This window comes from Prevotella sp. ICM33 (assembly GCF_000517825.1).
GTDB classification, from domain to species: Bacteria; Bacteroidota; Bacteroidia; order Bacteroidales; family Bacteroidaceae; genus Prevotella; species Prevotella melaninogenica.
The window spans coordinates 57672-173014 of record NZ_JACD01000071.1; the positions used below are offsets into that span (position 1 = coordinate 57672).

The window sequence follows — 115343 nt, forward strand, 5'->3', positions numbered from 1 at the left end:
TTGCCCGATGAATGAGTTTCAAGTTATCGAGCATTCTGAAGCAAGCTTCCTGACTCTCTAAGTCTATTGTGACCATTGCTCCCGCTGTTTCACCATACTGACTCACAGCCAACTGATGATATGGATTATCCTCCAAGCCCACATAGTTTACCTTATGAATAGGCTTTAGCGCACGTAATCTCTGTGCCAACTCCAAAGCATTACCTGCTTGAGCGCGATAGCGTACGTCCAAAGTCTCTAAGCCCAAGGTCTGCATATAGGCAACTTGTGGTGTCATATAAGCTCCAAGGTTAAAGAGCATCTCATTCAAGAGGCGCTTACCAATAGAAGGGAACGTACCATAATCAATAACAAGACCACCCAAAGAAGTTGCACCACCACTGATATACTTTGTACTTGAAACAACCTCTAAGTCAATGCCCAAGTCCTTTGCAGAAAACTGTGTAAAAGGGATAAGCGTTGTATCCGCAATGACAGGGATACTATGTCGGTGTGCAATTTCAGTCAAGGCATGTACATCAACCACCTCAAGTTGAGGATTTGTCATGATTTCAAGGAACAAACAGCACGTGTTTTCATCTACCAATCGTTCTACAGCCTCAACATCTGTAAGGTCACAAAGTCTTGCCTCAACCCCCAATCTGCTCAGTGTAGATGTGAGCAAAGAATAAGTATTACCAAAGAGATGACGTGACGTGATAACGTTCTTACCCTGTTCAACAACAGAAAGGAGTGTATTGCTGATAGCAGCCATACCCGAGTTGAGAGCAATAACATTCTCAGCACCAGTCAAAGCCTTAACACGCTGTTCGAGATTCGTCACTGTCGGGTTCTCCACACGTGAATAATCAGGCGCATCAATACGTCCACAAAAGGCATCAGCCATCACTTTCGCATTATCAAATTCAAAAGCAACCGCATTATAGATGGGCATACTCAACGCATCATATGCATCTCTACGCTTATAAGGCTGATGAATAGCCTGTGTCTGTTTCTTCATTTTCTTTTAAACGTTTGTATTGTTTATAAAAGGATTCAAATCAATAACGGACGGCAGAACCGTCCGTCTTATGAAGTGCATTTTATCTTATTAATACCACTGTACAGCATTTGTAATACCACTTCGCTTATCATACTTCAACGCATCGGTCAGCGTTGCAGCATTACAACGGAAAGTAAAGTTGTAAGATGTATATGGTGCTAAAACTACAGAAGCACTCATATTAAAACAGTGGAGGTCACGTGACAGACTGGCTGTTGTCATACTCATCGCATGGTTTTCAAAGTCGTAACCACTTGAGAAGTTAATGTTCCAGCCATCACTGATACGAATATTACCAGAGAAGTTCAACGTCTGTGTGAACTTATAAGGGTAACGCATCGTCTTAGTATTGAACCTACCCGCTGTATTCTCACGCATCGTAATACCATAACCGATTGTCAATGACCATGGCATATTGAAACTCATGTAACCATCGTCATCCGTCTCAGCAATATTACCACGCTTCTTCTTAGCAGCATATTTTCCCTTTTCAAGGTCATCATCCATGTTTGATTCGATGTTAGTATCTGGCCCATCGCTATCTACTGATACCTTATCATCATCTTTATCATCCTTACGTCCGAACCACTTCTTCAACTTCTCAGGGTTCAAAGTGAATGAGAAGTTCTGCGACATACCTTGGAAACGAGGTAAACGACCATATCCCCACTCTGTATGATTACCTACGTAAGGCTTACCATTAGCATCAAGTTCGTAAGCATAAGTAGCAAACTGTGCATTCATTGAGAAGGTATAATTCTTCCACCACTTCAAACGTAGACGCATACTAAGGTCACTCCAACGATGATAGTCTGCTGCAGCATTGTAAGACATACTTGCTCCTAACTCATCAATGATACTTATCTTCTTATAACCAGTAGTATCCTTATCGCTCTTAATCTTCATTTCGATGTTATTACTAACATCCCAACTGATCATCTCAGTCTTGTACTTACCCGGCACACTATAAAGCTCATCTTGATAAGGTGAGTATTCTACAAGTTTCACGTTACCGCTTGCATCTGTGTACTGATAGCTATCATAGTAGCCATAACGGCGTGCACCGAAGTTTGGTGAGTAAGAGAAAGTAACCTGTGGAGTGATGACATGGCGGATAGCCTGTATCTTATCGCCAAATAATTTTCTATTAGGCACCCAGAAACCATATAATTTCGTGCTGGCACCCACACTCATACTCCAGTTGTAAACATTATGGAAACCATAGGTAGTATCTCTTACCACCTCTTTCTGAAGAGTATTATCCCATCCACGTGTCACCTTCTTAGAATACATACGGTCCGTAAAATTGAAAGATGGCGTCACATTGATATAATTAAACAAGGTGAAGTTTGCCTGTACTGGGATTGTATGTTGGAAAGCATTTTTCCAGTCTTTGATCAGATTAGAGTGTAGGATTTTATCTTCTGTCGTTGAGATAGAATTAGCCAACTGACCCGTATAACTCATCGAAATCTTCTCATACCAACGTTCCTTACCCACAAGATGCTTACGCTTGAAAGGGTAGAATCGGCTCAAACTAATGTTCAAGTCTGGCAGTGTTATCTGTATAGAAGAGGTACGCATATCCTGTGCAAGGTTCGTAGTAGCACTCAAAGAGAGTCCAATACTTGAGAAACCTGTGCTCCAGCTAACAGAAGAAGTTCTCGTAGTCTGTGTGAGTGTCTGCGGATTATACATACTATTGAGGTTGTTACGCTCATAGCTTGATGTCGCAAAGTTCACACTTGCCGCCAAAGAACTATAAGGATTCGCCTTTGGATCTTGGCGGTGATTCCACTGAATCTTAAAGCTTTCCTGCTCAGCAAAGTCTGGTAATCCCTTGTCACCCGTCTTTGAATCCTGATAACTAAAGAGGAATGAGCCTGAATATCTGTAACGCTTGCGGTAGTTGCTGGCTGCAGACACACCCCAAGAACCCTTAGTATAGATTTCTCCTAAGAGTTTTAAGTCCCACTTATCACTAATTGCAAAGTAGTAGCCACCATCACGAAGATAGAAACCACGGTCGCTTTCATCACCATAACTTGGCATAATGAAACCGCTCGAATACTTCTTAGAGAATGGGAAGAAACCGTATGGAATTGCCAATGGTAAAGGAACATCCGCCACTACGAGATAAGCTGGTCCAAAAACAACATCCTTACCTGGGCGAACCTTTGCACGAGAAAGAGCAATGTAAAAGTCAGGATGAGGCTTATCACAAGTAGTGTAACGACCATGTTGCAAGTAAATAGAACCCGTAGAGTCACGTTTTCCAACTTCTCCACTCAAGAAACCATCTTGCTGTTCGGTGTAAACACCCTTAATCAAGCCTTTCTTTGACTTAAAGTTGAAAGCCATTGTGTCACTCTTATATTCATCTTTACCCATAGTAAAGACAGGCTTTCCCTTGATTCCACCCTCTGCTGTAGAATCGACTGTACCTGTTGCACGCACAGTACTTTTATCAAGATTCATATGTACCTTGTCACTCGTAAGCTTCATATTCTCATAATCAACCTTCGAGTTACCATACAGATACGCTGTACCCGACTCTGCATCATAAACGAGAGAGTCCTCTGCAGAATACTTAACAGGTGCATCAATTCCATTCGAACGTGCACGCATCATGCTATCGGCACGAATAGAATCGTCTATTGCTTTATTATGATGATAGATAGCCAACTGAAGAGAATCCATCTTCGTGGTATCTGGAATATTCTTATCGACCGCCTTACTATCCTTTGGACTTTGTCCTTTCAGTAGTGTATCAACCACAACAGCACTTGCCTTAGTCTTCTTGGTTTTCTTACCTTGAGGCACAGGCATGTTGACACTTGCCATTGCAAAAACAACAACAAAGGATAATAGGAATATAATGCTCTTATTTCTCATTGCCTAAATAACGTACAAAAATACTGAAATAATGCCGAATAGAACTACCATTACGCTATTTTAACTTTTATAATAATGTACGTATATGCTTACAGAAAATATTAAATTCTTCTTTTGCCGTCCAATAGACCCTGAATAGTATCCCTCAATACAGAATGTCATTGATAATTATAGCACCCTAAAATACTTAGAAACGCAGCAATTTTACCTCCCAATAAGATTTGTGTTTACCATCAGCACGACATGTGCGAAGTATCAGCACCATATGTGCGGGGCATCAGCACCAAGCGTGCGAAGCATCAACACAACAACTTAAAGCCGACTATAACCCACTTCTAAACCTTTCTTTTCCTGCTAAAAGAATACTAACTTCTTATTAATCTGCAAGATATTGATGAGCAATATTAGCCGTAACAGGACAGACGTAGAGTTACTTAATCCAAGCACAAACCTAATGTATCGATAAGTTTCTTAACAGGATGATTCGTTTCCAAAAGTTTACTCAAAGACTCACGAGGTGTAAGCATAGGTTTGATTTCCTCATGCTTAGCAAGACGAATCTCTACTTCAATCTGCCCATTACGCAATTCCTTTGCCAAAGTAGCACGAATACGCGACTTGATTGCAAGCATTTCGTTGAGCTGAATATTATTACCAGCAAGTACCAAGATTGCTGGATACTCTGAAATAGTAGGCGTGATATTCTTCATGCGTTGCGACAAAGCTTGCATACGCTCTGGCATTCGTGAACACATAGCACGCCAACTCACAACAAGGTCTTGCTGTGTAAAGCCTTCATGCTCATCCTTATTAGTTATTTCAACTTCCTCATCCAGCTTTTTCTTCTTATCGGTCTTGAGTAGATTGTCAAATGACATCGTCAATGAACCGAGATTAACAGAATTCGGAAGACCAGAAGATACATTCACCTTAGGGCGTACACCAGACGTTTCTGTGACGGGTTTCTCTGGTGAAGACACGACCTCTACAGACACTACGTCGCTATCATTAGAACCACGAGCAGCAGCAGCATCACGCTTTAGGCTCCCGACCACCTGCGGAGTCGGTTTCTGTTGAGCCTTCAGAACAAGATTCTTGAACAGGGATTTTAATCGCTTAGGGCTGCGCCCCGAGGCAGGGACATCATCATCCTTCTGCGTAATTTGCGCTACTTGGATGAGCGTCAGTTCCACCAACAAACGTTTATTAGAACTCTGACGATATTCCACATCACAACGATTCATAATCTGCAAAGCCGTATAAAGGAAGTTGACAGGGCATTTTTGTGCCTGCAACTGATAGCGATTACGCAGTTGTTCGCTTACTTCAAGCAAAGGAAGTGTCTGTGCATCCTTTGCCATCAACACATTACGGACATGAGATGCCAAACCATTCACAAGAAGTCCACCATCAAATCCCTTATTTATAACGTTGTTCAAGAGAACCATTATCTCACTCACTTTATTCTCTAAAGCAAGGTCGATGATATTAAAATAATTCTCTGCATCGAGTACATTCAAGTCCTCAATCACCTTCTGATAAGTGATATTTCCTTGTGAGAAGCTTGCAGCCTGATCGAATATAGAGAGCGCGTCACGCATTCCGCCATCCGCTTTCTCTGCAATAACGTTCAGAGCCTCTTCGTCAAATTGAATGTTCTCCTTCTCAGCAACACGCTTAAGATGGTTGATGATATTAGGAACCGTCATACGCTCGAAGTCGTAAATCTGACAGCGAGAGAGAATCGTTGGAAGAATCTTATGTTTTTCTGTTGTTGCAAGGATGAAGATAACGTGTGCAGGCGGTTCCTCCAAAGTCTTTAGAAAAGCATTGAAGGCAGCTGTAGAGAGCATATGAACCTCATCAATGATAAAGACCTTATAACGACCAACCTGTGGTGGAATACGCGTCTGATCCATCAATGACTTGATGTTCTCAACAGAGTTATTGCTGGCAGCATCTAATTCGAAGACATTATAGCTTCTTCCTTCTCCAAACGCCTTACAACTCTCACACTCGTTACAAGCCTCACCATCAGCTGTTGGATGTTCACAGTTGATAGCCTTGGCAAAAATTCGAGCACAAGTAGTCTTGCCCACTCCTCGTGGACCGCAGAAAAGGTAGGCATGAGCCAGCTTACCACTCTTCACAGCATTCTTCAGCGTAGTAGTCAACGCCTGTTGTCCAACAACGGAGTCAAAGGACATTGGACGATACTTTCGCGCCGAAACAATATATTCATCCATAGTTTCAAAATCTAATTGTATATGCAAAGGTAATAAAAGTTAAGAAAAGAGGAGGAAGGAGGAAAGAATTAAATTGTTAATTTGCTAAAAATATGTATGTTTCATGCTCCGATATGCAATCTTTTCCTTACTTTTGCAAAAAAGAATGTAAAGAAGTGAGTAAGATTACCGGACATATTTACAATTTTTTCAGCCGATTTAAGTTTCATATCGTCATCATCTTGGGCGTACTCATTGTAGGTGTTTTAGATGAGAACAGTTTTATGAAACGTATAGAGTATGCTTATCAGATTGACGACTTAAAAACTGAAATCCGAAAGTATGACAGCCAATATCAGCATGACATGCAACAGCTTAAGGAACTAAAGACAGACCCAAAGGCTATTGCACGCGTTGCCCGAGAGCGTTACTTCATGAAGGCTGACAACGAAGATATCTTCGTGTTGAGCGATGATGAGCATCAAACTGAAAACACAGCTAAAAATGAGACAACTGAATAAACTCGAATCAATTATTTACCTTTTGGGAGGAATCATAATGGTTATAGGTGCAGGCTTGTACGCTTTCCTTTTGATTCAACCAATAGCCTGTTGGCTAATGCTTGCTGGTGCTGTTGCTTTTTCTCTTGTGCAGTCACGTCAGCGATACCTTGGAACATCTCTTTCAATTCGTCGTTTACGTAAGATTATGTCACTTGCAGGATGGGGATTCATTCTTGCAGGATTCTTTATGGTAGAAGACTCCTACCATTTTCTTCGTCCTGTTTTTGCAGGTTCATTAGATAGCTATAGCAGCTATGTAAGTATTTTCCATCACAATTGGGTTATACTCCTACTTATTTCTGCTACCATAGAGATGTATACTACTCATCGTATCAGCTACGAACTAAAGAAGGAAAGCGAAAGTCCAAGTACCTAAAAAAAGCTAAAAGCTTAGAGATAGTTTTAATTTGAATAAAAAAGTTTCTCGGCTTCAATTATAGAATGTAATTTTGTCTGAGAAGAAATAGAACCAGTTTAATTATCTATGAATAAAATTCTTTACGCACTTCTAACACTTATCGTGTTTACGTCATGTGCCAACTCATTCAATATACAGGGAACATCCAACGTATCAAGCTTGGATGGAAGAAAGTTATACCTAAAAACAGACCAAGCTGACTCACTGATTGACTTAGATTCATGTGACGTCGTTCATGGTCAGTTTGCTTTCCATGGTACCGTTGACTCTACTAAGGTCGCACAGATATTCATGGATGATATCAACTTACAGTTCCCAGTAGTTATTGAAAAGGGAGATATTGCAGTTAAACTGGACAACACACAACAGCGTGTCAGTGGCACACCGCTGAATGACAAGCTAAATGATTTCTGGACGAAGTTTACACAACTCCGCAATCAATATGCAGAAATAGATCATGAGGAAAGTGCTGCCATTATGAATGGCCATGATGAAGAAACCGTGAATGCTCAACTTATAAAGAAGGCATTGAACGTATATGACAAGGGCGACAAACTCTTTACGAAGTTCATTACAGAGAACTTCAATAACATTCTTGGTCCATGGTGTTTCCTTACACGTATCAGCTACGAGACAACACCTAATGCTTACCCTGTATGGATGAATGATTATATGTATACCAATGCGATTAATCAGTTGCCATCATGGATAGAATTCATTATGTCGAAGGCTACAGATACCTTTAAGCAGAATCCTCAGATAAAAGCATTCTATACCGACTTCCTACAAGCACAAAAGGAGATGAATGGTATGGTTGACCCAGCCGGAACCAATGATGCTGCGGGAACAACTCCTAATGCTGCTGTAGCACCTCCGACTCCTGCACAGATGGCTGGTGACTCTATTCCAGAATAAGGTATGGTCCCGACTATCGTATGTTCTAAGTTCTACGCTGACAGAACGATTGCTTGATAAGGTTCTATAGGAATGTTTTGAGCTTCGGATAAAGAGTTCATAGACAACAAACTATTTATTCTAAACGAAGGTTGCTGTCACTTCCGTCACTCAGTCTTGTTATTTAACAGATTGTCTTATAGGATGTTGAAGCGATATGTTAAAATGACAGCAAAAGAAAATAAAACTACTATTAGTAATATATTCCTTCTTACTTTAGTAGAATTCTCTCACTTCCTATCTCGGAAGAATCAACAGACAACCTCTAACAATAAAGAATATAATATATGAGGAGACTCATTCAAGGTGGAACTATCGTCAATGAAGGGCGAAGCTTTATTGGTTCGCTCATCATAGAGGACGATTGTATCATAGAGATTATAGAAAACAACGAAACACCCCGTGGAGAATTTGACGAAATCGTCAACGCCACGGGGTGCTTTGTACTACCTGGTGTTATTGATGATCATGTTCACTTTCGTGAGCCGGGACTAACGGAGAAGGCAGATATTGAAAGTGAAAGTCGTGCTGCTGCATATGGTGGTGTCACCTCTTATTTTGAGATGCCAAACACTAATCCACAGACAACAACATTAGAAGCTTTACATGATAAGTGGGAACGAGCAAAGCACTCAAGTCATGTTAACTATAGCTTCTTTATTGGGGCTACAAATACAAATCAGACACTATTCCCTCAATTAGATATCCACACTATTCCTGGAATAAAACTCTTTATGGGAGCCTCAACTGGGAATATGCTTGTTGATCGACGAGAAGCATTAGAAATGACTTTCCGTACTGCTGCAGAGTTGAATCTGCCAGTGATGACACACTGTGAGGATTCTGGTATTATCAACGAGAATATGAAAGTTGCCAAAGAACAATCTGGCGACGACCCTGATATTACACATCATTGGGAAATACGCAGTGCTGAGGCATGCTGGGCTTCCTCGCTCTTAGCTGTGGAATTGGCACGAAAGTACAAAACACAACTGCATATTGCTCATATCTCTACAGCAAAAGAATTATCATTAGCTAATCTACCTGAAGATGAAGGAAGGATTACTTTAGAAGCTGTTATTGCACATATTGCTTTCTCTAACGAAGATTATCTTACTAAGAAGGCACTTATTAAATGCAATCCTTCAGTCAAGACGGTAGCTGATAGAGATGCTATTCGTCAGGCACTCACGGATGGACGTATTACAGTCATTGGTACTGATCATGCTCCTCACCTATGGGCACAGAAGCAAGGTGGCTGCTCTAAGGCTGCATCAGGAATGCCAATGGTTCAATTCTCACTCGTCACTATGCTTGAGTTGGTTAACAAAGGTGTTCTTACAATAGAACAGATGGTTAACCTAATGTCACATGCACCGGCTCGACTTTTCCGTATTGATAAACGAGGTTTCCTACGTAAAGGCTATAAAGCCGATATTATTATCGTTGCACCAGACCAGCCGTGGACAGTGAACGAAGATTGTATTCAGAGTAAATGCAAGTGGAGTCCAATGATGGGACACACCTATCAATGGCGTGTCTTACACACTTTCTGTAATGGAAACCACCTGTTAAATAAGGAAGAGTTTGATAACACCATACATGGTGAAAGGATTACTTTTCGAAATGATAACTAAGTCATAATGATCGAAAATAAAGTAGATAACAAAAATAAGATAATAACATACAATATCAGCGAAATAGTTCCTTATATCAACTGGGCATACTTCTTTTATGCTTGGTCAATGAATGGTAAGGCTAAAGATGCACAACTGGAACTGCGTTCAGAAGCTGAGAAATTATTGGCTGACATGGAAGGGAGATATCACACACGTGCTGTCTTTGCACTATGTGAAGCCAATAGTGAAGGCGATGATATCATTATCAATGGCACACGTGTTCCAATGTTGCGCCAGCAGAAAGTTATTCCAGGCAAACCAAACCTTTGTTTGGCAGATTTCATACGCCCAGCCTCTTCAGGCATCAAAGATACAATTGGACTCTTTGCTACTTCTGTTGATGCTGCATTTACAAGCAACAATGAGGGAGATCCCTACCAACGTATGCTTTCGCAGACCTTAGCTGACCGATTAGCTGAGGCTACAGCTGAGAAGTTTCACGAGGATGTACGCAAGAAGTATTGGGGGTATGCAACTGATGAGCAACTGACTATAAAAGATATTCTTGCAGAGAGATATCAAGGCATTCGTCCAGCTGTGGGCTATCCATCCATCCCTGACACAAGTATGAATTTTCTTTTATACGAACTATTGGATATGAAGGGAATTGGTATCAACCTTACAGAAAGTGGAATGATGGTACCACATGCCAGCGTATCGGGATTTATATTTGCACATCCTCAAAGCCGATATTTCGACTTAGGAAAGATTGATGACGAACAATTAGAAGATTATGCACATCGTCGTAATAAGCCTGTTGAAGAGCTAAGGAAGTATCTTGCTTCTACCCTATTGAAGAAATGATAGCCAGAATCGTTATATATCTTATATTAATAATTGTGCTGTCTGACCTCTATATAGACATGCACTATTTCCGCAAACGTTACCCCATCGCTTGGTGGCAACGCCTATTATGGTGGTTACCTTCTATCGGTATGGTCATCTATACCTGTGCTATGGCTTCCATACGTGACTTTGCGCCTAACAACCTCACTTGGCTGAATACATATATATTCCTTCTCGGTTTACTTGTGGGTCCTAAGGCTATCTTCGCACTCATCTCCATCTTGGGTTCAATCATCCGGAAATATATCATCCGCACAAATCGAAACTGGGGACATTATATAGGTATACTCCTTGCTTGTTTTGCCGTTGGATCATTTATATACGGGCTCACATATGGGGTTTCTAACATACAAGTAAAGCATGTAGACCTCTATTTCAAGGATTTACCGAAGTCTTTTGATGGCTATCGGATTGTGCATGTATCTGACTTACACCTCGGTACCTTCAATGGCTGGCGCAGTAAGATTCTGAAAGCAGAGATGGATAGCATTGAGAAGCAAAAAGCTAACCTCATTTGCTTTACTGGTGATTTACAGAATATACGCCCTGAAGAGGTTGAGAAAATGGCTTCAATAATCCGTCAGCCTATGAAAGGGACTATCTCTGTCTTAGGAAACCATGACTATACGGAATACATCAAAGGTGATGCTAAAGAGAAGGCTGCAGAGGAAGTACGCTTGATAAAAGCAGAAGAAGAAATCTTAAAATGGACTCTTCTACGCAATCAGAATACTCGTATTACATCACCAGCAAAGGAGTCTGTCTATGTTTGTGGCACAGAAAACGACGGAAGACCACCATTCCCAAACTATTCCAACTATAGGAAAGCGATGCAAGGAGTAGAACCTAATTCGTTTGTGATTATGTTACAACATGATCCATCAGCCTGGAAACGTTCTATTCTTCCTAAAACCCCAGCACAGCTTACATTAAGCGGACATACACACGGCGGACAGATGCAAATCTTTGGATGGCGACCAACAAGTATCCGCCAACAGGAGGATTATGGACTTTATGAACGAAACGGACGCTATCTATACATTACAGCTGGATTGGGTGGACTGGTACCCTTCCGCCTCAATATGCCTAACGAAATAGCGGTGATAACATTACATGTTAAGAAATAAAATTAAAAAGGATACATCTATGAGTAATACTGCAACACAACAACAAAGGCAATCCTCAATAGCTATGCTGGTTATTACATTCTTGTATAGGATTTACATGCTATTCATCGCCTTCCCACTCTTCCTCTTTGCGTCTGTTCTAACAGCATTAACAACAACTATTGGCTGTCAAATCGGTAATGGACATTTCTGGGGATACTACCCAGGGAAATGGTGGTCGTGGTTTACCATCCGAATACTCTTTCTTCCTGTAAAGATTGAAGGACGTGAGAATCTTGATCCGAAGCAAAGCTATGTCTTTGTAAGCAATCATCAAGGTGCTTTCGACATCTTTCTGATTTACGGTTTTCTCGGTCGTAATTTCAAGTGGATGATGAAAAAAGCTATCCGTAAAATACCTTTGGTAGGATTAGCATGCGAGAAAGCACATCATATTTTTGTGGATAAGAGTGGTGCAAGTAAAATCAAAAAAACATACGACACTGCACGTGAAACCCTTCATGAAGGAATGTCTGTCGTCGTATTCCCAGAAGGTGCACGTAGTTTTACTGGTCACATGGGTAAGTTCCGTCGTGGAGCTTTCATGTTAGCTGATGAGCTTCAGCTACCAGTATGTCCACTTACCATCAATGGTTCCTTCGACGTTATGCCTCGTACTAAGGACTGGCATTTTCCTGTATGGCATCGACTGAGTCTCACCATTCACAAACCAATCTTCCCAAAAGGGAAAGGTGCTGAATTCGAGAAGGAAACACTAAATGAAGCATACGATTCTGTTATGGCTGGTCTTTCTCCCGAATACCAAGGTTTCGTAGAGAACCCAGACCAATAAAAATAGACAAAAACTTGTTAGTATCATATTTTTATACTACATTTGTCCTATAAAAACAAAAATCTATGACAAGCGATAGCATTGTAATTATACCGACATACAACGAAAAGGAGAATATAGAGAAGATAATCCGAGCAGTATTCCGATTGGAGAAACTTTTTCACATTCTGGTAATTGACGATGGTAGTCCTGATGGGACAGCACAAATCGTACATAATCTGATTAAGACGGAATTCTCTGACCGCCTCTTTATCATTGAGCGTTCCGGTAAATTAGGTTTGGGTACAGCCTATATCACAGGTTTCAAGTGGGCTTTAGAACATGGCTACGAATACATTATTGAGATGGATGCTGACTTTAGCCACGACCCTAACGACCTTCCTCGCCTTTATGCTGCAACCCATGACGAAGGTTACGATGTTGCAGTTGGTTCACGTTATGTCAGTGGAGTAAACGTTGTAAATTGGCCTATCGGACGTGTATTGATGAGTTACTTTGCCAGCAAGTATGTTCGTGCAGTAACAGGTTTCCACGTGCATGATACGACTGCGGGCTTCGTATGCTATCGTCGTCGTGTTCTTGAGACAATTCCATTAGACATGATTCGTTTTAAGGGTTATGCCTTCCAAATCGAGATGAAATACACCTCTTTCAAGATTGGTTTCAAGATTAAGGAAGTACCTGTCATCTTCGTAAATCGTCGTGAGGGAACAAGCAAGATGAGCGGTGGCATCTTCTCAGAAGCCTTCTTCGGTGTCATCCGACTCCGTATGGACAGTTGGTTCAGAAAGTATCCTAAGATAAAGAACTAAGATTTAAACCAAACAACAGTAACAGCCATAACCTTAGTGGGTTATGGCCGTTACTATTTTCACAAGTGACTTTGTCTTTATACAACTTAGAAACTATTGTAATACAAATCAATTGTAGATAAACATTAGAAAACAAATACGGGAGATTTAAGTTTAATTTACTTTTTACTAATTAAACTAACAAACTTGTATCTATGTTCATACAAATCTTGTATCCCATAACGTGGACCATATACTTTTACTATGATAAGGTATTCGTGTCCCTCTTCATAGATACTATCAAATCCATCAATATGAGATACAACAGATTTTCTCATATCTTTGTCTACTATAACATAGCCTTTATTTTTCGATTTAATAGATGTACCTGGATAGAAGTAGTCTTCCTTATGCGATAATACGCTTATCGTATCTGTTTTTTCATACTTGTAGTCGCCGTCTACGTCTTCTTCCTTTGTACATCCCACAAAGAGAAATAACATTAAAGATGCTATAATGTATAGATGTTTAATCATAATAATATGAATTAAAAAAATATTTTATCATTACTAAACTCACTTAAATGAGACTGTTACTATAGAGGACTGCCTTTCTCTACTTTATTTTGACACAGTCTACTCTGTTTTATTCCAGTCCATTCCTACCAACACAACCAACGTGTATGTACACAATGATTTAATAAAAAGCAAAAGGAACATCATTCCCTGCAATAAAAGCCTTTAGATAAAAGAATCTGTTACTACGGGAAACAATGTTCCTTTGTTACTATATCTTGACACAACTCATTGTGTCTTTATATCAAACTTATGCTTCCTTATCGTACTCGAGGTGGAAGTTTATGATTGTCTCAATTCCCTTCAACCAGAGATCTACTGGCATATTCTCGTTCGGAGAGTGAATAGCATTTGACTCCAAGCCGAAGCCCATGAGAACAGTCTTCACACCGAGCAACTTCTCGAAAGTAGAGATAATTGGAATACTACCACCAATACGCACTGGTAATGGACGTTTACCGAATACAGCTTCGAAGCCACGCTCAGCAGCTTTATAAGCTGGGAAGTCAATAGGACAAACATAACCATGACCACCGTGATGCTTCTCTACCTTAACTGTAACATAATCAGGAGCAACACTGTTGAAATAATCCACTACCAACTGGCTAATCTTTGTATGATCCTGATGTGGAACAAGACGTGAAGAAAGCTTTGCGTATGCCTTTGATGGAATAACTGTTTTAGCACCATCACCTGTGTAACCACCCCATATACCGCATACATCAAATGTTGGACGATAACCAGTGCGCTCGATTGTACTGTAACCTTCTTCTCCGAAGAGTGCCTTAACACCAAGAGACTTCTTATATTCCTCCTCATCGAAAGGAATAGATGCAACGAGTTTACGCTCCTCATCAGAAGCCTCCTCAACATCATCATAGAAACCAGGGATACGAATCTTACCATCAGGACCAGTTACATCAGCTATCAACTTACAAAGAACATTGATTGGGTTAGCTACAGCACCACCGAAGGTTCCTGAGTGAAGGTCACGGTTAGGACCAGTAACCTCTATCTGCCAATAAGACAAACCACGCAAACCTGTTGTGATAGAAGGAGTATCAGGACCAATAAGACCAGTATCTGAAACGAGGATTACATCGCAAGCCAAGAGTTCCTTGTGTTCCTCGATAAAAGGACCAAGACTACCAGAACCTATCTCTTCTTCACCTTCAAAGATGAACTTCATATTATGCTTCAACAAGTTATTCTTGTTAAGATACTCAAATGCCTTTGCCTGCATGAATGACTGACCCTTATCATCATCAGCACCACGAGCCCAGATATGACCATCCTTGACAACTGGCTCAAATGGTTCGGTCTTCCAAAGTTCAAATGGCTCTGCTGGCATCACGTCATAGTGACCATAAACCAATACAGTCTTTGCATTAGGGTCAACCATTCTCTCTGCATAAACCATTGGATTACCCTTTGATGGCATCACCTCAGCTTTGTCAACACCTGCCTCAAGCAGCAATTCCTTCCAACGTTCAGCACAGCGTACCATGTCCTCCTTATGAGCTGGTTGTGCACTTACGCTTGGTATACGTATCAGACTGAACAACTCCTCGAGCATTCTGTCTTTATTCTCTTCTACATATTTCTTAATCATAATTCTTTATTTATTGTGATTATCTTCTTTATTATTTGAAAGTAATCAATGCTTCCATTTCATTGATAAATTTCTCAATCTGAATAAAATAAGGCATAACTTCTTCCTCCGTAGCATCAAACATATCATCATAGTCACCAGATTGGCGCAACTCGTATAAACGGGAGAACAATCTCCCATAAGTTTTGTCGATAAGTCCAACAGAGATAAACTGCTGTCCTATAATATGAATAGTCCTGCGTGTGTCTTTGCAGATAATCCTTTATCAAGGAGTAAAGCCTGTGCCATATGATAGACAGCATAATATAAACGATTCCCAACAAGGCTCCAATGGCCTAAACGAGCGTTATCACGTGCTTCTACTAACACCGCTTTTGCTTTCTCAATGCGGTATGCTACAAGTGCTTTTCGTTCTTCACTTGTCAACATAACAAAATTCCCTCTGATTCAACATTGTTATGAAAAGGAGAGTGAATTCGATTAGCCCACTCCTGCAAGGTATAGATGATAGGATGTATCATTGCATTAATTTTCCATCCAAGTTCCCAGAAAGGATAGGTGAACTTATCATGATCAGATTCTTCTATTCTATCCTTATCAAGAAGAATGAGAATATCCCAGTCTGACAGTTCACTTGCATCACCACGCGCCTGAGAGCCGAAAAGAATTATCTTTCCGTTTTCAGGTTTTAACTCCATCGCAATGCTGCTAATAGCCTTCAACACATCATTATGTCTTACTTCTTTCATCATCTGTTCGCAAATTTAAGCATGATTTATCAGTTTCGCAAGTTTTTTGTTTAATTTTATACTTGCTCACATATATGATAATAGAAATAAATTGTATATTTGCAAAAAATAACACATTACCCCATGGATAAAATTATCTTAACTATTATCCTTTCATCTTTACTATTCGCATGTAGCTCTGTTAAACTTACAGAAGAACAACGTATGCTGAATGGAATAAGGCGAGATGTCCCTTTTCAATTAGACTCTCTTAAACCCACCAATAGTAACAGCTGGAGCTTCACCAACAATGGTATTATTACAGCAGAGCCTGACTATGAAATAAGGGATGACGGTGCATTATTTGTTTATCGTACTTTCTTTAATGGACCGAAACAAGCACAGCAGCCCAATATTGTATGGCGTAATCTCTTCATAATAAGAAAGAAGCACCGAGTAATATGTGTGGATAGGATATTGATAGATGGTAAGACGAAAGGTATAGTTTATATTCTTCAGAGCAAGAACAAGTCCTATCCTTCTTATGGACATTATCAATGGGATGTCACACGATTGGAACATTTAGAGTTAGTTGGCTCTATTTTAGAAGATATGAAGAACTCAACTCTAAAACGATTCAACCTTTCTAACAGCACTCCTAAATTAATGTCTTCAGATATCAAGACACCTTCCTCACAGGATGATTATTGGCGTCTTATCTTCCATGCCGACTCTCTTTATGAGCAAGGGCATTATGATGATGCCATCCGTGTATATACTGAAGCATTCGCAGATGATCGTTACATCTTTCCTTCCAAGTTATCAAGTGTTGCTTATAAATTACGTATGGTTGATAAAGAAGAGGCTGCTTATAAGTTTGATAAGCACCGTATAAGAATGGAAAAGGATTACTATCAGATGCCAGACTCTGCTACTGTGCCTTCTTATGAAGATGAGTTTGATAAGCGAGCAGATATCTATAACTATGATTTATCACTGAAGAACCATTTAGAAGAGATGCTTGAACGTGACCAAGCTTATAGGACACAATGGATATTGAGCCGACAGTTGCACCATGAGGAGACACAAGATGATATAGCGTTAAGGCTTCGTGCTGATAGTATTGACTCTCTCAACCAAGTCGAGATAAGGCAAATATTGAAAGAACACGGCTTCCCTAAAAAGACAGAAGTAGGCACTTCTGCTTGTGAGGCAGCATGGATAATCATTCAGCATGCACCCTTGGACGTACAGAAAGAATATCTACCTATGTTGGAGAGAGCTGCGACAGAAGGGAACATTCAAGCTGCTTTAGTTGCTGCTCTACATGACAGGATTGATGTAAGAGAGGGGCGACCTCAGAAATACGGAACACAGAGAAATCACAATGGAATCTGCCCTTTACTTAATAAGAAAATGGTCAATCAATGGCGGAAGGAGGTTGGTCTTCCACCATTGGATGAATATTCAAAGTGAACTTAGGATATCCATTTCATCAAGACATTTTGTTCCCTTGTTCTATTGCTCTTAAAACTTTCACACCTTCTCCCACCGTCTTCACATCACTGACTACCATAGAACGTTTGCCATTTCGTTCCTTAAGATTACAACGGCGGGGATGATAACCGATATAGTTGAGTACCTTATCAAAGGCAGCACTCTGATAGTAGACACTATTAGGATTAGAAACAAATTGCATCTGCATACGTCCCTGCTTAAGAATAATCTTCTCACAACCCAATCGCTTACCTACACGACGAAGTGCAACGACCTGCATCAGTTCCTCACCTTGACGTGGAACAGGACCGAAACGGTCTTGCAGGCGCTGACGATAGGCATCAAGGTCTTCGTCTTTTTCAATATTATCAAGCTCACGATAAAGTAGCATACGCTCTGAACTACCCGGCACGTAGTTATCAGGGAAGTACATTTCAAGGTCGCTCTCTACGGCACAATCATCAATGAAATCATCACCCGTAATCTGCTTTCCTTCGTCCATCTCCTCTTCATACAAATCTTGGAACTCATCATTTTTCAGTTCCATCACCGCCTGATTGAGGATTTTCTGATAGGTCTCGTATCCCAAATCCTCCATAAATCCACTCTGCTCAGAGCCTAAGAGATTACCAGCACCACGGATATCAAGATCCTGCATCGCAAGATTAAATCCACTACCGAGGTCGGAGAAGGTCTCCAAAGCCTCCAGACGACGGCGCGCTTCTGGGTTTAATGCAGCCAAAGGAGGAGCAAGAAGATAACAGAAAGCCTTTTTATTAGAACGTCCCACACGACCACGCATCTGGTGCAGGTCGGAGAGTCCGAAACGATGCGCATCGTTGATGATAATAGTATTGGCGTTGGAAATATCAATACCATTCTCAACAATCGTTGTTGAAAGCAGTACGTCATAGTCATAGTTCATAAAGCCCATAACTATCTCCTCCAATTCTTCAGGTTTCATCTGCCCGTGTCCGATAGCAATACGGCAGTCTGGCACATACTTTTTAATAAGATTTGCTATCTCTGGAAGATTACTGATGCGGTCATTTACAAAGTAAACCTGTCCATTACGGCTCATCTCAAAGTTAATTGCATCTGCTATTACTTCATGCGAGAAAGAAGCTATCTCAGTCTGAATAGGATAACGGTTGGGTGGCGGTGTACGCATAATACTCATATCACGTGCACCCATCAGTGAGAACTGTAACGTACGTGGGATAGGCGTTGCCGACATCGTAAGGGTGTCAACATTCGTCTTTAATTGGCGAAGTTTCTCCTTTGTCGACACACCGAACTTCTGTTCTTCATCAATGATAAGTAGTCCGAGGTCATTCCACTTCACCGACTTGCCTATCAACTTATGCGTTCCAACGAGGATATTTATCTTTCCAGCTGCCAAATCTTCCAATACCTGTTTAGTTTGTTTGGTACTACGAGCACGTGAGAGGTAATCAACACGCACAGGCATATCCTTCAATCGCTTCTTGAAAGTTTGGTAATGCTGGAAGGCTAACACGGTTGTAGGTACTAATACAGCCACCTGCTTATTATCTACAGCAGCCTTGAAAGCTGCACGGATAGCCACCTCTGTCTTACCAAACCCCACGTCACCACAAACCAGACGGTCCATCGGACGTGCGCTTTCCATGTCCTGTTTGAGTTCTTGTGTAGCCTTCAACTGGTCGGGCGTATCCTCATAAAGGAACGAAGCCTCCAATTCGTGCTGCATAAACGTGTCAGGAGAGAAGGCAAATCCCTTTTCACGACGTCGCTTAGCATAGAGTTTTATGAGGTCGCGAGCAATATCCTTGATACGCTTCTTCGCCTTTTCTTTCAGTCGATCCCAAGCACCTGAACCAAGAACAGACAATCGTGGTGGTTCACCACTATCACCACGACGATACTTACTAATCTTATAGAGCGAGTGAATAGACACGTCCACAATATCATTATGCTGATAAACCAGACGTATCATCTCTTGATAAGAGTCGCCAGCAGGTACACGAACCAGACCAGCAAACTTACCTATTCCAAAGTCTACGTGCACTAAGAAGTCACCAGGTTCCATTTCTTGCAGCTCTTTCATCGTCAAAGCCATTTTACCTTGACGTGCCTTGTCTGACTTGAGGTTATACTTATGGAAACGGTCGAAAATCTGATGATCGGTAAAGAAACATACCTTCAGCGTACTATCAACAAAACCTTCATGTAGCGTTCGATTAACTGGCGTGAAAGGTAAGGCTCCCACCGTCGCGTCCTGCCCCTCCCCAGACAGTTCAGCTACAGACAGATTCTCAGAGTCAGGTGAGACATTTGTGTCTGACAATGAATCGAAGATATCCCTCAAACGTATAGTCTGCTTCTCGCTATCTGCAAAGATATAGAGTTTATAACCTTGCAGAAGATAGTCACGAAGGGTCTTAGACAGCAAGTCAAAGTTCTTGTGGAAAAGTGGTTGTGGCGAGGTACTGAAGTTAATTGTAGCCCGTGAGCCATCCTTCTTCTTTGCAAGGTCTGAAGAGGAATAATTGATACCAAACTCTATACGACGGAAGTCAAGCGCATCATTCATCCAACGTGAGGCTGGCACCAGTTGTCCTTCCTTACAGAAAGCCACTTCCAATTCACGCTGTTCTAACTCCGTCTTACCCTCTAACTTCTCTGTCAAAGCTTGATTAGTAAAGCCTTCTTGATAGATATTATCAATCGCATCGCGCACATAGAGGAAGTCCTTAAATGCCAATACGGCATCTTCTGGCAAGAACTGAAGGAAAGGCACCTTCTCTTCTGACATCGTTGTCAGCTCTGGAACAATCTCTACACGTGTCAACTTCGCTGTAGACAACTGCGTCTCCACTTCAAAGTTGCGAATGGTTTCAATATCATCACCGAAGAAGTCGATACGGAAAGGGAGTTCATTTGAGAAGGAATAGACATCAATAATACTACCACGCACAGCAAACTGACCTGGTTCATAGACGTAATCAGTCTCTGTAAAACCAAAAGAACGTAAGGTTTTCTCTACCTCCACAATATCAATATGCTGGTCCACAGTCAATGTCAAACGACGTTCATCTAACTGCTTTTTTGATACAACAAGTTCTGATAGGGCTGATGGCTCAGTGACAATATAAAGTGGTAGAGTGTTGTCAGCACCCGAGGCAAGGGCTGAAAGTCGTGTCAGCACCTCTGTACGCAGGATTTCATTACCCGCATCACGCTGTCCATATTTCACTGCACGACGATAAGACGATGGGAAAAACAGCACCTCTGCTACCTTCCCTTCACCGTCAGCAGGCATAGCAATTGTCTTGAGGTCATTGTAGAAATAACCCGCCTCGTCATTGTCATTCAACACGAAAACAGTCGTTGTCTTCCATCGTTCAGCTATTGATGCAAAGAACATCGGAGCAGCTGAAGCCACGAGTCCTTGCAGAAAAACAGTTCTTATCGACTTATCTTTCTGTATCTTCTGTATCGCTCCTGCCTGTGGCAGCATAGCGTATAATTTCTGTATGTCTTGTATCTTCATCGCAAATGCGTTGTGCTTGCAAAGTTACAACAAATTTCAGACAGAGGGCAATTATCTATGAAATTAAGCAGAAAAGTAGTTAAAGATTTGGTAGTTTCGTGAACTCTCCTTATATTTGCAGTCTGATTCAGTGGAAACAGAAGAGGATAAACATAGGGATAAAGGCGAATAACATCGACTAAAACCCATAAAAGTCCTCATTGTACTATGGGCTTGTTTGGATTTGACGGCAAGACGAGATGGTACGTAAGCACGCGGAGCATCGTTGACTGGCTCCTAAATCTCAGTTATCGAAAAATTAATTGGCGAAAACAATTACGCTCTCGCTGCCTAACCGAAGTACAGTAGGTTACTGGCTTTATCCGACTATTAGATAGTTGGACGAGACATCGCTCCGAGGATGTTGTTCCGAATCCAGAGAGTAAGCGATGCAGGTTCAATCGGAAATAGTCAGTGTATGCCTCGATGCACTGATGAAGATTTAGAGGATAAGATGTCGGTTGGTGGTCCAGGTCTTGCCGACATACGAAAATCGAAGGCTGGAATAAACGTGTAGAAAGCGTATGGTTTCCTTGTGCGGACGTGGGTTCGACTCCCACCAGGTCCACTTTTTAATCCTAAAAGGGATTATCTAAAAATTAAAAGGCAGTATCAAATTAAGCTTTGATGCTGCCTTTTTTTATTTATCATCATTGAACTAATCTGTGAATCTTCCAAGAAGTGAAATAATCTAACCTACTAAAACAAAGAGAAGTTATTACTTCTATTACCATAATAAGTTTAATTTCGTGTTGCTGTCACTTTTAACATTTCTCATAACAGCATTGTTTATCAACGCATTAACCTGTCCCTTTGAGTGACAAGTATGACAGGAAAATTTATTTTCAAGTAATATCTCCTTCGAGACAGTGCCCACGTCTAATCCATTTCTACCCTATAATAGACTCTACAAGATGAGGGTTATTTATGTGGCAATAATGCTTTCAGATGCTCAAAGTGCCTCATCATACTTTGTTTCGTTTGCTCATCACGCTCTACCCGACATGCCGCTTCTAAGTCAGATAAGAAGGGAAGATAATCAGTCTCAGCAATAAAGCGAGCCACACGTTCTCTTACCGCAGGACTATTGTCAAAGAGTAAGCCTTGCACCCAACGCTTAGCATCCCATGAGCGACATGCCTGTAACCAGTCGAGTGCAGCTATCTTCTCCTTAGGCGAACCGTATAAGAATGTTCTATAATATCCACGTTCCTTTCTCAAATCATCTTTCGTCATAAGAATCTCACGATTGTATAAATCGGGATTAACGACTCGCTTCGAATATGCTACGACTGGCATGCGTAAGGTCCAACGCACCATGCGTGGTATCATCCACATCATTCCTGGTGTTGCCTCTGGGTGCGAGATACTACTAAAGACACGCCCTTTCCCATATTCATTGGCGATAAAGAAAGGTCGATTATTCGTCATGTTAGCTGGAGCATTACCCTCTTCATGCACATCGGTTTCCATTATCGCCATAGTCGTGTAAGGAAGTGGAATACTGTCACTTTTTACAAGGACAGGACCTTCGTAATACATGACGTATGACTTATCACGCTTAGCAAGCTCAGGGAATAGTTTTTTACCTTCTGCCGTGAGGGAAAAGGCTGATATACCATGTCCACGATTATCATGCTCAATATCAATTGCCTTTCCACCATTGATGTGCATACAAGCATATTCTGGTGTGTCTGTAAAGAGATAGGCACCAGCACAGATACCCACAGCACCTTTTCCTGAACGAATAAAGTTTCTTATTCGTTCCATGTTTTCCTCTCCAAGATTCATATACTGCGTCGCTCCCTCACCTCCTGGGATAATGATAGCATCCAAATCCCTCAAAACGCCATTCGCAATATCACCCGTAGTGATAGTTCGGACCGCCATATCAGGATCCAATTGTATGGATGCAATCGTCTCCCAAATACACGTTTGTGCACCGCCATTACCTTGGAAAACACCCACACGCACCTTGTTTCCTACTCCCATACTCCATGCACTCAGTCCTACCAAGCACATAGCAATGATGAAAAACGTTTTTCGTAGCATAATTGTTTATGTTAGTTTGTAATTCTTTTATAGTCAAGTTTGCGCATAGTCAATCTACTATGAACGAAACAAAGATAGTATTTATCTTTGATATTTACATGTAAACAAAAGTGTTTTAAGTATTTTTAGACTATCGTTTAGTACCTTATCCCACACACTTATAGGTTCCGACAGACCTATCCTACCCTTCCCTACCAAAGTATAGATGCCCAACACCATTGGTGCTAATGCTCAGCACATATAGTGCGGAGGGTGAGCACCATTAGTGCGGAGGGCATAAACAACACCAGCAATACCATAAGAATGAGATAAAGCAGTATAGACATTTACATGGAATGAGCCTTTAACTTATACTCTATTACGTATGTTTATAGAAAATGATTACCTTTGCACTGTAGTTTAGATCAAATCACAACGATATGAAAAAACAACTTATCTTGCTTTGTGCGTTAGCCATCTCAGCATCGTTACACGTCACAGCACAATCATTCAGAAAGCAGATCAGTGAGCATCCTGAGCTTTCTGCCAACAATTACCTTGCTTACCCAGATCCTTCGGGTAGGCTAACGCCTGCTCCTTCAGGCTATCTTCCTGTATATCTATCGCATTATGGGCGACATGGGTCACGCTATCTCATTCATGAGCAACAATATCTCCGTCCTATAGAAACCCTACAGCAAGCTGATTCGGCTGGTGTGTTGACCAATGAAGGAAAGGACGTCTTGAAGAAATTACGCCTCATGTACACAGAATCTTATAAACGATGGGGAGAGCTGACACCATTAGGAGCACAGCAGCATCAGCAGATTGCACGAAGAATGTATCGTCGTTTCCCATCTGTATTCCGTGATTCTGTATGGGTGGATGCCAAGTCGACGGATGTTATCCGCTGTATTCTATCCATGGAGAACGAACTGCAGGAACTGATTCGGCATAACCCTCGGTTGAGAATTAGGCATGATGCGAGCGCACATGACATGTATTTTATGAAGCAGCCAGACAAGAAACTCTCTCATCAAAGGGATAGCAGTGCTGTAAAGAATACGATTGACGAGTGGGGTAAACGCAATATTGATACCAAACCATTGATGGCTCGTCTCTTTAAGGATAAGGAATACGTGACAAAGAAGGTAGATGCAGGACAGCTTACCTTCGACCTTTTCAGTTTAGCAAGCATTGTTCAGAACTCAGAGATACGCCATTCGCTCTCGCTATACAACCTCTTTACAGCCGATGAGTTGTACCAACTATGGCAGAGGAGCAATGCTTGGTGGTACTTACGTTATGCCAGTGCACCACAAAGCGGAGGTAATCAACCTTTCTCACAGCGTAATCTCTTGCGCAAGATTATCACTGATGCTGATTCTTGTCTGGCGCTCCCTCATCCAGGCGCAACCCTTCGTTTCGGCCATGATACGATGGTTATGCCATTGACGTGCCTACTGAATCTTAATAACAATGACATCAAGGTTTCAGACATTGACAGTCTTACCCTGAAGGATTGGAGTTCTACACGCATTGTCCCTATGGCTGCTAACATCCAGTTTGTTTTCTATAAGAATCCGAAGAATCCAAAAGCTGATGTTCTCGTAAAGGTCTTACTCAACGAGGAGGAAGCGACGCTGCCCCTTCCAAAGACTTCTACACCATATTACTATCGATGGAGCGACTTTAAGAAGTTCTATCTTTCAAAGCTAAATAGCTATCATGAATAAGGGGCTATGCCCTTGGTTGTTATCATAGCTATATTCTCTTCCCCCTAACAAGACGCCCTTCTCGATGTGAGAAGGGCGTCTTGCCGTTAGGAGATACAACTCCTATCATATAGTACAGAAAGCAGAAAAGGTTGAACTACCAATGGTTAGTCCAACCTTTTCTATTTTATTCTTATCATCTCAAACATCGTCTTGCGATGAAGAGACAAACGTCTTATTCAAATGGTACAGCTTTGAAACCATTCTCTCGGTTACTTGCTTCTACATAGATTACGTATCCAAACGTAGGATCCCGTCTAAAGAATAAGTTGAAGGCATAACTGGCATTCTTCCCATCAACACTATTCTTCGCAAAAGCACTTGAACTCCAGTAATAACCGTTATAGCCAATATTCATACAGATTCCCCTCTCATACCATCCTAACTCAGGCAAGAAGAAATACTTATGAAGGTCTGCCTTTGCTGGAGGAGTTTCTGGGATATGAGTATTCTGTGCATATTCTTCTTCTACTGCGACACGTAAATCAGTTACAGGAGCCAATTCGCTTGGCGCTGTTTCCTTGTTCATACCAGTGATATATTGGCTTTTCAGAATCCACATACCGCCCTTATAAAGATGACCTAAGAGAGAGAATAATTGATTTTTATCGCCATGTGGATCGCCTTTAAATACATACCATGCCATCTCGTTAGCATTTGGCAACTTCTTAAACAGCTCTGTTTGCGCATCATTCCTAACACCATATCCAGGGAATGAAGCATTACAATAACGATCAGCATCATCACTCTTTGGATAGTTCGCATTATATGATTCTGGACCATTAACAGTTCCTACAGAAGTTGAACCATTCTTCCAAGGCTGCCAGATAGGGGCTGTTCCACCCGTCTGATGTGGATACCAATAGTTCTGCTTAGCGTCCCACATGTAGTAATTCTGGTCGAAGTTTGGAATTTCCATATCCACTTTCATGTTGTAAGTGGTATTCTCCTTATAAGTAAAAGTACCATAATCCTTTGTTACTACACCCTTGGTTCCTGTTTTAGTATCCTCTAAATAAAACTTAGCCGTAAGTTTGTGTGCACCTGGCTTTATAACGACAAACGAACCATTAGTAGCCATATCTGCTGTTGTCTTACTTAAAGGGAAACCATCTCTATACTCGCTTGGAGAAAGGAGACCACCACCAAATGAGTTTGATTTTAGGGTGATTGTCTTGCTAACAGCGTCATCTTCCAACTGATTGGTTGTCGTATTCAGGGTATAAGTACCTGCAATATTCCCATCAGAAGTCAACTCTATCTTACTGATACGTGTCGAACTTAATTCTGTCTTACCATTGAAAGGCATAAAGCAAAGTATAGCAGCCTTGTGCTGAAGAGTGAACTTAAAGTTACCATCAGGTGTCTTTGAAGTTGTAGCCATACCCCAATCGCCATATTTGCCAACGTCTAAACCACTATTAGGCTTCATTTGCTGCTGTGTAGAAGCAAATGTTATTTTCTTATCAGTGGATCCCTTTCCGAGATAAAGCACCCTATAACTACTCTTGTTTTTATACTGTCCTGGTACTTGGAAGGTGAATGATTCCTCCTCTTGGATAGGATCAAACATATCAGTGCCACCACCTATCGTATTTGTACTCTGTTGCCATACGCCATTGTCATCTTCTACCCATATCTTATCACCAGATGTCCATTTGAAAACTTTTGGATAAGTGATAGAAGTGCGTGTCATTACTGCACCACCAGTAAAAGAGGTTAAGTGTTCATTCTTATGTTCCTTCTCTTCTGTCTTGTTCTTCTCTAACATGTCATCTTGAGCACATGAGGTGAGACTCATACCTATCGTCAGAGCAGCACCAAGAACAAAGAGGTTAATCTTCATAAAATTGTTATTCATTACTTGTTAAGACTTTTAGTTGTATTATCATTTAGAATTACTCACTATTCAGTTACCAGGCCACGCCTCATTAGAGCTACCACCAATAGACTGAGGTCCATCTTCATTATTTGCATCTTGGTGGTCGCCTGTGACTGTCGGATGCTCTTGCGTGGGTGGAGAACCTGCCAAAATTGGCACAACATCAACAACTAAACTTCTCATCTGAGGCCGTGTATAGACACTTCTTAGGCCCTTTGTTACATTTTTCTTCATTTGGTAATTATGATTTGTTTTCTTAAATTTAATTAGTCTTAAAGTTATATTTATTATATACGAATATATGATATTCTTAGGACCTTAAACTCAGTTAGATTCACTTTCTTAGATATGTAGAACTCACTAACAAGCGACCACAATTACTCTCCAGCCAAATTAATAGTCCTAATTAAACTTAACTTGTGCAAAGGTAAGTATAATTTCTTAAAAAGACAAAACATAACTATACTTATTTTTTTTAATAAAAGAAAAAATCCACTGCTTTCCAACTAAAAACAAATTGAGACTAAGCAAAATCATATTTGCTGTCACTTCTGTCATGCCCTTACGACTTGTAATACACTATAATTTAGATTATTACGACAAATGTTAAATATGACAGCAAACAAAAATGAAACTAAAATAGGGGTATATAGTGTGTTTTGTTGCGCACTCAATATTGACAAATCACCTGGACTTATCTAAACTAAGCAGTAGTTCATTGCCCTGTACATCCTTACTTGCAAACAATCGCATGATATTTCGGAAAGGAGCAGGCATGCGTGAGAAATCACTTCCAACACAATCAAAGATAGTGCGATTATTTACTTCAAGTGATGAACACATTTTCCCTTTCCCATAACGATCACGATGCTCACCATCTCTTACCCGTGCTTCTGGGTGCTGACGAATTAGCGTTATGACGCTATCATTCGCCTCTTTGGACAATTTAATACGATTGCCCTCCAGGTAATAGCCATCCCATTCAGATACAGTCATTATCCGTGTCTTCGTATTATATCTGAATTGATAGGCGGGAATAGAGCCTCCTCCATATGAAAGAAACCCTTTGAGGATATAATTCTGTTCCTTTGCAAGATAAGACTTACGTAGGTTAAGGATTTCCTTTTGATGACGATTATATAATAAGGAGTCGATAACAAAAAGACTATAAGCCTTCATGCCTCGGGCTTTATCAAGCTTATTATCCGACCATGCCATCAGTACTCCCCACTGGTCATAGAACTTCCATTGTGCAGAATCAGGGATGAGCGGCGAACCACCAGTGAACCCTTTATACTTCACCTTATCTACTATTCCTCCCCTATCGCACACGAAGAAAGAATATATAGATAATGCAGAACCTTCTGTAATGACATAAGTCTTATCTTTATACCATACAGACTTTGGACCACTAAAAGTGAAAACAAGCAGAGCTATAAATCCACCAACAAGTACAACCACACTGGAGAGGATAATCACCAACACACCTAACAGCTTATTATGGTTTAGGCTCTTTCTGATGACTCTTCCTATGGGATAAAGCCATATAGGAAGGATGCAGAGCATACCATAATATAATAAGCTGTCTAAGACAACATTGAGCCGTAGACCATCTGGCAGACACATGTGCAATATCCACCAACTGAAGCACAGTAGGATGTGAAGTAAGAAGATAGAATATACAATCCGCTTAGTTGTCATAACAATCAGCATTTGTTACGAACAAGGAACATACTTCTTTATTCGTGCGTGATAAATCGTTGTTCGGCTAACTGCTCATACTTTGTACCCTTACGGCCATAGTTAGCGTATGGATAGATACTGATACCACCACGTGGAGTAAAGATTCCAGTCACCTCGATGTACTTAGGATCCATCAACTTGATAAGGTCCTTCATAATCGTATTTACACAATCCTCATGGAAGTCACCGTGGTTGCGGAAGCTAAAAAGATATAACTTCAAACTCTTACTCTCAACCATTCGTACGTCTGGGATGTATGAAATACGAATCTCTGCAAAGTCTGGTTGACCTGTAATAGGACATAAACTGGTAAACTCAGGACAGTTGAAGCGTACCCAATAGTCATTATCAGGATGCTTGTTAACAAATGATTCCAACACCTCTGGTGCATAATCCATTCTGTATTGAGTCTTTGAACCTAATGACTTTAACCCTTCATTTTCTCTTTCCATATTCTTCTTTTTAAAGAAATTAAGCCAATAAGTTTAGTACCCTAATGTGCAATAAACGTTATTGGCTTAACTTGTGTTTTATTTAACTTAATGCAAATATCTTCCAAATACTATAGTTTACATCATTATCATAAGCATCCTCTCCCTCATGTTCCTTCAAAGCCTTTACTATGCGAATGGTGATTGGAAGAGCGATAACCTCATAAACTGTCTTCAATAAAACCTGCCAAAGCATGAGCTTTGGGAGTTCTTCTGTTGGAACAACACCGCCCAACGCTAATGGGAAGAAGATAACTGAATCAAAACTCTCACCCACAATAGTACTAAGAATTGCTCGTAATGAGAAGTTACGTCCCTTGTCGCGAATCTTCATCTTACTCATCACATAGGCATTAGCAAATGAACCTACGATGAAAGCTACGAAAGAAGCTGCTGCCACACGTGGAGCCAAACCAAAGATAGCATGGAAACCTGCTTCATTCGTCCAATAAGGGGCACCCGGAATCCAATCACACAACGCACCCATTGACACGAAGAAGAAGTTCATTGCAAAGCCTGTCCATATCAACAGGCGCGCTTTTTGGAATCCCCACACCTCACAAACACAGTCGTTGATGATGTAAGAGATTGGAAAAACAATCAATCCACCTGTCAATGAGATACCTAACACAGAGATTTGCTTTGTCTCGAGGATGTTTGCCGCAATAAGGCAAACGCAAAAGAGGATGCTGAAAAGCATAAACAGCACACTCACTTGTTGTTTACTTTTTGTCATTGTCTTGTTTTGTTAAAGGGGGTTAATCAAGTACCCCTATTCAATAAAGTGGCTGCAAAGGTACACATTTTTATCCAAATAGCCTTAACTTCTTTAGAAAAAGAAAAGTGTGTTAAAACACTGAACTACAATAACAGACGCCCTGTCTGTCAATAGAATCAGTATTCTAACACACTTAAATGATATACAATATAAGTTTAGGCGTAGCTAAATACGATATTGTAAATTGTCTTATAGAAGCTTAATCTTCCCAAGGAGTGAATGCTATTTCTCCCCATTCGTTTTCTTTTGCTTCAAAACCTTCTACTTCACCTGACTCTCCTCTGTCACCAGGTTTAGGATTAGTTGGCTCTACTGGTACACCACTATGGTTACCAAAATGATTGTCAAGAATGTCACCATTAACATTCAGTACGACCTTCTCACTCTGAGGAGCTATATATATCTTCTTCATAATTGTACTCCCTTCTTACTTAATTACAACCTTCTTACCATTCACGATATAGACACCACGAGTTGGATTCTCAACACGACGACCCTGTAAATCGTAGTAAACACCACTCTCTGTGCTATGCTTTGAGTTTTCGATAGTCTCAATACCAGTTGTACCACCATCCTCGAACTCTAAGACAAAGCCCTTAGCTTGTGCCTCAGCATTGGTAAGTACAAGGAAAGCCTTGTTACCAGGGATATTAGTAACATTACTCTTCACCTTATAGAAACCAATTGGGTTTCTGCTATCAGCGGTGTTGATATTGAAAGCACGGATATTATCACGTGTTACATTGTGTTCTGCTCCAGTACCATCCTTTACGGTCAAGCCATTGATAGCCTCTCCAAAGAATGTTCCACAGAGACGGTTATCGCTTGGATTAAACTTTTCATCACCCTGAGGCAACAACTGATTATCAGCAGGATTTGTTGAGTTACACTCCAAAACGACAGCAGTCTGAGCTGGAACAACATCGCCTTGCTGAGCAAGTTTCTTCACTTTTGCGAAGTAATAACCATCTGCATTCTTAGCTTCAACGCCTTCAATAGTATAAGCTTTCACATCACCCTTAATTTGGAATGGGAAGTCTACATAAAGTGTAGTATAATATTTACCATCTCTACCCCTCATGTTAGTAGAAGGCTTTACACCAAAGTAGTTTGTATCATCAACCTTTTCAAGGATCCACATAGCAGCATCCTTTACTACAGGAAGCTCTGCTCCAAACCACTGGTCTGTAGTATTGTTATTGACAAAGTCGAACTTAGGAAGTGCGCCATCATATTCATTATGAGATGTATTAGCCAAGTCACTTGGATTATAAGCTCTACCCTTTTCAATCTTCTTGAGTGCACCAGACATCAAGTAGTAAGTACGCCCCTGATTAATACGGTCTACACCGAAATAACGTCTAACAACGTCCATGATTTCAGTGTTATTATATTCAGTTGTTGCTATCTTTGCCAAAGCAAGTACCTGCACAGCATCCCACACCTTATCAGGATTCTTTGCCTCTAAAGCCAAGTACAAGTCATTAGAGAGACCTCTTACAGCCGCCTTAATCTGTCCTGCAATACCAGCACCAAATTTTGCTCTAATAGCAAACTCATCATAGAAATCTACAACTGGTTGCATAGAAGGAACCGTTGCAAAAGCATAGTAAGCAGAACGACCATCAGGGGTAGTAACTGGCTGCATGTGCATCTTCAGGTCCCACTTGCCAATAACCTCTGCATTGATGCCGTAATAAGCTGCAGTTCCTACAAATGTGCCAAGCTGAGCTTTCAGCCTATTCTTCAAAGCCTCGTTCACCTGAGCAATAGCTGGATTTAAGTAGCCATTAATAACATCAACACCTTGAGAGCGAAGTTTTGTCACATCGAGCCAATTAGGGTTTTTACTATTATTCTCTGTCTTAAGGTGAATAACAGTACCTGGCAATGTCATTGCCTCAGCCTTAGTGGCATTAGGCTGTGCCGCAATTTTACCCGTTACATAAACATACTGTTTGCCATCTGTACGCTGACGAGCATTTACAATACGATAATAACCATCATCTGGTTTTGTTACAGTAGCTGGTGCTTGTGCTGACGCAGCCACAGAAAAGAATCCTAACACAAGTGTCAGGACTGAGTGTAAATGTTTAACCATAAAGTTTTATATTATGTAATAGTTTTTTTAGCTGATAAGTTCATCCTCTCTAATTCAGCCATACAAAAATAATACTTTATGTAAAAAACAATACAAAAAGGTATGTATTATTAATAAATATTCAACATAACATAGCTTTCATACCTTGTATTTTTAATATCTTTGCAATACTTTCATAGACAGAACTTTTTAATACAGATATTAACGACCTGTGTTTATATTTATAAAAATTCACTTACTATAACTGTATAAAAGCATCATTAAACTCGCACTCATAGCATATTCAACATTCCCAATTACATATAAAAAGGTCGTAAACGCATAAAAAAACATAATTTACCATTGTGATAAGCAGAAAATCATTACTTTTGTAGCCTTATCAAAAGAATGATTAACATGAAGAAGATTATTTTAATGACAGCTCTGGCTACAGCTGTTCTCACTGCAAATGCGCAGGACATCAAGCCATACGAAGAGAAAATGTCTCAGATAGAGGCACAGTTTAAATCACTTGAGGCTGACTATCAGGCTTTCGGTAAGAAAGACCCAGCAACCTTCACGGATGCAGAAAAGGCTAAGTTGAACGAGATTATGAGTAAAGCTGATTCTCTTGACAACTTACAGAAGACTACTGCCTTAGAGATTGCAAGAAAGTTTAAAGACACAAAGTTCCCAGCGAAATACGTTGCTAAGATTATGTATGACGTTGAGTTCGATGAGTTGAAAGAACTTTGCGATCCTAACACTGGCTACTATAACGAGCCTGAAATGACAAAGCCAAAGCAGTTGTTCGAGTCTTATAAGTTGCGTCAGCCAGGTTCTATGTATAAAGACCTCACAATGCAAGACCTCAATGGTAAGCAGGTAAAACTCAGCGATTGGGTTGGTAAAGGCAAGTATGTATTGGTAGATTTCTGGGCAAGTTGGTGTGGTCCATGTCGTGCAGAAATGCCAAACGTTGTAGCAGCTTACAATCGTTATAAGGACAAAGGATTAGAAATTATTGGTGTCAGTTTCGATAGCAAAAAGCTGCAATGGTCTGCTGCCGTTGAGAAGTTAGGTATGACTTGGCCTCAGATGTCAGACCTCAAAGGCTGGGAGTCGAGTGCAGCAGCTGTCTATGGTATCCGCAGTATTCCTTCTAACATCCTCGTCGACCCACAGGGTAAGATTGTTGCAATGGATCTCCGTGAGAACAGATTGCAGGAAGTCTTGGCTGAGAAGTTGAAATAAGAGAAAAGTAATGGTGTGAAAAACAAAAGCCTAAAAGTATAAAAACTTTTGTAAACTCATTCGAGGAAGTGGCAAATTTGTGCCAGACACTCCGATATTTCACATCATATAGACATAAAAGAAGAGTCATATCTAACTCTAATCATGAGTTCAGATATGACTCTTTTTCTTGAATTAAGTATATTGTACTCCAATAAATCTTTTCTATATCATGCTTATACAGCGCTTTACTAATAAGAAGTTGACTCCACCATAACAATCTTTTGCCTGACAATTAACGCTAAATACTATCCGTGTTTACCATTAACACAATATGTGCTGGGCATTTACACAACACGTGCTGAGCATCAACACATCCAAAAAAGATGGGTAGTTACTGATAAGTCAATAGTATCTTGTTTCTTTGCTTTAGCTCAAAAGCAACCTTCTAAGCTAAAGCAAAGGAATAAATTATAGTAAGGAATAGATATAACCTACAAACACAGCCGTAAGCACAGCTCCCTCCCATCGTTCAATCTTGTACTTCGTAAACGAGAAGAGCCATACGAGCATGATTGAGATAACCAGCATAGAAAGGTCTATATAAGTAATACCTTTCAATGTCATTGGGGTTATCATACCCGTAATGCCAAGGATTGCAAGAATGTTAAACACATTAGAACCAAGTGCATTTCCTATTGCAATACCGCTATTTCCTTTACGAGCTGATACAACACTTGTAGCCAATTCTGGAAGAGAAGTTCCTCCTGCCACGATTGTTAAACCAATCACAGCCTCCGATACACCAAGCTTTGTTGCAACAGCCGTAGCCCCTTCTACAAACAAGTTACTACCACCTATCAAACAAAGCAATCCGACGAGAATCCATACAACAGATAACCAAGTAGCCATCGGCTTCTTTCCTTCACCCTCTATAGCCTCTTCAGCATCCGCTCCTTGCTTCTTAGCACCTTTAAGTGTCATATACATAAAAATAAGGAACATCACAAAGAGAATACCAGCATCAAGCCTACTAATATCTCCATCGAGACACATTATCAACAACAAAGCTGATGCTACAAGTGCAAAAGGAATATCCTTTCTTACCGTTGTCTCCATAATCGTCATCGGTGCCACCAATGCCGACACACCAACAATGAGTAAAGCATTAAAGATGTTGGAGCCAACAATATTACCTACTGCCAAGTCTGATGTTCCCTTCAATGCAGAAATAAAACTTACACAGAACTCAGGCATACTTGTACCCATTGCGACAATTGTCAATCCTATCACTATTTGCGGCATCTTCATCTTCTCAGCTACAGCCACAGCACCCTCTGTCAAGCGGTCAGCACCCCATAAAACGAGGGCTATACCCACGACAATAAATAAAATATTCAGTAACATTAATTCTTAAAATATAGAATAAATAAAATATACTTAAGGGATAGAACACTTACTTCAACATCTTCCTACGATCCAGAATCTTGATTGTTCGCCCATGAATCTCTATCGCCCCCTCTTTCTCAAAGTCAGATAGAACACGAAGCAAGGAGAACTTCTGGATACCAAACGAGTCTGCTATCTCCTGACGTGAACGCTCCAAATGTACCTCATTGCTGCCCTGCTCTCCTGCACGTTCCATCAGAAGATAAGCTACCTTCTCACGTACAGTAAACAGACTAAGCACCTTCATCTTCTGCGTCAAGAACACATCAATATTTGAGAGAATACGAATATAGTTCATACGAATCGTCTCATCCAAATCTATTAGACGCTTCAACTCCTCTGGACGCATGCGAAATAGCTGTACTTTACCATCTGTTTCGACACTGACAGGTAGACTCCTGTCCTTAGAAAAGATAAAAGCAGGAGCTACCATATTGCCACTATGCAATCGACTCACCTCTACCTGTTTGCCCGATAAAGCTGCCATACGACAGATAAGCTTACCACTTACAACAATATCAACATACTTGCAAGGCATACCCGCTAAGGCATATACCTCATGTGAAGGCAGAGATACAAGCTGATAACTAATATTTCCTAATGTTAGGTCTATTTCAATCTCACTCATTCCTGCAAAAAGTGGACAGGAACGGAGTGCTTTCATTACATTATTTTCCATGGTCACAAAGTTACAAAGATTCTCTTGATTACTACAAATTTAACTCGATTTAACTCAACTTGGACACATTTGTTACCCCACTTTCTCCTCGATTATATTTAATTTTGCACATAAATAAAACGAACAAGATAAAGTAAAGATAACAATGACACAAACATTTTCTCAAAGCACTATCCCTTTTAAAGCATGGGACCTCGACCTACTTGTAGACTATGTACTAAAGTTTCATCATCGTTACATTCGCAAGCAGGGTGAGGAACTTGCTATCAGATTGAACTCACTTACAGCTAATCATCCTGAACTCGATCGTGTAGTAGATCATTTCCGCAACAGTGTTGCCGACCTTGACCTCCACTGTCAGAAGGAAGAGAATATTCTCTTTCCATACATTATCGACATTTTCAATGCAGCTGAGTATGGTCAAGAGCATGCACCTTTCCATTGTGGTACAATCCAACATCCGATCAATGCAATGATGGCTGACCACAACGACGAGATAGAACGTCATGAGCGTATTGCAGAACTAACAAATGATTACACAGCCCCTGAGGGTGCTGAACCAGAATATGTGAAGGCACTTGCAGACCTTCGTCAGTTCCGCGACAATCTCCTCGAACATATCTTCGTAGAAAACGAGATAATATTCCCACGGGCATTAATGATGGAATAAGATAATGAAAATCAAACGTGCTTACGCGCCGGTTGAAGAAACCGACGGTTATCGAATCCTCGTTGACCGATTATGGCCGCGAGGTATCAGTAAAGAAAAGGCACAAATCGACCTTTGGTTGAAATCTGTTGCGCCAAGTAATGAACTGCGTAAGTGGTTCGGTCATGACCCCGACCGGTTTGCAGAGTTCTCTGAACGATATCGTGCAGAGTTAACTGCAAGTGGAGCCTTAGACGAACTGCGTGCTGTCCTCAAGGAACATCCTACCGCTACCCTACTCTTTGCGGCACATGATGAGGAACATAACAACGCGGTTGTATTACAACACCTGCTTGAAAAGGAATAATCTTTTATTCCATTAAAGCAGGAGGAGCAAAAGAAACAAAGTGAGAAAGCAAAACAAAAGGGGGCAGACATCGACGTCTGTCCCCTTTCTTGTTGCTCTTTTCTGACACACACTCAAGGTATCAGAAACTGATTCCTTAACGCTTTAAGGTGAAAGACTTTACGCCTTTATCGGTGTTAAGCTTCAAGACAAATACCTTTGGCTGAACACCAGATAAGTCAATACGCTGCTGATAACCGCCTTGCTGCAAGAGACTACCGTCTGTTGAGAAAAGCTGATACGTCTGATACTTGCCGTTAATGGTCAGTTCTGAACCGCTAACAATTGGTAACAGTGCATCATCATCACCACCAGCAACATTGCTGATACCTGCAGTGATAGGTTGAGCAAGCAACTTCACGATGATAGGTTCTGCCCCACGTGTCTGGACAAGTAGTGCAGCAGCGTGCGTCTTTGAGTCATTACTTTTGAAGCCAACGGCAATCGAACCACCTTCGAGTGGCAACTTCTCATGTGAAAGTTTAAAATACTTCTTCTGAGCGGAAGGTGCCAAGGTAATTGTTACAGGTGCCGTTGTACGATCACTATATATATTAAGTGGCTGAGGTGTCATCTCTTGTCCTGGACGGAATACAAACTGAATGAAGTCATTGTCAACACTCAGTTCTGGAAGGTCAGTACGTCCGAAGGTTACATCATCAATCATAAAGTTCAGGGAAGTAGCATTACCCCCCACAGGACTATAGTAAGAAAAAGCCACATGGAACTTATCATCGATTGCAAGTCCTTCTACCTTAGAAAGGTCTATACGGTAATCAAACCACATATCAGGCTCCAACTTAACCCCTGCTGGGACATATTGAGATATATCTAAGAAGTAAGGTGTAGCCTTACCATCCTTCTCTGTGATGATATAAAAGCCGAACAGTTCTTCGCCATTAGTAGTCTGATTACGATACATCAAACTGAAAGTTAAATCCTTACTTTGTGCATTCTTATAAGATAGGGTTGGAGAAATAAGCCAGCTTTCATGCTCACGTCTATCCTCAACACCATATTTCAAGAAAGAAATCTGTGCTACTTCATTCTCTACAACCGACTGATCTGCATTCTTCTGTTGCCATGCATAGAATGGACGTTCACCACGTATAGTGAGGTTCTGCCAACCCTTCAAGCCAAGAATACGTGTATGGCGTAAGTCTGAGAAAGTTTCATTAAGGACTGCTAAAGGTTTGCTATCCGCATCCTTTAGCATTGCTTCTTCAATCTTATCGAATGCTTCCCGTTCATCTACAGTATTTGGACTGATCGTAACACGCTGAACCTCTACACTCTCTGAAGATACAAAGCGTACGAGGGTAGGACGATGCGTACCCACAACATATTTACCATCTGCATCGCCTACAGTGAGTGATTTCCAGTGACCACCACCATCAATAGAATATTCGGCAGTACACTTTGCAGCACTACTTACTGGAGATAGCTGAAGTGTATTAACTCCATTGGCAACCAATTCATCATAGTAGAGTGTGTCTTTTGCTGCCAACGTAACATTACTTTTACTATTCCACTTACCATTAAGTTTCCAGTAACCTAAGTCAAACTTATGAAAACCCTTCCACGCATCACCAGTAAAGCGATTGTCCATCGCACGATTATCCGTGAAATTCTCAACTAAATCAGCTGAAGTAGCAGCCTCAGAAACACCCTTAAGTTTGATAACCAACGTATCTGCCAAGACACTTGAAACCCTCAACTCAGCCTCATAGACTCCTGCTTTACGTGGTGCGAAGGTCACCTTTACAGGACGATGATAGAGCTTACCAGAACTTGTCGCATAGTAATACTGTCCCACATCAATGCGGAAAGGAGAATTTGCATCATGCTTCAGAGCAAGGTTAACATTCGTAATAACATCCTTTATATCAAAATCAAGTAACTGTTCGTCAGTCTTGTTAGGTGCTGCACTCATCTCACGAACCTGTCCCGACTTAAGTTTTATCGTTGGAGTAGTACCTGCTTTCTTAAAATAACCAGTCAAATTGAGCGAACCACTGTTTTCAGCATCAGCACCAGAGAAGCGGAGTTTATAGGTATTACTACCCACATAAACGCCTGCTACCTGTGGCGTAATTGTCAGATTAGCTTTAATAGTACTATTCCTTGGTAATTTCTCAACATCTAACTTCATTACAGAAGAAGACTTAGTACCCCCGAAGTTTGGTGTCTGATCAGCACTAAGGTGCATACCCTGTAAGGCGATTGGAAAGGTTGTAGCTTGTCCGACCTCACCCATCATCGTACGATACTGTGGAAGAATAGCTACGAGTGGAGTTTTATCCTTGTCTGATAAACGCAACACACTGAAGTCGTCCATGCGTACCTGACTTCCTGGAGCTACCAAAAGAGCAAACTCTAACTTCACTGCACCAGCTGGACAAACCGTACGGAACTTCAAATCACCATACGCTTTCATACGTCCAAAGTAGATATCAGGATTATTAATAAAGTCTTTTTCGGTAGAAACGAGTTCGTTACCAGCAGTATCCAACCAACGCAAAGCAAGACGGAATGGACCTTCCCTACGCTTGCTCTCTATCGTACTATAATGTACAAGACATTCTAATTCATCGCCTTGCACTACCTCCTTTCCTGTACGCTTAAGGTCAATCACCTGCTTAAGACATCCCTCCACATTAGCAGCAGTCTCAATACCAACACCGAAACCAGTATCACTACTGTATCGATCACCAGCCCTCAATTGAGTAACAGTTCCTACAGTAACCCAATGCGTAGGCTTACCATCATTAAATGAATAGAAAAAAGGATCATCTAACAACTCTACTGTTGTCTGCTCAGTAGCAACTTCTCCCATAGGTTTAGCCGCTCGAGGTGTTCCATTTTGCGCGTATGCCGTACTTGTAAAACCAGCTAAACAAAGGCTTACAAACAGCTTTGCAGATAAGTAAAAATTCTTCATTGACATCTAATTTTTGATTAACATACCGCAAATATAAGAATTATTTACACACAAACAAAGTTTTATTACATTTTATTTTATTATCTCCTAAAAATAATATTATTCCAAACTAAAAGGTGTATAATCACCCATTAATTATAAGTAAACGGTGGTTTTATTAAGCCTATCAGCCCTATAAGCCCCATATGGGTTATACGTCAAATTGTCAGAAAGAACAGACAAAATGTCACAAAAACTCTAATGGTATGCTCCTTGCATAATAGTCAGTACAAAACATTAACAAACAAATTAAAGAAAAGGAGATAAAATTATGTATAGAAATTCATGGTTACCAGAGGTTTTCAATGATTTTTTGAACACTACAAATATGCCTAAGGCAAATCCAACAGCACCAGCTATCAACGTACTGGAGTCTGAAAAAGATTATATAGTAGAACTTGCAGCACCGGGGTTGAGTAAGGAGGACTTCGATGTTAATATCAACAGCGATGGCGACTTGACCATCAAGATGGAAAAGAAAGCCGAGGAGAGCGAGCAAAAGGCTCATTACCTCCGTCGTGAGTTCGCATATAGCAAGTATGAGCAGACACTTATTCTGCCTGATGATGTTCAGAAGGAAAGTATTGCTGCACGTGTTGCAAATGGTGTACTCACCATTACCTTGCCTAAGATTAAGGTTGAAGAGCAGAAGGTTGCACGCCAGATTACAGTGGGCTAAACGCTCCACTACTCCCTGATGAAAGGTTTTTGTTCTGACGCTATAAGCTGAAGAACCTTGATAAAATGGATTAGTTATTGGTGAATATGCCCCCAGACAGAAAATGTTTGGGGGCTTTTTTGATTCTTCCGATAACAGTTTATTCCCTTACCATCCAATATATGTAAACTATTTTCATGCAACTCAAAACCAAAACATGCTCTTTTAGCTTCTAAAAGACGCNTAATTGACTTGCAAAAGGTGCCCTTTTAAGGCCCAACTAACGCCCTTTTGAAGTCCTATTAAGCACCTTTTACTTTACTACTTTGTAATTAATTGATTCCCTGTTAGTTACAAACTTGCCTTTTTCTCGTATTTTTATCCTTATTTATAGCTGTTTTATTCGAAATTATGTAATGATTTTTCAAATCCTCCTCTACGACTTTGATGGCTTAAAACAAAAAGGGTTTCTGTGTCGAAGGGTAATAATAAAATAGGTGGTTTGACAGTCTTAGCTATACTTCTGTTTTATCCTTAACTTTTGTTCTTTCGCTAAAGCTATATGAAAAACACCTATACTCGCCCTTAAAACAAAAAGAAATACAACACTTTTTATAACAACAACTTGACAAGTTAGCAGATTATACGTATATTTGCGAGTGAAGACGATAATATTCATTTAAGGAAGACGATGAAGACAAAGCATACTATCCCCATTATATTGTCTGCTTTCTTACTCTCATGTACAGGAAAGACTAACGGACAATCACAACAGTCAGTAGAGAATACTCTCACTGTTGAGCAAGCAGCCACTGCTAAAAAGCAACGTTTAGCACCTCCCCCTGGCTACAAAAAAGTAAAACTTACTGAGGGTACATTTGGTTCGTTCCTACGAAATTTACCACTTAAGCCTGTTGGAAGTGACTTACATTATTATAATGGTAGTATCAAACGGCGAAATTATGCTGGTGCGGTCGTAGACATTGACTTTGGTCATGGAGAGGTAGAACAGTGTGCTGACGCTGTTATCTACCTAAGAGCCTTATGGCTTTGGCAAACAAAGCAGTATGACAAGATTCACTTCAACTTTACCAATGGCTTCAGAGCTGATTACGCTCGTTGGGCAAAAGGAGAGCGTATCCACATTGATAAGAAGACATGGCGGTGCTGGTATAGTAAGGACACTGCTGCAGATTATTCTTATAAGACATTCCGTAAGTATTTAAATCTCGTCTTTACGTATGCAGGAACAGCCTCACTTGAAAAGGAGTTAACTACTATTACAGGCAAAGAATTGCAGGTTGGCGATGTGATTATCAACGGTGGTCATCCCGGACATACTGTCATTGTTGTAGACAAAGCAGTCAACAAGAAGGGAGAAGCCGTCTACCTGCTTGCACAAGGCTATACGCCAGCGCAAGAAATTGAGATTTTTAACCAGTGGTTCAGTATTAATCCACAGATCAAATACCTTGACACTCCAGACTGGTATTTCCGTGGTAACTATGCAAAACGATTTTAGTTAGCCGTCAATTAGCCTTAGAATAGACAAGAAAAAAGCACTGTGAGTTCGGTCACAGTGCTTTTATTGTTTCGTTTTCTGACTTGAAAGTAATATTACAATCTGTCATCAATGTTATCGCCCTCTGTTGGTTTCATATCCTCTTCAAAGTTGGTGATACCAGCCTTAACGAGAATTTCATACCACTGAAGGAGCTTCTTGATGTCGCTTGTGTGTACACGATCACGGTCGAAGTCAGGAAGAACCTCTGCAAAGTAGTTCTGCAACTCCTTAGCTGAAGCCTTACGCCAGTTCAGAGAAGCCACCTTGCCCTCTTCCTTGTCGCGCAACTTTGCCAACACCTCACCCAATGGAACATCGTCAGACTCTGTGAACATAGCAATATCAGCAAGACTCGTCACACGGTCTGTGCCGAATGCAGGCTGACGCTTATGGCTCTCATCAAGCGACTCAACAATAAGATTCATTTTACCACGGCTTACCAGCTTATAAAGACCTGGCTTACCTGCGATTGAAAGGATTGTCTGTAACATTTTAATCTATTCTTGTTTATAATTTAATTATTCTGAAATAACGGAAAGCAAGTGGTCTACCTGTGGAGCGAGAGGGCATATACCATCGTTGATGATTTCATAATCACTACGTCGTATCACTTCCTCTTGCGGTAGTTGACGTGCTATCCACTCAAGGGTCTTTTCCCTACTAATACTATCACGTGCCATCACACGACGAATACGTACTTCTTCTGGCGCTGTAACGCATACTACCTTATCTATATGAGTACGCTTATCAAAACCACTATCAAAGAGTATCGCACTCTCAAGCCACGATTGACCCGATTGCTCAAAATCATGAGCTACAGCAGGATGTATCACGGCATTGACCGCCTGTACATGTGCCTCACTCTGTAAGAGATAGGCTGCAAGAATGGCTTTTTGCAAGACACCATCACGGAAGACATCCTCACCGACAAGTGCAGAGAGTTGTTGTTGTAGTGGTTGGGAGGTACGCATCAATTCCTTTGCGTGCGCATCACAATCATAAACAGAGATACCTCGTTCCGCAAGAAGCTTACAGACGTAAGACTTTCCGCTACCAATACCACCAGTCAACGCTACTATCATCGCTGCTCAATGAGATAATCAACCGTATTTACTTCTGGTCGTACGTTGCGTACACCATTAGGAGAACTTATCACATAGATAGGACATTTCTCGCTATTATTTTTCTCTATATCTTCGTAGTTGACTACAACACGGAAACCTACAGGGAGAAGTTCCTTTGTCTCCGCATTCTTTGGCATCGAACGCATACGATAGGCACCTACCACAAACTTCACTTTTATCTTGCTTGGGAAGGTACGCATCACCTTGTTGTCAGGCATATTGACAGCTTCAATTGGTACCTCAACCGTCTCCTCTGTAAGTACATCTGGATAGAGTTTCATCTTTACACTGGAAGGAACACACTTGGCATTCGTAAACTTTCGGAGGTCTACAGTCAACTCCTTGACATCTGTAAAATTGGTAATATACTGTCGCTCTGTATAGACTGTTTGAATACTGTCCAACACATTACGCGCTGCATAAACCTGAACGCTATCTGGAGTAAAGTCTACACGAGCAAGATAATAATTATCACCAGGTGTTACTGTCCCCAAAAGGCGTACAGGTACCTTTTTATGACGACCAAAGTTAAATGAGAAAGAGAACTTTCCCGCCTTGACAGAAGCTATCTTTGAACTCTTTGACAGTTGAAGATAAATCTGACGTTGAAGGTCTGCAATGGGTACATCTCCCTTACTTCGTCCGTCACTATGAACTTTGTAGTCGACATAGATAGGGCGGAATGTATCATCAAGACCATAATACGCAATCATATATCCCTTGTCTCGCACAGTAAAACGGACAACAGAATCAAGGTCACTGGTAATAACCACATTACGAGGAACACCCGTCATGCGAAGTGGTATACTGAATTCACCCTCATAAGTTTCGTTCAGTGTCATTATCAACCAGAACCCTCCACTCAATACCAAGAAAAACAAAAAAATCAGAAACTCCTTGTTGAATATCCTCAACAAGAAGTTCCTGAAGGTACTGAATGTATGAAGCGATTTGCTTGTTTTCATCAAATGCTTTCCTTCTTTTCTATCAATAAGGTTTACTTAGTCTGACCCTGCTGAGAAGCCTGTACGTTTGCAAATACGTAGTTCTTATCAACAGTGATAACAACACCACGTGCAATCTCAACTTCAACCTTATTGGTTGTCATATCAATATGCTTTACTGTGCCATAGATTCCACCACCAGTCACAACAGAATCACCTGCTGAGAGAGCATTCTGGAAAGCACGAATCTCCTTCTGCTTCTTCTGCTGTGGACGAATCATGAAAAACCACATGATGGCGAAGATAGCTACCATCATGATAATCATAGGCATTGGGCTGCCTTGACCTGCAGCCTGTGCTGCGAGGATAAATGTTGTATTCATTATTTATCAGTTATTATGTTCTTAATTTATGAACGTGAAAAGGAGGCTATAGGCAAGCATAACGTCTGAAAGGCTTTTATAAACACTCATCATTATTATGCTAAACAAGCCTCTTTCGTGACGATTCTTAAAAGCTTTCCGCCTATGTCTTTATTCCTTATTCTCCGCCTGATCAGTTGCTTGCTGCTGACGATAAGCCACACGCTGAGCAGAAGTTTGCGCAACCGTTGGGCGACGTCCCTCACGACGTGGTGCTCTTTCGTCTTGGCGTTCATTGCGAGGACGATGCTGACGAGGCTCAGGCATTGTCTTCATCATCTTACCAGTCTGTATGAGATGACGTGCAATCGTATCAAGCATACCATTGATATATCCACCACTTCTCGGTGTACTATACAATTTAGCCAAGTCAACATACTCGTTGATGGTCACCGTTACTGGGATATTAGGGAATGTAAGCATCTCAGCAATAGCTATCTGCATGATGACAACATCCATATAAGCCAAACGAGAGAAATCCCAGTTGCGACTTGACTCACTCATATAACGCTGATAATCGTCTGCATTGAGAATTGTTGAACGGAAGAGTTTAAGTGCAAAGTCACGGTCCTCTTCGTCACGATATTCTGGCAGAAGCTCTTGATCAGCACCATTAGCAGGGTCGAATCGTTTGATAGTCTTGATAACGAAGGTATCAACAACCTCCTTATCATCATTCCAATAAAGACTCTTCTCCTCCAACACAGCATCCAAATCAGGATTCTCCTGTATGAGAGTACGATATATCTTACGCCACACCTCACGGTCTGCCTCGTACGAATCATCATCACTTGCCATGTACTCTTGGTAGATAGTGCTCTGTTCAATCTGATCACAGAGTTTACGAACAGCCTCCATATCATCTTCCCAACGACGTTTTTGTGATTCCATGAAAAGGTTAAGCTGCTTATTTTCTTCCAACTGAACAGCAAACTTATTGTTTACAAAACGACTTGAGGGAGCCTCAGTCCCCTCACGGTTGGCACGATTTGCAGCTATTTCCACGCGATGGCGCTCCTCTTGCGTGACTGATACGATTAAGGCCAAGAGGTAATTATAGAGGTCATACGCTTTCGCCAAGCTGAAAAGAAGTTCCTTCTCAGCATTGTCCATATTCCTGTTACCGTTCTGATAGTATGCATAGGTTAACTGGACAATCTTAATTCTTATTAATTCCCTATTGATCATTGTCTTTTCTAAAAGATTGTGTTTCGTATTGAATACTTTATTTTGCAAATGTAGGAAATTTCCTTCGTACATGCAAGCATTAGTATCTTTTTCTATGTTTTTTTAGAGAATACTTGCTCAATCCATTGAAAAGAAGTAACTTTGCAACGCTTTTTGCAAATTGAGGATTGAAAGTTGTGATATTCATTAGATTTCCAATTCCTTAGTCTCTCAGTGTGTGATGGCGAATTAAAGTTCATATTAATTTAGAGTAACACAGAATTATGAAAGAAATTAAAGTAACAGGTCAGAAGCGTACAGACCTTGGAAAGAAAGCTTCTAAGCAGCTCCGTAAGGAGGGTTTGATTCCATGTAACCTCTATGGTGAGGCACAGCAGGATGGCAAGCCAGTAGCATTCTCATTCACAGCTCCTATGTCAGAGTTGCGTAAGTTGGTTTACACACCACACATCTACGTTGTAGAGTTGATTATTGATGGTGAGAGACGTACTGCAGTTCTTAAGGAACTCCAGTTCCACCCAGTAACAGACGCTCTGCTTCACGTAGACTTCTATGAGGTGAACGACCAGAAACCAATCGTTATGGGTGTACCAGTTAAGCTCGTAGGTTTGGCACAGGGTGTTCGCGATGGTGGTCGTATGAACATGTCTATCCGTAAGATTAACGTTAAGGCTCCTTATCAGCAGATTCCAGAGCACCTCGATATCAACGTTACTGAGCTTCGTCTTGGCAAGAGTATCAAGGTTGGCGAGTTGAGCTTCGAGGGTCTTGAGTTGGTAACTCCAAAGGAGGTTGTAGTTTGCTCTATCAAGGCTACACGTAATTCTATCCAGGCTGCGCAGGCTGCTGCAGCTGCTGAAGCAGAGTAATCTCTACGACAATAATTAATTCAATATAAGAATTGGACAAGTATTTGATTTGTGGATTGGGTAACCCCGGTTATGAATACGAGGGAACCAGACACAATACAGGATTTATGGTATTGGACGCTTTCGCTAAAGCGTCCAATATTGTTTTTGAGGATAAGCGTTATGGTTTCGTTGCTGAGACAACGGTCAAGGGTCGCAAGATTATTCTTTTGAAGCCTACGACATTCATGAATCTCTCTGGAAATGCCGTGCGCTACTGGCTCAACAAGGAGAATATCGACCAGAGTAGACTCTTGGTTATCTCTGACGATGTTGCCCTTCCATTAGGTGCTTTCCGCTTGAAAGGAAACGGATCTAATGGTGGTCACAATGGTTTAGGACATATCCAGCAACTTATCGGACAGAACTATGCTCGTCTGCGTATGGGTGTTGGTAACGACTATCCACGTGGTGGACAGGTAGACTGGGTACTGGGTCGCTACTCTGACGAGGAGATGAAAGAACTTCAGCCAGCTATCGACTTGGGCGTAGATATCATCAAGAGTTTTGCCCTTGCTGGTATCGACATCACAATGAACCAGTTTAATAAACTCGGAAAGAAGTAATCGAGTATCCTCTTTAACATATTATGAGACTATGAACGATATTGCAAGAATTGACAAATGGCTATGGGCTGCCCGCATCTATAAGACCCGCTCCATCGCTGCAGACGCCTGCAAGAATGGTCGTGTCACAATAAAAGGTATCAACGTAAAACCTTCCCACACAATCAAGGCGGGTGAAGTGGTGAGTGTTAAGAAGTCGCCAATCACCTATTCGTTCAAGGTTCTCAAACCGATTGAACAACGTGTTGGTGCAAAACTCATCCCTGAAGTCTATGAAAATGTGACCGATGCTAAGCAGTATGAACTCTTAGAGATGAGCCGCATCAGTGGCTTCGTTGACAGAGCACGTGGTACAGGACGCCCAACAAAGAAGGACCGCCGTCAGATGGATGCTTTCGTCGACCCTGCTCTATTTGGTTTTGATGAGGACGATGATGAGGATGAAACATTCTAAAATCGTTGTCTGATAGGTTAAAACAAACTAATAGACAGCATGACAAAGGCTATATCACACTGACATTGCAACAAAGGCTATTGTAAAAATATAGGAATGCACGACTCATACTCCGTTAATAATAATTATAAACGGATGTAAGAGCCGTGCATTCTTATATAAAAACAGCTTATTATCTTAACTTAAAAGCATATTCTACTACAACGTAAAGCCTGCGAAATTTCATTACAAAATCCTCGTGTTATATTGTCTGAAAAGGGCAGAAATGCCCATTTTCACACACATCTATAACTTTCAATAAATCAATCGATTACAAAACACCATTTTAAAAGATGCCTAATTGGACTTCAAAAGGGCGTTAGTAAGACGTCAAAAGGGCACCTTTTGCAAGCTAAAAGAGCATCTTTTAGAAGCCAATTAAGCATCAATAAAAATAGAGAGTGTGAAATATTATTACAAAACACACGAATATAAACATCCTAACACTTTCTCCTTTACATCTATAAAACTCTGACAACGACCAAATACTTATCTCATTTCTATAAAACCTTAGCAAACCCTTTGCTACTGTTAGTTTTTTTTATACCTTTGTAACAAATAATCATATATAAATAAAAGAATGAAGAAATTACTAATTTTCGCACTATTCCTCGGCTTACACACAGTGGCTATGGCACAGGAATCTAACGGATTAGAAAAGGACAAAGCCGTTTACTTGGAGCTATTGGGTCCGTCAAACCTTGCAGGTATCAACTATGATGCACGTTTCAACGACCACACACGTTTTGGATGGAGAGCCGGATTGAGCTTCGGTTATGGTCATAATTCCAACATTTTCTGGGAAGGTTCAGACGTACGTGGCTATGCTGTACCATTGGAAGTTAACTATCTCTTAGGTAGCCAAAAGAACAACCTTGAGCTTGGTGTAGGTACAAGTGTGGGTATATACAATATACACGGTATCTTTGTGGAGTCTGTAGATGGTCCGAAGTCTTCGTTGTCAGCTGACCAACAGAAGCATGCTATAGGAGAATATAATACTCCAGAAGGAACAAAGACCTGGCTGGCTTACAATGAGAGTCGTAACAAATTCGGCTACTATTTCTTTGGAAACATAGGCTATCGTCACGCATCTAACAAGGGTTTCCTGTTCCGTGCAGGTTTCAGTCCTTCTTTTACTATTGGGGAGAAGAATGCAGTTAAGAAAGCATTCTTCTATCCATACCTCGGCTTCGGTTGGGCATTTTAATTAAGAAACAGATAATAACAAAAGCAGGGACGTACTTATCGTACGTCCCTGCTTTTGTTATATAAGGAACAGCTAAGGGATTACCTTATCTATTACACAACCATAATTAACATCGTCATCACGCTTCATTTCCACATACACTGAGTCAAATGGAGTGTAAGTATCATGAAGATAAAAATAGACTTTACTTCTTATCTTAGTACTATCACCAGAATCCATGAATTCAGATGCAACCTCTATATTCCGGAGATGACGTGAGAAGACTTTCGTTGGACAGATTGATTGAAATCCATTATTAGTAACCTGCTGTACAAATTTACTACTACCATAGATGTGGGCGAGCTTTATAAGCGATGCTTTATCTACTGGTTTCTGCTGTGCTTCGTGGATGTATCGAATATAAAAATCTGTTGCTAAATCCGACTGATCCCATGCCTTTGGTATTGAATAAGACTTAACTTTTCCACCTTTAGAGAAGGCTAATACAAAAGGAAAGCCTTCATCTGTCTCAGCTTGATATATACCAACAGAAACGTACACCGTAGTGTTAGTAATCTCAATGGAAGGACGAACATAGAGTTGATAGGTACTATCTGTACTAATAAAGTCGTTTACCGTAAATTCCTTTTTATCAAAGAGGAGCTTACCTTTCTTTGATACGGTAACAAGAAGTTTCTTTTCAAACATCTTGTAGTATTTTATCTTCCTCTTGGTATCCGCAGTTTGTATAAGAACATGCCAATCATCGTAAACGGTATCGACGACTGTTTCCAAATTTTTAAAGACACGTTGAGGTAAATCTGTTTGCTTTTGAACAACAACGGAATCCTTTTTAGGAAAAGCCTTAACTACTTTCCGACTCCCATCGGTACATGCAACTATTATTACCATACCAAGAAATGCTAAAAGAGATGTGGCAATAAACTTTACCAATCGATGCTTTCTCATAATTTTCTTTTTACTTAAGATTAGTCCTAAAACCTTAATCCCAATTAGTTATAACCCTTGACCACTTTTTAATATATTATCGAACGAATCGTTTGTCATATGTAACGAAAGTATTACGAACTACTCCAAGTTAGAGAGTTAGACAAGGTGATGACATAAAATGAAAGAGATTCGAAAACAAAACGATTACGAAAGATAGAACTCAACCCTATATATAGGATAACTTACTTTATATAACGATAAAATCCTTTACCATTATATACCGATTTGCTAACACTAAACTCTCTGCAGAATATTGCCAAAAATAGAATGAAATCAACGTATTAAGATTTATCAGAAACTGATGAATTAAAATCTCGAGAATAAAGAGTTCTTTGATAAAAACCATAAACGGTCTCCCGCTTTCTTATAAAAACGGAAGACCATTGCATTTTCATTCTATTATGATTAGCCTTACTTTACAGGAATCTCCTCCAAAGTCTGAACGAGAAGTTTCCAGAAAGGCTCAACAGTAGCTATCTCAAGACGCTCCTTTGCTGTATGTGGACTGCGGAGAGTTGGACCAAGACTTACAACATCCATACCTGGATACTTGCCGAGGATGACTGAACATTCAAGACCAGCGTGGTCTACCTGCACAATACCCTCTAAACCGTTCTGCTCCTTATAAACCTTCTTCAAGAGGTTAAGGATTTCACTCTCTGGGTTTGGATCCCAACCACCATATTGGCCACTGAAGACAGTCTTCATGCCAGCCATATTGAAGCAGCTCTCTAACTGAGTAGAGATATAATCTCTCATGTCCTCACGGCTTGAACGAGCAAGAATCATAATAGAGGCCTTAGTTGGCTCAATATGTATAATTGCAAGGTTTGACGAAGTCTCAACAACGTCTGGATAAGAAGGAATCATACGCAAAACGCCATTATGACAGGCATAGATAGCATTGATTAACTTCTCCTGAACATCTACAGGAACAAGATTTGCAGGCTTCTCTACATCCTCTACAAAGAACTCTACATTAGGTTCAATGCCCTTGAATTCGTCTTCGAGGAGTGCCTTCTGACGAGCAACCATATCCTTCAAAGCTGCAACCTTGCTCTGTGGCAATGCCAAAACAACCTCAGCCTTGAATGGAATAGCATTGCGCATATTACCACCTTCCCAAGAAGCTAAACGTACACCGAGTTCGTTAACTGCATTGCGAACAAAGCGAACCATCTCCTTATTAGCATTGGCACGACCCTCATTGATTTCCAGACCAGAGTGACCACCACGGAAACCCTTCAAAGTTACTTTGACAGCAGCTTCTTGATCATTTGCAACTTCCTTATACGCTATGGTTGAAGTTATGTCAACACCACCTGCAGAACCAATAACAAACTTGCCCCATGTCTCAGAGTCAAGGTTCATAAGGATATCACTGTGCAACTCACCACTTGGCATCTCGTTGACACCATACATACCTGTTTCCTCATCACGAGTAATCAATGCCTCTACAACACCATGCTTCAAGGTCTTATCTTCCATGATAGCCATGATAGCAGCAACACCGATACCATCGTCAGCACCAAGTGTAGTGTTGTTTGCATATACCCATCCATCCACGATATGTGTCACGATAGGGTCTGTTTCAAAGTTATGATTACTATCTGGAGCCTTCTGTGGAACCATGTCCATGTGCGCCTGCAACAGAACTGTCTTACGATTTTCATATCCCGGTGTGGCAGGCTTGCGCATTACAACATTGCCACCAGCATCTACGTATGATTCAACACCTACTCTTGCAGCAAAGTCTAACAAGAACTTCTGTACTTTCTCTGGTAATCCAGAAGGACGTGGAACCTGTGTCAGATCATCGAAATTTCTCCAAAGGCCTTCTGGCTTAAGATTTCTTATTTCACTCATAATGTTGATTTTAAAAGGTTATTATCATTGTTTATTCATTCGTTCAAAACTATTTTCCTCTACATTACTTTGCTGGACGAGTAAGCTCTGTTGGTCCACCCAATGATACTGGCGTCTTAGTGAAACTCAGTGCAATCCATGCATAAACACCTAAGAGAATAACCAATAAGGTTTGAATGGTATGTACAATCAGTACAAAATAGAGTGCTTGATTGTCTGCGACACCATAAAGTATTAGCATTGTCTTGACTGCAAAGTGCCAAGGTCCTGCTCCGTTAGGCGTTGGTACAATAACAGCTACCGAGCCAACAACAAAGCTAACAAGCGCACAAGAAAGACCGAGGTTTGCTGTTGCATCAAAGCAAAAGAATGTCAAGTAATAATGAAGGAAGTAACTTCCCCATATTGCCAGACTGTAGAAGATAAACAAAGGAATATTCTTTACTTTACGCAAAGAGCTTATTCCCTGCCATATACCACCTAACATCTCCTTCACTTTCTTATAGAAAGATAGGTGACGTAGCACATAATAGAAGAGGATAATTGATGCAACACCACAGATAGCTGTTACCAGCCAACCCGTTGGTGAAAACATTCCGAAGACATCATCAATACGTGTACCTGTCCTTGAAAAGAAGTTCGTGAAAACTCTTATCTGCATCAAAAAGGCTGTGGCACTGATAAGTAATACGATAAGCGTATCTACTGCACGCTCAGTTACTACTGTACCAATAGCTTTTGGAAAGGCTATCTTATCATATCTATTCAACACTCCACAACGAGCAAACTCACCAATGCGGGGAATAAGCAGACTGACAGCGTAAGAAAGAAAGATAGAGTTAACACAGACCGATGCGCGTGGATGCTCACCGATAGGCTCAAGACTCTGCTTCCATCTCCACCCACGAAAAGCCTGCGCCAGTATGCCGAAAGGGAGTGAGAGAATCATCCAAGTCCAGTTCATCTCATGTAGCAGTACATGTTTGATACTGGAGAAGTCGAATCCCCTATACATCCAATATAGGATTGCACTTCCAAGTAGTAACGGCAATGCAATCTTCACAGTATTGTTGAACAGTTTCTTCGTCCTCATATAATGGAGCAAAGATAATTAAAATGTTTTTTAATGCAAAATAAAATGAGTATCTTTGTAGGCAAATAAAGAAAAATTATGAAATTAGTCAAGCCAAAGAAGAATTTGGGTCAGCACTTCCTCACTGACTTAAGCATAGCCCGCCAGATTGCTGACACCGTTGATGCCTGTCCAGATATCCCAGTGTTAGAGATAGGACCGGGTATGGGTGTCCTTACTCAATATCTTGTTGAGAAACCACGTGAAGTGAAAGCTGTAGAGATAGACTCGGAAAGTGTTGCTTTCCTCTACGAGAAATTCCCTAAGTTACGTGAGAATATTCTTGGACAAGACTTCCTCCGCATGGATTTAAATGAAGTCTTTGATGGTAGACAGTTTGTGTTGACAGGCAACTATCCTTACGACATCTCGTCTCAAATTTTCTTTAAGATGCTTGAGTATAAAGACCTTATTCCTTGCTGTACGGGTATGATACAACGTGAGGTTGCCCAGCGTATGGCTGCTGGACCTGGCTCAAAGACGTATGGTATCTTATCCGTCTTGATGCAAGCATGGTATAATGTGGAATATCTCTTTACCGTAGATGAGAATGTCTTCAACCCTCCTCCAAAGGTTAAGAGTGCCGTTATCCGTATGACACGCAACGAAGTGACGGACATTGGCTGTGACCAAGTACTCTTTAAACGTGTGGTGAAGACTGTGTTCAACCAGCGTCGTAAGATGTTACGTGTGAGCTTACGACAGATATTCAATGCGGTTAAACCTACTGATGGTTTCTATGAGCAAGACATTATGACCAAACGTCCAGAGCAACTGTCTATCGCTCAGTTTGTTGAACTAACAAACATGGTTGAGGAACAGTTGAAGATTATTGGACAATAAATAGGAAGAAATATAACTCTTAATGACAAGAAAAGAACAATATAACCAACTCATACTACAGATTGCCGAGCTTATTAAGGATGAAACAAACCTTGTGGGTATCTTGGCAAATGTGTCAGCAGCATTGCATGACACCTTTCCTGAGCGTTTCTTTTGGGTGGGCTTTTATCTCCAAGAGAATGGAAACATGTTGAGATTAGGTCCTTTTCAGGGGTCAGTAGCCTGCTACGTCATCCCATTCGGCAAGGGTGTCTGTGGAAAGGCATGGGAAGAAGGATGCACCCTCATTGTTCCCGATGTAGAGAAATTCCCCGGACACATTGCTTGTAGTAGTCTTTCACGCAGCGAGATTGTTGTTCCGATGTATGATGACTCACATACTTTCCATGGTGTACTCGACATTGATAGCACTCATCTCAACGACTTCAACGAAGACGATAAAGAAGGTTTGGAACGTATCATCAAACTTTTAATGGCAGAAACACATGACCTCTTCCAATAGTAAGGATAGAAAACCTTGTTTTGACAAAAAAGTAAAGTAAAATCTTGTGCATATCCGAATTAATACCTATTTTTGTAAAGTAGAAATTTAATATTACGAATATATGTTAGACGTTAAGCAGACATTAAATGATGCCAGCGAGCGCATGGAAATGGCAACGATGTATCTCAATGATGAGTTGCAGCGCATCCGTGCTGGCCGTGCAAACGTAGCCATCCTCGATGGTGTACGAGTAGAATCTTACGGTTCAAAGGTTCCTTTGAATCAGGTTGCCTCAGTCATGGTGCCTGACGCACGTACCATTGCTATCAAGCCATGGGATAAGAAGGCTATCAAAGATATTGAAAAGGCTATCATGGACTCAGATGTTGGTATCACACCAGAGAACAATGGTGAGTTGATTCGTCTGAACTTGCCTCAGCCAACAGAGGAGCGTCGTCGTGACTTGGTAAAGCAGTGTAACAAGATTGGTGAACGTACAAAGGTTGAGATTCGCAATGTTCGTTCTGACATCAAGGAGAAACTGAAGAAAGCTATCAAGGATGGTCTTTCTGAAGACAACGAGAAGGATGCTGAAGAAAGCTTGCAGAAGATTCATGACAAGTTTATCAAGCAGGTTGACACGCTGTTAGAGGATAAGCAGAAAGAGATTATGACCGTTTAAAAAACATAGTTGCCCCTCCCCCTTACCCCTCCCCCAAAGGGAGGGGAGTAATATGTACCGACTATCACAATTCTATTCAGATTAATGGCGGTGACTACTCCCCTCCCTTTGGGGGAGGGGTAAGGGGGAGGGGCCACTCTTTTTTATTTTTATGCGCGGCTTAGTAATAAAGAACACAGGTAGCTGGTACACGGTGAAGACCGAGGAAGGCAAGACAATAGATAGCAAGATTAAGGGCAACTTCCGGCTGAAGGGAATTCGCTCTACCAATCCTGTGGCTGTTGGTGACCATGTTGTCATCACACCTAATCAGGAGGGAACGGCTTTCATCACGGAGATAGAAGACCGTAGGAATTATATTATCCGAAAGTCACCTAACCTCTCTAAGCAGAGCCATATCATTGCTGCTAATATCGACCAAGCGTTCTTGATTGTCACAACAAACTACCCAGAGACTTCTACTACTTTCATCGACCGCTTCCTTGCCAGTGCTGAAGCTTACCGCATTCCAGTAACACTCGTCTTTAATAAACACGACCTGCTCGATGAAGATGAACTACGTTACCAGCATGCAGTAATGAATCTCTATGAGACCATCGGTTATCAGTGCGTAGAGATACAAGCGAGTGCCGAAGCTGACAATGAATTCAGCGTAGAGAAGATGAAGCCGTTATTAGCAGGAAAAGTAACCCTCTTGAGTGGTAATAGTGGCGTAGGAAAGTCAACGATTATCAATGCTCTCCTACCTCATGTCAACCTCCGCACGGCAGAGATTTCCGATGTACATAACACGGGTATGCACACAACAACGTTCAGTGAGATGTTAGAGTTGCCAATGGGTGGATATCTTATTGACACACCGGGTATCAAGGGATTCGGAACCTTCGATATAGAACGTGAAGAGCTGACAAGCTACTTCCGTGAGATATTCAAGTTTTCGAAGGAATGTAAGTTCTCTAACTGTACGCACACACATGAGCCTGGCTGCGCTGTAAGAAAGGCTCTTGAAGAACATTATATCGCTGAAAGTCGATATAACAGTTACCTTTCAATGCTCGAAGATAAGGAAGAAAATAAATATCGTGAGGCGTTTTAAGTCTCACGATTTTTGTTTATTTCAAAGTCTTTTATAAAGAGAAAAGGAATATTTGGACCTTCCGAATTATGAAGTACGCCACTATAATACCATAGTATTTTTGTTTTCTATTTGCTGTCACTTTTAACACTTCCAACAAACAGACTATATATCAACGAGTTAGAAATCAAATTCTAATGACAGAAGTGACAGGAAATTTTGTTTTAAAAAACCATCTTTGTTGTGACAAGACAGAGGTATAAAATAAAAATGATGATTTGCGTATTGCATCAAAAAAACGTTTCTCATGAGAATTTTTTAAAAGCCGTTTCTCATTAATATACCTCTTTTCTCCATAGTAAGGATAGACCATAATAAACTTTTCTTTCCACACCTTGCCATCGTGCGGAGGCTCGGCACACATGGTGCGAATGGTAAGCACGCATGGTGCGGAGGCTTAACACCATTCGTGCGGATAGCTTATAGACATGCTAACAACGTAGGATTCTTAAAGCAGAAAGGACTATTAAGGCGTTACTCTGTGATAATATCATGAGCAATAGCACACAAACTTATTAAGCGTTGGGAGGTTTATAGATAACGAAGGGAGCTGGAATGTACAACAGTTTACAGCATAGAACGATTCCACTAACCGCTAAAACACCCTAATTAACGCTTTGAAAGATTCTCCAAAACACACTCCCAATTATCTACAAACGCTCGAATAGTAGGGAAAAGAATATTAGCACCTTCGTTCAAAAGTACTGAATCAGCCAGAGGACCGCTATTAATGGCAACTGTATAGCAACCTGCTGCTGCACCAGCGTGCACTCCAAGTGGAGCATTCTCAACAACAATACCTTCTGCGGGCGCATAATTACCAGCTTTTTTCAATCCCATTAAGTAAGGATCAGGATTTGGTTTACCACGCTTCACGTCGTATGCCGTTGTTATCTGATCCTTAGAAACAAAGTCGCCAAAGTCACGAGTGACACGCTCTATCAATGGGAGCTGTGCACTACCAGTTACAATACCAATCTTTAATCCGCTCGCCTTAATCTTCTGCATAAGGTCGATGACACCATCAAACACCTTTGCTTCAGACATTTCATGGAAGTAATGCGCCTTCACATCATACATCTGCTGTGCCTCTTCCTCACTTAGTTCTTTACCGAGTTGAGCCTTAGCATACTTTCGGATAGTATCTACACCACGTGCTCCTTCTGTTGCATAGGAGTCTTCAAGGGTGAAGTGAATACCAAACTCCTTCATAGCACGCTGCCACGCAACGCCATGATTTGGCATTGAGTCATAAAGAACGCCGTCCATATCAAAGAGAACAACTTTGGGACTTACACCAGTCTTTCCGAAGGAGGATATGTCTTGCTGAGATTGAGACGTCATCGCTGCCTGCTTTACCTTTATTATATATTATTATCCTCAAGTCCCTCAGCTATGTGAAGAACTTGAGGATACATTAAAAATATTATCTCCTATATGCCCTACCCACACTATATAAATTAGATTCCATTAGGAACTCCTCCCCTTTCGGGGAGGTCGGGTGGGGCTTCTCTCCCCCTCCTTTGGAAGGGTTAGGGGAGGTTCTTATTCCTTTGTCAGTCTTTCCTGAATAGCCTTGCTCTCAGCCTCATAACCTGGCTTATTGAGAAGAGCAAACATATTCTTCTTATATGCCTCAACACCTGGCTGATTGAAAGGATTCACTTCCTGAACAAGACCGCTGATACCGCAAGCCTTCTCGAAGAAGTAGATGAGCTGACCGAGGTAGTACTCGTTCAATGTAGGAACGCTAACACGGATGTTAGGAACACCACCATCAACGTGAGCCAAACGTGTACCAAGCTCTGCCATCTTGTTAACCTCATCAACACGCTTACCAGCGAGGAAGTTTAAGCCATCGAGGTTCTCCTCATCATGTGGGAAGAGTACCTTTGCATTAGGCTCCTCAATAGAGATAACAGTCTCGAAGATAGAACGCTCACCTTCTTGAATCCACTGACCCATTGAGTGAAGGTCGGTTGTGAAGTCACAAGCTGCAGGGAAGATACCCTTGCGATCCTTACCCTCGCTCTCTCCGTAGAGTTGCTTCCACCACTCAGCAAAGAAGTGGAGCTTTGGCTGGAAGTTAGCAACAATCTCAATCTTCTTACCTGCCTGTGAGTAAAGACCCTGACGAACAGCAGCATAACGAGCAGCTATATTGTTTGCGAAAGGAACGTCAACAGAAGTCTCCTTCTCCATTACCTGAGCGCCCTCAACAAGCTTCTGTACATCGAAACCTGCGACTGCGATTGGCAGTAAACCTACTGGAGTAAGTACAGAAAAACGACCACCAACGTTGTCAGGAATGATGAATGTCTTGTAACCTTCCTTAGTTGCGGCAGCACGTGCAGCGCCCTTGTGCTCATCGGTGATAGCAACGATAACATCCTTTGCAGCTTCCTTACCCAACTGATCCTCACACTGCTTCTTCAAAAGACGGAATGCAAGTGCTGTCTCTGTTGTTGTACCAGACTTAGAAATATTGATAACACCAAACTTCTTATCCTTCAAGTAGTCTGTCAACTCAGCGAGATAGTCCTCACCGATGTTGTTACCTGCAAAGAGAATCGTTGGATTCTTCTTGTCATTTACAAGCCAAGCGAAGCTGTTACCCAAAGCTTCGATGACAGCGCGAGCACCGAGGTAAGAACCACCGATACCAGCAACGACAACCACCTCACACTTCTCACGGAGTGTATTGGCAACCGCCTGAATCTCATTAAGGAACGCTGGAGTAATGCTTGATGGCAAATGCAACCATCCAAGGAAGTCATTACCAGGACAAGTAGCTTTCTCCAAAGCGTCCTGAGCTGCAGCTACGTGAGGAGCATAAGCCTCTACTGCGCCCGGATTCAAGAACTGGGCGGCTTTCGTGATGTCTAACTTAATACTTTCCATTTGTGTTTATCTAAATGAATCTGTTAATAATTTAATTTCTATTTGTGGACTGATACGTTCATAGAGAATGTTATAAACCGCATCGAGAATTGGCATATTGACATGCAGACGACGATTAATCTCCTTCATACACTTTGTACCAAAATATCCTTCAGCTACCATCTCCATTTCAATCTGTGCCGACTTGACGCTGTATCCCTTTCCAATCATTGTTCCAAAGGTATGGTTACGCGAGAATTTACTATATCCTGTCACCAATTGGTCACCAAGGTATACACTGTCAATGATGGACCGTTGAATAGGATTGATAGTATTGAGGAAGCGTTCCATCTCCTGCATTGCATTCGACATCAACACTGCTTGGAAGTTATCACCATACTTCAAGCCAGAACAAATACCAGCAGAGATAGCGTAAACGTTCTTCAAGACAGATGCATACTCTATACCGAGGACGTCTGGAGAGGTCTTAGTCTTGACATAGTTTGATGCTAACACCTCCGTGAAGGCACGTGCCTTCTCAAGGTCAGAACAGCCAACAGTAAGATAGGTGAGTCGCTCCATCGCCACTTCTTCCGCATGAGACGGTCCTCCAATAACAGCAAGATTATCGTATGGAACACCATATGCCTCATGGAAATACTCTGAACAAACAAGGTTCTCATCAGGAACAATACCCTTGATAGCCGTTAAGATTAGCTTTGTATTGAGCTTTGTCTTCAGTTTCTTCAGTAAAGCTTTCAGATAAGGAGAAGGAGTAACAAACACCAAGGTGTCATACTCCTGCACTATCTTATTGATATCCGAAGAAAGCATCACCTCATTCATGTTAAATTTCACACTTGTGAGGTAAGAAGGATTGTGTCCTCTCCGCTTAAATTCTTCTATCTTATCGTCACGTCGGAAGTACCAACCAATATGATGCGTATGCTCCACAACAATCTTAGCGATAGCCGTTGCCCAGCTACCGCTTCCTATGATTGCTATTTTACCGATGTCGAACATAGACGTTAAGAATAAGAGTAAAAAGGTAAAAAGTAGAGAACGTGGAAGATATCAGCATTGTATTATGTTCTAATACCATTGCTATAGTTATACTTCTCTTTTAGTTATTCATCCTACTTTCTGCCCTTTTACTTCTTTCTCATTTACTTTTTACTTTTCGTTAGCTCCGTCAATCCACTGCTGAATAGCCTCAACAGAAGGCTTCTCATAACCGAGCTTGTACTTCTTATTGATCTCTCCGAGCTTCTGCTGCAAGCCCTGTGCCTTCTCCTCTCTGATGTCAGAGATGAGGTTGAAGCCTGCCTTGCGCAAAACATATACCCACTCTTCAGCAACACCAAGCTCAGCCCATTCCTTAACAGAAGACTGTGGAATCTTTGGTTCTGGCTTCATCTGTGGGAAGAGCAATACTTCCTGGATGTATTCCTTACCGGTCATCAGCATCACTAAACGATCGATACCGATACCGATACCAGAGGTTGGAGGCATACCATACTGCAAAGAGCGAAGGAAGTCTTGGTCGATAATCATCGCCTCATCATCACCCTTGTCTGCCAAACGCATCTGTTCAATGAAACGTTCTTCCTGATCAATTGGGTCATTCAGCTCTGAATAAGCATTAGCTAACTCCTTTCCATTTACCATCAACTCAAAACGCTCTGTGAGTCCTGGCTTAGAACGGTGCATCTTGGTCAGTGGCGACATCTCAACAGGATAGTCAGTGATGAAGGTTGGTTGGATATATGTACCCTCACAGAACTCACCAAAGATTTCATCTATCAGCTTACCCTTACCGAAGCTCTCATCAATTTCTTCGAGTTTCAACTCGTTAACAGCGATATGACGGATTTCCTCCTCTGTCTTACCATAGAGATCGAAACCTGTCTTCTCCTTGATTGCATCGAGGATAGGCAGACGACGGAATGGAGCCTTAAAACTAATAACCTTGTCACCAACCTGTACTTCTGGCTTACCATTTACCTCTATACAAATCTTCTCAAGAAGTTTCTCTGTGAAAGACATCATCCAGTTGTAGTCCTTGTACTGTACATAAAGCTCCATACAAGTAAACTCTGGATTATGGAAGCGGTCCATACCCTCGTTACGGAAGTTCTTACCGATTTCATAAACACCCTCGAAACCACCAACAATCAGACGCTTCAGGTAAAGCTCTGTTGCGATACGCATATACATATCAATGTTGAGAGCATTGAAATGAGTAATAAATGGACGCGCACTTGCACCACCAGCAATACTCTGTAAGGTAGGAGTTTCTACCTCAGTATAACCAGCCTCATCGAAGAACTTACGCATGGTACGCAATACGGTAGCACGCTTCAAGAAAGTATCTTTCACACCATCGTTCACAACGAGGTCAACATAACGCTGACGATAACGCTGCTCTGGATCTTCAAACTTATCGTATGCCTCGCCGTCCTTATACTTAACAACAGGCAGTGGCTTCAAGCTCTTAGACAAAACGGTAATCTCCTTAGCATGAACAGAGATTTCTCCCATCTGTGTCTTGAACACTTCACCCTTCACTCCGATGAAGTCACCAATATCGAGTAACTTCTTGAAGACCTTATTATAAAATTCTTTATCCTCACCCGGACAGATGTCATCACGAGTGATATAAACCTGGATTCTACCCTTGCTATCCTGTAACTCTGCGAAGGAAGCCTTGCCCATGACACGGCGTCCCATCATACGACCAGCGATTACGACCTCACGCTGTTCGCCCTCCTTGAACTGCTCTTTAATATCAGTAGAGTAAGCATTCGTTGGAAACTCTGCTGCTGGATAGGGATCAATCCCCATCTCACGCAATTCTTGCAGGCTTTGGCGGCGACCAATTTCCTGCTCAGATAATTCTAAAACGTTCATATTTATAATTAAATCGAATATATTCTTATAGGATGCAAATTTACTAAATAATTCGCAAACTATAGCTGCTTTTTCCTTTTTTATGGCATTGGAATATTCTTAAACCCCCAATCGATCATTAGAGCCTAAACATATTTTGTTTTATTATCGAGCAGATTGTTTGGCTTTGGAACGCAGACGTAGCGGGCTACGTCAAGTTACGAAGGCAGACAAGATGCCGATAAGAAAATAAAAGATGTTAGGAAACAACACCATAGTAAGAAGAACTATACATATTGTGGTCTAATGAGCGATTGGGGGTTAAGCTCAAATCATGGTGCCACTTATGATATCTATATCGTTGCTACATCCCAACACTTGCACTCACACAGATGGTATATTGCAAGCTATTTAGCCGTTCGCACATAGGGTGCTAACCAACAGCACCACATGTGCGGAGCATTAGCACCACATGTGCGGAGCGTTAATACACTCGCAAGAAGCGAAAACATCATCTTTAACAAGTCCATAGGTTAGTTTAAAGGTGTCTATAACTAAGTTCAAAAGCACCCAAACATGACCTTTGTCTATACTTATATACCTATTAAACCTACTATGATTTTGTTATCTATCCAACTTTTATTATCTTTGCATTACATTAAGTTGATTAGGTTATGAACGTAGAAAACATCATAAAAAGTATTCATCAGGAAGACGGACTAAGCCGTACACTCGGTATGGAGTTTATCTCTACGCCCGAGGACGACACTTTGAAGGCAAGAATGGCTGTCGATGACCGTAACAAACAGCCTTTCGGATTCCTCGCTGGCGGTGCTTCATTGGCACTTGCAGAGAATCTTGCTGGTGTCGGTTCGATGGCGTTATGTCCAGGAAAGATGGCTATGGGCATTAATGTTCACGGCAATCACGTCAAGGCAATGCCATACGGTGGAACAGTTACGGCTTACGGGAAACTGATTCACAGGGGTCATACATTACACGTATGGAACATTGATATCAAGAATGGTGAAGACGAACTCATCTCAAGCGTACAAGTTACCAACTATATCATAGCCCCACAAGAGAAGTAAATGGATTCTTTCTTTATCTATCGTGAGCCTTTCGAAAAGGTTTGTCATTGCTATTCACAACCAGAGAAGCCAACGGCTATTTCCTCACTTGCTGAACTTAATGGACGTAAGGGATTTGTCATTGCTCCTTTCTTTTGCGATGACAGCAACACACTTTACTTACTGGATGGTCAGAAAGGTTCTTCAATGGTTCTACCTTTAGACGGTAGCAAGGGCTTTGATGCTATTCCCGACTGGCAGGACGAGGCGGTACTTACTAACGAAACGCCTTCTCTTCGCGAGGCTTATCACGACGACTTCTGCCGTTTTCATAAAGAGTTAGAACACAATAGATTCCGCAAGTTAGTTCTGGCGCGCTCGATTATCGAAACAAAAGACGAGCGTGCGACTCCTCGAAGTATTTTTCTTAAGGCTTGTGAGAAGTACCCACGCTCTTATATTGCACTTTTCTATACTGCAGAGATAGGCATGTGGCTTATTGCAAGTCCTGAAGTTCTACTCCGCAGTAATGCTGAGGGCTATCAGACAATGGCATTAGCAGGTACAATGAGGTATGAAGGTGAGGATATGAAGTGGTCTACTAAGAATCAAGAAGAGCAACAACTCGTTGCTGACTATATCCGCACTTGCTTGCAACCGTTTGCTGCTGAGATTACAGAAAGTAAGCCTTACACTACACGTGCAGCACATTTGGCGCATCTTCGCACAGACTTCACTTTCCGACTTAAAGACACACAGCGACTCGGAACATTCCTTACAGCCTTCCACCCTACCCCTGCCGTATGCGGTATGCCAAAGGATGAGGCACAGCAGTTTATCCTTCATAATGAACAACTGAACCGCAGTTATTACAGTGGTTTCAGTGGACTACTTGGCGAGAAGGGTGCGGCAAAACTCTATGTAACCCTCCGCTGTATGCAACTCTCTCGTTCTACGTGTCGCCTTTATGCAGGTGGCGGACTCTTAAAGGAGAGTATTGAAGAGAATGAATGGCAGGAAACAGAAGCCAAACTTGACACTATGCGCCAGCTGTTGAAACCCGATTAGGCTATTAGGCTAATAAGGCTAATAAGCCCAATAACCCTAACAAGTCCAATGACTCAATTCATCATCACCCAACATTCACCACCCAACACCCACAATGTACAGCAACAAAGAAAACGTAAACATCCTTACAGCACTACTCGTAAAGGAAAAAGTAACAAAAGCCGTTGTATGTCCAGGTTCTCGTAACTCACCTATCGTACACAACCTCTGTGCTTGTCCCGAGATTGAGTGCTATTCTGTTACCGACGAACGGTCGGCAGGATTCGTAGCGTTAGGAATGACTTTGGCAGACAATGAGCCAGTAGTTGTGTGCGTTACATCGGGTTCAGCCTTGCTCAACTTGGCACCTGCTGTAGCTGAAGCGTTCTATCAGAAACGTCCACTGATTATCATTTCAGCTGATAGACCAGCACAGTGGATTGACCAACAGGATGGACAAACGCTTCAACAACATCGTGCATTGGAGCCAAATGTCCGTAAGAGTGTGACACTACCAGAGCCTCATAACGAAGAGGAACGCTGGTATTGTAATCGATTAGTCAACGAAGCGCTGAATGCAGTACGAATGAACGATGGCAGTCCTGTGCATATCAATGTTCCTATCAGCGAACCGCTCTTTGAATATAACGTCCCTCAACTTCCTGACGAACGCAATATTTTCCTGATGTATGCAGCAACGAATGAGGTTTGTGTCTATGAAATGGCAGCCGATTTCTTCCGTGGCAAGAAACTGATGGTTGTTCTTGGTCAGCTGATACCTGAGGTTGTGGGCAATTCGCTTGAGGCAATTGAGGCATTAAAGAAGGTTGCTGTCGTTCTTCAGGAGAAGTTAGCAGATGACGATATTGGCCCTGCACAACCCATTGATGAAGTGTTGAAGATGATTGGGGAGGATGAAGCTTATCGTCCTGACCACCTTATATATATAGGAGGAACGATTGTCAGCAAACGACTCCGCCAGTTCTTACGTGAGTGTAAGTGCAAGATGTCTATCGTTGTGAATGGGATTGATGAGTTTTGTGACACCTTCATGCACACCACTGATATGATTCAAGGTTTACCAGAGGATGTTATCGGAATCTTTGCCAATGAGACAGAAGGCGTCAAAAAGCGTGACTTTGTAACGCTATGGGACAAGGCTTTCGACAAAGCCTTAGCCATCCGCAAGACCTTCAAACCACGCTTCTCACAAATGTTGGCTGTTAAGGCTTTCCATGAGAAGATGAGAGAGGAGGCTGTCGATGGTGAATTGTTCTATGGAAATAGCTCGGCTGTGCGTTTGGGCAACATCTTCTCTGATCAATATATCTATGTTAATCGAGGCGTGAATGGTATTGAAGGCTCGTTATCTACGGCTGTTGGCTATGCCATTGCGCATCAGGAAGAAGAGGATGTGTACTGTGTAATTGGTGACTTGAGTTTCTTCTATGATCAGAACGCACTTTGGAACGAATCTCTTCCGCCTAATCTTTCTATCCTCTTACTTAACAATGGCGGTGGAGGTATCTTCCATCAGCTGTCTGGTTTGGAGCGTTCACCTTATCGGGATAGTGCTATTGCTGCCCAACATACGACCTCTGCAGAAGGAATCTGTCAGACACACGACATCGTCTACCTCTCTGCTCGCAATGAAGAAGAGCTTGACAAGAGTCTTGAAAAACTCTTTAACTCAGAGGAAGGACCAGTACTTTTAGAAGTATTCACCAACGCTGAGGAAGATACACAGGCTTTGAAGGATTATTATCAGGCCTTTTAAAAGCCTTCAACGTCTCAACTTTCAGCTTGTATATCCATCATAAATAATAATAACTTGCCACAGTCTATCCCCCTTTTCGGAACAACTTGGCAGGCTCCCTATAATCAATCATAAACAAAAAGACCTTATGGAGAAAAGAGAATGGAAGCCTATTGAAGGCTTTAACTTTGAGGAAATCCTCTTTGAAGAGTACAACCACATAGCAAAAGTAACCATTAACCGTCCTCGCTATCGTAATGCTTTCACCCCGAAAACAGTGTGGGAAATGTCACAGGCGTTTAACTATTGTCGTGAAGCCCTTGACATCCGCGTGGTCATTTTGACTGGTGCTGGCGACAAAGCATTCTGCTCTGGTGGTGATATGCACGTAAAGGGACATGGCGGATACATAGGTAGTGATGGCGTTCCACGCCTCAACGTACTTGACTTACAGATGCAGATTCGACGCCTTCCAAAGCCAGTCATCGCTATGGTTAATGGTTATGCCATTGGTGGTGGACATGTCCTTCATGTGGTATGCGACCTCTCAATAGCATCAGACAATGCCATCTTCGGGCAGACTGGACCAAAGGTTGGATCCTTTGATGCTGGTTTCGGCGCATCTTATTTAGCACGTGTCGTAGGTCAGAAGAAGGCTCGTGAGATATGGTTCTTGTGTCGTCAGTACTCTGCTGTAGAAGCTGAACGAATGGGATTGGTCAATAAGGTGGTTCCTTTCGACCGTCTCGAAGACGAGTGTATAGAATGGGCAGAGACAATGATAGAGCGCTCTCCATTGGCACTCCGTATGATGAAGGCTGGCTTCAACGCTGAACTTGATGGTCAAGCAGGTATTCAGGAGCTTGCAGGTGATGCCACCATGCTCTACTATACACTTGACGAAGCACAGGAAGGTGGCAAGGCTTTCCTTGAGAAACGTAAGCCCGACTTTGATAAATATCCGCAGTTCCCATAAGACAAGGGAACTGTGGGACAAAATATTGGAGCCGTTAAGACATAGTAACAGATGAACATTGTTCTAAGAGTAACATATTCTTCTAATTATATGATAATATAAGAGTATCCTATTAATAACACATTTAACATCTGAGTAACAAAAGACTCAAATGCTTATAATTATACTTTGAGAAAATACAAAAGAACTTAACATGAAAGAACCTGATATTATAACAATCGACCAACTAATAACCGAGGTTATAGAATGTGCTAAACGCATACGTCGACAACTTGGACCTGGATTCTTAGAAAAGGTCTATAAAAATGCAATGGTTGTTGAACTGCGAAAGCTAAAGCTCAACTTTGAAACAGAGAAACTCATCCAAGTACTCTATGATGGGATTGTTGTCGGTGAATATCGTACTGACATCATTGTTGAGGGAAAGCTCATTTTAGAACTCAAAGCTACGCAGGACCTATCAATAGCCAATGAAGTTCAACTGGTAAACTATCTGACATCAACACAAATAGATGATGGGTTACTTATAAACTTCGGCTCTGATAAGCTTCTATTCAAGCGAAAGTATCGTATATATCGTAAACTATAAAGAGTCGTATTACCCTAAGAAAGTACCCCTCTGTTACTATATCTCAAAAAGATAATGTTACTTTCTGAACTATGTTCATATGTTACTATGTCTTCCATTCCCCCACGGTTCTATTGTCCCAAATTATCATGTTTAATTAAGAGTATACTATGTACAAGATAAACATCTCCTCCCGCACCCTCCACTTCCTCCGCCCTGCAGGTACTTCACGCGGTGTCTACACAACAAGGAAGAGCTATTATGTCACGCTGTCTGACACGAATCAGCCTGACGTAGTGGGTATTGGGGAATGCGCAACACTCCCCGACCTGTCTTGCGATACCATGACTGACGAGGAATATGAGCAGAAGCTCCGCAGTTTCTGTGATGACTTCTGCCGCACAGGGATTATTGACATTGATGCTATGCGCCCTTTCCCTTCAATGCTCTTTGGGTTAGAAACAGCTAAGACACAGTTGGATGCCAAGGGAAGCATCAACTTCTTTAACACTGCTTTTGGACGAGGTGAAGAAGGAATCACCATCAATGGACTCGTGTGGATGGGAACTTTCGATGAGATGTATCAGCGATTGGAAACGAAACTCAAGGCTGGCTTCCGTTGTGTAAAGTTGAAGATTGGTGCAATTGACTTTGAGAAAGAACTCGACCTTATACGCCATATCCGTCAAGCTTTCACACGTGAGCAGGTGGAACTACGCGTTGATGCGAATGGTGCTTTTGCTCCAGAAGATGCCATGCAACGATTAGAAGCTTTGGCACAATATGATATCCACTCCATCGAACAACCTATCCGACAGCATCAATGGCAGGAGATGGCACGCTTGTGTGCTGACTCTCCCCTACCGATAGCCCTTGATGAGGAGCTTATCGGTGTCAATAACCCTGCAGAAAAAGTGCTTTTACTCGATACGATTCGCCCACAATATATCATCCTAAAGCCAAGTCTACATGGCGGTATGACTGGAACAAGAGAATGGATTACAATGGCAAGAGAACGTAACATTGATTCATGGATAACCTCAGCACTTGAAAGTAACATCGGACTGAATGCTATCGCCCAGCTAACAGCTGACATCTACGGTCCAAACATCACCACTCCACAAGGCTTAGGTACGGGACAACTCTTCACTGACAATATCCCAATGCCATTAGAAATCAGGGGCAATCAGCTTTGGATCAGCGATTAAGAAGACTATTATTAGCCCTATTAGACTAATTAGCCTCATACGCCCAATAAGATAAAACCAAACAACAATGACACTACAAGACTTCCTCTCAGAATGGCATAATGATAATCCGCAACTCCTTGTGCATACCAGTGGTTCAACTGGAAAGCCAAAACCGCTGTGGGTAGAGAAGCAACGTATGCTCAATTCAGCCCACATCACTTGTGATTTCTTGGGTTTGAAGGCTGGCGATACCGCCCTACTCTGTATGCCACTCGACTATATTGCAGGAAAGATGGTAGTGGTAAGAAGTATTGAGCGTAACCTACGCCTACTGAGCGTAACACCGTCTGGACACCCTCTCTCTGACCATTCTTTGTCTGAAGCAGGTATCTCGAACGAGGAGATAACCTTTGCTGCGATGGTACCACTGCAGGTCTATAACTCTCTACAAGTACCTAAAGAGTGTGAGCGTTTGCGCCGTATCCACCATCTTATTATAGGCGGTGGTGCTGTTGATGATAAACTGTCAGCTGCTTTACAGGATTTCCCTAACGCCGTTTGGAGTACCTACGGGATGACGGAAACGCTCTCACATATTGCGCTCCGACGTCTGAATGGACCTGACGCCAGTGAGTGGTACAAACCCTTTGACGGTGTGAAAGTATGGCTCAATGAAGAAGGTTGCCTTGTTATTGATGCCCCTGCTGTTTGCTCTCACCCTTTAGTAACCAACGACAGAGCTAAAATTCTCCCTACGAACACAAAGGAAGGACTTAAAACTCCTTGCTTCCGTATCCTTGGACGAAAAGATAATGTGATTGATTCTGGCGGTATTAAGATTCAGATTGAGGAAGTAGAACACCTACTGAAATCCTCTCTTACAGCCGATTTTGCTATAACAAGCTGCCCTGACGAGCGTTTTGGAGAAGCTGTGGTCTTACTCACTACACAAGGCGACACCAATGCAGTCAGAACACTCTGCCAACAACGTCTTCCAAAGTTCTGGCAACCTCGTTTCATCTTCCACGTTCCTACCCTTCCCCAAACAGGTAATGGAAAACCAGCAAGAGCAGAGATTAAGGCTTTAGCACGCCAGTTATGTAATTCAAAAGCATAACATTGCCCTCAATCCAACTACATTCTGCATCCTATTTAGTACTCAGCACCAATGGTGCGAACTATCAGCACCACACGTGCGGACCATCAGCACATCTATTAAAAAGGTTAAGAGAGATTTGTCATAGCGAACTTAATCAATCGTAGGATATAACAAGTAAAAGCTAACTTAGACATAAGTTGCTTATAAAAAAGCACAAGACGAGAAGATATAACATACTATTAGCAAAAAACACACACATTGTCACAAATGACATTAATCCTTACAACTTTTCTTCATCTCATCTCCAGACACATCTTCTCAGCCCCTCACAAACAATGAAAAACTTAATATTTTGTTTGCCACAACCGATTTTTTTAGCTAATTTTGCAGTCACAAAACCAATACGTAATTTTTAAATGGACGATTATCACGCGGAGAATTTCAAACTGTAGGCGTGAGGATTACAACAAGAAGTTGCTAATCCCCACACTATTATTTAACTATGGAGATTAGCTAATGAAGACATATTGGAACATTAACGGAACCCTGAATACCATTAAGGAATGGCAGCCTAACTGCTGGATTCAGGTTACTTGCCCAACAGAGCAGGATCAGCAAGAACTCGAAGACACTTTTCATATTCCAGACTACTTCTTATCGGATATCAGCGATACCGATGAGCGAGCACGCTATGAATATGATGATGGTTGGATGCTGATAATCCTCCGTATCCCATACGTGAAGGAAATTCGCTCACGAACCCCATATACAACAGTACCATTAGGTATCATTCACAAGAAAGATGTAACCATCACGGTTTGCAATTTCGAGACAAATATGATGCTCGACTTCGTCAGCTATCAGCAAAAGAGAAATGAGGGCTTTACTGACTATGTAGACCTTATCTTTCGTCTCTTCCTTTCTTCTGCTGTGTGGTATCTAAAACGACTGAAGCAAATCAACACTTTGATTGAAAAGGCAAAGCGCAACTTAGATAAAGGTGTGGACAACGAGAGCCTAATTGGACTGAGTCGTCTGCAGGATTCGCTTACCTACTTCATCACATCCATTCGTGGCAACGAGAACCTTTTGGCTAAGTTGAAGTTTAAGTTGCAGATTGACGAGTTGGATGCCGACCTGATTGAAGACGTAAATATTGAGATGTCACAGGCACGAGAAACAACGAGTATCTACTCTGATATTCTTGAATCCACCATGGATACCTACTCAAGCATTATCAACAACAACATGAACACCGTGATGCGTACGCTCACCTCGGTGTCAATTGTTATGATGTTGCCAACGCTTATATCCTCCCTCTTCGGTATGAACCTTGTCAATGGAATGGAAACGAATCCATGGGGATTCCCTGTTGCAATGTTCTTATCAGTCGTCGTTTCTGCTGCATCATGGTGGTTGCTACGCCGTAAACGCCTGCTTTAGAAGAGAGAAATTAAAAAAAATCAACTTAAAATTAGGTACTTTCAAACTTTTTATCTAAGTTTGCAGTTGATATATTAGTGGTAGAAGACTACCGTGCATCTTTGCAATGGTCTGAAACCTTAAATGTGGAAAAACCCAAATCACAAACAAAAAGTGAAATGATGGACTCTCAAGAAAATGCCCTGAATCAGGGTACAGAAGAAGTTAAGCTGTCTGAAGAAGTTGCAGCCAATGCTACAACGGAGAATTCCGAAGTGCAGAATGTTAATACTGATGCTGTAGAAGAAAACCTCAATCAACCAGTTGAAACGAAGTCAGAGAGCGAGAAGGAAAATCCCGCTACTAAGACTTATAGTTCAAAAAAGGAGATTATTGAGCGCCTGAAAGCTATCGTTGACAGTAATGAAACACCAGAGAAAGCTGAAGTAGAGCACCTGAAAACGGTATTCTACAAGTTGCATTTTGTTGAACGCGAAGCACAGCAGAAAGCTTATCTCGAGAATGGCGGTGACCCAGAGAAATACCAAGTATTGCCTGATGAGGATGAAGAAATCTTCAAGGCAGAGATGACCATCATCAAGGAAAAACGCCAAAAGGCTTTCCTCGCACTTGAAGAGGAGAAGCAGCAGAACCTCAAGAAGAAAGAAGCTATCATCGAACAGATTAAGGCGATGGCTACTACTCCTGAAGAGGCTAACAAGAACTTTGACCAGTTCAAGAAGCTTCAGCACGAGTGGAAAGAAATCAAGATGGTTCCTGCTGAGAAGGCTAACGAACTTTGGCGCAACTATCAACTCTATGTTGAGCAGTTCTATGACTTGTTAAACCTCAACCGTGAGGCACGCGAATACGACTTCAAGAAGAATCTTGAGAAGAAGACTAAACTCTGTGAAGCAGCTGAGAAGTTGGCGGAAGAAACAGATGTTATCAGTGCATTCCACCAGTTACAGGAACTTCATCAGGAATATCGTGAGACAGGTCCTGTTGCTAAGGAACTTCGCGAGCAGATTTGGACACGCTTTAAAGCTGCCAGCACTGTTATCAACAAGCGTCACCAACAGCACTTCGAAACACTCCGAACACGCGAAGAAGAGAATCTGACAAAGAAGACTGCACTCTGCGAAAAGGCTGAAGAACTTGCAAAACAAGAGAACAAATCTTCTGCTGATTGGGAGAAGCGCACTAAGGAAATCATTGCTATCCAGCAGGAATGGAAGACCATTGGCTTTGCTCCACAGAAGATGAACGTGAAGATTTTTGAACGTTTCCGTGCAGCATGTGACGACTTCTTTGGTCGTAAAGGCGAATTCTTCAAGCAATTAAAAGAGCAGTTTGCTGAGAATACAGAAAAGAAAAAGGCACTTGTTGAAAAGGCTCAAGCATTGAGTGAGTCTACCGATTGGAAGGCTACATCAGATAAGCTCATCGCTTTACAGAAAGAGTGGAAGACCATCGGAATGGTTCCTAAGAAGATTGGCGACCAGTTGTGGAATGATTTCCTTGCTGCTTGCAACCGTTTCTTCGAGGCCCGCAACGCTGTTCACGCTGACTCTCGCAATGAGGAACATGAGAACTTAAACAAGAAACGTGATATCATCAGCCAGTTGAAAGAGCTTGTTGAACAGACAGGTGAGAACTTACAAGAGAAGGTACAGAAACTGACTGAGCAATATAATAAGGTGGGGCACGTTCCTTATAAAGAGAAAGATAAACTCTACAAGGACTACCACGAGGTATTGGATAAGATTTATAAAGACCTCCATATCTCTGCAGCACGTAAACGAGTTGACAATTTCCGCAATAACCTCAAGAAGGTTGCTGACCGCGGCGTTGATGCACTCGACAACGAGCGTGGTCGTCTGCTCCGTCGCTTTGAGCAGTTAAAGCAGGAGGTAAACACTTACGAGAACAATCTCGGTTTCCTCAACATCAGTTCAAAGAAGGGCAACACCCTTATTGACGAAATGAACCGTCGCATCCAGAAACTCAAAGATGATATGGATGAAGTGAAGCAGAAGATTAAGGCTATCGATGCTGAAAACAAATAAAAAGGACATTCTTATCTATTCAGTTTCATAATAATACAAGGGTAGATTGAAGGAAATAGAACCAAGAAAAGGGGCAATTCTTTGCAGAATTGCCCCTTTTCTTATCATCTACAATGCAATTATTTCTCTCACAACAAAGTTTTATTGTCGAATTATTTTCGTAAAAAGAATTCGTAACAGATACGAATTTCCCAAGAGAGAGAGATAGAAAGAGTACCTGTCAACCATAAAACATGCCCTAAAAGTAAGTTCATCCGTTAACCTCAAATCAGTCATTAGAAACTAAATATATTTTGTTTTTATCGCAAAGCCATAATTTTTATACTTATGAAACCCGACATATAGTATTTCGAAAAATCATTACATACTTTCAAATAAAATACCAATAAATAATGGTGATTATACATGTAAAATGTAAGTTTGTAGTCAACATAAAATCAGATAGTTACAAAGCAGTATAAGAAAAGATGCTTAATTGGACTTCAAAAGGGCGCTAGTTAGACTCCAAAAAAGCATCTTTTACAAGTCAATTAGGCGTCTTTTAGAAGCCAAAAGACCATGTATTGCCTTCGATACACATGAAAATAGTTTACAAACATCTATAATATCAGTCTTTGTAACTTGACGTAGCCCGCTACACCTGCGTTACAAAGCCAAACAATCTGCTCGATAATAAAACAAAATATGTTTAGCCTCTACTGACCGATTTGGATTTAACGGAAGAACCTAAAAGCTGACTTATTTATTCCTTTACTGTCTTCTTCTTTGCCTCAGTCCATGCAATGATACCACCTAAAAGGTTGGTAACGGTGTATCCTTCTTTGGCAAGAAGAGTCGCTGCTATAGCAGAACGCTTACCAGAACGACAATAAACGGCACAAGGACGTTTCTTATCAAGCTTAGCAAGAGCATTAGAAAGGAAAGAAGGCGTCAACACATCAATATGTATTGCACCTGGAATATGCCCTTCTTTAAACTCATCAAGTTTACGAACATCCACCAACTGAACAGAGTCAGACTTAATAATCTGCTCAAAACGATTAACATCTACATCCGTATAAGGATTCTGCGCACATGCACCCATACCTATTCCCAATGCTGCCAAAATGGCTGTAAATAACTTCTTCATACTCTATCAGGTAAATATTTAAGCTATTGAATGAAACAAAAAAAGAGAGTTGAAAACTCAACTCTCTCACCTTGTTGGGATACCCGGACTCGAACCAGGAATGACAGGACCAGAATCTGTAGTGTTACCATTACACCATATCCCATTGACTTTACAACTCATTTCCGAATTGCGAGTGCAAAGTTAGCACTTTTTCTTGAACTACCAAAACTTCTACCAACTTTTTTCATGAAAAGAGATAAAAATATTCTCAAAGACAGTTTTTCGTTGCTAAATAGCCCAAATAAGCCCAACAGGAACAAATTGCTAAATAAAATGAAATTTATTTTGTGCTTCATTCCTTTTGCGCTACCTTTGCATCTCGTATATTATAATGTGATTTAATGGATAAGACAAAGAATTTAGTAGAATTAATTACAAAGGGAATTCAAGATAAAAAGGGACATGGCATAGTTATTGCAGACCTATCAGAGATCGATGGTACTATCTGCCGCTATTTCGTTATATGCCAGGGTAACTCCACACAACAGGTAGAAGCTATTGCCGGATCAGTGAGCGATTATGTTCGCGAAACGATTGGTGAGAAGCCTATCAACTGCGTAGGACTTGGTAATGCACAGTGGGTGGCGATTGATTATGCGGACGTTATCGTCCACATCTTCACCCCAGAGACACGTGAATTCTATGACATAGAACACCTTTGGGAGGACGCCAAGTTGACCACTCTGCCAGATTTAGACTGATAAAGTAACCTGGTAATCGCCTTTTTATATAAAAAATCAGACTTCAAAATGGACAATTCAAATCCAAAGAACAAGCCGAATATGCCAAAATTCAATATGAATTGGCTCTACATATTCGTTATTATTGCCCTCGGAGTAGTATTCTTTGCTGGGGGGAATGGGCTTTTCCCGTCAAGTGCAGGTATAGACAAGGACTATACCACGTTCAAACAATACGTTGCTAAAGGCTATGCAACAAAGGTAATTGTCAATCGGAATGACAATACCCTACGCATGTATGTAAGCCCAAACCATATCCGTGACATCTTTAAGAAGGGTACACAAGAAGTGGGTACAGCCCCTTATGTTACCGTGGAGATTGGTTCGGTTGATAAGGTAGAAACCTTCCTCGATCAAGCTGTAGCTCAAAAGAAAATCGTAAGCTATAGTTATGAGAACAAAACAAGCAACACGATTCTCGATATTCTTGGCTCTATTGCACCATGGATATTCTTCTTTGGTATCTGGTACTTCCTCATGCGCCGTATGGGCGGAGGTGCCAGCGGAGGTGGTGGAGTATTCAGCGTTGGAAAATCTAAGGCAAAACTCTATGAGAAAGCCAACGAAATGGGTATCACCTTCAAGGATGTTGCTGGTCAGACAGGTGCAAAACAGGAGGTACAAGAGATTGTTGAGTTCTTGAAGAATCCTAAGAAATATACCGATTTAGGTGGTAAAATCCCTAAGGGTGCACTGCTTGTTGGTCCTCCGGGAACAGGTAAGACCCTCTTAGCTAAGGCTGTTGCAGGTGAGGCTGGTGTACCATTCTTCTCTATGAGTGGCTCAGACTTCGTTGAAATGTTCGTCGGAGTTGGTGCGAGCCGAGTGCGTGATGTATTCCATCAGGCTAAAGAGAAGTCACCTTGTATCATCTTTATTGACGAGATTGATGCCGTTGGACGTGCTCGCTCAAAGAACCCAGCTATGGGCGGAAACGATGAGCGTGAGAACACACTCAACGCCCTTCTGACCGAGATGGACGGCTTCGGAACGAACTCAGGCGTTATCGTTCTTGCAGCAACGAACCGTGTTGACATGCTCGATAAGGCACTCCTTCGTGCCGGACGATTCGACCGTCAGATACACGTTGACCTACCAGACTTGCCAGAACGTAAGGAGATCTTCCTCGTTCATATGCGCAATTTGAAGTTAGAGAAGAATCTTGATATCGACCTCCTTGCACGTCAGACGCCAGGTTTCTCAGGTGCTGATATTGCCAATGTATGTAACGAAGCTGCCCTGATTGCAGCCCGTCACGACAGCACAGAGGTAACAAAGCAAGACTTCTTAGACGCTGTAGACCGTATCATCGGCGGCTTAGAGAAGAAGACAAAGATTATGACAGCTGACGAGAAGCGCACTATTGCCCTTCACGAAGCAGGTCACGCAACCATTAGTTGGTTCTGTGAGCATGCCAACCCATTGGTAAAGGTGAGTATCGTACCACGTGGTCAGGCACTCGGTGCAGCATGGTATCTGCCAGAAGAGCGTCCTATCACAACAAAAGAACAGATGCTTGACGAGATGTGTTCATTGCTCGGTGGACGTGCTGCAGAGGAACTCTTCACTGGTCATATCTCAACAGGTGCAATGAATGACCTCGAACGTGCGACCAAGAGTGCATACGGTATGATAGCCTATGCAGGTATGAGTGACAAGTTGCCAAACATCTGTTATTATAACAATGATGAATATAACTTCCAGAAGCCATACTCTGACACGACGGCTAAGACCATCGATGAGGAGGTACTAAAGATGATTAACGGACAGTATGAGCGTGCAAAACAGATTCTGACAGAGCACAAAGAGGGTCATAACCGTTTGGCACAGATTCTCATTGAACGTGAGGTAATCATGGCAGAAGACGTTGAGGAAATCTTCGGAAAGCGTCCTTGGGTAAGCCGTACACAGGAATTGCTTGAGCAGGAAGAGAAGTCTCAGCCTAAATTAGAAGACATGCCAGAGGAGGTTAAGCAGGCACAAGCAGAGCACGAAGCAAGAATCGCAAAAGAAGGTAACGACAACGCAAGTGATTTATAAACAAACATACAGTTATGAGTGATAAACTAAAGAACCTGATTGTCAGAGCCGTTACAGGCGTATTCTTCGTCACCGTGATGGTGTTGGGTATCCTTCACCCTCACGCACTGATTGCTCTTTTCGCACTCATCACGGGTCTTTCCATTTGGGAATACACAGGATTGGTGAACAATATCAAAGGAGTAAGGGTAAACCGCTTTATCTCAACCATAGCGGGAGTCTATTTCTTCCTATCGGTTGCAGGACTACGTTTGACACCAGTTGAGGGCTTCGTTATCTTTGTACCCTACATTCTGACAATTCTCTACCTGTTGGTTTCAGAACTGTATCTGAAGAATGAGAACCCTATCAACAGCTGGGCATACACGATGTTAGGACAGATGTATATCGCATTGCCTTTCTCAATGATTAACGTATTAGCTTTCCAGCAGGGTGAGATGGGACAGGTAAACTTTGATTCCCTTCTTCCATTGAGTATCTTCATCTTCCTTTGGACAAATGATACAGGTGCTTATCTCTGCGGTTCACTCCTCGGCAAGCATAAGCTCTTCCCACGTATCAGTCCTAAGAAGAGTTGGGAAGGAAGCATTGGTGGCGGTATTCTTGTTCTGATTGTAGCGGGTGTCATCGGCTACTTTGCAAACATCGGTGCTACACCTCACATGCTGAGCATTCCTGCATGGGTAGGTCTCGGACTCGTCGTAGTGGTCTTCGGAACATGGGGCGACCTTGTAGAGAGTCTTCTCAAGCGTACACTCGGTGTCAAGGATAGCGGTAATATACTGCCAGGACATGGTGGTATGCTCGACCGCTTTGACTCATCACTCTTAGCAATACCAGCCGCTGTCGTGTATCTCTACACATTGACATTCTTCTATTAAACTATAATAAAAAAAGAAATAACAGACGTGTAGGGACAGACGGGGCCGTCTGTCCCTATGTTGTTTATAATCTTGCCCTATTCCGACAATGAACGCAGAACTCACAGTAGATTATCTTCGACAAGCTTTTGAACATTATAACAACATCATCTTTGACGGTAAACTACCCCTACCAAAGCTGAAGTGGTCGCGTGCTAAGACTCGTTTAGGACAGATGGCATGTAAAAGAAAGATGAGTTGGGGGCGTACAAAGTTTTATGACTTTAGTATTTCCATTTCTAACTATTATAAACTGACAACAGAACAGATAGACGATGTGCTCATCCACGAGATGATACACTACTCTATTGCCTATACAGGACTGAAAGACACATCATCACACGGCATTGTATTTCGTAGTATGATGGACAAGATTAACCGTACCTTTGGCAGACACATCACAATCTCCGTACGCACACGTAATCTCCAACCTCGTACGACACTACAGCCTAAAGATTATCTCATATTAGCTTTAGAAATGAAAGATGGTAAGTATTTCCTTTCTTCTGTCAATCCCTCTGCCGCTGGAAAACTGGCAATTTCCCTTGCTCGTACCCGAGAGATTGCTCATTACGCATGGTATCAATCACAAGACGAATACTTCCACAGCATGCCACGAGTTCGCTCTTTGCGTGGCAGACAAGTATCTAAAGAGGTTTATACAACGATGATTGAGAAGATGAAACTCCTAAGATAAGAAACAAACAAACCTATATTTGCAAACTATTTTCACACAACTCAAAACTAATACATGCTCTTTTAGCTTCTTAAAGACGCCTAATTGGCTTGCAAAAGGTGCCCTTTAAGACCCTTACTAACGCCCTTTTGAAGTCCAATTAAGTACCTTTTATTATACCTCTTTATAACCAACTGATTTTATGTTGGTTGCAAACCTACTTTTTTCACATGGTTTTACCGTTATTCATAGAAGTTTTATCCGAGATTGTGTAATGATTTTTCAAACCCTCATTCATCTTCGAAGTATTAGAATGAAAAGGTTTTATGTATCAGAGAGACTTTGGTTCTTCCGCTAAAACTATACAGAAAGCATCCACAAATTTAACGGAAGAATTACAAAAAACGCCTTTGCAGGAGTTCTGCAAAGGCGTTTTTTATCTTATAGTTTGTGCCTATAATCTTAGAACACTGGTACAATCCAGAAGTGCATAGCTCGGTTTTCAGCTGGCAACTGATACTTCTTCAGAGGTTCTGAACCCCAACTATCAATACCACCCACACCCATCATTGTGGCATCCAACGTGAGGTTAGTGTACTTAGACAATGGAACCTGATAACTGTGACGCTGATGCTTCTCACTTCCCTCATCAAGGTCGGAAATGTTATAGTGCAATGCGCTGGCAGAGAATGCAGCCTCATCAAACAATACTCGGAATCCACGACCGCTGTTGTCAGTCTGCTGCCACCAGCGAATGTCGCTCTTCGTACCTGTTTCCTGTGGACGAATGTAAGGGAAGAACTGCTTGTCAGCAGTCTGCTCATAGCATCCGATGCGCTGTGAAAGCTTACGATCGGCATAGTTCTCGATAGGTCCACGACCGTAGAACACTGACTTATCCATATTATAAGGTAACTGCATCAACATTCCGAAACGTGGAAGTTGAGGAGCCTTGCTGCCCTCCTTCATTTCCATATCCATACTTACATGGAGCGCACCATCACTTGCAACATGGTAAACAAGGCACAACTGCCCACCTACCTGTGGCAAATCATATTCTGCTGTGAGGCGATTCATCTTTTTATCAACCTCTAATGACTTCAATGTCATGGTAGGATTCTTCCATACAGACAGGCGATTTTGGAAGTTAGTACCCATATCATTGTCTGTCATAGCACGCCAGAAGTTAGGTTTCAAGCTACCACCTTCGCCCAAGAAGTTACGACCATCAACCTGATAACTACTGAGGAAACCTGTCTTGCGATCGAATACAAGATCGAAGTTGTTGCCTGTAAAGCGTACAATACCTTCTTTTACATTGTCAGTTACCTTCACCTTATTCTTTACAACAGGCTCCATCTTTGGCATTGGCTGCCAAGGCTGTACCTCCATCTGCATTTCTGCTACAGTCTGACCAGCTGCCATCAATGGCTCAGCAGTCTTCAACTTAAAGTCGATATTCAAGAGAACTTCACCATCAAACTCCTTACCAGCTATTGGCAATGTGTATTCAACTGTCTGCTGTGGTGCAACATTCAGTTCTTCAATCGCACCCTTCTCAACAACCTTACCCTCATTAACAAGGCTCCATTCCATACGATAATTGCTAAGATCACGGAAGAAGTATTCGTTGTGAACAGCTATCTTGCCCTGCTTGAGGTCAACTGGTCGAGCCCAGATATTCTGATATTCATAGGCAACCTCATAAGCATGTGGATTCAACTGACGGTCAGGACCAATCATACCATTGCAGTTGAAGTTGTTGTCTGATGGGTCAGTCTTATTATAGTCACCACCGTATGTGTATTCCGTCTTCACATCAACCGCATCAGCAGCACGCTCATAGTCTTCCAACCTACGAGAAGCATCAAACTTAGGATTGCGGTGTAAGCCCTGATCTACAAAGTCCCAATCAAATCCACCTTGGAACTTAGGATACTTACGAACAAGGTCCCAGTACTCCTTCAAGTTACCACCAGAGTTACCCATCGTATGGTTATACTCGCATTGGATAAGTGGACGAGTGTATTGAGTGTTCTTTGAGTAATCCTCACAAGCTTTTGGAGAATAGTACATTGGGCAGAAAATATCCGTAGCATAGCCATTCAACTCTGCACGCTCATACTGTACAGGACGGCTTTGGTCTTGCGACTTAATCCAATCATATGCATCATCGAAGTTCTTGCTGTAGCAAGTCTCGTTACCAAGACTCCAGAAAATAATACTTGGATGATTGAACTTCGTTCCGACATTATGCTGATTACGCTCCATAATCTGCTTAGCAAAAAGCGGACTACCCGATACTGCATCCTTATTATAGCCAAAACCGTGGCTTTCTTGGTTAGCCTCCGCAACCACATAGAGTCCATACTCGTCGCATAGGTCATACCAAATAGGATCGTCAGGATAGTGACAAGTACGCACTGCATTGACATTCAAACGTTTCATCAGTTTGATATCCTGAATCATACGCTCACGTGTCACAACGTAACCACCATCTGGATCCATCTCATGACGGTTAGCTCCCTTGAAGAGAACAGGCTGACCATTGACCAACACTTGCGAGTTCTTGATTTCAACCTTACGGAAACCAACTTTGAGCGGGATAGTCTCAATAGTCTTGGCATCCTCTACATAAACATAGAGATTGTAGAGATAAGGAGTTTCAGCAGTCCACTTCTCTGGGTTTCTGAGTTCCATAAAAGCCGTAGCCTGTCCAGCCTTGTCTGCCGTAACGACTGTCTTTGCAGCAAGGTTATTGTCTGCATCCTCCAAGACTAAGAAAGCTTTTGTGCCACCTGCCAACTGGAGATTGACGCTAAGCGTACCGTCCTTGTAATCATTTACGAGGTCAGGAGTTACACGAATATCCTTCAAATGCTGCTTTGCATCACGCGCATAGAGATAACTATCGCGAGCAACACCACTGAGACGCCAGAAGTCTTGGTCCTCACAATAGCTGCCATCTGACCAACGGAACACCTGGAAGGCAATCTGATTATCCCCCTTCTTGAGGTACTTCGTCACGTCAAACTCTGGTCCAATCTTAGAGTCTTCACTATAGCCAACGAACTTACCGTTCACCCATAGATATACACAAGATGTCACAGAACCGAAATGAGCAATAACTTGTTTGCCGTCCCAGTTGTCTGGTATGCGGATAGTACGACGGTAAGAGCCTACGTGGTTTTCCTTGATAGGAACCTCAGGAGGGTTATTCTTGAAGTTACCACGCCATGCAAAACCTATGTTCACATAGACAGGGTCGCCATAACCATTCACCTCCCAGATACCAGGAACAGGGAATGTCTTCCACTGCGAGTCATCGAAATCGGTACGGAAGAAATCTGTTGGACGTTGATCAGCATTCTCAACCCAATTAAATTTCCAGTCCCCATCAAGTGAAAGGTAATTAGCCGACTTCTTCATATCAAACTTTGTTCCACGCAGATTTTCAAATGGTGCAAACGCAAAGAAGTCTGTATGCGTTGCAAAACGATTGACAGCATTCACCTGAAGGTCATGCCATTCGCTGAAAGTTGGCTCAATAGCGGCTTTCTGTGCATGAATACCAGACACAGACATGCCCATCAACAAAGCCGTTAGAAAAAGCTTATCCATATTGATAATAATTTAGGTTTCTTTCTTTAAAATCCTTAACTCACACAAGAGTATATAAAAGGATAACACAACAAAATTAGCAAAAAAACCTGTAATCATCGACTTATGTCACGAAAAATATGTATATTTGCTTAGATAAACAGTATAAATAACATTTATTGTATTCCTTATATGGCCAGACAACACTTCCTAACCCATTCACTTGTTTGCTGCCTTTTACTAATTGGCTCTACAAATATTGCAAATGCGCAAAGAAGACATAAAGCCATTACTAAAAAGCAAAAGCAGCCGTTATTCCTCAAGAGTGATACCCTACCTATCGTCGGTTCAATGGCAAAGATAGGTAAGAAACAGATGAATAAAGGTTTGGTAAACTCAGCCATTAATGCCCTTTCTGGACAAGCCGTTGGTGTAAATGTCGTTACGAATGGGCAGGATCGTATGGCAATGTTGACCAGTGTGCGTGTTCGTGGCACGACATCGCTTACTGGTGGTAATGACCCTCTGGTCCTTATAGATGGTGTTTCTTCTGATTTATCTACCCTATCCACCATTTATCCTGCTGATATCGAAAGCTTTACTATCCTCAAGAATGCTTCAGAAACGTCTAAGTATGGTTCACGAGGAGCATCGGGTGTTATCGAAGTAAAGACAAAGCGTGGCAATGGTAGTAAGTTCCAGATTTACTATGACGGAACTGCTGGATTCGACGTTGTATACAAACGACTTCGAATGCTCAATGCTACGGAGTATGTTAGTGCTGCAAAAGCATTGGGATTAGACTATGTTGACAAAGGTTATGACACTAACTTTCAGAAAGAAATCGTACGAACAGGTTTCGTAAACTCACACCACGTGGCTTTTAGTGGAGGCAGTGAGAAGTCTAACTATCGTGCCTCATTAGGCTATGTACGTGGACAAACGGTTATTAAAAACAAGGATTACAATAACTTCGTGGCTAAGTTAGACATCTCACAGCTTGCCTTTGACGAGAGACTAAAGATAGACTTTGGTGCCTTCGGTTCATCTCAACAAGATGAAAAGATATTTGATATCCAAGCACTTTCCTACTCTACTGCTGCAATGAATCCAACACTCCCATTCCACAAAACAGGAAATGGATGGCAGAGGAATGGCAATGCATCACAGATAGGACCGACAGAACCATTGCTGTTTGAGCGTAACGATGAAAAGAATCTTACGTTCAACTCACATCTGCAGTTGTCCTTACAGCTAACACATAACCTTCAGTTAGCAGCCTTAGGTTCCTATTCTTACACCTCAACGGAGAACGGACGATTTGCTCCGACATGGGTATGGGCGCAAGGATTAGCATATAGAGGAGAACGAAAGACCGAAGATATGTTAGGTAACATCTCTCTTAATTGGAAATATCGTTGGGGGATTAACAATTTATCTGCCACCATTCTTGCTGAATATCAGAAGAAAAAGATAGCAGCTTTTTGGACACAAGTAAAGGGATTAACCAACAATTACTTTGGTTATGACAATCTTGGGGCTGCTTCTGACCGTCCTTATGGAGGAACGGGTAGTAGTTATGCTGACCCAAGTCTTACCTCTTTTATGGGTACACTTACCTACACACTACTCGACCGATACACACTTAATCTGACAACACGTGCAGATGGTTCGTCAATGGTTGGCAAAGACCATACATGGGGCATCTTCCCTTCTATCTCAGCAACTTGGGATATGAAGAAAGAAAGTTTCCTACGCAACAATAAGAGCATTAGTCTTCTGAACCTTCGAACCGGTTATGGTAGGTCTGGAAACCTTGGTGGAATCAGTTCTTATTTGACCTTAAGGCAATATATCCCAGTAGGTTTAATCTCGTACAATGGTACACCAACAGTCACTATGGGTACCTTACGCAATAGTAACCCTGACCTACGTTGGGAGACGCGCAGCACCTTTAATATTGGTACAGATCTTGGATTGTTCAACAATCGTCTGCTCCTTACAGCAGAGTATTACTATTCCAAGACTACCGATATGCTTTACGAATATGACGTACCTGTGCCAACTTTCGCCTTCGACAAGCTATTGGCAAATATCGGTTCTATGTCTAACAGTGGTTTTGAGTTGGGTATTGGCGTCGTTCCTATATCAAAGAAAGACATGGAACTCAATGTCAATGTCAATATGGCATGGCAAAAGAATAAACTCCTTTCTCTCAATGGTAAACATAATGGAAGACAGATGACAGCGTCAGAAATAACCCCTATCGGTGGTATGAATGGCGCAGGTTTCCATGGTGGATATAATGATATTATCTATCAGATTGTAGGTCAACCCTTAGGCGTTTTCTATCTTCCTCACTGCAAAGGAATCGTTGACAACGGACATGGACACAACAAATACGACATTGCTGATTTGAACAATGACAATGTAATCGACCTCAGCGACCATGGTGACCGATATATCGCAGGACAAGCAACACCTAAGATGACATTGGGTTCTAATATAAGTTTCAGATACAAAGCATTCGACATTTCCTTACAGATGAATGGTGCTTTCGGACATAAGATATTTAACGGAACAACTCTTTCTTTCCTGAACATGTCAAACTTCCCAGACTATAATGTCCTTGCAGAAGCTCCAGCACGGAATATTGTTGACCAGAATGTGACGGATTATTGGTTGGAAAAAGGTGATTATCTAAACTTTGATTATCTTACGATAGGTTGGAATACGCCTGTTAAAAACAAATATATCAGTTCACTACGTGTGTCTTTTAGCATCAATAACCTTGCAACAATAACAAGTTATAGTGGCTTAACACCGATTATCAATAGTTATGTAGTAGATAACACTTTAGGTATTGATGACAAACGTACCTATCCTCCTTATCGCACTTACTCTATCGGTGTGAGTATTAAGTTCTAAGCAATTTAACACAACATAAACAACTGTCAAGTATGAAATACTTACTTCGCCCACTCTTTTTTCTAACTTTCCTCACATTGACTGGTTGTCTGGACGAGAATAGCAAAGATAGCCTCGATGAACAACATACCTACACGACAGATAGAGATGTATATGTCAATGCCGTCGCTACCTTGTATAACTACATAGGAAGTGATAAAGACAGTGAGGGATTACAAGGTACTTATCGTGGTGTATATGATTATAATACGTTCACTACCGATGAAGCAATCATACCTGTCCGTGGTGGAGACTGGTATGATGGAGGCTTTTGGGCTGATTTATATACTCATAACTGGGCAGAAGACAGCAAACCGCTCTACGATACATGGAAATATCTCTATAAAGTAATTGTATTCAGTAATGATGCACTTACAACCATCGACAAACATAAACAACTGCTTACAGATGAGCAATACAAGGCTTATAGGGCTGAGGTTAGGGCTATCCGTGCCTTATACTACTATTACCTTATGGATATGTTTGGAAATATACCATTAGTAACTACGGCTGGCGAAAGTACTGAAAACGCAGATCAAGCAAGTCGCCCTGAGGTATATCGGTTTATTGTAAAAGAACTACAAGAAGTCACCCCACTGCTTCCTACAGGTCATAGTAACCTTCTTGGCAAGAACTATGGACGTGTAACACGTTCTGTAGCCAACTTCCTTCTTGCTAAGTTAATGCTGAATGGTGAGGTTTATTCTGATGCTGATTGGACAGATAATCAACAACCTAATGGTAAGCAAACCTACTTTACCATCAATGGTCAGCAGATGAATATATGGCAAGCCTGCAAATATTACTGCGATGAGTTGACTGCTGATGGCTTTACCTTAGCAGCCGATTATCTCAGCAACTTCTCTGTTAACAACGAGAATTCACCAGAGAATATCTTTACTATCCCACTCGACAAACACCTTTACAAGAGCCAATTCCAGTATCTCTTCCGCTCTCGTCACTACTCACATGGCGGTGCCTTCGGTACAGGCTCTGAGAATGGAGCCTGTGCAACTATTTCAACAGTGAAGACTTTCGGCTATGGTACTAAAAATGTTGACAAGCGATATGCTTATAACCTCTACTCTGACACTGTTCGAGTAGATGGAAATATCATATATTTAGAAAGTGGCAAACCACTTGTTTATATGCCACTTGCTGTAGAGTTAAATCTCACCAACAGCCCATATATCAAGACGGCAGGAGCAAGAATGGCTAAATATGAGGTGGACCGCAACGCCTTTAACGATGGTAAAAGCCCAGACAACGACATTGTTCTCTTCCGTTATGCCGATGTATTGCTAATGAAGGCTGAAGCTGCAGTACGCAACGGAGAGAATGGTAATACTGAACTGAACCTCATTCGCAGCCGTAGTGGTATGGGAAATAGAACTGCTACATTAGATAACATTCTTGCTGAACGCCTGATGGAACTAATGTGGGAGGGCTGGCGTCGTAATGACCTCATCCGTTTCAATCGTTTCCACCAGTCCTACGACCTTCATACTGCACCCGCAACAGAAGCCGACCGTCATACTATCGTCTTCCCTATTCCATCACGTGCATTAGACCTCAACGAAAAACTGAAACAGAATAAAGGTTATAAACGCTAAATAAAACCTCCGTCAACCCCATGCTTCTGTGTGAGGTTCAACACTGCAAGATTAAGAAATATATTGACAAAATATTCAAAGAAAAGGTAGAGAAATGCCTTAAAAGCGAGCTGCTTTATCGCCTCTGTAAGTTACTTGTTATCAAATAGTTGTAAAAAGAGATTTTAAAAGGTGCTTAATAAGGTTCCAAAAGGGCGTTAGTAAGACCTCAAAAGGGCACCTTTTGCAAGCCAATTGGGCGTTAATTGCGAGCCATTTGGTGGTCTTTACAAAATCGATATGTGAAAAAAACGGACAAACATAAAGGGGTTTGGAGTGATAAGGGTTGCATCCTACGTTTAGAATCTTAAGAAATATCACACAGCAAGGCTCTAAGTTTGCAGCAAGAAACTTAGAGTTGCTCTGTGTATCTTATTATATAATAGGTTTAAACTATCACTTCATAATTCGGAAGAATCCTAAAAGATAAAGAAAGCAGGGATAGACGAAGCCGCCTATCCCTGCTTTCTTTTATATATAGCCTGCATAGCTAAAATAGCATTCCAAGGTTTCCTATAAAACTTAAAATCAATATTTTTGTAAGGAATCTATCGACACCAGCCTACCCTTTCTCCCCTCCTTTGGAGGGGTTGGGGGAGGTCTTTACATATCCTCTTGGAACAATGGGTCCTCAGGAACAACCATAATTGGCTTCTGCTGAGCAGCCTTCATGATATTCTCTGGTACGTACTTATTATCAACAACCAGACGGAAGGTGTATTCATTGAACCAAGGATTACTCATAATCAAGTAACCATTCTGACCATAAGAGGCACTCCAAGAGTTCTCTACCTTCCATTTCTTTGGCTGACCATTCTCATCTAAGTCTACTGCTGTAAGTGTCATCGCATGCGTAGACCCACTGTCAAAGGTTGCAATACGCTCTGCCTTGTTCATTGGGAAGGTTGTTCCGAAAAGTGTTCCATAGTCATAGTTGTCCAAGTCAAGATAACCACGCTTGCGGTCGAGCTGCTTACCAACATCATAACTGGTGTACATCTTCGTTGAGTCTTTCAGCGAAGCAATAGCCATCTTCGCAATATCTTCCATTGGAAGGTTCACGTACTTCCAATTATGACCATCGTAGGTATGACGGTCATACTCTATCTCGTAGGTCTTATAGTAAGGACGACGAGGGTCGTTCATTGCCATAATAAAGGTTCCATTGAGTGGACCTCCCACCGTCTCCTTATAGAATTCCTGTGGTGTATAGGTCTTAGCCTTACCAATCTGCTTACCGTTCTTATCCTTGAAAGCAAAGGTAAACGTCTTCACTGGCTCACCCAAAGAAAGTGAGAGTATATGATAGATATTACCCAACATCTCTGTTTTGCGTGCCTTGATAGCTGCCTTTGACTTCTTGTCAGCTACCATCTTACGCAGTTCCAAACCATACTCACGTAGTTTTGATGACACAATCCTTGCCATGCGAGAGGTATTTTCTGCTGAATAGGTTTCTTGCATAGCTTCCATTGGTACAACACCATACTTCTCAACCAAGTCAGATACACCGCAGAACGTACCACCATCACTGATAGGATTCTTAAAGAAAAACTGCACACGTGGGTCGTCTAATGGCTTACCAGCATTGTCTATCACACCTTGCAGCATCAAGTTTGCTTTCTCTAACTGGTCATAGAAAGAGAGATAAACGTGAGAATATTCCACTCTCAATGTATCCTTATGGCGACGTGCAAAGTTAGCACGCAAAACATTCAGTCCAGTAAAGAGCCAACAACGACCCGAACTTTTCTGATCTTGGATATTCTGTTTCGGTGTCTCCACGCTAAAGTAGGTGTCTACAGGACCAGAATTACGGAAGTTACGAGCAAGATCATCAATAGAATTTGTGGCGATTGCATTCGATAAAGCACGGTCAGATGTTGTCAATCCAGACTTCTGAATCTGCTGCAACATCTGTGCATCAATACCTCCATCTTTCGTCTGTGCCTGAAGTGTAAGTACACAACTTAGCAAGCCACAGGCTATAAACATTTTCTTTCTCATTGTTTTTTTAATAATATTAAGGTAAAGGGTTATTAAAAACTTATTTTCTACAAAGATACTATTTATTTCCCATTGTTGTTGTAATAATGTGTGAAAATCATCATTGATATTGATAAATTCTACCTAAAAGGGAAAGGTTAACAATTTCTTTTGGTGAAGAGAAAAGAGTTTATTTCATAAAAATAAAAGGCAGTACATGAAAAGAAGGCATCCTATCCTATCACTTTGACCATGCTTTCAGGCATTTTCTATGTAAAACATTTGCGTATATTGTTTTTTTTTACGAATATTGCATACGCAAATTAGCGGCTGATGAAAGTCGCATAAACTAAAAACAAATCTATGAAGAGAATCTTATTGAGTCTGTTTCTTGCTGCTGTCAGCCTTTCAAGTTATGCACAGCACTTTATTACAGACCCTAATTTCAGACAGAAAGTAGAAAACGCATTCCAAGCCAAGATGAAGGTTATTGGCAAGAAGTTCTATAACACAAAGGGACTTCGGGTATCTCCTGAAGAAGAGGAGGCATTACATTTCTTGTATGCTTATATGCCAATTGCCGATGCAACAGACTATCCAACAGCCTATCACCTTAAAAACATACGCACCGCTTTGCAAACAAGAAAATCGATGGCATGGGGAAAGGATGTCCCTGAATTGCTTTTCAGACATTTCGTTCTGCCAATGCGTGTGAACAATGAACCACTTGATAGTTCTCGTGCTATTTTCTATCGTGAACTGAGTGAGCGTGTAAAAGGACTTCCTATGAAGGATGCTATCCTTGAAGTGAACCACTGGTGTCATGAACGAGTTACCTACGAACCTTCTGATGCCCGTACTTCTTCACCACTACAGTCTATCCGTACAGGTCGCGGACGCTGTGGCGAAGAGAGCACCTTTACAGTAGCTGCCCTCCGTTCTATCGGTATTCCTGCTCGTCAGGTCTATACTCCTCGATGGGCACATACGGACGACAACCATGCTTGGGTAGAAGCTTGGGCGGATGGTAAATGGTATTTCTTAGGTGCTTGTGAGCCAGAGCCAGTACTCAACCTTGCTTGGTTTAACGAGCCTGCATCACGTGCAATGCTCATGCACACACGTGCTTTCGGTGATTATGAGGGTCCAGAGGAGGTGATGCTACGTACCAATAACTTCACCGAGATTAATCTCATCGACAACTATGGCAGTACGTCTAAGATTGATTTTAAGATTGTCGACAAGGATGGTAAGCCTGTTGACAACGCAAAGGTAGACTTCAAGATCTATAATTATGCCGAGTTCTATACAGCTGTGTCTAAGTACACTGGTACTGATGGAACAACCTTCCTCTCTGCTGGTAAGGGTGATATGATTGTCTGGGCATCAAAGGATGGACAGTTTGGCTTTGCTAAAGCTACCTTTGGAAAGGATAAGTCAATCACCATCAAACTGGATTATAACGAGCAAAATATGCCTAAGGAGGCTGATCTCGACATCGTTCCACCTGCTTCTAATACTACATTACCTGCCGTTACCAAGGCACAGCGGGATGAGAATACACGTCGTTTGACCTATGAGGATTCTATCCGTCATGCTTACATTGCCACCTTCCCGACTACAGAATCAATGAAGGATTATCGCTATCCAGCAGCCACACCTTATATTATAAAGGCACGTGGAAATTGGAAGACTATTCAGGCATTTGTTGAGAAGTATGCTAATCAGCAGGAACGTGCACTAAAGTTGCTCAGTACTTTGAGCGACAAGGACCTTCGTGACATGCCAATGTATATCTTAGAGGATAACATGAAGGCTAAGAGCAGCCAACTCTCTCCACGTGTTGAGAGTGAAATGATTCTCACACCATTCAAACAATTCTTTGAGAAAGCCTTTGCAAAGGAGGCAGCAAGTTTCCGTAAGAACCCAGCTTTGTTGGTTGAATGGATTAGAAAGAATATCCGTATGAACCCTGATAGTCGTGCGATGAGAATCCCACAGACCCCAAGAAGTGTATGGGAGAGCCGTATTACCGATAGCCGTAGCCGTGATATCTTCTTCGTAGATGTAGCACGCAGTCTTGGTATTGAGGCCCGTATGGACCCTGTAGCATGGAAGATTCAGTATAAGCAGAATGGCAAATGGGTGGATGTTGACTTTGATGCAGCAGCTCAGCAGACTGCTAAGACTGGTAAATTAGTACTGACATTCACCCCTGATGGCTTCCTCGATGATCCTAAGTATTATAGCCATTTCAGCATTAGTAAGATTGTTAACGGACAGACATGGCTGATGAACTTTGACGAAGGACAGGTAGATATGGGTGGAGGAGCTACTTGGTCGAACACCTTTAAGAATGGGACTACACTCGATGAGGGTACCTACATCCTCGTGACTGGTCAGCGAATGGCGGATGGTAGTGTACTTGCGCACAGCCGTTTCTTCCAGATTAAACCAGGCAAAACGACCACTCTCCCACTCAATGTGCGTCAGGAAAGCGAAGGTGTGAAGGTGATTGGTAGCTTCAATAGCGAAGACTTGTTTGATAAAGACGGTCAGAGCGTTTCTATCCTAAGTCAGACTGGACGCGGATATTATGTTCTCGGCGTATTGGGTATTGGGCAGGAGCCGACCAACCACGCTTTGCATGATATTGAGAAGATGAAGGATAAACTCGATAAATGGGGTCGTCCATTCGTCTTACTCTTCAAGAATGAGGTGGAAGCTAAGAAGTTCCAAGCACAGAAGGGTGAGTTCCCTAACCTCCCTGCGAAGACTATCTTCGGTATTGATAAGGATGGAACCATCCAGCAAGAGATAGTGAAAGAGATGAAACTCCGCAATACTGAACAGCTGCCAATATTCATCATTGCTGATACCTTCAATCGTATTGTCTTCCTTTCTCAAGGATATACAATCGGATTGGGTGAGCAGCTCGTGAAGACAAGTAGTAAACTTTAATTAAGGAGGGAGAGGAGTTAAGGAGTGAAAGGGAGTTAAGACAACACTATCTGTTAGTGTGATATATTACATTATATAAAAGTATTGTCTTAACTCCCTTTCACTCCTTAACTCCTTTAACTCCTCAAATAATCCAACATGAACCGAACTGATTTTGAGATAGAGATATGTGCTAATAGCGTTGAAAGCTGCGTAGAAGCACAGAAAGGTGGAGCTAATCGTGTAGAACTCTGTATGGGTATTCCCGAAGGTGGCACAACACCTTCCTATGGTGAAATAAAGATGGCGAGAGAAGTGTTGACTGATACTCGCCTACATGTTATCATCCGCAACCGTGGAGGCGACTTCCTTTATACAGAACAAGAACTTCAGCGCATGGCTATGGATATTGATCTTTGTCGTGAGTTAGGTGTAGATGGCGTTGTCTTTGGCTGCCTGACGGCTAAAGGAGATATCGATTTGGCTGCTAATGAATATCTGATGTCTCACGCAAAAGGGATGAGTGTCACCTTCCATCGTGCCTTTGACCGCTGCCGCGAACCAGAGAAAGCCTTGGAACAGCTCATTGCACTCGGCTTTGAAAGAGTACTTACATCGGGACAGCAACCCACTGCCGAGAAGGGTATTCCCCAACTCCAGCGATTAAACCAGTTGGCTAATGGTCGCATAAAAATCATGGCTGGATGTGGTGTGAACGAAAAGAACATTGCTTGCATACGCCAAGAAACAGGCGTACCTGCCTTCCACTTCTCTGCCCGTGAGCCACAAGCAAGTCGCATGACCTACTCTAATCCATCCGTTTATATGGGTGCAGAGGGTGCCGATGAGGACACTATCATGTTAACAACAGAGCGCAGAGTAAGAAATACGATTGACGCTTTGATGAGAGAGATGGCATAAAAGCAATACTCATATACCAGAATTAAGTTTGAAAACAGTTACACCAATAGTTTATTAGGGCATCCAGCTCTTTGGTGCTTTGTATGCAACACATATTGTGATCATCGTCCGCACGTCCCGTGCGGATGGTTAGCACAATATGTGTTGACGGTTTAAAGTCATAATTTTAATACGCTTATTCCTCTAAATAGATGTAAAGTTTTCTGTCCCTCTGATAGATACATGGAGGTTGGAGAGTATTAGTACAGAAAAAAAAAACTAATAAATGTGAGACCATAGCCTGTAAGTTCAATTGAGAAATACAACTTTTGGAGATAGCTGAAAGAGCGAAAAGATATTTTTCCAAATAAAAATTACTATCTTTGCAGGAAGAATAGTAGAAAAGGGGTAAGACTGATGTCGCAAAAAAAAGAATTTATATCTACTCGTAAGAAAATTACGTATCTTGATTTGTTTGCTGGAGCTGGTGGCTTCAGTGAAGGTTTTATGCAGGCTTATACAGAGGATAAATATTATGATTTCCGTTTAGCCAGCGATATCAATGAGAATTGCGAACTGACGCATAGAGTGCGATATAACAAGATGCTTGGACTTGACACAAAGTTTATGTGTCAGGATATTATGGAAGAATCTTTCTTACCAAATCTGCAAAAAGAAATCGGACGACAGGATATTGACGTGATAACAGGCGGACCAAGCTGCCAATCATTTAGTCTTGCAGGAAGAAGAAAGAAACTGGATAAACGTGACGATCTTTTCTTTCACTATCTAAAGGTCATCAAGACGCTTCGACCGAAATATTTTGTAATGGAAAATGTAAAAGGAATCTTGACAAAGGATGGCGGACGCATCAAGGAACGTATTTTGCGAGAGATTCGTTCTATTGTAGATGACATGAAGATAAGTCTGCTTCATAATTTCCTTGATTGTCATCTAAAGAAAGATATGGATGCTTCCTTGTTTTCATGTTTACGTCTGCGTATCAATATGGAGACAGCCGATTCGGATAAGGATAAGTTGCGCAATTTGTACTTCACCAACCTTAATCAGCAACTCAAGTCTCTTACACGAAACCTATCTTATAGTGCCAGTAAAAGCAACACATCAGTCAACACGATACGTCACGGGCTACTACTTTTACAGATGAAGAAGCAGAGAGAGGAAATACGCCAGCAGATTATTCAGCTTAAGACGACTGCACACATTGACAATGACACTTTTACTGAGGACTATAATTCTATAGTTGAAACTATATCTGACGGACAAATCCTTGATAATATTTTCAATGCTATTGATGAGGTATCAAGATTGGGGAATTGCAAGCAAGAGGCTATTTTGCTAAAGAAGTCGTTAGAGATTCTCACAGACACCTTTGATGAGTGTATCGACTATATACGTGATAAAATTAAAGGGAAGAAAGATATTCTCACTATTTTCGATAAGCTGATGGAAGAGGTTCATTTGTATAAAATCAGTGAGCCTATAGTGTTGCTTGCGGCCAATTATGGTGTGCCACAGAATCGCGAACGTGTTGTATTCATTGGCTGCCGTAACGACCAAGAATTGATAACCGAAATCCCCCCTACAGTTAAGGAATACGAGAAAGTAAAGGTTTACGAAGCACTTTGGGACCTCGACATGGTAGGTAATGGTGACATTGCAACAAACTATCGTAAACCTAAGACCATTGATGCATACGAAAGTGAGAAGAAGAAACGTACCCTGCAAGGTGTTCCTGATGAGAGGGGACTACTATATTCTGAATGGTCGCGTATGGGTAGACTGGGACATCGGTTTACTTTTGATGAAGCTCCCTTCTATGTAGTGAACGTAGATGAACTGGAAAAACCGAATAAATACAAATACATGGAATTATTTAACCATCAAACAAGTTTGCAAAATGAGAAAGTGCGCAAGCGGTTGAGTATTATTGCCAAATACAAGGACTATGACCGTGCGAAAGATGAACTAAAGAAAGAAGGACTCAACTCACAAAAGCGCAACTACTCTGTACTTAACCCTGAAGGTCAAAGTCCAACGGTTTGCACTATGCCCGATGATTTTATCCATTATGCAGCATCCCGACCAACAACGGTACGCGAGATGGCTCGCCTACAGAGCTTTGACGATTCGTTTGTCTTTCAAGGTAAACGACAAACAGGCGGAAACAATCGGCAAAAGGAAATACCTCAATATACATTGGTTGGCAACGCTGTACCGCCTTTGATGGCAAGAGCAATTGCAAATGAAATCCTGAAACATATAAAATAAAAAAATGACAAATAGCTAAGTTGAAAGGTAAACAAGTTGAGAGCATTATTAACTGGTCAACCTGTCAACAGAAAAATATATAAACATGATACACATGCGCCCGTTTACGCCTTTCGAGACGGAAAATTTCAAGTTCATTGCAAACTTAGGCATTAGCTACACTACCTTTCAAACCTATTGGACTTCTTTAGATAAAGGGTATTTTGATGCTATTGCACCTATGCGTGTCTATTTTCAAGAAGAGGGTATCCATGATTATGCTCTTCAAGGACAAGGGCAACTGAACAAGGTTTATCGTGAAGCCTTTTTGCTGACCGAATCTGAATGCATTTCTGCAAAAGCATCACTTTACAGACCTATGACTAAGAAGGGCGATCCACGTATTTGGTTTTCAAGACTCCACAATTACACTTCTCCCAATGATATTTTTGCACTTTTCCATATGGGAGAATGCTTGTATATCATTAATGTCACACAAACCAATATATCTAAATGCTATAATAGCGCAACAGGAAATCCCATTAAAGAAATTCTATCAACACTGCACAAGCAGTCTATGGAAGTGTCGCAAGACTTGCTTAATAAGTTCTATCAGCTATATGACAATGGTCATTGGTATCAATCAGAAGTACAAGACGATACCGGAATAGGAAGAGCCGTTGAAACACTTCTCGGAATTTCAATGAATAGTAGCAAAGATGCCGACTATAAAGGAATTGAATTGAAAAGTAAACGCTTGCAACGGTCAGCCAACAAAAACGGACTTTTCTCTCAAGTACCCGATTGGAAAAACAGTAAATACAAAAGTGGAAGGGACATAGTACAACAATATGGATATGAGCGTGATGGAGGAAAAACATTACAAATAACCGTACAGGCTAATCGCCCCAATAAACAGTCGCTTATGCTGGATATTACTCATCAGAATGAATTGCTCGAAATGCTTGCACATAATGATGGCGTAACAACTGATCACATAGTAGAATGGCAGCTCACGGCACTGCACAACCGATTGAAGACAAAACATAAAGAAACGTTTTGGGTATCTGTTGACAATCAAATCATTGATGGTAAAGAACATTTCCGATATTCGTATATAGAGCATACCCGCAACCCCAATACGGCTGAGTTTGATAATCTGATAATGCAACAGTTTATTTCACTCGAATTACTACTCTGTCGTCCCAGTGGGCGAGGTGATACATGGAACTTTAAGATAAAAGACCAAGCCATGCCTCTACTCTTCCCTGAATCTCTACTTTACAAACTTGACCCCGATGCCATACCGCATAGAGGTCCGTTACCAAAAAACTCTTTATAGGTATTGGAATAAATACCACCATATTATATAAATAAAACAACTGTGGCTTGCACCCTTTCGTGCAAGCCACTGTTTAAATCCTTTTATAGTGTTGATGGTGCGGTGGGGGCATCCATCAGCACTTTTATTTCACACCGCAAAATTAACCCAAGTTTAACACCTAATCATTATATAATCTTTCTGTTATCGCACTTTAGCAGTTTTGGCTATGGACCCTGTGTCCTACATTTTTTATTTTTCTAAATGGTGCATATTTCAATTTATCGTATATAGCCGTTGCTTGTTTTAAGGGAGACTGCATTATCGCATCTGACTGCTTTCCCTTTGACCTACCGAACCTTGCCTTCTTGCTATCACGCTTGCTCCCCACAAAGTAGAAGTTAGTCAAATTAAAGAAATTCAGCTTGTTATCTATATTGAGCAGATTATTAATAACATTGCATAAATGACATTCAATCTACTCTTTGAGTTCAAAGAACTTGCCCGTTAAACATGGATCTGAAACTTGCTGTCACTCCTTTCACAACAAACCGCATTGTAAGTGACTTATTATAAACCATTTATCAAAAATGTTAAAAATGACAGCAAATAAAAACAAAAATAAAATAGGGGAAATAAGAATACAAAAATCCTCTCTATGACTGCTAATTGGTGTGACATATCTCCGAAGGCATCTCCCCTTGATATGCCGTCTATACTAAACCGTCTAACTGCTTCTTAAGTTCTTTCAGCTGGTCGCGCACAGAGAAAAGGGTTTCCATTACCTTCTGACTCTTGTCAGCACCACTTCTGTTCTCCTGCAACATCTTGCGAGCTGCAGCAATCTTAAAGCCACGCACCTTGACAAGGTTGTAAATAACCTTGATTTGTTCAATGTCCTTCTCCGTATATTGGCGTACACGATTACCCGTCGTCTTAGGACGAAGGTGTGGAAACTCAGTTTCCCAGTATCGCAACAGACTCTCCGTAACGTTAATCTGCTGTGCCACTTCCTTGATAGAATAATACAGTTTGCGTGGATTCTCTGCCATGTCTTAGTAACTTTTATATCAATTATTTACACAATCTTAGGTCTGAATAGGAAGACTATGTCCACCTCTAAAAGAAGTTTTTACGTATTCAGCAGCCTAATTGTTTGCAAAAATACTCAAAAGTCAGTATCTTTGCAACACTTTTAGGTAGAAAAATTGAATTAAAATAAAATAAAGATGATGACAGCAAACGAAATCCGCGACTCTTACTTGAAATTCTTCGAGTCGAAGGGACACGTTATCGTACCGTCTGCCCCTATGGTTATTAAGGACGACCCTACGCTGATGTTCACTAATGCTGGTATGAACCAGTGGAAAGATATTATCCTCGGAACAAAGGATCCAGAGCCTCGCCGCCGCACTGACTCACAGAAATGTCTGCGTGTTAGTGGTAAGCACAATGACTTGGAAGAGGTTGGTCGTGATGCAGCTCTCAGCCACCACACGATGTTTGAGATGTTAGGTAATTGGAGTTTCGGTGACTATTTTAAAGAAGGAGCAATTGATTACGCCTACGAATACCTTGTAGACGTACTCCACCTTGATCCAAAAGACCTTTATGTAACGGTTTTTGAGGGTGATAAGGCAGAGGGAATATCACGTGATGATGAGGCAGCAAGCTACTGGGAGAAGCATTTCCCAAAGAATCATATCGTCAACGGAAACAAGCACGACAACTTCTGGGAGATGGGTGACACAGGTCCTTGTGGTCCTTGTTCAGAGATTCATATTGACTTCCGTTCAGAGGAAGAGAAGGCAAAGGTGCCTGGTGAGGAACTTGTAAACAAGGATCATCCACAGGTTATTGAAATTTGGAATATTGTGTTCATGCAGTTTAATCGTAAGGCTGACGGCAGTCTTGACCCATTGAAGATGCATGTTATCGATACTGGCATGGGCTTTGAACGTCTCGTTCGTCTCATGCAGGGCAAGAACTCTAACTACGATACAGATATCTTTGCACCAGTTATTGCAGAGATTGAGAAGATTTCAGGCAAGAAGTATAACCACACCTTCCCTGAGGGTGATAATGGTGAAGGCATCAATGAAGAGCAGAAGGTAGACATTGCTATGCGTGTTGTAGCCGATCACCTTCGTGCTGTTGCCTTCTCTATTGCTGACGGTCAGTTACCAAGCAATGCAAAAGCAGGTTACGTTATTCGTCGAATCCTTCGCCGTGCCGTTCGTTACGCTTATACTTTCCTTGGTCAGAAGGAAGCGTTCATGTATAAGTTGCTCAACGTGTTGGTACGTGAGATGGGTACTGCATATCCAGAACTTACCGCACAGCGTGAACTGATTGGTCGCGTAATGAAGGAAGAGGAAGACTCATTCCTTCGCACATTGGAAAAGGGTATCATGCTCCTTAACGGTGCTATGGACGAGCTGAAGGCACATGGCCAGACCCAACTCGATGGTAAGGAGGCTTTCCGCCTCTTCGATACCTACGGTTTCCCACTTGACCTCACCGAACTTATCTGCGCAGAGAACGGATATACCGTTGACGAGAAGCAGTTCAACGAGGAGATGGAACAGCAGAAAGCACGTGCGCGCAATGCTGCCGCTGTAGAGAATGGTGACTGGGAAGTACTGCGTGAAGGCGAACAGGAGTTTGTTGGTTACGACTACACAGAATATGAGTGTCATATCCTCCGTTACCGCAAGGTGACTCAGAAGAAGAACAGTTTCTATGAACTTGTACTCGACTATACTCCTTTCTATGGTGAGATGGGTGGTCAGGTAGGTGACCAAGGTGTACTTGTTAGCGAGGACGAAACTATTAATGTCATCGATACCAAGCGTGAGAACAATCAGAGCGTACACATTGTTAAGGAATTACCAAAGAACCTTGAGGCAGACTTCATGGCTTGTATTGATACAGAGAAGCGTGATGCTTCAGCTGCCAACCACACCGCAACTCACCTTCTCGACTATGCTTTGAAGCAGGTTCTCGGTGAGCATGCTGAGCAGAAGGGTTCATACGTAAGTCCTGACACCCTCCGCTTCGATGTTTCTCACTTCCAGAAGATTACTGATGAAGAACTTCGTCAGGTAGAGAAGCTTGTCAATGAGATGATTCGTAAGGATTATCCAATGGACGAGCATCGTGATACGCCAATGGAGGAGGCAAAGAAGATGGGTGCCGTAGCCCTCTTCGGTGAGAAGTATGGCGACAAGGTTCGTGTTGTTCGCTTCGGTCCAAGCTGTGAGTTCTGTGGTGGTATTCATGCCACATCAACAGGTCGTATCGGCTTCTTTAAGATTGTTGGCGAGAGCAGTGTAGCAGCTGGTGTACGCCGCATCGAGGCTATGACAGGTGAAACTTGTGAGAACGCCATCTACGCTCTTGAAGATACTTTGCGTGATTTGAAATCAATGTTCAACAATGCGAAGGACCTCAAAGCAGTTCTTACAAAGTTTGTTGAAGAGAACGACAGTATTAAGAAGGAGCTTGAGAGTTTCCGTGCCCAAGCTGTTAGCCGTGCTGCAAAGAACATGGTTGAGCATGCTGAGACCGTAAATGGCGTGCATGTCGTAAAAACCGTGCTACCAATCGACCCAGCTTCTGCCAAGGACATCGTCTTCAAGGTACGTGAAGCATTGCCAGAGAAGCTTGTTTGCGTACTCGGCTCTGTATACGAGAATCGTCCTCTCTTATCAATCATGCTCAGTGATGACATGGTGAAAGATTATGACCTGAACGCTGGTAAGATTATTCGCGAGGCTGCTAAACTCATCCAGGGTGGCGGTGGTGGTCAGCCACACTACGCTCAGGCTGGTGGTAAGAATGCAGATAGCATCAGATCAGCTGTGGATAAAGTGATTGAATTAATTAGCTTATAAAGCTATTAGATACAAAGAATAAGGAGAGCCAAAAGCTCTCCTTATTTTTTATTTATCTATTCATCACGAATTATTTTCATGAAAAGAAATAATTATTTACGCGACAATAAATATTTTTATTCATGAAAAGAATTCTTTTTGTTCGTGAAAATAATTCGAAATAGATAGGCTTATTTGACTAAAACAAATGTATAACTTTACTAATACACATGGTTTCAAGCAGTCTACTTATTCATAAGTTTGCTCACTTACAAACTCATTTTCAGGTTCATTTGACAGCTCATAAACCTGCCTACCCGATAGTTTTTCGACCATAATCCTCGCCGCATTATCTGGTGCCACCTCGTTTCCTAAACGGTCACGAACAAGCTGGTAATCCGCCAACATACGTTCACGCGAAGGCTGACCAGGAAGAATACGATATAACTCATTGGCAATGTTGCGAATAGAGAAGCGATCGGCAAGTAGTTCTTGCACAATTTCTTTATCAGCAATAAGATTGACAAGAGAGATAAAACGCACTTTGATAATATGCTTAAAAGCAAAACGAATCAACTTTGGAACTGGCGTCTCGTAGCAGACAACCTGTGGAACATTCAGCAAAGCTGTCTCAAGCGTCGCGGTACCACTGGTAACGAGTGCTACTGTAGCATGACTCAGAAGTTCGTAAGTCTGTGTCTTTACCATCTTTGCTTCACTATCACCTAAAAACTTCTTATAATAGCTTTCTGTGATAGAAGGTGCTGCAGCAACCACCATCTGATAATCCTCAAAATGACGTGCAGCCTCCAACATTGAAGGCAAATTATCCTTTATCTCCTGTTTACGACTACCAGCAAGAAGAGCAATGATAGGCTTAGAAGACAATCCGTTACGCTGACAGAACTCGTCTTTTGACTCCGAATAAACATGACGGAAATTATCAACCTCCTCGGCAGTAGGGTTACCAACGTAATGTATTTTGTAATTATGTTTCTTCTCATAGAAAGGAACTTCAAACGGAAGAATAGAGAACATTTCTTTTACATCACGCTTGATAGCTTTGATACGCCACTCCTTCCATGCCCATATCTTTGGGGAGATATAGTAATAGACAGGAATATTGGTATTCTTCTTTACAAACTTTGCAATACTAAGATTAAACCCTGGATAGTCAACGAGGATGACCGCATCAGGCTTCCAACGCATAATATCCTCCTTACACATCTTCATATTCTTAAAGATGGTAGGTAGGTGTAGCAATACAGGAACGAACCCCATATAGGCAAGTTCACGATAATGCTTCACACGTGTACCGCCCACTTTCGCCATCAGGTCACCACCAAAGAAGCGAAACTCAGCCTCTGGATCATACTGCATCAACGACTGCATAAGGCGTGAGGCATGTAAGTCGCCAGATGCTTCACCAACTATCAGGTAATACTTCATAATATCAAAGAATTAAAGAGATTCCCACGATTTCATCTTGTCGATCACTTCATAATCCGTCACATCAATCTTCGATGGCGTAACAGTTACATATCCATGCGCCAATGCCCACTGGTCATTATCGGTTGCATCAGGCTCATCGTTGCGATAATGTCCTGTCATCCAATAATAATCAAAGCCACGAGGATGCTTGTAAACCTCAACCTCTCTTGTCCAACTACCCCAACCCATACGGCACACCTTCAGTCCTGCAAACTTCTCAACCTTAGGGAAGTTCACATTTAGGCAGACACCTTTTGGCAGACCATCAGCAAGAACTTTCTTGACAATAAGTCTTACATAATCACGTAGGTAAGAAAGGTCAGCATTTGGATCGTAATCACAACTTGAAAAAGCGATAGAAGGGATATATTTCATACAACCCTCATACGCTATACCCATCGTACCACTGTAATGATTATTCACAGAGGAATTATCTCCATGATTGATACCTCCCAAAATAAGGTCAGGCTTTCGGTCAACAAGAATCTGGTCTAACGCCAACTTCACACAGTCGACAGGCGTACCTGTACATGACCACACCTCACAGTCAGGAATATTATGACGCTTCTTCAACAATAGATAATCAACCACAGAAAAAGCACACGAAAAGCCCGAACGTCCTGCTTCAGGAGCACAGACAACAACATCTGCAAAATCTGTAAGGAATGAAACGAGCGTACGAATACCATTAGAGTGGTATCCATCATCGTTAGATATAAGTATGAGTGGTTTCTTAGAATTCATAAATTTCACTTTGATTTCAGTGCAAAAGTACGAAAAAAGGTTTATAAAGCCCTGCAATCTCATATAAAATATGTATCTTTGTAGCCTAATAAATGTATAGGATTAAATAGAAAAATGGGAAAGATTATCGCACTTGCCAACCAAAAAGGCGGCGTTGGAAAGACGACTACCACCATTAACTTGGCGGCTTCTTTAGCTACGCTTGAGAAGTCTGTACTGGTGATTGATGCCGATCCGCAGGCGAATGCCTCCAGCGGTTTGGGCGTGGATATCAAAGAGGTGGATTGTTCGCTTTACGAATGTATCATTGACCATGCCGACATAAAAGACGCTATCTACACAACTGACATAGAAGGATTGGACATTGTTCCGAGCCATATCGACCTTGTTGGAGCTGAAATAGAGATGTTAAAGCTTAATGGTCGTGAGAAGGTTATGAGCAGTTTGCTTGCTCCAATCCGTGACGATTACGATTACATTCTTATAGACTGTAGTCCGTCACTCGGTTTGATTACTGTCAATGCATTAACAGCAGCTGACTCTGTCATCATTCCTGTGCAGTGTGAATACTTTGCATTGGAGGGTATCAGCAAGTTGTTGAACACCATTAAGATTATCAAGAGTAAGCTAAATCCGAAGTTGGAGATAGAGGGATTCCTGCTGACGATGTACGACAGTCGTCTGCGTCTTGCCCGTCAGATTTACGATGAGGTGAAGCGCCACTTCCAAGAGTTAGTATTCAAGGCTGTTATCCAGCGTAACGTGAAACTCTCTGAGAGTCCGAGTCATGGTTTACCAGTTATCCTCTATGATGCTGACTCTACGGGTGCAAAGAATCATCTTAGCCTTGCAAAGGAAATCATTGAAAAGAATAAGAAATAAAAAAGGGAAAGATACGGAGTGTAAAGGTATGCTTTGAGACTCACGGATATATCGTTTTCTGGTTGTAGAACTAATGTTTTTATCACAGATATATTAGCTGTTGGAAATAAAGAAACTAAGAACTGGAAACGAAGAACATCGTAATATCGGGCAAAACAACCGCTAACTCCACCAAACTCCTTAACTCCATTAACTCCCAAACAAAGACTATGGCTGTACAAAAGAAATATAATCGAAACGCAAAGACCAATGCCCTCGGCCGTGGTCTGGATGCCTTAATATCTACTGAAGCTGTCAGTACACAAGGAAGTTCTACCATCAACGAGGTTGCCTTAGACCAGATTGAAGCGAATCCTAACCAACCGCGTCGAGAATTCGACCCTGTTGCGTTGGAAGAGTTGGCGAATAGTATCCGTGAGTTAGGACTCGTTCAGCCAATAACTTTACGTCAGGTAGACGAGAACCGTTTCCAGATTATTGCTGGTGAGCGCCGTTGGCGTGCCAGTCAATTGGCAGGCTTGAAAGCTGTTCCAGCCTATATCCGTACGATTAAGGACGAGAATGTAATGGAGTTGGCGCTGGTTGAAAACATCCAGCGTGAGGACTTGAATGCGATTGAGATTGCTTTGGCTTACGAACATCTGCTTGAAAAGAGCGGAATGACACAGGAGCGTGTAGCAGAGCGTGTGGGTAAGAGCCGTGCTGCTATTGCTAACTACCTTCGTTTGTTGAAGCTTCCTGCATTGGTACAGATGGGTCTGCAAAAGAAAGAAATAGACATGGGACATGCCCGTGCATTGCTTTCTTTGGATAGTCCTTCACTGCAATTGAAACTCTATCGTGAGATTTTAAAGAACGGATATAGTGTTCGTAAGGTTGAAGAACTGTGTCAGCAACTCAATAACGGAGAAGATATCCAAAGTGCAAAGAAGAAGATTTCTGCTCGAACTCGCCTTCCAGAGGAGTTTAATATCCTCAAGCAGCGACTCTCATCATTCTTCGATACGAAGGTACAGATGAGTTGTAACGCTGATGGAAAGGGTAAGATTAGTATTCCGTTTGCATCAGAAGAGGAATTACTTCACATCATGGAAGTGATGGATAAGATGAAGTAATACTTCCCATACGGAAAGATTAAGGTATTAGTAAGTATAAGATAAGCAAGTATTCTGGTTTAGAAAGACGATTCACAAGCATTAGGAAGCCTCAACAAATGGCTGACTACAAAGCAAAGAATAAGTAACAAACCTTCAAACCAGTAACTTAAGCAAGATAAAGGGTAGTGATGAAGATGAAGAATAGAATCCTCAAAGGACTGTTGATAGCCGGAATGCTCACCAGTGTTACGGTCATGCAGGCACAAGATCTGCCCCATGACACGTTAAAGGTTATGTATCCAGGAGACTCTACAGTCGTTGAGATACCGAGTTCGCAGGATAAATATATAGAAGAGAAGGCAATCCTCACACCAGATGATGAGGGAAAACTCACTTCTGTTCTGCGAAAGGATAGTATCAGCATGGTGAAGAAACAGGGACGAGACTGGTCTAAGTGGCGCCCTAATCCTAAGCGTGCTTTGTGGCTTGCACTCGTCATCCCTGGTGCTGGACAGGTCTACAACCGTAAGTACTGGAAACTACCAATCTTCTACGGAGGCTTTGTAGGCTGTATCTATGCTATGACATGGAACAACCAGATGTACCATGATTATGCGCAGGCTTATATGGACATCATGGATAATGACCCAACAACGCAGAGTTATAATAACTTCCTACACCTCGGAGCTACTATCACCTCTGCCAATGAAGAGCGTTATAAGAACATCTTCAAACAGCGCAAGGATCGCTACCGCAGATGGCGTGACCTAAGTATCTTTACTACTATTGCGGTTTATGCCTTGTCAGTTATTGATGCATACGTAGACGCTTCCTTATCCGACTTTGACATATCAGATGACCTCTCACTGCATATTGCACCAACGGTCATATCAAATAAGAGTATCGCTACACCTAACAACCCTTTCCGTTCATCGGCAATAGGTATTGGATGTAGTCTGACATTCTAAGCAGCAGCGTACTGTATTTGCGCTAACTAAATCAGAAATAATGAGTAGAAAGAGATATATTGTTTCCTTCCTTATTACAATGGGAGCAACCTGTGGAATCTATGCACAACAGCAAACTGTCGTTGATAATCGTGGTAAAGCTGTGAATGTGATGATTCCTGATGCATCAAAGACGATGGCAGGATATGTTGATGTAGACTATGTAGATGATAAGTTCTATAATAGTGGCATACAAACAGGGTTTGATAATACACCCTCTACGAATGCAACAGAGCCAGAAAACGGTATGGAAGTCATTGATCGTAAGATGCGCAATCTATCGAATGTGATGACAATGACCTGTAATGAGGAAGTTAAGAAATATATCGATCGCTACACAAAGGCAGGACGCCAATCAACTTCTTACCTCTTGGGACGTGCACGTTATTACAACCCTATCTTTGAAGAAGCACTGCGTTTCTATGGTTTACCATTAGAACTGAAGTATCTTCCTGTGATAGAGTCGGGCTTAAACCCTAATGCTACCTCACGTGTGGGAGCAGCAGGACTATGGCAATTCATGGCAACAACTGGTAAACAATATGACCTTCAGATTGACAGTTATATTGATGAACGCCGCGACCCAGAGAAGTCTTCCTACGCTGCAGCACGTATGCTGAGCGACCTTTACAAACGATTTGGCGACTGGACATTGGCACTTGCTGCCTATAACTGTGGACCGGGACGTGTTAGCAGTGCTATCACAAAGGCTGGTGGTGGTGCTGACTTCTGGGCTGTCTATCAGCATTTACCAAAGGAGACACGCGGCTATGTTCCCGCTTTCATCGCAGCAAATTATGTGATGAACTACTATGCTGATTACAACATCACACCTCTGTCAACAGGTCTGCCTAACTGCTGCGACACGATTGTCATAGAGAAGGACGTTACACTTGCCAAGATTGCCAACGTATTAGGTATGAATGTGGACGATTTGAAAGTACTTAACCCACAGTATCGACAGGGTTTAATCAAGGCTTTTGCTACCAATGGTGTTGCTAAGCTACGCCTACCTTCTGAAATGATTGAGAAGTTCAAAGGTTACAAAGATCAGATTTACCAAAACCAAACACCAAACGAAGAACCAAGCATGACTATCGCGGCTACTAATACAAGCCAAGGAACCATGCCATACTAACAAGATTCTTTTACCTTATTATATATAAAGGGAGGATGCACAATGGACAAGGACAATATTGAAGTTAAGGAGATTGACTATGAGAAGATGGTAGATGATGCATTTCAGCATCTCATTGATACCTATCTCGCTTCACGTCATCGAAAGAAGGTTGATATCATTACCAAGGCTTTCAATTTCGCACGACAAGCGCATAAGGGTGTGCGCCGACTCTCGGGCGAACCTTATATCATGCACCCTATTGCCGTTGCCCAAATTGCTTGTGAAGAGATGGGACTCGGAGCAACGAGTATCTGTGCAGCCCTTTTACATGATGTCGTAGAAGATACCGACTATACAGTGGAAGATATGGAAAATATCTTCGGTCCTAAGATTGCACAAATCGTTGACGGACTAACCAAGATTTCTGGTGGTATCTTTGGCGAACAGGCTTCAGCACAAGCTGAGAATTTCAAGAAGCTTTTGCTTACTATGAGCGACGACATTCGTGTTATCCTTATCAAGATATGCGACCGTCTGCATAACATGCGTACTCTTGCTTCTCAGCCTGCCAGCAAACAGTATAAGATTGCAGGTGAAACGCTCTATATCTATGCACCACTTGCAAACCGATTGGGACTAAATAAGATTAAGACAGAACTGGAAGATCTTAGTTTCCGCTACGAACATCCTGACGCATACGCCTCTATTGAGAAGAAACTCGCTTCAACACAGGCGCAGCGTGACACCCTCTTTGAACAATTCACAGCACCTATCCGTGCCGAACTTGACAAGATGGGCTTTGAATATGAACTTAAAGCACGTGTAAAGAGTCCTTATTCTATTTGGAATAAGATGCAGAACAAACACGTTACTTTTGAAGAAATATACGATATCCTTGCCGTACGTATCATCTATAAACCGAAGTCACCTGATGAGGAAATCAACAACTGTTTCCAAATTTATGTGGCTATCAGTCAGATTTATAAGAGTCATCCTGACCGTCTGCGCGACTGGGTGAACCATCCTAAGGCTAATGGTTATCAGGCATTGCACGTAACTCTCATGTCTGCTAAGGGCCGTTGGATTGAGGTGCAGATACGTTCTGAACACATGAACGAATTAGCTGAACAGGGCTTTGCTGCACATTGGAAATATAAGGATGGCGGTGAGATTACTGAGGATGAGGGCGAATTGAACGAGTGGCTCAGTACGATAAAAGAGATTCTCGACGACCCACAGCCAGATGCTATGGACTTCCTCGATGCTATTAAACTCAATCTCTTTGCCTCTGAAATCTTCGTCTTTACACCAAAGGGAGAGATTAAGACGATGCCAGCAGGTTGTACGGCACTCGACTTTGCTTTCCAAATCCACACCTTCCTCGGTAGCCATTGTATCGGTGCAAAGGTCAATCATAAGCTTGTCCCATTGAGCCACAAACTCCAAAGTGGTGACCAGGTAGAGATTCTGACTTCGATGTCGCAACACGTCAATCCTTCATGGATTAACTTTGTGTCTACAGCGAAGGCTAAGGCAAAGATACAAGCTATCTTGCGACGTGAGAGCCGTGAGTTGCAAAAGGCAGGTGAAGAGCAGCTGTCGAAGTGGCTAAAGGCACACGACCTTGAGATGACAACTGCTACCTTAGATAAGCTTTGCGAACTACACGACCTTCGTAAGCATGACAGCCTTTTCCTTGCCGTTGGAGACAAGACCGTTATCCTTGGCGACACTGATTTGAATGAACTTCGTGGGAAGTCAAAGTCAGAGAAGACTGTTACCTCACGTGGTTGGCGTCGATACGTTCCTTTCTTGAAGTCGAATGACAAGAAGACAACAGAGTCTGTAGAGGCTAAGGACATAGAATGTACTGAAGGCTTAATCGTTGTAACCAAAGAACTCAACAGAAAGAAGCCTATCTTCATCAACGAAGAAAACATACATCGCTATCTCTTCCCACACTGCTGCCATGCTATCCCAGGTGATGATGTCCTCGGATATATTGACAATAAAAACCATATCGAGATTCATAAGCGTGCCTGTCCAGTAGCTGCAAAGCTAAAAGCAAGCTATGGTGGTAGAATCTTGGATGCCAAATGGGATATGCACCGTCGATTGTTCTTCGATGCAACGATTGAGATTCGTGGTATTGACCGTAGTGGTATGCTGCACGACATCTCTGATGTTCTCTCCGACCAGTTGGGTGTTAATATCCGTAAGATAACAATTTCCAGCGATAATGGAATCTTTGACGGAACGATTGAGATGCAAGTCCACGACCGCAAGGATGTACAGTTTATCGTTGAAAATATGAAGAATATTAAGGATGTACAAGAGGTCTTAGAGATTCTTTAGTCCTCTAAAGAACTATCTAACCTCAAGATAAAGCGTCCTTCCAATCTACCGAGTGACAAAGCCCCCAACAAGACTAAAACGATTACACAGCTTACAAGAATAGTTTTATTTTAAGTTGCTGTCATTTTTAACATTTCATGTAACTACACTGTAAACTAATCAGTTAGGACACAACATTGGATGACAGAAATGACAGCAAAATTTATTTTAGGAAAAGTACTATATAATCGGCACTCTGAAACAGAGCGTGTGGTGAGCCTCTAATTATTACGAATCTACCAAAAGGGTTAGGAGAATATCAAGAGCTATGCAATAGGTTATATCACTCGAGAAATTAGAAAATCCTATAAGCTTTATCCGATATATGGAGTGATAAAGCTTACTTCTGCAAGAGGAACTTCAATATAACAGATACAATTTCTTAGCAAACGTGCGGAGGCTCCGCACGCATGGTGCGGACGGTAAACACCAGTAGTGCGGAGGCTTAACACCACTCTTTTAGGCGGTTTATAACCTTACAAAAATATACTACTCATAAAGTATTAGATATCGTTTCTTCTCACACATTGGGCTGCCCCTTATCATTCCATATATCAGAAGGAGCTTATCTAATATGATAAAATCAATTTCTATTCATAAAGAAAAGCAAATAAATACCTATTTTTGAGTATTGTAGAGTTTGTTAAATCGTCTTATCTTTGCAAGTCATGGACTTCACGAATAGGATAATAGCGTCTATTGTATTTTGCGGACTAAGTATCAATGGAATTGCACAAACACTGACAGGTTGTGTTGTTGGCAAAGATGATCGTAAGCCTATAGCCTACGCATCAGTCACATTGAAGGAAAATCGCTTGTACGCTTTTACGGACGAAAAAGGTTGTTTCACGATAAAAAACGTACCGAAAGGAAAGTGTACTGCAGTTATCTCCTGCCTTGGTTACGCAGAACAAACAGTAGTTGTCACCATTAATAATGATGGTGCCACGCTCAACGTGCGCCTTGCCGAAGACAATCTTCAGCTCGATGAAGTACAGGTTGTTGCGCATCGAAAGAAAGACGAGATAACAACCTCTTACACCATTGACCGTAAGACGTTGGACAATCAACAGATAATGACTTTGGGCGATATTGCCCAACTCCTGCCGGGCGGTAAGAGTGTGAACCCTTCTTTGATGAATGATAGCAAATTGACTTTGCGTAGCGGTTCATCAGAGCGAGGCAATGCGTCGTTTGGTACAGCCATTGAAGTGGATGGTGTTCGTCTGAACAATAATGCTATGATGGGTGAAACAGCTGGTGTGAGCACACGGGGGGTAAGTGCTTCTAACATTGAAAGTGTGGAGGTAGTACCCGGTATTGCCTCTGTAGAATACGGCGACCTCACCAATGGTGTAGTAAAAGTGAAGACACGTAGAGGCAGTTCACCTTTCATCTTGGAAGGAAGTATCAACCAACACACCCGCCAGATAGCCCTTCACAAAGGATTAGACTTAGGCAAGAACGCTGGACTTATCAACTTCTCCCTTGAGCATGCACGCTCTTTCTCGGACGCAGCATCGCCTTACACTGCTTATCAGCGCAATGTGCTATCGTTGCACTATATGAATGTCTTTATGAAAAAGACACAACCTCTGACGTTGGATATAGGGCTGAATGGTGGTGTGGGAGGCTATGATTCGAAGGCTGATCCAGACCGCAACTTGGACAGTTATTATAAGGTTAAGGACAATAATGTGGGTGGTAATGTGCGCCTTGACTGGTTATTGAACAAGTCATGGATAACCAATCTTAATTTTACAGCAGCCTTCACCTACGCTGACAAACGCTCAGAAAGCTACAGCAACGAAAGCAGTAGTTCTACACAACCTTATATCCACACCTTGACGGAAGGATATAACATTGCAGAAGACTACGATAAGAACCCTTCTGCCAACATCATTCTTGGTCCTACAGGCTATTGGTATCTGCGTGGTTTTGGCGATTCCAAGCCGTTAACCTATAGCTTGAAGCTAAAGGCTAATTGGAATAAATCATTTGGAAAGTTCCGCAATCGCTTACTTGTTGGTGCAGAATGGACAAGCAGTAGGAATAAGGGAAAGGGTACACACTACGAAGATATGCGCTACGCACCGACATGGCGTGAATATCGTTTTGATGCCCTACCCGCTTTGAACAATATGGCACTCTATGCCGAGGATAAGCTCTCAATGGCTATTAACACCAAACAGAATGTTGAACTGACAGCAGGTGTGCGTGAGGATATCACCTCGATTCCAGGCTCAGAATATGGAACAGTGGGTAGTCTTTCGCCACGACTGAATATGCGTTATATGCTTCGTTTCGGACAAGATAGTTGGGTGAACAGTCTTAGCTTGCACTCAGGATGGGGAAAGAGCGTGAAACTTCCGAGTTTCCAAGTACTCTACCCTTCTCCATCTTATCGTGATATGTTGGCATTCTCATCTACCAGTGATGCTAATAATCGCTCTTATTATGCCTATTACACTCACCCTTCAAAGGCACGATACAATGCTAACTTGAAATGGCAATATGCCAACCAGTGGGATTTAGGTGTGGAGATGAGAACGAAGATAGCAGACATCAACCTTTCATTCTTCCATAGTAAGACTTTCAATCCTTACATGGCAACAAACACTTACACACCTTTCACCTATAAGTACACATCACCTGCTAAACTTCAAGCGAGCGGTATTGCTACGGCTAATCGACTCTTTACGATTGACCCACAGACAGGTATTGTGACGGTAAGTGATGCCAGTGGCGTGAAAGCCCCAGTCGCTCTCGGTTATGACGAACGTAACACCTACGTCACCAACACAAAATATGTGAATGCTGACCCATTGAGTCGCTATGGCTTAGAATGGATTGTAGACTTCAAACAGATTAAGGTGCTCCGAACACAGGTACGTGTTGATGGTAAGTATTATCATTATAAGGCACAGGACGAAACGCTCTTTGCGGATGTTCCAGTAGGTCTGAATACACGTCAGTCTGACGGTAAACTCTATCAATATATTGGTTATTACCGTGGTGGTGCAGCTACATCAACCAACTATACCGCCAATGCTTCAGCCTCAAACGGTTCGGTTAGTGGGCAAGTGGATATGAATGTCACACTGACGACACATATACCAAAGATTCGACTTATCGTAGCTTTGCGTTTGGAAAGTTCACTCTATACTTACAGCAGAGCTACCAGTAGTCGCGGATATGTTGTGAATAGTGGCAATGAATACTTTGGTGAGGCATACAATGGTAAGACAGAGAATCAGACAGTTATCGTCTATCCTGAGTATTACAGCACATGGGATGCACCAGAGACATTGGTTCCTTTTGCAGAGAAATTGCGTTGGGCAGCAACGAACGACAGAGGGTTATACAACGACTTAGCACAATTGGTTGTACGAACAAACTACCCTTACACATTGAATCCGAATAAGTTGAGTGCGTTCTGGTCGGCTAACTTGAGTGTAACAAAGGAAATTGGCAAACACGTATCTATATCGTTTTACGCCAATAACTTCTTCAACACGCTTGCTCAGGTACACTCATCACAAACAGGACTTGAGACAAGTCTCTTTGGTAGTGGATATGTTCCGAGCTTCTATTATGGACTTTCATTAAGATTGAAGATATAATGAGAAAGATATTTTGTTTACTTGCAGTATGCGTGATGACGCTGTTAGTTTCATGTGCTGACTATGATGAAGGACTTGATGTAGTCAACTTTGATGTGAAGTTAGAGTTTCCAAGCACATACGATGGCTCGTATGAAGGCTTACGTGTAGAGTTACAAGATGCCGTGGCAAGCACCTTCGTTGATAGTACAGACGCTGAGGGAGTGGCTCACTTCAGTGTTCCCTCAGGCTTGTATAAGGTCAGCAGTTCAGCAAGAAAGGAAACTGTGGACTACCGTTACTTCTTCAATGGTGCCAAGTCGCAGATAGTTGTTTCCATAGACTCTCCTCGCGTGGTAACCCTACCATTAGTAATGTCGAAGAAACGTATCGTGAATTAAAAGAGAAATAAAGATAGTATAAATTAAAAACAATGTTTATGAAGAAAATAAGTTTTATAGGGCTTATCGCTTTAGCACTGTCGTACATACCCCTTAGTGGCTTTGCACAGACAGTACAAAAGAAGATGATAACCTGCCTTGTCTTGACCGAGACGAATGGAACAACGACCGAGTTCGCTTTGGAGTCATTTCCTGTTATAACCATAGAGGGTAACAACCTTGTTATTACCCATAATGGGAATCAACTAACAACAGCCCTGACAGGCGTACAGGATTACCATTTTATTGAGAAGACGGTGACAACAAGCATTAGTAGTGTGCCTTCGAATGACCCAAAGAATGAATCTAACACACCTCAATTCTCATTCAGTAATGCAGAAGTAAGTGGATTAAAAGCAGGTGCAAGAGTGGCTATTTACAATCTTAATGGTACACAAATCAGCTCTGTAACAGCAGATGGTGAAGGACGAGTTGCCCTTGATTTCTCGTCTTTACCTAAGGGTGTCTACATCCTTCGCACACCAACTAAGAGTTTTAAGTTTATGAATAAATAAGAATAACATAAGAAATTAAATAGAAAAGATATGAAGAAAATATTACTTCTCCTTGTTGCTGTATTTGCTTTCATCAGCAACATCAACGCACAAACATGGAACATGGTTGTGACACATAAAGATGGTACTGTACAAGTCATCAAGGCATCAGATGTAAAGAACGTTACCTTCCAGTTGCCTGATCAGAATGCTGACCAAGTTATCATCAAAGAATTGTACACGACAGGTGTACCAATCGAAAACGATCCCAAGAATTTCTTCCAGATGGACAAGGGTTTTATCCTCTATAACAATGGTGGTAAGACAGCAGTAATCAGCAACTTAGCTATTGGTATATTAGACCCCTATAATGCACAATCAGTTGCGAACGCATGGTACAGCACAGGAGCGACAGAGCCTTCTTACGTTTCACAGGGCTGGGTTCCAGCAGCTTGTGGTATATGGTACTTCCCTAATTCATTGATTATCGAGCCTTATTCACAGGTTGTTATCTGCTGTATGGGGGCAATAGATAATACTAAGACCTACCCACAGAGTATCAACTATGCCAATAAAGACTACTATACTATGTACGACCCAGAGTCTGGTTTTAAGAATCCAAAATACTATCCAACACCAGCAGACGTTATCCCTACCAACCAATACCTTAAGGCAGTAGAATATGGACAGGGTAATGCTTGGCCACTTAGTGTAACTTCTCCTGGCTTCTTTATCTTCCAAACAAAGAACACAACACCTGCCGCTTTCGCAAACGATGCAAGTAATATCACATACGCACCAGGCAAAGCTCTGAACAAAATAAATGCTGTATTGAAGGTCCCAACAGACTGGATTATTGACGGTGTTGAGGTCTATGAGAAAATTAATGAGAGTAAGAGTAAGAAGCGTTTCGGCTCTGACGTAGATGCCGGCTACGTCATGCAGACTGTCAAACTTGGTCATAGCGTATATCGTAATGTAGACGCTGTAGCGACAAAGAAGATTGAAGGCAATGCCGATAAGCTGGTTTATAACTATCAGTATGGTGCAGATCCAAGTCATATTGACGCTGAAGCATCTATGAAGAATGGAGCAAAGATTGTCTACATGGACACAAACAACTCTACTTCTGACTTCCACGAGCGCAAACAGTTCTCACTTAGAGACAAGTAAAATAGATGATAAAAGAACATAACCTGTAAGATGAGATATAGGTTCATGACACTTATACTGGCAGGAGTAACCCTCTCTGCCAGCCTCAACGCACAGGAGCAGGCTAAAGATAGTCTGCTCCATCGTGATTTTAGCTTCGTTGCCAATAGCAATGCATGGCTGAGAAGTGACAATGCTGCAGCCTTAGTACGATTTAAGACAAAGAACATTTCCTTGGCTGAAGTCTATGCACAATATGGCAAGGGAGGCTTTGTCAACTATGACGAGTCGCCACGTACCGTGCAAGCGGGTGCTAACGTGTCTTCATTCTATCGCCTAACAGACAGGATTGTCCTATCGGGGAGTATGCGTTATGACAACTTCTCTGGGCGTAATATGACTGGCTCGGCGTTCATACAGACCCAACGTTTGCCGTTCGATATTGTCGAAGACTCGCTAAATAATGCTGGCACAAAGCATCGTGACACCTATAATCTTATGGGCGCATTGTCTTGGGAGATATATAAAGGACTTGCCATTGGTACAAAGGTGGACTTCACTGCAGCAAACGTTGCTAAGTATAAGGATTTAAGACATAAGACAAAGCTGATGGATTTAGCCCTCACCACAGGCGTCTATATACCATTACAGCCTTTTAGTCTTGGTTTTAATTATACTTACCGACGGAACACAGAGAGCGTAATCTTTAGTACCTACGCTTCAAATGCACAGGAGTTTACGTCTTATATCAACTATGGTCCGTGGATTGGTAAGACGGAACCCTTCAGTAGTTCGGGCTTTACTGATAGCAATAGGGAGCAACCTATGCTCAATGAATATCATGGTTTAGGTCTACAATTAGGCTGGGAAATCCTCCCACACCTCTCATGGTTTAACCATTTGGATATGGCTTACCGAAAGGGTTATTATGGCAGGAAGTCACCCTATACGATAGTTCACTCCAATCATCATAGCAACATCTATGACTATCAGACACGCCTAACTTTGAACCTCGATAAGCAGATACACCATCTTGACTTTAGTTTCTCAAGCGAGAACCTTGTCAACGAGATGAATGCTTATCGTTCTAACAAGAATGAACAGGGAGCCTACTTCTATCAGTATCTTGACCCGGTAAAGAGTGCCAATAAG

General features: G+C 41.8%; 89 protein-coding genes, 1 tRNA gene, 1 other RNA gene and 1 pseudogene (2 of these 92 cut by a window edge). 54 read left to right on the forward strand and 38 right to left on the reverse strand.

Going from position 1 to position 115343, the window contains the following annotated elements:
- From HMPREF1505_RS08145 to HMPREF1505_RS08155, 3 genes are all read right to left on the reverse strand, one after another.
- Positions 1–1000, reverse strand: the 5' portion of a protein-coding gene (locus tag HMPREF1505_RS08145; RefSeq protein ID WP_036924480.1) for a PLP-dependent aspartate aminotransferase family protein. 176 nt of this gene lie to the left of the window's left edge; only the first 1000 of its 1176 coding nucleotides appear in the window; the start codon lies at positions 998–1000; its stop codon lies beyond the left edge, outside the window.
- 90 nt (positions 1001–1090) lie between these two features.
- Positions 1091–3937, reverse strand: a complete 2847-nt coding sequence (locus HMPREF1505_RS08150) for a putative LPS assembly protein LptD (RefSeq protein ID WP_036924481.1) — start codon at positions 3935–3937, stop codon at positions 1091–1093.
- A 434-nt stretch (positions 3938–4371) separates the two neighbouring features.
- A complete protein-coding gene (locus tag HMPREF1505_RS08155) occupies positions 4372–6183 on the reverse strand; it encodes a DNA polymerase III subunit gamma/tau (protein WP_036924482.1) in 1812 nt (603 codons plus the stop codon).
- A gap of 155 nt (positions 6184–6338) precedes the next feature.
- On the opposite strand from HMPREF1505_RS08155, the gene HMPREF1505_RS08160 reads away from it, so the two are divergent.
- From HMPREF1505_RS08160 to HMPREF1505_RS08195, 8 genes are all read left to right on the forward strand, one after another.
- On the forward strand, positions 6339–6683 hold the full coding sequence (locus tag HMPREF1505_RS08160) for a septum formation initiator family protein (RefSeq protein WP_036924668.1): 345 nt from the start codon (positions 6339–6341) through the stop codon (positions 6681–6683).
- Positions 6667–7101, forward strand: coding sequence for a hypothetical protein (locus HMPREF1505_RS08165; protein ID WP_197017514.1), 435 nt, complete (start codon positions 6667–6669; stop codon positions 7099–7101). Before HMPREF1505_RS08160 ends, HMPREF1505_RS08165 begins: the two co-directional genes overlap by 17 nt.
- 108 nt (positions 7102–7209) lie before the next feature.
- Positions 7210–8058, forward strand: a complete 849-nt coding sequence (locus HMPREF1505_RS08170) for a DUF4369 domain-containing protein (protein ID WP_036924483.1) — start codon at positions 7210–7212, stop codon at positions 8056–8058.
- Positions 8059–8384: 326 nt separating this feature from the next.
- Entirely contained in the window at positions 8385–9734 is a 1350-nt protein-coding gene (locus HMPREF1505_RS08175; protein WP_036924485.1) for a dihydroorotase, read from the forward strand.
- Between the two features lie 6 nt (positions 9735–9740).
- The gene (locus HMPREF1505_RS08180; RefSeq protein WP_036924487.1) at positions 9741–10580 is read left to right on the forward strand and encodes a vitamin B12 dependent-methionine synthase activation domain-containing protein; all 840 of its coding nucleotides are present in this window, start codon (positions 9741–9743) and stop codon (positions 10578–10580) included.
- Positions 10577–11749, forward strand: coding sequence for a metallophosphoesterase (locus HMPREF1505_RS08185; protein WP_036924488.1), 1173 nt, complete (start codon positions 10577–10579; stop codon positions 11747–11749). The genes HMPREF1505_RS08180 and HMPREF1505_RS08185 overlap by 4 nt, the downstream gene beginning before the upstream one ends.
- 19 nt (positions 11750–11768) lie before the next feature.
- Positions 11769–12581 carry a 1-acyl-sn-glycerol-3-phosphate acyltransferase gene (locus tag HMPREF1505_RS08190; RefSeq protein ID WP_197017515.1) on the forward strand — a complete coding sequence of 271 codons (813 nt, stop codon included), beginning with the start codon at positions 11769–11771 and terminating at the stop codon, positions 12579–12581.
- A 65-nt stretch (positions 12582–12646) separates the two neighbouring features.
- Positions 12647–13393, forward strand: a complete 747-nt coding sequence (locus HMPREF1505_RS08195) for a polyprenol monophosphomannose synthase (RefSeq protein ID WP_036924492.1) — start codon at positions 12647–12649, stop codon at positions 13391–13393.
- Positions 13394–13551: 158 nt separating this feature from the next.
- Here the strand turns inward: HMPREF1505_RS08195 and HMPREF1505_RS08200 are convergent, their stop codons facing one another.
- The 4 genes and pseudogenes from HMPREF1505_RS08200 to HMPREF1505_RS08215 all read right to left on the reverse strand — a co-directional run bounded on the left by HMPREF1505_RS08200 (position 13552) and on the right by HMPREF1505_RS08215 (position 16311).
- A complete protein-coding gene (locus tag HMPREF1505_RS08200; RefSeq protein WP_036924495.1) occupies positions 13552–13908 on the reverse strand; it encodes a hypothetical protein in 357 nt (118 codons plus the stop codon).
- Between the two features lie 289 nt (positions 13909–14197).
- A complete protein-coding gene (locus HMPREF1505_RS08205; protein WP_036924498.1) occupies positions 14198–15559 on the reverse strand; it encodes a dipeptidase in 1362 nt (453 codons plus the stop codon).
- Between the two features lie 31 nt (positions 15560–15590).
- Positions 15591–15988, reverse strand: a pseudogene (locus tag HMPREF1505_RS08210) (HEPN domain-containing protein).
- On the reverse strand, positions 15982–16311 hold the full coding sequence (locus tag HMPREF1505_RS08215) for a nucleotidyltransferase domain-containing protein (RefSeq protein ID WP_004360074.1): 330 nt from the start codon (positions 16309–16311) through the stop codon (positions 15982–15984). Before HMPREF1505_RS08215 ends, HMPREF1505_RS08210 begins: the two are co-directional and overlap by 7 nt.
- Before the next feature lie 120 nt (positions 16312–16431).
- Here HMPREF1505_RS08215 and HMPREF1505_RS08220 point away from each other — a divergent pair, with 120 nt between their 5' ends.
- The gene (locus HMPREF1505_RS08220) at positions 16432–17763 is read left to right on the forward strand and encodes a DUF6624 domain-containing protein (RefSeq protein ID WP_036924500.1); all 1332 of its coding nucleotides are present in this window, start codon (positions 16432–16434) and stop codon (positions 17761–17763) included.
- A gap of 19 nt (positions 17764–17782) precedes the next feature.
- On the opposite strand, the gene mfd is transcribed toward HMPREF1505_RS08220, so the two are convergent.
- Complete coding sequence (gene mfd, locus HMPREF1505_RS08225; protein ID WP_197017516.1) at positions 17783–21319, reverse strand: transcription-repair coupling factor; 3537 nt, start codon at positions 21317–21319, stop codon at positions 17783–17785.
- Positions 21320–21528: 209 nt separating this feature from the next.
- Here mfd and ssrA point away from each other — a divergent pair.
- Positions 21529–21929: a transfer-messenger RNA gene (ssrA, locus tag HMPREF1505_RS12980) on the forward strand.
- A 350-nt stretch (positions 21930–22279) separates the two neighbouring features.
- Here ssrA and HMPREF1505_RS08230 read toward each other — a convergent pair.
- A complete protein-coding gene (locus HMPREF1505_RS08230; RefSeq protein ID WP_036924504.1) occupies positions 22280–23410 on the reverse strand; it encodes a BPL-N domain-containing protein in 1131 nt (376 codons plus the stop codon).
- 419 nt (positions 23411–23829) lie between these two features.
- On the opposite strand from HMPREF1505_RS08230, the gene HMPREF1505_RS08235 reads away from it, so the two are divergent.
- Entirely contained in the window at positions 23830–25125 is a 1296-nt protein-coding gene (locus tag HMPREF1505_RS08235; protein ID WP_036924506.1) for a histidine-type phosphatase, read from the forward strand.
- A 214-nt stretch (positions 25126–25339) separates the two neighbouring features.
- Here the strand turns inward: HMPREF1505_RS08235 and HMPREF1505_RS08240 are convergent, their stop codons facing one another.
- The 7 genes from HMPREF1505_RS08240 to HMPREF1505_RS08270 form a co-directional block, all read right to left on the reverse strand.
- Positions 25340–27025, reverse strand: a complete 1686-nt coding sequence (locus HMPREF1505_RS08240; RefSeq protein WP_036924508.1) for a hypothetical protein — start codon at positions 27023–27025, stop codon at positions 25340–25342.
- Positions 27026–27073: 48 nt separating this feature from the next.
- Complete coding sequence (locus HMPREF1505_RS08245) at positions 27074–27229, reverse strand: hypothetical protein (RefSeq protein WP_155948930.1); 156 nt, start codon at positions 27227–27229, stop codon at positions 27074–27076.
- Between the two features lie 501 nt (positions 27230–27730).
- Positions 27731–28747, reverse strand: a complete 1017-nt coding sequence (locus tag HMPREF1505_RS08250; RefSeq protein WP_231480377.1) for an endopeptidase — start codon at positions 28745–28747, stop codon at positions 27731–27733.
- 38 nt (positions 28748–28785) lie between these two features.
- Entirely contained in the window at positions 28786–29241 is a 456-nt protein-coding gene (queF, locus tag HMPREF1505_RS08255) for a preQ(1) synthase (RefSeq protein WP_036924513.1), read from the reverse strand.
- Between the two features lie 82 nt (positions 29242–29323).
- On the reverse strand, positions 29324–30016 hold the full coding sequence (locus HMPREF1505_RS08260; RefSeq protein ID WP_036924516.1) for a queuosine precursor transporter: 693 nt from the start codon (positions 30014–30016) through the stop codon (positions 29324–29326).
- A gap of 241 nt (positions 30017–30257) precedes the next feature.
- A complete protein-coding gene (locus HMPREF1505_RS08265) occupies positions 30258–30470 on the reverse strand; it encodes a hypothetical protein (RefSeq protein WP_036924518.1) in 213 nt (70 codons plus the stop codon).
- A 15-nt stretch (positions 30471–30485) separates the two neighbouring features.
- On the reverse strand, positions 30486–32159 hold the full coding sequence (locus tag HMPREF1505_RS08270) for a hypothetical protein (RefSeq protein WP_036924521.1): 1674 nt from the start codon (positions 32157–32159) through the stop codon (positions 30486–30488).
- Positions 32160–32555: 396 nt separating this feature from the next.
- On the opposite strand from HMPREF1505_RS08270, the gene HMPREF1505_RS08275 reads away from it, so the two are divergent.
- Positions 32556–33392: a TlpA disulfide reductase family protein gene (locus HMPREF1505_RS08275; RefSeq protein ID WP_036924675.1), complete on the forward strand. Its 837-nt coding sequence runs from the start codon at positions 32556–32558 to the stop codon at positions 33390–33392.
- Positions 33393–33842: 450 nt separating this feature from the next.
- Here HMPREF1505_RS08275 and HMPREF1505_RS08280 read toward each other — a convergent pair whose 3' ends face one another.
- A complete protein-coding gene (locus tag HMPREF1505_RS08280; RefSeq protein ID WP_036924523.1) occupies positions 33843–34778 on the reverse strand; it encodes a calcium/sodium antiporter in 936 nt (311 codons plus the stop codon).
- Positions 34779–34827: 49 nt separating this feature from the next.
- Positions 34828–35499 carry a Crp/Fnr family transcriptional regulator gene (locus HMPREF1505_RS08285; protein WP_013264218.1) on the reverse strand — a complete coding sequence of 224 codons (672 nt, stop codon included), beginning with the start codon at positions 35497–35499 and terminating at the stop codon, positions 34828–34830.
- A gap of 145 nt (positions 35500–35644) precedes the next feature.
- Here HMPREF1505_RS08285 and HMPREF1505_RS08290 point away from each other — a divergent pair, with 145 nt between their 5' ends.
- Both HMPREF1505_RS08290 and HMPREF1505_RS08295 read left to right on the forward strand, forming a co-directional pair.
- Positions 35645–36169, forward strand: a complete 525-nt coding sequence (locus tag HMPREF1505_RS08290) for a hemerythrin domain-containing protein (RefSeq protein ID WP_036924529.1) — start codon at positions 35645–35647, stop codon at positions 36167–36169.
- A 4-nt stretch (positions 36170–36173) separates the two neighbouring features.
- On the forward strand, positions 36174–36515 hold the full coding sequence (locus HMPREF1505_RS08295; RefSeq protein WP_036924532.1) for a DUF488 domain-containing protein: 342 nt from the start codon (positions 36174–36176) through the stop codon (positions 36513–36515).
- A 136-nt stretch (positions 36516–36651) separates the two neighbouring features.
- Here the strand turns inward: HMPREF1505_RS08295 and HMPREF1505_RS08300 are convergent, their stop codons facing one another.
- On the reverse strand, positions 36652–39495 hold the full coding sequence (locus tag HMPREF1505_RS08300) for a choice-of-anchor J domain-containing protein (protein WP_036924534.1): 2844 nt from the start codon (positions 39493–39495) through the stop codon (positions 36652–36654).
- A gap of 310 nt (positions 39496–39805) precedes the next feature.
- On the opposite strand from HMPREF1505_RS08300, the gene HMPREF1505_RS08305 reads away from it, so the two are divergent.
- Together HMPREF1505_RS08305 and HMPREF1505_RS08310 are read left to right on the forward strand one after the other, a co-directional pair.
- On the forward strand, positions 39806–40213 hold the full coding sequence (locus HMPREF1505_RS08305; RefSeq protein ID WP_004361325.1) for an Hsp20/alpha crystallin family protein: 408 nt from the start codon (positions 39806–39808) through the stop codon (positions 40211–40213).
- A 670-nt stretch (positions 40214–40883) separates the two neighbouring features.
- A complete protein-coding gene (locus tag HMPREF1505_RS08310; RefSeq protein WP_036924538.1) occupies positions 40884–41714 on the forward strand; it encodes a DUF4846 domain-containing protein in 831 nt (276 codons plus the stop codon).
- A gap of 95 nt (positions 41715–41809) precedes the next feature.
- Here the strand turns inward: HMPREF1505_RS08310 and HMPREF1505_RS08315 are convergent, their stop codons facing one another.
- From HMPREF1505_RS08315 to nusB, 5 genes are all read right to left on the reverse strand, one after another.
- Positions 41810–42247 (reverse strand): DUF5606 domain-containing protein, encoded by a 438-nt coding sequence (locus HMPREF1505_RS08315; RefSeq protein WP_004361327.1) that lies wholly within the window; start codon positions 42245–42247, stop codon positions 41810–41812.
- 27 nt (positions 42248–42274) lie between these two features.
- Complete coding sequence (gene coaE, locus HMPREF1505_RS08320; protein WP_036924541.1) at positions 42275–42838, reverse strand: dephospho-CoA kinase; 564 nt, start codon at positions 42836–42838, stop codon at positions 42275–42277.
- Entirely contained in the window at positions 42835–43845 is a 1011-nt protein-coding gene (locus tag HMPREF1505_RS08325) for a CdaR family protein (protein ID WP_036924544.1), read from the reverse strand. The genes coaE and HMPREF1505_RS08325 overlap by 4 nt, the downstream gene beginning before the upstream one ends.
- Before the next feature lie 32 nt (positions 43846–43877).
- A complete protein-coding gene (yajC, locus tag HMPREF1505_RS08330; RefSeq protein WP_036866112.1) occupies positions 43878–44207 on the reverse strand; it encodes a preprotein translocase subunit YajC in 330 nt (109 codons plus the stop codon).
- 150 nt (positions 44208–44357) lie between these two features.
- A complete protein-coding gene (gene nusB / locus HMPREF1505_RS08335; protein ID WP_036924546.1) occupies positions 44358–45434 on the reverse strand; it encodes a transcription antitermination factor NusB in 1077 nt (358 codons plus the stop codon).
- Positions 45435–45697: 263 nt separating this feature from the next.
- Here nusB and HMPREF1505_RS08340 point away from each other — a divergent pair, with 263 nt between their 5' ends.
- The 4 genes from HMPREF1505_RS08340 (at position 45698) to HMPREF1505_RS08355 (ending at position 48611) form a co-directional block, all read left to right on the forward strand.
- Entirely contained in the window at positions 45698–46303 is a 606-nt protein-coding gene (locus HMPREF1505_RS08340) for a 50S ribosomal protein L25/general stress protein Ctc (protein WP_013264403.1), read from the forward strand.
- A gap of 32 nt (positions 46304–46335) precedes the next feature.
- Positions 46336–46908: an aminoacyl-tRNA hydrolase gene (gene pth / locus HMPREF1505_RS08345; RefSeq protein ID WP_036920389.1), complete on the forward strand. Its 573-nt coding sequence runs from the start codon at positions 46336–46338 to the stop codon at positions 46906–46908.
- 31 nt (positions 46909–46939) lie between these two features.
- Positions 46940–47362, forward strand: coding sequence for an RNA-binding S4 domain-containing protein (locus HMPREF1505_RS08350; protein ID WP_004361334.1), 423 nt, complete (start codon positions 46940–46942; stop codon positions 47360–47362).
- Positions 47363–48032: 670 nt separating this feature from the next.
- Positions 48033–48611, forward strand: a complete 579-nt coding sequence (locus tag HMPREF1505_RS08355) for a hypothetical protein (protein ID WP_036924679.1) — start codon at positions 48033–48035, stop codon at positions 48609–48611.
- A 72-nt stretch (positions 48612–48683) separates the two neighbouring features.
- Here the strand turns inward: HMPREF1505_RS08355 and HMPREF1505_RS08360 are convergent, their stop codons facing one another.
- The 3 genes from HMPREF1505_RS08360 to HMPREF1505_RS08370 all read right to left on the reverse strand — a co-directional run bounded on the left by HMPREF1505_RS08360 (position 48684) and on the right by HMPREF1505_RS08370 (position 52560).
- Entirely contained in the window at positions 48684–49559 is an 876-nt protein-coding gene (locus tag HMPREF1505_RS08360) for a hypothetical protein (protein ID WP_051412349.1), read from the reverse strand.
- Between the two features lie 453 nt (positions 49560–50012).
- Positions 50013–51467, reverse strand: a complete 1455-nt coding sequence (locus tag HMPREF1505_RS08365; protein ID WP_036924550.1) for an aminoacyl-histidine dipeptidase — start codon at positions 51465–51467, stop codon at positions 50013–50015.
- A gap of 64 nt (positions 51468–51531) precedes the next feature.
- Positions 51532–52560, reverse strand: coding sequence for a lysylphosphatidylglycerol synthase transmembrane domain-containing protein (locus HMPREF1505_RS08370; protein ID WP_036924552.1), 1029 nt, complete (start codon positions 52558–52560; stop codon positions 51532–51534).
- A gap of 78 nt (positions 52561–52638) precedes the next feature.
- Here HMPREF1505_RS08370 and rsmA point away from each other — a divergent pair, with 78 nt between their 5' ends.
- The 4 genes from rsmA (at position 52639) to rsgA (ending at position 55704) form a co-directional block, all read left to right on the forward strand.
- Positions 52639–53442: a 16S rRNA (adenine(1518)-N(6)/adenine(1519)-N(6))-dimethyltransferase RsmA gene (rsmA, locus tag HMPREF1505_RS08375; protein WP_004361339.1), complete on the forward strand. Its 804-nt coding sequence runs from the start codon at positions 52639–52641 to the stop codon at positions 53440–53442.
- Positions 53443–53464: 22 nt separating this feature from the next.
- Positions 53465–53944, forward strand: a complete 480-nt coding sequence (locus tag HMPREF1505_RS08380) for a GAF domain-containing protein (RefSeq protein WP_036924554.1) — start codon at positions 53465–53467, stop codon at positions 53942–53944.
- Between the two features lie 103 nt (positions 53945–54047).
- Positions 54048–54608 (forward strand): ribosome recycling factor, encoded by a 561-nt coding sequence (gene frr, locus HMPREF1505_RS08385; RefSeq protein WP_036924556.1) that lies wholly within the window; start codon positions 54048–54050, stop codon positions 54606–54608.
- 151 nt (positions 54609–54759) lie between these two features.
- Positions 54760–55704 (forward strand): ribosome small subunit-dependent GTPase A, encoded by a 945-nt coding sequence (gene rsgA / locus HMPREF1505_RS08390; RefSeq protein ID WP_036924557.1) that lies wholly within the window; start codon positions 54760–54762, stop codon positions 55702–55704.
- Positions 55705–56352: 648 nt separating this feature from the next.
- Here rsgA and HMPREF1505_RS08395 read toward each other — a convergent pair.
- From HMPREF1505_RS08395 to lysS, 4 genes are all read right to left on the reverse strand, one after another.
- The gene (locus HMPREF1505_RS08395) at positions 56353–57087 is read right to left on the reverse strand and encodes an HAD family phosphatase (protein ID WP_051412350.1); all 735 of its coding nucleotides are present in this window, start codon (positions 57085–57087) and stop codon (positions 56353–56355) included.
- A gap of 201 nt (positions 57088–57288) precedes the next feature.
- On the reverse strand, positions 57289–58644 hold the full coding sequence (locus tag HMPREF1505_RS08400; RefSeq protein ID WP_036924558.1) for a glucose-6-phosphate isomerase: 1356 nt from the start codon (positions 58642–58644) through the stop codon (positions 57289–57291).
- Positions 58645–58650: 6 nt separating this feature from the next.
- Positions 58651–59646: an NAD(P)H-dependent glycerol-3-phosphate dehydrogenase gene (locus HMPREF1505_RS08405; protein WP_036924559.1), complete on the reverse strand. Its 996-nt coding sequence runs from the start codon at positions 59644–59646 to the stop codon at positions 58651–58653.
- Positions 59647–59796: 150 nt separating this feature from the next.
- Entirely contained in the window at positions 59797–61533 is a 1737-nt protein-coding gene (gene lysS / locus HMPREF1505_RS08410; protein WP_036924561.1) for a lysine--tRNA ligase, read from the reverse strand.
- Positions 61534–62186: 653 nt separating this feature from the next.
- Between lysS and HMPREF1505_RS08415 the strand changes: the two genes are divergently transcribed.
- From HMPREF1505_RS08415 to HMPREF1505_RS08455, 9 genes are all read left to right on the forward strand, one after another.
- Positions 62187–62603, forward strand: coding sequence for a PaaI family thioesterase (locus tag HMPREF1505_RS08415; protein WP_013264059.1), 417 nt, complete (start codon positions 62187–62189; stop codon positions 62601–62603).
- Positions 62604–63650, forward strand: coding sequence for an isochorismate synthase (locus HMPREF1505_RS08420; protein ID WP_036924564.1), 1047 nt, complete (start codon positions 62604–62606; stop codon positions 63648–63650). It abuts the gene before it with no gap.
- Between the two features lie 94 nt (positions 63651–63744).
- Positions 63745–65406 carry a 2-succinyl-5-enolpyruvyl-6-hydroxy-3-cyclohexene-1-carboxylic-acid synthase gene (menD, locus tag HMPREF1505_RS08425; protein ID WP_036924566.1) on the forward strand — a complete coding sequence of 554 codons (1662 nt, stop codon included), beginning with the start codon at positions 63745–63747 and terminating at the stop codon, positions 65404–65406.
- Between the two features lie 127 nt (positions 65407–65533).
- Positions 65534–66361: a 1,4-dihydroxy-2-naphthoyl-CoA synthase gene (menB, locus tag HMPREF1505_RS08430; protein ID WP_036924570.1), complete on the forward strand. Its 828-nt coding sequence runs from the start codon at positions 65534–65536 to the stop codon at positions 66359–66361.
- Positions 66362–66554: 193 nt separating this feature from the next.
- The gene (locus HMPREF1505_RS08435) at positions 66555–66950 is read left to right on the forward strand and encodes a GxxExxY protein (protein WP_051412351.1); all 396 of its coding nucleotides are present in this window, start codon (positions 66555–66557) and stop codon (positions 66948–66950) included.
- A gap of 149 nt (positions 66951–67099) precedes the next feature.
- Positions 67100–68137 carry an o-succinylbenzoate synthase gene (gene menC / locus HMPREF1505_RS08440; protein WP_036924573.1) on the forward strand — a complete coding sequence of 346 codons (1038 nt, stop codon included), beginning with the start codon at positions 67100–67102 and terminating at the stop codon, positions 68135–68137.
- Positions 68138–68204: 67 nt separating this feature from the next.
- Complete coding sequence (locus HMPREF1505_RS08445; protein ID WP_036924577.1) at positions 68205–69236, forward strand: AMP-binding protein; 1032 nt, start codon at positions 68205–68207, stop codon at positions 69234–69236.
- A gap of 498 nt (positions 69237–69734) precedes the next feature.
- Positions 69735–70661, forward strand: a complete 927-nt coding sequence (locus HMPREF1505_RS08450; protein ID WP_004361368.1) for a magnesium transporter CorA family protein — start codon at positions 69735–69737, stop codon at positions 70659–70661.
- Between the two features lie 158 nt (positions 70662–70819).
- The gene (locus HMPREF1505_RS08455; RefSeq protein ID WP_036924580.1) at positions 70820–72709 is read left to right on the forward strand and encodes a DUF349 domain-containing protein; all 1890 of its coding nucleotides are present in this window, start codon (positions 70820–70822) and stop codon (positions 72707–72709) included.
- 742 nt (positions 72710–73451) lie between these two features.
- Here the strand turns inward: HMPREF1505_RS08455 and HMPREF1505_RS08460 are convergent.
- Together HMPREF1505_RS08460 and HMPREF1505_RS08465 are read right to left on the reverse strand one after the other, a co-directional pair.
- Positions 73452–73838 carry a rhodanese-like domain-containing protein gene (locus HMPREF1505_RS08460; RefSeq protein WP_036924584.1) on the reverse strand — a complete coding sequence of 129 codons (387 nt, stop codon included), beginning with the start codon at positions 73836–73838 and terminating at the stop codon, positions 73452–73454.
- 74 nt (positions 73839–73912) lie between these two features.
- Positions 73913–73983 (reverse strand) — tRNA-Gln (locus HMPREF1505_RS08465).
- Between the two features lie 238 nt (positions 73984–74221).
- On the opposite strand from HMPREF1505_RS08465, the gene rsfS reads away from it, so the two are divergent.
- The 4 genes from rsfS (at position 74222) to HMPREF1505_RS08490 (ending at position 78277) form a co-directional block, all read left to right on the forward strand.
- A complete protein-coding gene (gene rsfS, locus HMPREF1505_RS08475) occupies positions 74222–74581 on the forward strand; it encodes a ribosome silencing factor (protein ID WP_004361374.1) in 360 nt (119 codons plus the stop codon).
- A gap of 48 nt (positions 74582–74629) precedes the next feature.
- A complete protein-coding gene (ftsH, locus tag HMPREF1505_RS08480) occupies positions 74630–76660 on the forward strand; it encodes an ATP-dependent zinc metalloprotease FtsH (protein WP_013264037.1) in 2031 nt (676 codons plus the stop codon).
- A 14-nt stretch (positions 76661–76674) separates the two neighbouring features.
- Positions 76675–77541: a phosphatidate cytidylyltransferase gene (locus tag HMPREF1505_RS08485; RefSeq protein ID WP_036924587.1), complete on the forward strand. Its 867-nt coding sequence runs from the start codon at positions 76675–76677 to the stop codon at positions 77539–77541.
- A gap of 88 nt (positions 77542–77629) precedes the next feature.
- On the forward strand, positions 77630–78277 hold the full coding sequence (locus tag HMPREF1505_RS08490; protein ID WP_036924590.1) for a SprT-like domain-containing protein: 648 nt from the start codon (positions 77630–77632) through the stop codon (positions 78275–78277).
- A gap of 441 nt (positions 78278–78718) precedes the next feature.
- Here HMPREF1505_RS08490 and HMPREF1505_RS08495 read toward each other — a convergent pair whose 3' ends face one another.
- Complete coding sequence (locus tag HMPREF1505_RS08495) at positions 78719–81877, reverse strand: glycoside hydrolase family 2 TIM barrel-domain containing protein (protein ID WP_036924593.1); 3159 nt, start codon at positions 81875–81877, stop codon at positions 78719–78721.
- A gap of 171 nt (positions 81878–82048) precedes the next feature.
- Between HMPREF1505_RS08495 and HMPREF1505_RS08500 the strand changes: the two genes are divergently transcribed.
- Both HMPREF1505_RS08500 and HMPREF1505_RS08505 read left to right on the forward strand, forming a co-directional pair.
- Entirely contained in the window at positions 82049–84784 is a 2736-nt protein-coding gene (locus HMPREF1505_RS08500; protein WP_197017517.1) for a SusC/RagA family TonB-linked outer membrane protein, read from the forward strand.
- Between the two features lie 32 nt (positions 84785–84816).
- On the forward strand, positions 84817–86436 hold the full coding sequence (locus HMPREF1505_RS08505) for a RagB/SusD family nutrient uptake outer membrane protein (RefSeq protein ID WP_036924595.1): 1620 nt from the start codon (positions 84817–84819) through the stop codon (positions 86434–86436).
- Between the two features lie 642 nt (positions 86437–87078).
- Here HMPREF1505_RS08505 and HMPREF1505_RS08510 read toward each other — a convergent pair.
- Positions 87079–88482 (reverse strand): C1 family peptidase, encoded by a 1404-nt coding sequence (locus HMPREF1505_RS08510; protein ID WP_036924598.1) that lies wholly within the window; start codon positions 88480–88482, stop codon positions 87079–87081.
- 342 nt (positions 88483–88824) lie between these two features.
- Between HMPREF1505_RS08510 and HMPREF1505_RS08515 the strand changes: the two genes are divergently transcribed.
- From HMPREF1505_RS08515 to HMPREF1505_RS08530, 4 genes are all read left to right on the forward strand, one after another.
- The gene (locus HMPREF1505_RS08515; protein WP_036924600.1) at positions 88825–91422 is read left to right on the forward strand and encodes a transglutaminase family protein; all 2598 of its coding nucleotides are present in this window, start codon (positions 88825–88827) and stop codon (positions 91420–91422) included.
- Between the two features lie 138 nt (positions 91423–91560).
- Positions 91561–92322 carry a copper homeostasis protein CutC gene (locus HMPREF1505_RS08520; protein ID WP_036924604.1) on the forward strand — a complete coding sequence of 254 codons (762 nt, stop codon included), beginning with the start codon at positions 91561–91563 and terminating at the stop codon, positions 92320–92322.
- Between the two features lie 396 nt (positions 92323–92718).
- Complete coding sequence (locus HMPREF1505_RS08525) at positions 92719–94593, forward strand: DNA cytosine methyltransferase (RefSeq protein WP_051412352.1); 1875 nt, start codon at positions 92719–92721, stop codon at positions 94591–94593.
- Between the two features lie 94 nt (positions 94594–94687).
- The gene (locus HMPREF1505_RS08530; protein ID WP_197017518.1) at positions 94688–95914 is read left to right on the forward strand and encodes an MvaI/BcnI family restriction endonuclease; all 1227 of its coding nucleotides are present in this window, start codon (positions 94688–94690) and stop codon (positions 95912–95914) included.
- 692 nt (positions 95915–96606) lie between these two features.
- Here the strand turns inward: HMPREF1505_RS08530 and HMPREF1505_RS08535 are convergent.
- Positions 96607–96945 (reverse strand): MerR family transcriptional regulator, encoded by a 339-nt coding sequence (locus HMPREF1505_RS08535; protein WP_004360810.1) that lies wholly within the window; start codon positions 96943–96945, stop codon positions 96607–96609.
- A gap of 177 nt (positions 96946–97122) precedes the next feature.
- On the opposite strand from HMPREF1505_RS08535, the gene alaS reads away from it, so the two are divergent.
- A complete protein-coding gene (gene alaS / locus HMPREF1505_RS08540; RefSeq protein WP_036924607.1) occupies positions 97123–99789 on the forward strand; it encodes an alanine--tRNA ligase in 2667 nt (888 codons plus the stop codon).
- A 228-nt stretch (positions 99790–100017) separates the two neighbouring features.
- Here alaS and lpxB read toward each other — a convergent pair whose 3' ends face one another.
- Positions 100018–101217 (reverse strand): lipid-A-disaccharide synthase, encoded by a 1200-nt coding sequence (lpxB, locus tag HMPREF1505_RS08545; RefSeq protein WP_036924610.1) that lies wholly within the window; start codon positions 101215–101217, stop codon positions 100018–100020.
- A gap of 12 nt (positions 101218–101229) precedes the next feature.
- The gene (gene surE, locus HMPREF1505_RS08550; protein WP_036924612.1) at positions 101230–102003 is read right to left on the reverse strand and encodes a 5'/3'-nucleotidase SurE; all 774 of its coding nucleotides are present in this window, start codon (positions 102001–102003) and stop codon (positions 101230–101232) included.
- A 114-nt stretch (positions 102004–102117) separates the two neighbouring features.
- Between surE and HMPREF1505_RS08555 the strand changes: the two genes are divergently transcribed.
- The 10 genes from HMPREF1505_RS08555 to HMPREF1505_RS08600 all read left to right on the forward strand — a co-directional run.
- Positions 102118–102885, forward strand: a complete 768-nt coding sequence (locus HMPREF1505_RS08555) for a ParA family protein (RefSeq protein ID WP_004360806.1) — start codon at positions 102118–102120, stop codon at positions 102883–102885.
- Between the two features lie 209 nt (positions 102886–103094).
- The gene (locus HMPREF1505_RS08560; RefSeq protein ID WP_036924615.1) at positions 103095–104000 is read left to right on the forward strand and encodes a ParB/RepB/Spo0J family partition protein; all 906 of its coding nucleotides are present in this window, start codon (positions 103095–103097) and stop codon (positions 103998–104000) included.
- Positions 104001–104170: 170 nt separating this feature from the next.
- Complete coding sequence (locus HMPREF1505_RS08565; protein WP_036924618.1) at positions 104171–104950, forward strand: DUF5683 domain-containing protein; 780 nt, start codon at positions 104171–104173, stop codon at positions 104948–104950.
- Between the two features lie 40 nt (positions 104951–104990).
- Positions 104991–106127 (forward strand): lytic transglycosylase domain-containing protein, encoded by a 1137-nt coding sequence (locus HMPREF1505_RS08570; RefSeq protein WP_036924621.1) that lies wholly within the window; start codon positions 104991–104993, stop codon positions 106125–106127.
- A 42-nt stretch (positions 106128–106169) separates the two neighbouring features.
- Positions 106170–108464 (forward strand): bifunctional (p)ppGpp synthetase/guanosine-3',5'-bis(diphosphate) 3'-pyrophosphohydrolase, encoded by a 2295-nt coding sequence (locus HMPREF1505_RS08575; RefSeq protein WP_036924624.1) that lies wholly within the window; start codon positions 106170–106172, stop codon positions 108462–108464.
- A gap of 707 nt (positions 108465–109171) precedes the next feature.
- Positions 109172–112126, forward strand: coding sequence for a TonB-dependent receptor domain-containing protein (locus tag HMPREF1505_RS08580; RefSeq protein WP_036924627.1), 2955 nt, complete (start codon positions 109172–109174; stop codon positions 112124–112126).
- On the forward strand, positions 112126–112506 hold the full coding sequence (locus HMPREF1505_RS08585; protein WP_036924630.1) for a hypothetical protein: 381 nt from the start codon (positions 112126–112128) through the stop codon (positions 112504–112506). The genes HMPREF1505_RS08580 and HMPREF1505_RS08585 overlap by 1 nt, the downstream gene beginning before the upstream one ends.
- Positions 112507–112544: 38 nt before the next feature.
- Positions 112545–113060 (forward strand): T9SS type A sorting domain-containing protein, encoded by a 516-nt coding sequence (locus HMPREF1505_RS08590; RefSeq protein WP_036924695.1) that lies wholly within the window; start codon positions 112545–112547, stop codon positions 113058–113060.
- Between the two features lie 30 nt (positions 113061–113090).
- Positions 113091–114212, forward strand: a complete 1122-nt coding sequence (locus HMPREF1505_RS08595) for a DUF4876 domain-containing protein (RefSeq protein ID WP_036924633.1) — start codon at positions 113091–113093, stop codon at positions 114210–114212.
- 45 nt (positions 114213–114257) lie between these two features.
- A protein-coding gene (locus tag HMPREF1505_RS08600) for a DUF6850 family outer membrane beta-barrel protein (protein ID WP_231480379.1) crosses the window boundary here: on the forward strand, positions 114258–115343 show its 5' portion. It continues 516 nt past the right edge of the window; only the first 1086 of its 1602 coding nucleotides appear in the window; the start codon lies at positions 114258–114260; the stop codon falls past the right edge of the window.

Coding starts and splice junctions, on each gene's coding strand:
- HMPREF1505_RS08150 (WP_036924481.1), bottom strand. CDS start 3,937: ATGAGAAATAAGAGCATTATATTCCTATTATCCTTTGTTGTTGTTTTT.
- HMPREF1505_RS08155 (WP_036924482.1), bottom strand. CDS start 6,183: ATGGATGAATATATTGTTTCGGCGCGAAAGTATCGTCCAATGTCCTTT.
- HMPREF1505_RS08165 (WP_197017514.1), top strand. CDS start 6,667: ATGAGACAACTGAATAAACTCGAATCAATTATTTACCTTTTGGGAGGA.
- HMPREF1505_RS08170 (WP_036924483.1), top strand. CDS start 7,210: ATGAATAAAATTCTTTACGCACTTCTAACACTTATCGTGTTTACGTCA.
- HMPREF1505_RS08175 (WP_036924485.1), top strand. CDS start 8,385: ATGAGGAGACTCATTCAAGGTGGAACTATCGTCAATGAAGGGCGAAGC.
- HMPREF1505_RS08180 (WP_036924487.1), top strand. CDS start 9,741: ATGATCGAAAATAAAGTAGATAACAAAAATAAGATAATAACATACAAT.
- HMPREF1505_RS08185 (WP_036924488.1), top strand. CDS start 10,577: ATGATAGCCAGAATCGTTATATATCTTATATTAATAATTGTGCTGTCT.
- HMPREF1505_RS08190 (WP_197017515.1), top strand. CDS start 11,769: ATGAGTAATACTGCAACACAACAACAAAGGCAATCCTCAATAGCTATG.
- HMPREF1505_RS08195 (WP_036924492.1), top strand. CDS start 12,647: ATGACAAGCGATAGCATTGTAATTATACCGACATACAACGAAAAGGAG.
- HMPREF1505_RS08200 (WP_036924495.1), bottom strand. CDS start 13,908: ATGATTAAACATCTATACATTATAGCATCTTTAATGTTATTTCTCTTT.
- HMPREF1505_RS08205 (WP_036924498.1), bottom strand. CDS start 15,559: ATGATTAAGAAATATGTAGAAGAGAATAAAGACAGAATGCTCGAGGAG.
- HMPREF1505_RS08215 (WP_004360074.1), bottom strand. CDS start 16,311: ATGATGAAAGAAGTAAGACATAATGATGTGTTGAAGGCTATTAGCAGC.
- HMPREF1505_RS08220 (WP_036924500.1), top strand. CDS start 16,432: ATGGATAAAATTATCTTAACTATTATCCTTTCATCTTTACTATTCGCA.
- mfd (WP_197017516.1), bottom strand. CDS start 21,319: ATGAAGATACAAGACATACAGAAATTATACGCTATGCTGCCACAGGCA.
- HMPREF1505_RS08230 (WP_036924504.1), bottom strand. CDS start 23,410: ATGCTACGAAAAACGTTTTTCATCATTGCTATGTGCTTGGTAGGACTG.
- HMPREF1505_RS08235 (WP_036924506.1), top strand. CDS start 23,830: ATGAAAAAACAACTTATCTTGCTTTGTGCGTTAGCCATCTCAGCATCG.
- HMPREF1505_RS08240 (WP_036924508.1), bottom strand. CDS start 27,025: ATGAATAACAATTTTATGAAGATTAACCTCTTTGTTCTTGGTGCTGCT.
- HMPREF1505_RS08245 (WP_155948930.1), bottom strand. CDS start 27,229: ATGAGAAGTTTAGTTGTTGATGTTGTGCCAATTTTGGCAGGTTCTCCA.
- HMPREF1505_RS08250 (WP_231480377.1), bottom strand. CDS start 28,747: ATGACAACTAAGCGGATTGTATATTCTATCTTCTTACTTCACATCCTA.
- queF (WP_036924513.1), bottom strand. CDS start 29,241: ATGGAAAGAGAAAATGAAGGGTTAAAGTCATTAGGTTCAAAGACTCAA.
- HMPREF1505_RS08260 (WP_036924516.1), bottom strand. CDS start 30,016: ATGACAAAAAGTAAACAACAAGTGAGTGTGCTGTTTATGCTTTTCAGC.
- HMPREF1505_RS08265 (WP_036924518.1), bottom strand. CDS start 30,470: ATGAAGAAGATATATATAGCTCCTCAGAGTGAGAAGGTCGTACTGAAT.
- HMPREF1505_RS08270 (WP_036924521.1), bottom strand. CDS start 32,159: ATGGTTAAACATTTACACTCAGTCCTGACACTTGTGTTAGGATTCTTT.
- HMPREF1505_RS08275 (WP_036924675.1), top strand. CDS start 32,556: ATGAAGAAGATTATTTTAATGACAGCTCTGGCTACAGCTGTTCTCACT.
- HMPREF1505_RS08280 (WP_036924523.1), bottom strand. CDS start 34,778: ATGTTACTGAATATTTTATTTATTGTCGTGGGTATAGCCCTCGTTTTA.
- HMPREF1505_RS08285 (WP_013264218.1), bottom strand. CDS start 35,499: ATGGAAAATAATGTAATGAAAGCACTCCGTTCCTGTCCACTTTTTGCA.
- HMPREF1505_RS08290 (WP_036924529.1), top strand. CDS start 35,645: ATGACACAAACATTTTCTCAAAGCACTATCCCTTTTAAAGCATGGGAC.
- HMPREF1505_RS08295 (WP_036924532.1), top strand. CDS start 36,174: ATGAAAATCAAACGTGCTTACGCGCCGGTTGAAGAAACCGACGGTTAT.
- HMPREF1505_RS08300 (WP_036924534.1), bottom strand. CDS start 39,495: ATGAAGAATTTTTACTTATCTGCAAAGCTGTTTGTAAGCCTTTGTTTA.
- HMPREF1505_RS08305 (WP_004361325.1), top strand. CDS start 39,806: ATGTATAGAAATTCATGGTTACCAGAGGTTTTCAATGATTTTTTGAAC.
- HMPREF1505_RS08310 (WP_036924538.1), top strand. CDS start 40,884: ATGAAGACAAAGCATACTATCCCCATTATATTGTCTGCTTTCTTACTC.
- HMPREF1505_RS08315 (WP_004361327.1), bottom strand. CDS start 42,247: ATGTTACAGACAATCCTTTCAATCGCAGGTAAGCCAGGTCTTTATAAG.
- coaE (WP_036924541.1), bottom strand. CDS start 42,838: ATGATAGTAGCGTTGACTGGTGGTATTGGTAGCGGAAAGTCTTACGTC.
- HMPREF1505_RS08325 (WP_036924544.1), bottom strand. CDS start 43,845: ATGAAAACAAGCAAATCGCTTCATACATTCAGTACCTTCAGGAACTTC.
- yajC (WP_036866112.1), bottom strand. CDS start 44,207: ATGAATACAACATTTATCCTCGCAGCACAGGCTGCAGGTCAAGGCAGC.
- nusB (WP_036924546.1), bottom strand. CDS start 45,434: ATGATCAATAGGGAATTAATAAGAATTAAGATTGTCCAGTTAACCTAT.
- HMPREF1505_RS08340 (WP_013264403.1), top strand. CDS start 45,698: ATGAAAGAAATTAAAGTAACAGGTCAGAAGCGTACAGACCTTGGAAAG.
- HMPREF1505_RS08350 (WP_004361334.1), top strand. CDS start 46,940: ATGAACGATATTGCAAGAATTGACAAATGGCTATGGGCTGCCCGCATC.
- HMPREF1505_RS08355 (WP_036924679.1), top strand. CDS start 48,033: ATGGCACAGGAATCTAACGGATTAGAAAAGGACAAAGCCGTTTACTTG.
- HMPREF1505_RS08360 (WP_051412349.1), bottom strand. CDS start 49,559: ATGAGAAAGCATCGATTGGTAAAGTTTATTGCCACATCTCTTTTAGCA.
- HMPREF1505_RS08365 (WP_036924550.1), bottom strand. CDS start 51,467: ATGAGTGAAATAAGAAATCTTAAGCCAGAAGGCCTTTGGAGAAATTTC.
- HMPREF1505_RS08370 (WP_036924552.1), bottom strand. CDS start 52,560: ATGAGGACGAAGAAACTGTTCAACAATACTGTGAAGATTGCATTGCCG.
- rsmA (WP_004361339.1), top strand. CDS start 52,639: ATGAAATTAGTCAAGCCAAAGAAGAATTTGGGTCAGCACTTCCTCACT.
- HMPREF1505_RS08380 (WP_036924554.1), top strand. CDS start 53,465: ATGACAAGAAAAGAACAATATAACCAACTCATACTACAGATTGCCGAG.
- frr (WP_036924556.1), top strand. CDS start 54,048: ATGTTAGACGTTAAGCAGACATTAAATGATGCCAGCGAGCGCATGGAA.
- rsgA (WP_036924557.1), top strand. CDS start 54,760: ATGCGCGGCTTAGTAATAAAGAACACAGGTAGCTGGTACACGGTGAAG.
- HMPREF1505_RS08395 (WP_051412350.1), bottom strand. CDS start 57,087: ATGACGTCTCAATCTCAGCAAGACATATCCTCCTTCGGAAAGACTGGT.
- HMPREF1505_RS08400 (WP_036924558.1), bottom strand. CDS start 58,644: ATGGAAAGTATTAAGTTAGACATCACGAAAGCCGCCCAGTTCTTGAAT.
- HMPREF1505_RS08405 (WP_036924559.1), bottom strand. CDS start 59,646: ATGTTCGACATCGGTAAAATAGCAATCATAGGAAGCGGTAGCTGGGCA.
- lysS (WP_036924561.1), bottom strand. CDS start 61,533: ATGAACGTTTTAGAATTATCTGAGCAGGAAATTGGTCGCCGCCAAAGC.
- HMPREF1505_RS08415 (WP_013264059.1), top strand. CDS start 62,187: ATGAACGTAGAAAACATCATAAAAAGTATTCATCAGGAAGACGGACTA.
- HMPREF1505_RS08420 (WP_036924564.1), top strand. CDS start 62,604: ATGGATTCTTTCTTTATCTATCGTGAGCCTTTCGAAAAGGTTTGTCAT.
- menD (WP_036924566.1), top strand. CDS start 63,745: ATGTACAGCAACAAAGAAAACGTAAACATCCTTACAGCACTACTCGTA.
- menB (WP_036924570.1), top strand. CDS start 65,534: ATGGAGAAAAGAGAATGGAAGCCTATTGAAGGCTTTAACTTTGAGGAA.
- HMPREF1505_RS08435 (WP_051412351.1), top strand. CDS start 66,555: ATGAAAGAACCTGATATTATAACAATCGACCAACTAATAACCGAGGTT.
- menC (WP_036924573.1), top strand. CDS start 67,100: ATGTACAAGATAAACATCTCCTCCCGCACCCTCCACTTCCTCCGCCCT.
- HMPREF1505_RS08445 (WP_036924577.1), top strand. CDS start 68,205: ATGACACTACAAGACTTCCTCTCAGAATGGCATAATGATAATCCGCAA.
- HMPREF1505_RS08450 (WP_004361368.1), top strand. CDS start 69,735: ATGAAGACATATTGGAACATTAACGGAACCCTGAATACCATTAAGGAA.
- HMPREF1505_RS08455 (WP_036924580.1), top strand. CDS start 70,820: ATGATGGACTCTCAAGAAAATGCCCTGAATCAGGGTACAGAAGAAGTT.
- HMPREF1505_RS08460 (WP_036924584.1), bottom strand. CDS start 73,838: ATGAAGAAGTTATTTACAGCCATTTTGGCAGCATTGGGAATAGGTATG.
- rsfS (WP_004361374.1), top strand. CDS start 74,222: ATGGATAAGACAAAGAATTTAGTAGAATTAATTACAAAGGGAATTCAA.
- ftsH (WP_013264037.1), top strand. CDS start 74,630: ATGGACAATTCAAATCCAAAGAACAAGCCGAATATGCCAAAATTCAAT.
- HMPREF1505_RS08485 (WP_036924587.1), top strand. CDS start 76,675: ATGAGTGATAAACTAAAGAACCTGATTGTCAGAGCCGTTACAGGCGTA.
- HMPREF1505_RS08490 (WP_036924590.1), top strand. CDS start 77,630: ATGAACGCAGAACTCACAGTAGATTATCTTCGACAAGCTTTTGAACAT.
- HMPREF1505_RS08495 (WP_036924593.1), bottom strand. CDS start 81,877: ATGGATAAGCTTTTTCTAACGGCTTTGTTGATGGGCATGTCTGTGTCT.
- HMPREF1505_RS08500 (WP_197017517.1), top strand. CDS start 82,049: ATGGCCAGACAACACTTCCTAACCCATTCACTTGTTTGCTGCCTTTTA.
- HMPREF1505_RS08505 (WP_036924595.1), top strand. CDS start 84,817: ATGAAATACTTACTTCGCCCACTCTTTTTTCTAACTTTCCTCACATTG.
- HMPREF1505_RS08510 (WP_036924598.1), bottom strand. CDS start 88,482: ATGAGAAAGAAAATGTTTATAGCCTGTGGCTTGCTAAGTTGTGTACTT.
- HMPREF1505_RS08515 (WP_036924600.1), top strand. CDS start 88,825: ATGAAGAGAATCTTATTGAGTCTGTTTCTTGCTGCTGTCAGCCTTTCA.
- HMPREF1505_RS08520 (WP_036924604.1), top strand. CDS start 91,561: ATGAACCGAACTGATTTTGAGATAGAGATATGTGCTAATAGCGTTGAA.
- HMPREF1505_RS08525 (WP_051412352.1), top strand. CDS start 92,719: ATGTCGCAAAAAAAAGAATTTATATCTACTCGTAAGAAAATTACGTAT.
- HMPREF1505_RS08530 (WP_197017518.1), top strand. CDS start 94,688: ATGCGCCCGTTTACGCCTTTCGAGACGGAAAATTTCAAGTTCATTGCA.
- HMPREF1505_RS08535 (WP_004360810.1), bottom strand. CDS start 96,945: ATGGCAGAGAATCCACGCAAACTGTATTATTCTATCAAGGAAGTGGCA.
- alaS (WP_036924607.1), top strand. CDS start 97,123: ATGATGACAGCAAACGAAATCCGCGACTCTTACTTGAAATTCTTCGAG.
- lpxB (WP_036924610.1), bottom strand. CDS start 101,217: ATGAAGTATTACCTGATAGTTGGTGAAGCATCTGGCGACTTACATGCC.
- surE (WP_036924612.1), bottom strand. CDS start 102,003: ATGAATTCTAAGAAACCACTCATACTTATATCTAACGATGATGGATAC.
- HMPREF1505_RS08555 (WP_004360806.1), top strand. CDS start 102,118: ATGGGAAAGATTATCGCACTTGCCAACCAAAAAGGCGGCGTTGGAAAG.
- HMPREF1505_RS08560 (WP_036924615.1), top strand. CDS start 103,095: ATGGCTGTACAAAAGAAATATAATCGAAACGCAAAGACCAATGCCCTC.
- HMPREF1505_RS08565 (WP_036924618.1), top strand. CDS start 104,171: ATGAAGATGAAGAATAGAATCCTCAAAGGACTGTTGATAGCCGGAATG.
- HMPREF1505_RS08570 (WP_036924621.1), top strand. CDS start 104,991: ATGAGTAGAAAGAGATATATTGTTTCCTTCCTTATTACAATGGGAGCA.
- HMPREF1505_RS08575 (WP_036924624.1), top strand. CDS start 106,170: ATGGACAAGGACAATATTGAAGTTAAGGAGATTGACTATGAGAAGATG.
- HMPREF1505_RS08580 (WP_036924627.1), top strand. CDS start 109,172: ATGGACTTCACGAATAGGATAATAGCGTCTATTGTATTTTGCGGACTA.
- HMPREF1505_RS08585 (WP_036924630.1), top strand. CDS start 112,126: ATGAGAAAGATATTTTGTTTACTTGCAGTATGCGTGATGACGCTGTTA.
- HMPREF1505_RS08590 (WP_036924695.1), top strand. CDS start 112,545: ATGAAGAAAATAAGTTTTATAGGGCTTATCGCTTTAGCACTGTCGTAC.
- HMPREF1505_RS08595 (WP_036924633.1), top strand. CDS start 113,091: ATGAAGAAAATATTACTTCTCCTTGTTGCTGTATTTGCTTTCATCAGC.